The sequence below is a fragment of the Microbacterium sp. Au-Mic1 genome, from assembly GCF_021341785.1.
GTDB lineage: Bacteria > Actinomycetota > Actinomycetes > Actinomycetales > Microbacteriaceae > Microbacterium.
On record NZ_JAJTTF010000002.1, the window covers coordinates 57062 to 169221 of the forward strand.

A 112160-nucleotide genomic window follows, 5' to 3' on the forward strand; every position below is an offset into this window, starting at 1 on the left:
ACACGGCCATCGCCGTGACAACACCGGATGCGGAGTCGCCGCACGGACACGGGCGTCGATCCGCCCAGGCCCTCAGCGGGGTGCGCCGCCCTCCCCGGCAAGGCGGTACGCGGTCTCCGGCCGACCCGGTGCACCGTAGCGCGGGGCACGGACCGCGACGCGCTGCGCGACGAGATGCTCCAGGTAGCGCCGAGCCGTGACGCGGGAGACGCCGACGAGGGGCGCGGCCTCCCCGGCCGAGAGGTCGCCGTGCGCGCGCAGCACCGCGGTCACGGCCTGCAGCGTCTCCGCCGCGAGACCCTTCGGCAGTGCGATGCTGCCGGTCGCAGGACCTCCGATGAGGGCGTCGATCTCCTCCTGACTGGCGGCTCCGGCGAGACCGATCGCGTGCTCGTGTCGATCGCGGAACTGCTGCAGACGGTCGCGGAAGACCGCGAACGGGAACGGCTTGAGCAGGTACTGCGCCACACCGAGCGCCGACATCCGTCGCACGGCCTCGACATCGCGCACGCTGGTGACCGCGATCACCTCGATCGCGCTGCCTGCGCCGCGGATCCGGCGCAGCACATCGATCCCCGAGCCGTCGGGCATCGTGAGATCCAGCAGCACCAGATCGATCCGCTCCGCATCGGCGGACAGCGCGCTGAGCGCCGCACGCACGCCGGTGCACTCGCCGACGACCTCGAACCCGTCGAGCCGGGCGATGTAGGCCGCATGGAGCTCGAGCGTGAGCGGATCGTCGTCCACGAGCAGGACACCGATCATCCGATCCTCCCTTCGTGCGCGATGCCGGGCAGGGTCACCCGGAAGGCCGTCGGCTCCGCGGTGAGTTCGATGCTTCCGCCCGCCGCGATCACGATGTCCCGGACGAGCGCGAGCCCCACGCCGCGCCCCGAGCGATCGCTCGGCTTGGTCGAGAAGCCGTGCTCGAAGATCCGCTCCCGGAGATCGGCGGGGACGCCGGGACCGCCGTCCGAAACCGTGATCGCCACGGTGCCGCCGTCCGCCGCCGCGACGTCGACCCGCACCCAGCGCTCGGCGCCCGTCTCGGCCTGGGGCGCGGCGTCGAGCGCATTGTCGATGAGGTTGCCGACGACGGCGACGGCATCTACCGGGGTCAGATCCGCGCGGGGAGCGGCCGGATCCACGTGGACCTGCCATCGCACGCCGCGCTCCTTGGCCTGCGAGGCCTTTCCCAGCAGCAGCGCGCCGAGCGTCGGATCCCCGTCGCGCAGCGTCATCTGGTCGATCACGGACTGGCTCTGCAAGGACGATTCGGACAGCAGCGCGATCGCCTCGTCGCGGCGGTCGAGCTCGAGCAGCGACAGCGCCGTGTGCAGGCGGTTGCCGTGTTCGTGGGTCTGCGCGCGCAGCGCCTCGCCGAGCGTGCGCACCGACTCGTAGCCCGCCACCGCCTCTCGCACGTCGCGGGCCTCGAGGTCGCCGGTGATACGCCGCGTCGCGAGCCGCGCGAACACGGCGCCCAGCGCGCCGAGCGCCACGACCGCGAGGGTGAGGAGCAGGATCACCGGCAGTCGGCGCAGCAGAGCGCCGGCCAGCGACTCCACGGTCACCCCTGCCGACACCCAGCCGACGACCGCGCCTGCGGCGTCGTGGACCGGCACGATGGTGCGCACGGACGGCCCGAGGGTGCCCGTGTACTGCTCGGTGAGGGGGCGGCCGTCGCGGGGGATCGTGCCGAGGTAGTGCCCGCCGACCTGGGCGGGATCCGGGTGGGTGAGTCGCACGCCGTTCCCGTCCATGACCGTGATGAAGTCCAGCCCGGCGCCTGCGCGCACGGACTCGACGTAGTCGCGCAGATCCGCTTCCGCCGCCGGGCGATCCGTGGCGGTCACGGCGGTCTCGATCGCGGGGGCGGCGGAGAGCGCTCGGGCGATCGCCACCGTGACGTGCTCGGCCTCCTGGCGCGCCGACGTCTGCGCCTCCCAGGTGAGGAACGCCCCGATCGCGGCGCCGATCAGCAGCACGGATCCGATCAGCAGCGCGAACACGCGCGATGCCGCACTGCGCACGCCGCCGCGTCTTGTCGTCGCCATCGCCGATCCCGACCTCCTCAGCCAGTATGCGCGAGGTCGTGCGGCGAGCGGCGGGCTGCGCGGGGTTCGCGTCGGTTTCAATACGAACAGAACTCGCCGTGCTGCATCGCCGCTGCGCACGATGTTCGGCATGGCCCGCCCGCAGTGGCGCGGGCTTTCTGTTCACTCAGCGGAGGCGATGATGGCTCTCACCGAAGGTTTCAGACTCCCGCGGCACGACTGGCGCCGCGGCAAGAACTCCTGGGACAAGCACACCTGGCTCTATGTGTCCGTGCTCCTGGCGGTGGGACTCGGCATCGCGGTCGGACTCGTGTTCCCGCAGTTCGCCCAGGGCCTCGAACCCATCGGCAAGGGCTTCGTGAGCCTCATCAAGATGATGATCGCTCCGATCATCTTCTGCACGATCGTGATCGGGGTCGGTTCCATCGCCAAGGCGGCGACGGTCGGCAAGATCGGCGGACTCGCGCTGATCTACTTCATGGTCATGTCGACCTTCGCCCTCGCGATCGGCCTCATCGTGGGCAACATCATCCACCCGGGTGAGGGGCTGCACATGGCCGGTGCCACCTATGAGGCGGCGACCACCGAGGCGAAGACGACGCAGGACTTCATCCTCGGCATCATCCCTGCCACGTTCTTCGGCGCCTTCACCGGTGAGAGCGTGCTGCAGGTGCTCTTCATCGCACTCCTCGTGGGCTTCGCGCTGCAGGGCCTCGGGGATCGCGGCGCGCCCATCATGACCGCGATCAAGCATCTGCAGACGCTCGTGTTCCGCGTGCTCGGGATGATCCTGTGGCTCGCGCCGCTGGGCGCGTTCGGCGCGATCGCGGCGGTGGTCGGCAAGACCGGCGTCGCGGCGATCTGGAGCCTCGGGATCCTCCTCGGCGCGTTCTACCTCACCTGCATCGTGTTCATCGTCGTGGTGCTGGGCGGGATCCTGAAGCTCGTCGCCGGTGTGAACATCTTCCAGCTGATGAAGTACCTGGCGCGCGAGTACCTGCTGATCGTCGGCACGTCCTCGTCGGAGTCGGCGCTGCCGCGGCTGATCGCGAAGATGGAGCACCTCGGTGTGGCGAAGCCCGTCGTGGGCATCACGGTGCCGACCGGCTACTCGTTCAACCTCGACGGCACCGCGATCTACCTGACCATGGCGTCGCTGTTCATCGCGACCGGTCTGGGGCAGCCGATGTCGATCCCCGAGCAGATCGGGCTGCTCGTGTTCATGATCATCGCGAGCAAGGGAGCCGCGGGCGTCACCGGCGCCGGGCTCGCGACCCTGGCCGGCGGTCTGCAGGCCTACCGTCCGGACCTCGTCAACGGCGTCGGTGTGATCGTCGGAATCGACCGATTCATGTCGGAGGGGCGCGCCCTGACCAACTTCACCGGAAACGCGGTCGCCACCATCCTCATCGGGACCTGGACGAAGCAGATCGACGCGGAGCAGGTGCGTCAGGTGCTCTCCGGGGCGCGGCCGTTCGACGAGTCCTTGCTGGACGGCGTGGGGCACGACGCGCAGCCGGCCGCGCAGGACGGAGCCGCCGTCGAGCCGGTCAGCACCGAGACGCTCGGGCACGCCGCGATCGAGGAGATGGCGGCCAAGCAGCAGCGGGCGCAGGCGCGGGCGGAACGCGGCTGACCCGCATCGCGGGCCGGGCCGGGCCGCGGGTGACGATTCCCGCCCCGGCCCGGCGCTCGCTCGCGACGGAGAGCGGGTTCAATACCAGTTGTTGGCGACCTCGTGGGCCCAGGCGCCGCAGGGGGATCCGTAACGGTCCTGGATGTAGCTGAGGCCCCAGTCGATCTGGGTGTCGCCGTTCGTGCGCCAGTCCGGCCCCGCGGCCGCCATCTTGTCGGCCGGCAGCGCCTGGGGGATCCCGTAGGCGTCGCTGTCGGGGTTCAACGCGTCCGCGCGCCAGCTCGACTCCTGCATCCACAGTCGGTACAGGCACGGGAACTGGTCCTGGCCCCAGCCGTAGTTGCCGAGCTGACCGGCGGCGTATGCCTGGGCGCCGGCGGGATCGACGTTCACGCCGCCTCCGCCGACTCCGCCGAGGTCGCTGCCGCCTGAGCCGCCTCCGCCACCGGACCCACTCGAGGAGGAGGCTGCCGCGGCATCTGCGGCTTCGCGCTCCTGCTCGGCGACCTGCTGGCCGATCCGGTAGCGCCGCTCGACGTCGGCCGTGGTGTTCTTCAGCGTGGCCAGCTGCGCGTACAGCGTGGTGACGTGGCCCTGCAGGTCGGCGACTGCGGCGGCTTCGGCGTCCGCGGCGGCCTTCGCCTTCTGCGCCGCGTCCTCGGCGGCGGTCGCGAGTGCGTCCCTGGCCGCGCGGGCGGTCTGGGCCTGGTCCTCCAGTGACGTCGCGATGCTCTGCGCCTCGAGCGCGCGCTCGCCGAGCTTCGCCCAGGTGGAGTCGAGCTGCTGCAGCACACCCAGGCGCGTGAGCAGCTGGTCCGGGTTCGCAGACGTGAACAGTCGCGCGGTGAGGGGAGCCGCGGACTCGACGCGGGCGCGGCCGGCGACGACCGCACCGAGCTGCTCATGCGTCTGCTGCACGGCCTGCTCGGCGGCGGAGGCCTGCACGCCCAGCTCGTCCGCGCGCTGCTCGGCCGCGTGCGCATCGGTCCGGGCCGTGTCGGCGGCCTGGCCGGCCTTCATGGCGGCGGTCGACGCGTCCGCGGCCTTCTGCTGCGCCGTGGCGAGGGCGTCGTCGATACGCGTGATCTGATCCTGCGTGGCCTGCTCGTCGCCCTGCGCGTTCTGCACGTCCTGCCATGACGGATAGTCGTCCGCGTACGCCGGCGCGGCCACCGCGAGCGGCACCATCAGCAGCACGCCGGCCACGAGTGCCAGCACCGGGCGGGTCGTGCGGGCTCTGCGCACGGGGGCGGCAGAGGCGGAAGAAACGATCACCATTCGACGCTAACCCCGCTCGCTGTGGATTCCCAGCCCTTCCCGCGGATGCGCAGACGACGAAGGGCGCCGACGATCCTTCGTCGACGCCCTTCGCGGTGGATACGGGATCAGCCGCTCTTGCGGCGGAACTCGCGCCGGGTCTGCGCCCCGTGCGTGCCGTGCACGGCGGAGTCGCCGTTCAGGTGCGCCTCGCCCTGGTGCTGCTGGGCGTTCTTCTTCTCGAGCGCCTCCTTGAACTTGCGCTTCATGTCCGCGGCGGCGGTGTCGTCGGTACTCATGGGCGTCAGCCTAGCGCCGAGGGTGTCCCGGAGTCCTGGAAGAACGGAGCGGGACGGGCAGGGGGCGCGGCGGCGGACGCGGGGTGACCGATCGCGGTGCATCCGGTGAACACTGTGTGATGGCCGTCGTTCCGCGCCGTGCCGGGCCCTGCGGGGCGGGATCCTGATCACGTGAGAGCAGCGATCGTGACGGAATCCTTCCTCCCGCACATGAACGGCGTGACCGGGTCCGTTCTGCAGATCCTCCGCCACCTCGAGCGCCACGGGCACGAGGCCCGGGTCTACGCCCCCGCTGCGGAGGGCATGCCGCGCATGATCGGGCACGCCAGGATCGAGCCCATCCCATCCGTGGCGCTGCCGGGGTACCGCACGGTGCGCGTCGGCACCTCGAGCGCACATCGGCTGGCGGTCTCACTGGACCGGTTCGCGCCCGACGTGGTGCACCTCGCGTCGCCGTTCGCCCTGGGTTGGCGTGGTGCGCTCGCCGCCGAGCGGATCGGGGTGCCCGCGGTCGCCGCCTACCAGACGGATGTCGCCGCCTACGCGGCCCGCTACGGGGTCTCGCTCACGACGGCGCTCGCCGAGGCCCATATCGCGAGACTGCACCGGCGCGCCACCCTCACCCTCGCCCCCTCGTCCGAGTCGGAGGAGCAGCTCGCGCGGCTCGGGGTCGATCGGGTGCGTCGCTGGGGTCGAGGGGTGGACGCGGAACGGTTCCACCCGGAGCGGCGCGACGGCGCGTGGGCACACCGAGCAGGCGTCGACGCCGTGATCGGCTATGTGGGCAGGCTGGCGCCGGAGAAGCAGGTCGAGGACCTGCGGGTGCTCGCGGACCTGCCGGGAGTGCGGCTCGTGATCGTCGGAGACGGTCCCTCCCGCGCGCGGCTCGAGAGCCTGCTCCCGGACGCGGTGTTCCTGGGGCATCTCAGCGGTCCGGAGCTCGCTCAGACCATGGCATCGTTCGACGTCTTCGTGCACCCCGGCGAGAGTGAGACGTTCGGGCAGACCTTGCAGGAGGCGCATGCGAGCGGGATCCCGGTGGTCGCGACCGGCCGTGGCGGCCCGCTGGATCTGGTGCGCCAGGGCGTCGACGGGTGGCTGTACCGACCGGGCGATCTGCAGGATCTGCGCGATCGGGTGCGGGATCTCGCCGGAGACGTGCGCAAGCGACAGGCATTCGGCCGAGCCGGCCGGGACGCGGTGGAGAGCCGGAGCTGGAGCGCCGTGTGCGACCAGCTCCTCGACCACTTCGATGAGGCGCAGGACCTGCATCGCGCCGACGCCGGGTTGCGCGCCCCCCGGGCTGTGCGGCCGGAGCCCACGCCGGTGGGGGAGCGCAAGCGCTGGCGCCGCTATGTCGCGCTCGGCGACTCGCTCACAGAGGGGCTCTGCGACCCCGGTCCCGACGGCGCGTTGCGCGGCTGGGCGGACCGCCTCGCCCTGCTGCTGGCCGCCCGGGAGCCGTTGGACTACGCGAATCTCGCCATCCGCTCCAAGCGGGTCGAGGACGTGTGCGGATCGCAGCTGCACCGTGCCCTGCAGCTGCGCCCCGATCTCGTGTCGATCCTGGTCGGTGCGAACGACCTCGTGAAGCAGCGGGTCGCGATCCCCGTGCTCGCCGCGTGCCTGGAGGACACGGTGCGGCAGCTGCGCGAGAACGGCGCCGACGTGCTCCTGGTCACGGCGTTCCTGCCGGGCAACCCGGCGGCGCGCATCTACGCCCGCCGGTTCTCCGCCTGGGCCACCGCGCTCGCCGGCATCGCCCGTCGCCAGGGAGCGATCCTGCTCGACACGGACCTGCACCCCCAGCTCGCCGCGCGGCCGAACTGGGGAGAGGACCTGGTGCACCTCTCCAGTCGGGGGCACCGATTCCTGGCGTACCGTGCGGGCGTCGCGCTCGGCGTGGCGCTGGCCGACGAACTCGGCGCGCTCGACGAGGCGCTGCACGAGACCGAGCGCACGGGCGCCGGGGTCTGGTGGCGCCGGCACGCGCTGCCGTGGGTCTGGCGGCGTCTGCACGGGCGCGCCGCCGGCGACGGACGCAGCGCCAAGCATCACGACTACGTGCGACTCGGCCGTGAGCGCGGAGTGCGCGAGCCCAGCGAGGTGTGAACTCCTCCGGTCCCTGAGGCCGTCGAAGGGTCCGGATCCCGCCCCGCGCGGCCGCAGCGCCGCACGCTGATAGGATCGAACAGGATGCCTCTGTGCGCATCCGTCCATGCTCGCGCTCCACACGGGAGAGCGAGCCTAAACAAAGAAGGAGAGACCTCTTGGAAGGTCCTGAAATCACCGCTACTGAGGCCGTTCTCGACAACGGTCGCTTCGGCACCCGCACCGTCCGCTTCGAGACGGGCCGTCTCGCGCAGCAGGCGCAGGGCGCGGTCGCCGCCTACCTGGACGAGGAGACGATGCTCCTCTCCGCCACGAGCGCGGGCAAGTCCCCGCGTGAGGGCTTCGACTTCTTCCCGCTGACCGTCGACGTGGAGGAGCGCTCCTACGCCGCCGGCAAGATCCCCGGCTCGTTCTTCCGCCGTGAGGGCCGTCCCTCCACCGAGGCGATCCTCGTCTGCCGTCTGATCGACCGCCCGCTGCGTCCGTCGTTCGTCGACGGCCTGCGCAACGAGGTCCAGATCGTCATCACCGTGCTCTCGATCGCGCCGGGCGAGTACTACGACGCCCTCGCGATCAACGCGGCGTCCGCGTCGACCCAGATCTCGGGTCTGCCGTTCTCCGGCCCGGTCGCCGGTGTGCGCCTCGCGTTCATCCCCGGCCACGGCGAGCACGCCGACCAGTGGGTCGCGTTCCCCAACGCGGAGCAGGTCGAGCAGGCCGTCTTCGATCTCGTCGTCGCCGGTCGCGTCGTCACCAAGGGTGACGGCACCGAGGACGTCGCGATCATGATGGTCGAGGCCGAGGCCACCGAGGGCAGCTGGAACCTGATCAAGGCCGGCGCCACCAAGCCCAGCGAGGACATCGTCGCGCAGGGTCTGGAGGCCGCCAAGCCGTTCCTGAAGCAGCTCGTCGAGGCGCAGGCTCAGCTCGCCGCCACGGCGTCGAAGGAGCCGGGCGTGTACCCGGTCTTCCTGCCCTACAGCGAGGGCACGTACGACTTCGTGGCCGAGCGCGCCTACGCCGAGCTCGTCGACGTCTACCAGATCGCCGACAAGCAGGAGCGCCAGAACGCCGACGACGCGATCAAGGACCGCGTCAAGGCCGAGCTCGTCGCCGCCGTCGAGGCGGGCGAGCAGCCCGAGGTCGCGCTCAGCGAGTTCTCCGCCGCTTACAAGTCGGTCACGAAGAAGATCGTGCGCGGCCGGATCCTCACCGAGGGCGTCCGCATCGACGGTCGCGGTCTGGCGGACATCCGCCCGCTCGACGCCGAGGTGCAGGTCATCCCGCGCGTGCACGGCTCCGCGATCTTCCAGCGCGGCGAGACCCAGATCCTGGGCGTCACCACGCTGAACATGCTCAAGATGGAGCAGCAGATCGACTCGCTGTCCCCGACGACGAGCAAGCGCTACATGCACCACTACAACTTCCCGCCCTACTCGACCGGTGAGACCGGCCGCGTGGGTTCGCCGAAGCGTCGCGAGATCGGGCACGGCTTCCTCGCCGAGCGCGCGCTCGTGCCGGTGCTGCCGACCCGCGAGGAGTTCCCTTACGCGATCCGTCAGGTGTCCGAGGCGCTCAGCTCCAACGGATCCACCTCGATGGGCTCCGTCTGCGCCTCGACCCTGTCCCTGCTGAACGCGGGTGTGCCGCTGCGCGCACCGGTCGCCGGCATCGCGATGGGCCTCGTGTCCGACCAGGTCGACGGTGAGACCCGCTACGCGGCGCTCACCGACATCCTCGGCGCCGAGGACGCCCTCGGCGACATGGACTTCAAGGTCGCCGGCACGAGCGAGTTCGTCACCGCGATCCAGCTCGACACGAAGCTCGACGGCATTCCCTCCGAGGTGCTGGCCGGGGCCCTGACCCAGGCCAAGGAGGCGCGCCTCACGATCCTCAACGTGCTGAACGCCGCGATCGACAGCCCGGATGAGATGGCGCCGACTGCTCCGCGCGTCATCAGCGTGCAGATCCCGGTCGACAAGATCGGCGAGCTGATCGGCCCCAAGGGCAAGACGATCAACGCGATCCAGGACGAGACCGGTGCGCAGATCTCGATCGAGGAGGACGGCACCGTCTACATCGGCGCGACCGACGGCCCCTCGGCCGAGGCTGCCCGCGCACAGGTCAACGCCATCGCCAACCCCACCAACCCCGAGGTCGGCGAGCAGTTCCTGGGCACGGTCGTCAAGATCGCGACCTTCGGCGCGTTCGTCTCCCTGCTCCCGGGCAAGGACGGCCTGCTGCACGTCACCGAGGTGCGCAAGCTCGCCGGTGGCAAGCGCGTGGAGAACGTCGATGACGTGCTCTCCGTCGGCCAGAAGATCCTCGTGAAGATCACGAAGATCGACGACCGCGGCAAGCTGTCGCTCGAGCCCGTCATCGACGAGGCTCCGGCGGACGCTGCCGAGCCGGTCGCCGAGGTCGCCGAGGCCTGATCCTCCGCAGAACGGCCCGTTGTGTCCGCCGAAAGGGGGACACAACGGGCCTTTCGCTGTTTTCGTGATCGAACCGTTACGCATTGTTCGCCTCCTGGCCGTCTCAATGAACGGAAGCGTCCGAGGCCTCGCTTACTCTCGAAGGGAACGCACCGGGGGGTGCGTCTCAGAACGCAACGCAGCAGACACGGGGGTGATCGCATGCGTCTCTTCAGCGTCGGATCCGGAAACGGCTCCGCACTCGGCGGTGCCGCACCCGCGGTCACCAGCGCGCCCGCGGTGGTGACGCCGCACCCGTCGGCGCCGATCCCCGTGGTGGGACCCGGCATCGGGACCTGCCTGCGCGTTCCGCTCGCGGAGACCGGCATCCGCTCCTTCCCGCTCATCCTCGGCGGCGCCGAGTTCGGCTGGAACACCGACGCCGACACCGCGCTGCACATCCTCGACCGCTACGCCGAGTTCGGCGGCAACGCCGTGCACACGGCCGACAGCTTCGCCGCGGGGCGCAGCGAGCACATCATCGGCCGGTGGCTCGCCACGCGCGGCAACCGCGATGACATCGTGCTGAACGTGCGCGTCGGCGGTCACCCCGACAACCCGGGTATCGGTGCGGTGAACCTGGTCCGCGCCGCAGAGGCATCATTGACCCGCCTCGGCGTCGAGCGCATCGATGTGCTCTACCTCGACGGCACGGTCGATGACGGCAGTGCTCTCGAGGACACGCTGGCCACCGCGGAATGGCTCGTCGAGACCGGCAAGGTGCGGGCGCTCGGCGCCTTCGGCTTCACCGCGGAGCGTCTCGTCGAGGCGCGGATCCTGGCCTCGGCCGGCTATCCGCGCATCGAAGTGCTGGACGAGCCGTACAACCTGATGCGCCGCGCGGGCTTCGAGGGAGACCTTCGCCTCGTCGCCGCCGCACAGGGGCTGGCTGTCACCCCGTCGCACGCGCTCGAGCACGGGTTCCTGTCCGGCCGGCACCGCACCAAGCAGTCGCTGCAGGGGGTGCGCGGCATGCAGCTGCGCGGCAACATCAACCGCCGCGGCATCAAGGTGCTGCGCGCGCTGGACATCGCGGCCTCCGAGCTCCAGGTGCCCGTCGCCGCCGTTGCGATCGGCTGGCTGCTCGCGCAGCGCACGATCACGGCGCCGATCGTGAACGCGTTCGCCACCGAGCAGGTCGACGAGCTGATGCAGGGTGCGGGCGTCGCCCTCGGCCGTGCGCAGCTGGCCGAGCTGACCCGAGCCGCGAGCTGACCCGATCCGGTGGGTGGCCGTGTCCGATCTGTGACATAGGCTGGAAGCACCCCGGCCACGGAGCCGGAGACGAGGCGAGCGGGTTGTGACGCATTACATCTATCTGGTCCGGCACGGCGAGCATCAGGACGCCGAGCACGGCCTCGCCGACGGCCCCCTCTCGCCGCGCGGACGTCGTCAGGCAGAGCTCATCGCCGATCGCCTGTCCGGGCTCCCGCTCGACGCGATCTGGCACTCCCCGCTGCTGCGCGCGGCGGAGACGGCCCGCGCGATCTCGGAGCGGATCCCGTCAGTCGAGGCCGAACCGTCCGCGCTGCTGTTCGACTGCGTGCCGACGGGAATGACGGACGACACCCCTGCAGCGTTCGAGCCGTTCTTCGGATCCATCACCGACGCGGAGATCGAGGCGGGGCGGGCTCAGATGGGCGACGCCGTGAACGAGTTCCTGGTGCGCAAGCCCGGCGACGTCCACGAGGTGCTGATCACACACAACTTCGTGATCAGCTGGTTCGTGCGCGAGGTGCTGGAGGCGCCGGACTGGCGCTGGATGACGCTGAACCAGGCGAACTGCGGTCTCACCGTGATCTCGCAGAAGCAGGGCCGCCCGTGGAGCCTGCTCGCCCACAACGACCTGAGTCACCTGCCGATCGAGCTGCGCACCGGCCTGCCGGATCCACTCCTGGTCTGACGGCGCGTCTCGGGGAGCGTCGTCGCGCGACCTGCCTGGATGTGACGATCTGCACACCGTGTCACGTTCAGCACACGGGATCCCCGGATCCGTGTGCTGATCGTGACAACCTGTGCTGATCGTTGCAGTGCGAGTGCCCTGACCGGGGTGGGGGTCCTCAGCCGACTCGTTCCCAGTCCGCAATCGGGCCGGGCACCACGGTGAACAGCGGATGCGGATCCGGGAGCGGGGTCGTCCGCCAGCGGTCCCAGAGGTCCGGGCTGCGCACCTCCAGCTTGCGCAGCAGGTGCCCCCACTCGTACTGGAGTTGACCGCGGGCGACGGGGATCCGCTCGACCGGACCGGTTCGGAGGATCTTCTCCCGCGCGAACCGGTATCCGCGGGAATCGGCCTCGTCGACGACCGCGGACAGATAGTCGCCGATCGCGGCAAGCGGATCCCGTACGGCGCGGAAGCGCTGGAGCTGCGGATGGTGCGCGTAGCCGCGGCGCGTCGGATCCGCGATCACGGCCTGAGCGAGCAGCCCTTCGCGCCAGCACGCCGTCAGCGCCTGCCGGTCGTAGTAGCGCGGGTGAACCGACCACAATCTCATGCCTGCCGCAGCTCCTTGCGATACCACCGTGTCGCGTTCGGGTTGGCGTTGTAGCGGGGGATCTCGGCGAAGCCGCTGTTGCGATACAGGTGGCCTGCCGCCTCGAGCGTGTGGTGGGTGTCGAGGACGAGGGCGCCGGCGCCGAAACCGCGAGCACGGTGCTCCAGCTCATCCAGCAGCAGCCGGCCCCAGCCTCGGCCCCGGGTCTCCGCACGCAGGAACACGTGCTTGATCTCGAACACGTCGGTCTCGCCGCCGGGCATCGGGACACGGCGGATCCCGCCGCAGCCGGCGATCTCGCCCTCCTCCTCGAGAAGCAGGAAGACGCCGTCCGGGGCCTGGAACGCGGCCGCCGTGGGATACGTGGGGGAGTAGGAGCCACCGGGGAACTCCGCCGCACGGAGCGTGAAGTAGTCGACGAGCACCGCGTGGGCGTCGGCGTCCTCCGGGGAGGCGGTGCGGAACGTGGGCATGGTCCGACGGTAATCGATGCGGCCGGTCGGTGCCTCCGGACGCGTCGGCAACCCTGCGGAGCCCGCCGGGCCGAGGGCGTTGACCGGAGGCGCCCGCGTCTGGGCCGCTGAATAGACTGTGGACATGACGACGCGCGTGGCCCTGGTGGGCGCCTCCGGCAAGCTCGGCACCATCATCGGCGATGTGATCGCCCACCTCGATGGGTTCGAGATCGGCGCGGTGCTCGGGTCGAGGAGCACGATGGACGAGCTCGACGGCGCCGACCTCGTGGTCGACGCCACCACCCCGGCATCCAGCGTCGAGATCGTGCGCGCCGCGGCCGACCGCGGCATCAACCTCCTCGTCGCGACATCCGGGTGGTCCGCCGACCGCATCGCCCAGATCCGGCCGGCCATCGACGCTGCCGGGACCGGAGCGCTGTTCGTGCCCAATTTCTCGCTGGGATCCGTGCTGGGCACGGCCCTGGCCGCCCTCGCCGCTCCGTTCTTCGGATCCGTGGAGATCATCGAGGCGCATCAGCACACCAAGATCGACTCGCCCAGCGGCACGGCCGTGCGCACCGCAGAGCTCATCGCCGCCGCCCGGGCGGAGCGGGGTCCCGTCGACGCGCCGCACGTCGACCAGCGCGCCCGCGGCCAGCAGGTCGCCGGGGTCCCGGTGCACTCGCTGCGCCGTCCGGGCGTGATCGCGAAGCAGGAGGTCATCCTCTCCGGCCCGGGCGAGTCGCTGTCGATCGTGCACGACACCGTGCAGTCGGCGGCGGCGTACGCTCCGGGGATCCGTCTCGCGCTTCCCTACGCGAGAGATCTGCGCGGCGTGGTCGTGGGGCTGGAGAACGTCATCGATCTGGGGATCCGGCCGCGCGCATGACCGCGCGCATCGGCGTGCTCGGCCCGGTGCGGATCGCGGATCGCGACGCCGGAGGCACGCCCATGCGCGCGCTGCTGGCAGCGCTCGTCCTGGCGGGCAGCGGTACCACTCGATCCGTGCCCGCCCTGGCCGATGAGGTCTGGGGCGACGATCAGCCGCAGAACCCGAAGGCGGCCCTGCAGACGCTCGTCTCGCGGGCCAGGGCGCTGGCGGGATCCGACGCGATCACGAGCGCCCCGGGAGGCTACGCGCTCGGCACCGACGACACCGACCTGCACACCGCACGTCGTCTGCGTACCGAGGCGGAGATGCTGGACGACGGCGATCCCGACCGTATCCGTCTGCTGCGCGCGGCCATCGCCCTGTGGCGGGGCGAGCCCGGTGTGGACCTCGCGGGAGCTCCGATCGCCGAAGACCTCGCAGCGGAGGCGCAGGAACTGCACGCCGCGTTGCGAGGCTGTCTCGCCGCTGCGCTCGTCGCATCCGGGCAGACGGCGGAGGGCATCGGGATCCTCGAGGGGCTCGTGGCGTCGCACCCGCTCGACGAGCCCGCGCACGCGGCGCTGATGACCGCTCTCGCCGAGGCCGGCCGAGCTCCGGAGGCGCTCGGCGTCTTCGCACGACTGCGCACGGTGCTCGCCGACGCCCTGGGCAGCTCACCTGGTCCCGCCCTCGTGGAGCTGAACGCACAGCTGCTGCGGGGCCAGGACGAGGGGCCGCGAGTGCGGATCGGGGTGCAGGCTGCGCCGAACGAGCTCATCGGCCGTGACGAGGCGCTGACGGGAGCCCGCACGCTGTTGCGCACGGCGCGGCTGGTGACGATCATGGGCGCGGGCGGGCTGGGTAAGACCCGGCTCGCGCAGGCGCTGGCGGCGGAGTCCTCGGCTCCCGCGGTGGTCGTGGTCCCGCTCGCGGGCGTCCGCGCCGACGCGGGGGTGCCCCTGGCGATCGCCGCCGCCCTGGGGATCAGCGAGAACGTGCCCGGGGGCAGGCTCTCCGAACAGCGTCCGCGTCCCGACCTCGGCGCCCGAATCGTGGCGGTGCTCGGCGAGCGGGCGACGCTGCTGGTTCTGGACAACTGCGAGCAGGTGATCGACGGCGTCGCACGGTGGGCCGCGGATCTGCTGGCCGCGGTGCCGTCGCTGCGGATCCTCACCACGAGCCGTACGCCGCTCGCGATCGCCGCGGAGCGCGTGCTCGCGCTGGACCCGCTGGAGATCGAGGCGACGTACGAGGCTCCCGCCGTCCGCCTCTTCGTGGAACGCGCGCAGGTCGCGCGCCCGGGAGCGACGCTCGATCTCGAGGTCGTGGCGCGACTGTGCGGGCGCCTGGACGGGCTGCCGCTCGCGATCGAACTCGCAGCGGCGCGAGTGCGCACGATGACGCCGGAGCAGATCGAACGTCGGCTGGAGAACCGCTTCGCGCTGCTGACCACCGGCGACCGTGCGGCACCCGAGCGCCATCGCACGCTGGAGGCGGTGATCGAGTGGAGCTGGGACCTGCTGTCCCCGGATGCCCGGCAGGCGCTCGCGCTGTTGTCGGTGCTCCCGGGCGGGTTCTCGGCGGAGACCGCCGATGCCGTGCTGTCCGCCGCTTCGGACGACGTCCTGGAGGGGCTCGTCTCGCAGTCGCTGTTGAACGTCGTCGAGACCGGCGAGGGCACGGTGCGCTTCCGCATGCTGGAGACCGTGCGCGAGTTCGGGCACGACCGCCTGGCAGAGACCGGCGCGGAGGACGACGCGTGGGAGGCCGTGGTCGCCTGGGCGCTCGCTTTCGCCGCAGAGCACGGTGCCAGGGCCAGGGCGTTCCCATCGGGGTTGACCGCGCAGGCGCACCTCGCGATCACACGCGAGCACGACAACCTCGTGCACGTGCTGCGGCACCTGGTGGCCGCGCATCGCGGTGCCGACGCCGTGCGCCTTTTCACGGTCCTCGGGCAGTCCTGGTTCATCCGCGGATCCTTCACCGAGTTCATCGGCTACGCCGGACCGATGATCGAGATCGTGGATGCCCTGCCGGCCGGAGACATCGAGCCGGATCTGCAGGTCATGGCGGTCGTGATGGCCTCGCTCGGCTGCATGATCAGCGGGGATCCTCTCGCCGCGCGAGGGCTCGCCTTCGTCACCCGCGCCGTACGGGTCGCGGGTGACGCGCTGGCACCGTCGTGGCAGCTGCTGGCAGACGCGCTGCTCGCGGTGGGCCGGGGAGGGCCGATCGGGGCGGCGTCCGAGCTCGTGCACGGATCGGATCCTCGAGCGCTGCTGACGGCGGATGTGCTGCGCTCGCATCGCGCGGAGAACGACGGCGAGGCCGAGGTGGCGATGGAGGCCGCCCGCAGCGCCTGGCACCGGGCGCGCGATCTCGACGAGCGCTGGGCCGAAGGCATGGCCGCCGATCTCGCGGCACAGCTGGCCGCGCAGTCGGCGCGCCCCGCCGAGGCGATGACCTGGATCCAGCGAGCGACCGTCGTGTTCGAGGAGTTCGACGCGCAGGATCAGATGAACCACCAGGAATGGGTGCGCGGCGGTGCGCTGCTCTGCCTGGGCCGCGGCCGCGAGGCGCGGGCGCTGTTCACCCGGCTCATCGAGGAGGGCGGGCTCAGCCAGGACGGCGTGGAACTGGGATCGATCGGGCTCTACGGGCTCGCGGAGGCGGAGCTCCTGGACGGGAACCCGACGGAGGCGACCGAGGCGTTCGGCCGTGCGATGGGAGCATTCGCCGATCCCGTGCACCGCCGTTCACCCTGGTATCTGATGGCGCTGTCCGGATACGTCTCCGCGGCCGTACGCGAGCTCGACGTGCCGGAGTCGGAGCTCGCCGTGTGGGAGCGGCGCCTGCGCACCCGCACGATCGCCGCCTGCCGGCAGCGGCGTGAGGGCGTGGACCGGCCCGTGCTCGGCACGGCCCTGATCGGCTGGTCGGCCTGGGCTCTCCGGCGGCCCGAGCTGATCCCGCGCGGGACCGAGGCGATCGCGCTCGCCGAAGTGCTCGGCGGACGGCAGAACATGCCGAGCCTGAGCCTCGCGTCGCATTTCGCGGACGCGGAGCGGATCGTCGGATCCGAGGCCGTCGCGGCGGCGAGGACGGCCGCCGCTGCGCTGGATCCCGCTGAGCGCGTGGCTCGCGGCCTCGCCGTGCTGGGCTCGCGCTGAGCGCCCTCACCGCGCTGAGCGCCCTCACCGCGCCGGGCAGCGAGGCCCCGTCGAGCACGACGAAGGGCGCCCTCATGATGGAGGGCGCCCTTCGTCGTGGAACTCAGGCCTTCCGCATGTACGCCTTGACCGTGAGCGGGGCGAAGACGGCGACGATCACGGCCGCGCCGAGCAGCGACACCCAGGCATCGACTCCGAACGTGCCCGTGTTGGCCAGATCTCGCACGGCCGTCACCAGGTGCGAGACGGGGTTCACATTCACGAACCACTGCAGCCAGCCCGGCATCGTGTTCACCGGGACGAAGGCGTTCGAGAGGAACGTCAGCGGGAAGAGGATGATCATCGAGATCCCCTGCACGCTCGACGCGGTGCGGGCGATGACGCCGGCGAAGGCGAAGATCCAGCTGATCGCCCATGCGCAGACGATCACGAGCACGGCCGCGGCGACCACCGCGCCGATCCCGCCCGCCGGGCGGTAGCCCATGATGAAACCCATCACGAACGTGAGCGACGTCGCGATGCCGTAGCGGATCGTGTCGGCCAGCAGTGCTCCGGACAGCGGGGCGATGCGCGCGATGGGCAGGGAACGGAACCGATCGAACACGCCCTTGTCCATGTCCTCGCGCAGCTGCACGCCGGTCACGACCGAGGTCGTGATCACCGTCTGCACCAGGATGCCAGGGATGATCACAGGCAGGTAGTTCGTGACGTTGCCGGAGATCGCGCCGCCGAAGATGTAGGTGAACATCAGGGTGAACAGGATCGGCTGCACGGTCACGTCGAAGAGCTGCTCCGGCGTCCGACGGATCTTGATGAGGCCACGGGCCGCCATGGTGATGGTGTTGCGCAGACTCAGGGACAGGCTCGCACGCGGGCTCAGCCGACGTTGCGCAGCGGGGACGATGCGTCCCGCCGTGGGGGTGAGAGTGCTCATGCGCGGACCTCCTGGATCTGAGCGGTGGTGGATTCGTCGGCGGACTCCTCGTCCGCCGGATGCCCGGTGATCGTGAGGAAGACCTCGTCGAGCGTCGGCTTCTGCACACTCATCTCGGTGAGCCCGATCCCGGCCTCGCGGAACGTGATCAGCAGGTCGGCGATGCGATCCGGATCCGCCATCGGGGCGGTGATCCGGGAGGCCTCGGGGGAGAGCACGCCACGGACGCCGAGCGTCTGCTCGATCGCTCGGAGGGCGTCGGCGGTGTCGGCGGTGTCGCGGACGCGCAGGTGCAGCGAGGACGTGCCGACGGACGCCTTGAGGTCATCCGGGGTGCCCTCGGCGACGACCTTTCCGCGGTCGATCACCGCGATCCGATCGGCGAGCTGGTCGGCCTCATCGAGGTACTGGGTGGTGAGGAGCACCGTGGAACCGGTGTTCACGAGCTCGCGGATCGTGTCCCACATCTGCCCGCGGGTGCGGGGGTCGAGGCCCGTCGTGGGCTCGTCCAGGAAGATCAGCGGCGGCTGCGCGAGAAGGGAGGCGGCGAGGTCGAGGCGACGCCGCATTCCGCCGGAGAAGTTCTTCAGCGGGCGCTTCGCCGCCTCGGACAGGCCGAAGCGCTCCAACAGGTCTGCGGACTTGGCTCGTGCCTCAGCGCGGCTCAGACCCAGCAGCCGGGCGAAGATCATGAGGTTCTCGGTGGCGGACAGCGTCTCGTCGACCGAGGCGAACTGCCCGGTAACGCCGATGAGCTGTCGCACGATGTGCGGTTCGCGGACGACGTCGTGCCCGAACACGCGGCCGGTGCCGCCGTCCGGACGCAGCAGCGTCGCGAGCATGTTGATGGTCGTGGTCTTGCCGGCGCCGTTGGGGCCGAGGACGCCGTACACGGCGCCGGTGCGCACCTGCAGGTCGACGCCGTCGACCGCGCGGTTCGTTCCGAACACCTTCACGAGTCCGTCGGCCTCGAGGGCCCAGTCGGTGGTGGGATTCGTCATGCTCCGAGCATCCGCCGCCTCGCTTTCGCGGCACTGTCACGCCGCTGTCGTGCGCTTTCTCGCGCTGTCCGTCGCGCGCTCGGCTCGCGGCCGCGCCGGCCCGCGGCGCGGGACCGGAGCGACGTCGTGCCCGCGGACGCGGCGCCTCCGCCGATCTAGGATGGAGGGATGGGATCCCGGATCGGCGTCGTGGTCATGGCTGCGCTTCTCGTGCTGTACATCGCGCTCGTCGGCTGGCGCGCGGTGGTGCTGCTCGGGTCCGGGCAGGCGCTCGGGATCACCATGGGGGTCGCCCTGCTCGTCATGCCGCTGATCGGGGCCTGGGCGCTCGTACGCGAGCTGCAGTTCGGCCTCGCTGCCGACCGCCTGGGTCGCACGCTGAACGACGAGGGCGGGATGCCGGAGGCGCCGGAGCACCTGCGCTCGAACGGGCGGCTGCTGCCCGACGATGCCGCGCGGCTCGTGTCGGAGTACGGCTCCGCGGCCGCCGAGGAGCCGGGGGACTGGCGCGCACAGTACCGGCTGGGTGTGGTGCACGACGCGGCAGGGCACCGCAAGGACGCTCGTGCCGCGATCCGCGCCGCGATCCGCCTGGCCAAGTAGCCTTCCGCGCGCATCGCGCACGACAACGGCCGCATCCCCAGGGGGACGCGGCCGTTCCGATGAGGCGACGCGGGTCAGGCCAGGGTCGCCTCGAGCGTGATCTCGATGCCGGACAGTGCGGCGGACACCGGGCAGCCGACCTTGGCCTCCTGCGCGAGGCGCTGGAAGGTCTCCGCATCGAGGCCGGGCACGGAGGCGTTCACGTTGAGGTGGCTGCCGGTGATGCCGACGCCGGGCCTGAACGTCACCGACGCGGTGGTGTTCACACGCTCGGCGGGGGTGCCGTTGCCGGCGAGCGCGTGCGAGAGCGCCATGCTGAAGCACGAGGAGTGCGCCGCGGCGATGAGCTCCTCGGGCGTTGTGGTCGTGTCGGATCCCTCCGACCGCGCCTTCCAGTTCAGCGGGAACGTGCCCAGGTGCGAAGAGGAGAAGGAGACGGATCCCTCGCCTTCGATGAGACTTCCGGTCCAGGTGGCAGCGGCTTCGCTCGTGACGGACATGGGTCCTCCGATCGGGGTGGGTGAGGGTGCCAGCCTATCGATCGCCCCGGGCCGGATCCGCAGTTCTCAGGGAAGTCGCGGCGCCCGACCCAGGATTCCGGCGCGCTGCAGCAGCAGATAGAGCTGGCAGCCCAGGCACAATCCGAACGCGGCGTTGAGGAAGGCGGCGACGAACGCCATCGCCGTGGCGATCGGCAGCGCCCAGGGTACGCCGATCAGATGGAGCAGCAGGCCGATCACGACGACGAACAGACCGACACCCTGCGCGAACCGCGGCGGACGCGGATCCTCCAGCTCGCTCGGCGGGTCGAGGCGCGGACGCACGAGGGTGCGGAACAGCACGCCCCACGGCTGCGTGCGCGGGGAGAGCACGCCCCACAGGAACAGGGCGGCGATCACCAAGGTGAGCAGGAACGCGGGCTGGGTCGCGCGGTAGGCGAGCACGGATCCTGGCGTGAAGGTGCTCGCGAGCGGCTGATAGGCGAACCAGCCGAACTGAGCGGTCGCCGGCTGTGAAGCCTCGACCAGCCCCAGCACGGTGGCGATGAGCAGCAGCGCGGACGTGATCCACGCGGCGAAACGAGGACCGCGCGGGTCGATGCCGGCGGGAGCGGTCATGCGGTGGCCTCCTGGACGTGGTCGGCCCCGTCGAGGGCCGAGAGCACGGCGGCCCGGGTGGGCACGCCGGTGAAGCGGGAGCGGATCCGGCCGTCCGGACCGACGAGCAGAGTCGTCGGGGTCGACATCACCTTGTAACGTGCCGCGAGGTCGGCGCGCGAGGTGAGATCCACCTCGGCATGCACCACGCCCGCGCGTTCGGCGGCGACGGATCCGAGCATCCGTCGCACCTGCGGGCAGCGCGCGCAGAACTCGGTGCTGAACTGCACCAGCGTCGCCTGCGCCCCGAGGGGGTGCATCAGGTCGGCGGGATCCACGTGCCGATCGCCGTGCACGGTCACCGCGCGGCCGTCCCGCCGTCGCAGCAGCACGCCCGCGAGCAGCGTCGCCGCGAGCAGTGCGGCGACCACGACGAGCGCGATCGGCAGGGACATGGTCCGAGGCTACGTCCGCCGAACGGCGCACGGGCGGATATGACGGTTCGAGTCAGCGGGCTCCCGGCCTCCGAGCCGGCGGGCGGCCCGCAGGGCGGCGGGCGCCGGTACGCTGAAAGCCATGAGCGCCGCGATCCCCACGCCGTACGAAGACCTGCTCCGCGATGTGCTCGCGACCGGCACGCACAAGGACGATCGCACGGGCACGGGCACGACCAGCGTGTTCGGCCGGCAGATCCGCTTCGACCTGTCGCAGGGCTTCCCGCTCATCACGACCAAGCGCGTGCACTTCAAGTCGATCGCCTACGAGCTGCTGTGGTTCCTGCGCGGCGACTCGAACGTGCGCTGGCTGCAGGAGAACGGCGTCACCATCTGGGACGAGTGGGCGGACGCCGACGGCGATCTCGGCCCGGTCTACGGCGTGCAGTGGCGCTCCTGGCCCACGCCGGACGGGGGCCACATCGACCAGCTGCAGCAGGTGATCGATCAGATCCGGAATTCGCCGGACTCCCGCCGCATCATCGTGTCTGCGTGGAACCCGGCCGACATTCCGGACATGGCGCTCGCGCCCTGCCACGCGCTGTTCCAGTTCTACGTCGCGGACGGCAAGCTGTCCTGCCAGCTCTACCAGCGCAGCGCCGACCTGTTCCTCGGGGTGCCGTTCAACATCGCCTCGTATGCGCTGCTCACGCTCATGGTGGCGCAGCAGACCGGCCTCGAGCCGGGCGACTTCGTGTGGACCGGTGGTGACTGCCACATCTACGACAACCACGTCGCGCAGGTGCGGGAGCAGCTCACCCGCGAGCCGTACCCGTACCCCACCCTGCGGATCACGCGGAAGCCGGAGTCGATCTTCGACTACGAGTTCGACGACTTCGTGGTCGAGGACTATCAGCACCACCCGGCGATCCGGGCGGCGGTCGCGGTATGACCCGGATCGGACTGATCTGGGCCGAGGCGCAGGGCGGAGTGATCGGCGCGGGCGGAACGATGCCGTGGCACGTGCCGGAGGATCTCGCGCACTTCAAGGAGATCACCCTGGGCGCGCCCGTGGTGATGGGGCGGCGCACCTGGGAGTCGCTGCCCGAGCGGTTCCGCCCGCTGCCCGGCCGCGAGAACATCGTGATCACGCGACAAGCTGATTGGGCCGCCGACGGTGCGCGCAGAGCGGGGTCGATCGCCGATGCGCTCGCCGGGCTCGACGAGGCCTGGGTGATCGGGGGCGGGGAGATCTTCCGCGAGGTGATCGGCGAGGCCGACCGCCTGGAGGTGACCGAGCTCGACCTGGACGTGCCCGGAGACGCCTTCGGCCCTTCGCGCGACGGTTTCCGCGTGGTCTCCGAAGGCGAGTGGCAGACCAGCAGGACCGGGATCCGCTACCGCTTCCTCGGCTACCAGCGCTGACCACGACGCGCACTCGACGAGAGGATCCCCATGCCCACCGCTCTCATCACGGGTGCCAGCGCCGGAATCGGCGCGGAGTTCGCCCGCCAGCTCGCCGGCCGCGGTGCCGACCTGGTGCTGGTCGCCCGTTCGGAGGAGGCGCTGCAGGCGCTCGCCGCGGATCTCCGCTCGCGGCACGGCATCGCGGTCGAGGTGCTCGTCGCCGACCTCGCGGTGGACCAGGACGTGGACCGCGTCGCGCGACGGGTCGCCGATGCCGACCGCCCGATCGACATGCTCGTGAACAACGCCGGCTTCGGTCTTCCGCTCCATTTCGCGGACAACGACGTCGCGGATGAGGTGCGCCATCTGCGGGTGCTCGTCGAGGCGCCGATGCGGCTCATGCACGCCGCGCTCGGGTTGATGCGCGGTCGCGGGGGGCGGATCATCAACGTCGCCTCGTCGGCGGGCTTCATCTCCCGGTCGACCTACTCGGCCTGCAAGGCGTGGGTCATCGGATTCAGCCGCTGGGCGAACGACGAATACGCGAACGACGGGGTCACGGTCACCGCGCTCTGCCCGGGATTCGTGCACACCACCTTCCATGCTCGGATGGGGCTCGCCGCCGGTGAGGAGGGCGTGCCGTCTTTCATGTGGCTGGATGCGCCCTTCGTCGTGCGCCAGGGCCTTCGCGCCGCCGCCCGCGGCAGATCCGTGGTGATCCCGTCACTGCGCTACAAGGCGATGATCGCGGTTTCGCGGCTGGTTCCGCGCTCGCTCAGCACGCGCATCGCCCGTCGCGGCCGCATGTGAGCCTGCCCCGGCTCAGACGAACCGACCCAGCCGAATGCCGGCGTACGCCAGGGCGGCGACGGTCTCGCCGTCGGTGATCCGCCCGTCGGCGACCATCGTGAGCGCGTCGGCGAAGGGCACCCACGCGATCTCGTCGATGCCCTCCTCGGCCTGCGTGTGCGCGCTGTCGCCGGTCTGGCGCAGCCCGCGGGCGAGGAACACGTGCTCAGGAGCGACGGTCACGCCGTTGAGCGCGTTCATCGTGCCGATCGGCGTCCACTCGTCCGCCTCGAGCCCGGTCTCCTCACGCAGCTCGCGGCGTGCGGCGACCAGCGGATCCTCCCCGTCCGTGCCGCCGGCCGGCACCTCGACCGAACGCCCGGTGGTGTACCGGTCGATCGTGACCAGGCACACCCGATCCTGCTCATCGAGAGCCACGACGAACACCGCCGCGTTCTTCAGAGTGACCACGCCGTAGATCCCGTCACCGGCCGGGCCGGAGACCCGGTCCTCGCGCACCGAGATCCAGCGGTTGTCGTAGACGATGCGCGATTCCCGCGTCTGCCAGGCCATATGCGCGAGCCTAATCGCGGGTCCCCGTAGGCTCGAGGCCATGGGCTGGTTCGGTAAGAAGAAGGATCCGCTGGACGCGAATGAGATGCTCCGGCAGTACAACGCTCAGGAAGCCGCGCGTCTCGCCGCCGCGGGAATCGCGCCGAGCACGGGTATCACCTCGGCCGCGCAGCCGGTCGCGAGCGGTATCGGCGTCGCCGAGTTCGCCGTCGAGGACGTCTTCACGATCACCGGGCGCGGCCAGGTCGCCACGGGGAAGACCGCGACGGGCACGATGCGCGTCGGGGACCGGGTGGCGGTGCTCCGGGGCGCCACCGAGATCGGCGTCAGCACCGTCACGGGCATCGAGATGTTCCGCCGGAAGGCGACCGAGGCGCCGGCGGGCTCCATGGCAGGCCTGCTGCTCAAGCCCCGTGTCGATCTGGCCCGTGGCGACGTCATCAGGGTCACCGCGACCGCGTGAGCGTCGCGCGAACCATTACGCTGGACGCATGACGCATACGGGCAATCCCTTCGGACAGGTGCTCGTCGCCCTCATCACTCCGATGACGGCCGACGGCGAGGTCGACTGGCCCTCCGTCGAGAAGCACATGGATCGCGTCATCTCGGACGGCGCCGACGGCATCGTCGTCACCGGGACGACGGGGGAGACCTCGACGCTCACCGACGCCGAGAAGCTGCGCCTCGTCGAGGTCGGCAAGGACGTCGCCGCGGGGCGCGCCAAGATCATCACCGGCGGCGGATCCAACGAGACCGCGCACGCGATCGAGCTCTACAAGGCCAGCGAGAAGGCCGGCGCCGACGGCATCATGATCGTCACGCCGTACTACAACAAGCCCACCCAGGCCGGTATCCTCACGCATTTCCGCCTCGTCGCGGACGCCACCGACCTCCCGGTGATCCTCTACGACATCCCCGGTCGCACCGGTGTGCCGATCAAGTACGAGACGATCCTGCGCCTCGCCAAGCACCCCAACATCCTCGCCGTGAAGGATGCCAAGGGCGACTTCTCCGAGGTCAGCCGGGTGCTCAACCAGACCGACCTGATGTATTTCTCCGGCGACGACTCGAACGTGCTCCCGCACCTCTCGATCGGCGCCACCGGCCTCATCGGCGTCACTGCGAACATCACCTCGGCGCCGTATCGGGCGATCGTCGATGCGGTGAACCGGGGCGACCTCGCCGCGGCGACCGCCGAGCACCAGCGCCTGGAGCCGCTCGTCCGCGCCGCGATGACGCACGTGCCGGGCACCGTGTCCGCGAAGTACATCCTGCACGGCCTCGGCCGCATCACGAGCCCCCGCGTCCGCCTGCCCCTGGTGGGGCCGGAGGAGTGGGAGGCCGCCCTCATCGAGGACGAGCTCGCGCTCGTCAAGGACATCCCGGGTGCGGATTTCTCCGACTTCCGCCCCGATCGCAATGCCGCCGCCGGCGGCGCCCTCCCCAAGGTGCACGGCACGACCCGTTGAGGGCCTGACCGATGAGCATCGGACCGGAACGGGACGGATCAGCGCGAAAGGCGCGGACGGATCCCGCCCGGCCCGGCAGGGGAACCACGAACATCGGGCGCGCAGCGCGCCCCGCCTAGGAGGCACCACATGACCATTCCCCTCGCCGAGCCCGAAGCGCTCGCTCCCGGCACTCTTCGCGTCACGCCCTTGGGCGGACTCGGGGAGGTCGGCCGCAACATGACGGTCTTCGAATACGACGGCAAGCTGCTCGTCGTCGACTGCGGCGTGCTGTTCCCGGAAGAGCACCAGCCCGGCGTCGACCTGATCCTGCCCGACTTCGAGCCCATCAAGGACCGGCTCGACGACATCGTGGGCGTCGTGCTCACGCATGGCCATGAGGACCACATCGGCGCCGTCCCGTACCTGCTGCGACTCAAGGGCGACATCCCGCTGATCGGATCCGGACTGACCCTGGCGCTCGTCGAGGCCAAGCTCAAGGAGCACCGGATCAAGCCCTTCACGCTCACGGTGAAGGAGGGCCAGCGCGAGAAGGTCGGCCCGTTCGACCTCGAGTTCGTGGCCGTGAACCACTCGATCCCCGACGCGCTCGCCGTGGCGATCCGCACGCCCGCGGGCATGGTCCTCGCGACTGGCGACTTCAAGATGGACCAGCTGCCGCTGGACGGGCGCATCACCGATCTGCGCGCGTTCTCGCGCCTCGGCGAGGAGGGCGTGGACCTGTTCCTCGTCGACTCCACCAACGCCGACGTGCCCGGCTTCACGCCCACCGAGCGTTCGATCGGGCCGGTGCTCGACCAGGTCATCGGCAAGGCGCCGCGCCGCGTCATCGTCGCGAGCTTCTCCAGCCACGTGCACCGGGTTCAGCAGGTCATCGACGCTGCGCACGCGCATGGGCGCCGAGTGGCGTTCCTCGGACGTTCGATGGTGCGCAACATGACGATCGCGGAGCAGCTCGGCTACCTCAAGGTGCCGGACGGCGTGCTGATCGACTACAAGAAGGCGCGCGACCTCCCCGAGGACAAGATCGTTTACATGTCCACCGGATCCCAGGGGGAGCCGATGGCTGTGCTGAGCCGCATGGCGAACCTCGACCACGCTATCGAGCCCGGACCGGGCGACACCGTGATCCTGGCGTCGAGCCTCATCCCGGGCAACGAGAACGCCGTGTACCGCGTCATCGACGGGCTCACCAAGCTCGGCGCGAACGTCGTGCACAAGGCGAACGCCCGGGTGCACGTCTCGGGACACGCGGCGGCCGGCGAGCTGCTGTACTGCTACAACATCCTGAAGCCGAAGAACGTCCTCCCCGTCCACGGCGAGTACCGTCACCTGATGGCGAACGCGAAGCTCGCACAGGACACCGGGATCCCCGAGGAGCGCACGATCCTGGGCTCCAACGGCACCGTGATCGACCTGAAGGACGGCGTCGCCCGTGTGGCGGGACAGCTCGACATCGGATTCGTCTACGTCGACGGCTCGACGGTCGGCGAGATCACCGATGCGGACCTGAAGGACAGGCGCATCCTCGGCGAGGAGGGCTTCGTGTCCGTCATCGTCGTGGTCGACTCCACGACGGGGCGCATCATCTCGGGGCCGGAGATCCACGCCCGAGGCGTCGCGGAGGACGACTCCGTCTTCGACGACGTGGCGCCGAAGATCATCGCCGCTCTCAAGGAAGCCGCCGGCAACGGCGTGCGCGACAACCACGCGCTGTCGCAGATCGTGCGCCGCACGATCGGCCGCTGGGTGAACCAGAAGCTGCGCCGCCGCCCCATGATCGTGCCGCTCGTCATCGAGGCGTGATCTAGCATCGCCGACGGCCTCCAAGGCCCGCAATCCCGCGGAAAGCCGCGTCATTGCGGGCCTTTGTCGGCGTGCGGCCGTAGCGTGGACACATGCCCAGGAGTTCGAATGCGACCAAGAGCGCGGCCGAGAAGCCCTCGACGCGCAGTCGCTCCACGTCCGGGGCGAAGCCGCGCAGTTCCGCCAAGGCCGCGCCCGCCCCGAGGAAGTACGTCGACGAGCCCGACAAGCCGCCCGTGATGGTGCGCGCCTGGACCGGCCTCGCGCACGGCGTCGGCGGTCTCTTCCGCGCCTTCGGCCTGGAGACGCTGGAGAAGGACCAGCGCCGCGACGGCTTCCCGTTCCTGCTGGTGCTGCTCGCGGTGGCAGGCGCCGTGAACGAGTGGTTCTTCATCGGCAACACGGTCGCGTCGAACATCAGCGCCTACTCCGTGGGCGCCCTGATCGGCCGTGCCGCGTTCATCATGCCCGTGCTGCTGCTGCTCCTGGCCGGCTGGCTGTTCCGCCATCCGTCTTCCGTGCACGACAACGGGCGCATCGGGATCGGCTTCGGGCTGTTCGTGATCACCCTGGCGGGCTTCTGCCACGTCGCCGGCGGAATGCCGCAGCCGCGACAGGGCATGGTCGCGCTCAGCGCCGCGGGAGGTCTGTTCGGCTGGCTGCTGGGTCAGCCGCTCAGCTACCTGACCTCGATCCCCGCCTACATCGTGCTGTCGCTGCTGGCGGCGCTCAGCGTGCTGATCCTCACCAAGACGCCGCCGAACCGCATCGGGCAGCGACTGGGCGACCTGTATGCGTGGATGTTCGACGCCGAGCGCGCCCCGAAGAGCGCCGCCGTGGAGGAAGCAGCAGCCGTCGACGAGGCGGACAAGGTCGACGACCCGGACGTGCTGCCCTGGTGGCGGCGGAACAAGACCGGTCGCGAAGAGGATCCGGATGGCGGGCTCGGCTCGCAGGACCTCACCGAGCTGCTCACGGCGCAGGACGACACCCCCACCGTGGTGCAGGCGACCGCATACGACCAGGCCGTCATCAAGGACGAGGATCCGTACGACGCGGCCACCGAGGTCCTCACCGACGTGCGCGCCGTCGCCGACTCCCTGGCGGAGCAGCAGAGCACGGCGCTGCTCGACGACGGCGACACGGGCGAGCTCGAGCTGGCCGGATTCGACGGCTTCGGCACGGACGGCCCGGGCAAGGACGGACTGCAGGCGCCGGCGGCCCCCTACATCCTGCCGTCGCCGGGTGCGCTGAAGGCGGGCCCGCCTTCGGTCGCCCGCTCCGAGGCGAACGACCGCGTGGTCGAGCAGATCACGAACGTGCTCACGCAGTTCAACGTCGACGCGAAGGTGACCGGCTTCTCGCGGGGACCGACAGTGACCCAGTACGAGGTCGAGGTCGGTCACGGCGTCAAGGTCGAGAAGATCCTGCAGCTGAGCAACAACTTCGCGTATGCGGTCGCATCGAACGACGTGCGGATCCTCTCGCCGATCCCCGGCAAGAGCGCGATCGGCATCGAGATCCCGAACGCCGACCGCGAGACCGTGGCGCTCGGCGACGTGCTGCGCTCGGCCGCGGCGCAGAAGAGCACGCATCCGCTGACGATCGGCGTCGGCAAGGACGTCGGCGGCAACTTCGTCGTCGCCAACCTCGCGAAGATGCCTCACCTCCTGGTGGCCGGATCGACCGGATCCGGCAAGTCGAGCTTCGTGAACTCGATGATCACGAGCCTGCTCATGCGCGCCCGCCCCGCCGACGTGCGCATGGTGCTGATCGACCCCAAGCGCGTGGAACTCACCAGCTACGCCGGCGTCCCGCACCTGATCACGCCCATCATCACGAACCCCAAGAAGGCCGCAGAGGCACTGCAGTGGGTCGTGAAGGAGATGGACATGCGGTACGACGACCTCGCGTCGTTCGGCTTCCGCCACATCGACGACTTCAATCGCGCGGTGCGCGCCGGCGAGGTGGTCGTGCCCCCGGGCAGCGAGCGCGTGCTCAAGCCCTACCCCTACCTGCTCGTCGTGGTCGACGAGCTCGCGGACCTGATGATGGTCGCGCCGCGCGATGTGGAGGACTCGATCGTCCGCATCACGCAGCTCGCCCGCGCGAGCGGGATCCACCTGGTGCTCGCGACCCAGCGCCCGAGCGTCGACGTCGTCACCGGTCTCATCAAGGCCAACGTGCCGTCCCGCCTCGCGTTCGCCGTGACCAGCGTCACCGACAGCCGGGTGATCCTGGACAGCCCCGGCGCCGACAAGCTGATCGGACAGGGCGACGCGCTGTTCTCGCCGATGGGCTCCTCCAAGCCGTTCCGCCTGCAGGGCGCGTGGGTCGACGAGAGCGAGATCGACGCGGTCGTCAAGCACGTGACCGGACAGGCGCGCCCGGAGTACCGGCCCGACGTGGCCGAGGCCGTCGAGGGCAAGAAGAAGGAGGTCGACGAGGACATCGGCGACGACCTCGAGCTGCTCCTCGCCGCCGCTGAGCTCATCGTCTCCTCGCAGTTCGGCTCCACGTCGATGCTGCAGCGCAAGCTGCGGGTCGGCTTCGCCAAGGCGGGCCGGCTCATGGATCTGCTCGAGTCGCGCGAGATCGTCGGCCCGTCCGAGGGGTCCAAGGCGCGCGACGTCCTGGTCACTCCCGAGCAGCTGCCCGGGGTGCTGGCCAAGTTGCGCGGCGACGATGCGCCGTCCGCTCCTGCACCTCCTGCACCGGCGGCCGCCGCGCCGATGCCCGCAGCCGTGATGCCGCCGCGTCCTGCCGCCCCGATGCCTGCGCCGTCCTACGGCACCGACGACCGCTACGGTGAGGATCCGCTCGAGGCGCAGTACCGCGGGCTTCCCGAGGTCGAAGCGGAGCCCGACGAGGACGCCTGGGGCCTGACGGGGCGCGACTGATGTCGATTCCGCGCCAGCTGCCGAACGCGATCACGGTCGCCCGCATCCCGCTCGCCGTCGTCTTCTTCGTGCTCCTGCTGCTGGGAGGCACGGACGGAGCGGCGCAGCCCGCACTGAGGTGGGTCGCGGCGGGGCTGTTCATCCTGGCGATCTCGACCGACTGGGTGGACGGCTATCTGGCCCGCAAGTACGACCTGGTCAGCGACTTCGGCAAGCTCTGGGATCCGATCGCCGACAAGCTGCTCACCGGAGCGGGCTTCATCGGCCTCGCGATCCTCGGCGAGGTGTGGTGGTGGCTCGTGCTCGTCATCCTGGTGCGGGAGTGGGGCATCACCGTGCACCGCTTCATGATCGTCAAGGAGCACGTCGTCGCCGCTGCATGGATGGGCAAGATCAAGACGACGGTGCAGGCCGTCGCCCTGTCCTGGGCGCTGCTGCCGCTGCATGTCTGGATCGGAATGCCGGTGTGGTCGATCACGACCACCGTGCTGATGGTGATCGCCCTCATCCTGACGATCCTGAGCGGCATCGACTACGTCGTTGCGCAGGTGCGTGGATCCCGCGCAGACCGAGGTGCGACGTCCTGATGTCCGATGCCACGCATCGCGCCGCGGCTGCCGCCCTCGATGCGCTGCGGGAGCGCGGGATGACGCTGGCCGTCGCCGAATCGCTCACAGGCGGCGCGCTGTCGGCGGCACTCGTGGCGATCCCGGGGGCGTCGGACGTGCTCAACGGCGCGGTCGTCGCCTACGCGACTCCGATCAAGGCCTCCGTCCTGGGTGTCGACCCGGCGCTGCTCGCCGCGCACGGCCCCGTGGATCCGGAGGTCGCGCAGCAGATGGCGTCCGGTGTCCGCGCGGCGCTGGCCGTGGACGGGCGCGCGGCGGACGTCGGCGTCTCGACGACAGGCGTCGCGGGGCCCACTGCGCAGGGCGGTCAGAAGGTCGGCACGGTGCACATCGGAGTGAGCGTGGCGGATCGCACGACCGGGCACGCGTTCATGTTCGACGGGGACCGATCCGCCATCCGTGCGGCGACGGTCCAGGCGGCCCTCGGGGTGATCCTCGCGGCGGTCACCGGGAACGGGATCGATGCTGGCGAGCCGGCTCGGGACGACCGGGAATAGAGTGCTTCTCCACGAAGTTGAGTCGAGTGTGCTCACATTCAATGCACAGAACGAAACAGTAGTGTCGATCCCGACAGGTCGGGTTAGACTGACCATCCGATCCGGCGCTTGGGGCCGGGCGATGGGGGAGAGGAGGTCCCGATGATTCTCGTACGACAGGAGATCGGTGACGTGCTGCGGGACTTCCGTCTGCAGAAGGGCCGCACGCTCCGCCAGGTCGCAGGCAAGGCGTCCGTCGCGCTCGGGTATCTCAGTGAGGTCGAGCGCGGACAGAAGGAAGCCTCCAGCGAGATCCTCGCCTCCGTGGCCGAGGCGCTCGACGTGCCCATCTCCACCATCATGCGCGAGGTCGGCGATCGGATCGCCGAGCTCGAGGGGCTGCAGGTCATCCCGGATGTCGTTCCTGACGAACTGGTGGCGTCGGTCGAGTCCGAGCTGTCGCTGCGCTGACGGATGCGACGTAGCGAGTTCCTCCGAGCGGTCGATGCAGAGTTCGGATCACGCGGTGGCGCCCTCGTCGCGGATCTCGTACTGAGGGCCGTCGGCGGTCGCACGGCCGCGCAGGCCATGGAAGCGGGGGTGCCCCCGCGGGATGTTTGGCTGGCGCTGTGCGCGGAGCTGGACGTGCCCGAGTCGCGGCGGTACGGCGCGGGGCGTCTGGAGCCCCGGCGGCGCTGAGTCCGGTCCGGTCCGATCGTCCGGTGTTCGATCCGCTTCGTGATCTCATCGGCGTGTCGTCGAAGACATGTTCGAGATGCGCGTATCGTCCTGCACAGATGATCTCGTGAGCAGATTCTGAACCGTTCGCGGGGACTCCGACCGAATGTCGGTGGCTCCTCCTAGCGTGTTCGACATGACCACGAGGTCATACGCCTTGTCGGAGAGCTCGCCCCAGCCGGGGCGGCCGCGACAGCCTACAGGCGGCAGTTCACGACCACGAAGGAGCACGTCATGCCCTCTCCCGCAGACCGCGAGAAGTCCCTCGAGACCGCCCTCGCCCAGATCGACAAGCAGTTCGGAAAGGGCTCGGTCATGCGGCTGGGCAGTGATGAGCGCGCCCCTGTTGCGGTCATCCCCACCGGCTCCATCGCGCTCGACGTCGCGCTCGGCGTCGGCGGGCTGCCGCGTGGTCGCATCGTCGAGATCTACGGCCCGGAGTCCTCGGGTAAGACCACGCTGACTCTGCACGCGATCGCCAACGCCCAGCGCGCCGGCGGCATCGCCGCGTTCGTTGACGCGGAGCACGCCCTCGACCCCGAGTACGCCAAGAAGCTCGGCGTCGACATCGACGCGCTGCTGGTCTCCCAGCCGGACACCGGTGAGCAGGCGCTCGAGATCGCCGACATGCTGGTGCGCTCGGGCGCCATCGATCTCATCGTCATCGACTCCGTGGCCGCTCTGGTGCCGCGCGCGGAGATCGAGGGCGAGATGGGCGACTCGCACGTCGGCCTGCAGGCTCGACTGATGTCACAGGCACTGCGAAAGCTCACGGGTGGCCTGAACCAGACCAACACCACGATGATCTTCATCAACCAGCTGCGCGAGAAGATCGGCGTGTTCTTCGGTTCTCCGGAGACCACCGCGGGCGGCAAGGCGCTGAAGTTCTACGCGTCGGTCCGTCTCGACATCCGCCGCATCGAGACGCTGAAGGACGGCACGGAGGCGGTCGGAAACCGCACCAGGGTCAAGGTCGTGAAGAACAAGATGGCCCCGCCGTTCAAGCAGGCCGAGTTCGACATCCTCTACGGCGTCGGCATCTCCCGCGAGGGCAGCCTGATCGACTTCGGCGTCGACCACGGCATCGTGAAGAAGTCCGGTGCCTGGTACACCTATGACGGCGACCAGCTCGGCCAGGGCAAGGAGAACGCGCGCAACTTCCTGCTCAAGAACCCCGACATCGCCGAGACGATCGAGACGCAGATCAAGCAGAAGCTCGGCATCGGCGGTGCGGCGGCTCCCGCTGCGGGGGCGGCCGATGAGCTCGCCCAGCGGCGTCCGGCCTGACATGCGTCTCGACGACGCTCAGCGGCCGGAGTGAGACGTGAGTGACGAGAGGGGCGGGGCGGCGTCCGAGGAAGGCCGCCTCGCCCCGGTGATCCCGCTGTTCGGCGGCCGTGGTGCGACGGCCGGGCCCGAGGGGTCCGAGCGGTCGCGCCCCTCGGCCCCGGTGTCGGCCGCGCCGTCCACCGAGGCGGAGTGGCGGTCGACCTGGGCCGAGGAGTCCGCGGCCGAGCGTCGCGGTCCCAGCTCCCGGCATCCTGCCGCTGCCGCGCTGGCGCCGGAAGACACAGGGGTTTCCGATCGCACGGCATCCTCTCCTGGTCGGCGAGGGCTGCGGGCCATCGGCCGTCACGGGACCGGGGACGCCTCGACATCGGGCGATCCGCTCGCCGAGGCGAGCGAGCTGCTGGTGCGGAAGCTCCGCTCCAAGCAGCTCTCGAGCACGGAAGCACGCGACGTCCTGCGCGAGAACGGCGTTCCGGCTGACGAGCGCACGCTCCTCATCGAGCAGTTCGAGCAGCGCGGGTATCTCGACGACGCATCCCTTGCCGAGCTCCTCGTGACCGCGGGTTCCGAGCGCAAGGGTCAGGGACGTGTGGCGATAGCGCGCACGCTCAGTCAGCGCGGGATTCCGCGGGAGATCGCTGATGAGGCGCTGTCGGTTCTGGATGACGACGATGCCGAACGGGCACTCGACTACGTGCGGTCCAAGGTGGCGGGTCTGCGCCGCTACGACGAGGACACAGCGATCCGGCGCCTCGTCGGGCAGCTGTCCCGTCGCGGTTACGGCGGGAGTGTCGCGCTGACGGCGGCACGCACGGCCTGGCGCGAGACGCAGCGCGGTTCGGGCGTCGGGCGGGTGCGGTTCGAGGAGAGCTGACGCCGTCGGCCAGGCGCAGAGTCCGGAATACCCGCCGGAATCTCCGCGCCGGACGGCGGGGCCTTTTCCCGCCAGGCGAAAGTAGAATGGCAGGCACTATGACCATTCCCCTCTCAGAGCCCACGCTCATCGCGCCCTCCGCCGCGGCGCTCGATGAGGCCGGGCAGCGGCGCACGTACGAGGTGCGCACCTTCGGATGCCAGATGAACGTGCACGACTCCGAGCGTCTGTCGGGTTCGCTGGAGAGCGCCGGTTACGTCCGCGCCGCCGCGGACGACGAGGCCGACATCGTCATCATCAACACGTGCGCCGTGCGCGACAACGCCGCAGGAAAGCTGTACGGCACCCTCGGGCACCTGAAGAGCCGCAAGGACAAGCACGCCGGGATGCAGATCGCCGTCGGCGGCTGCCTGGCGCAGATGGACAAGCAGGCGGTGCTCGACAAGGCGCCCTGGGTCGATGTGGTCTTCGGCACCCACAACATGGGGTCGTTGCCCGGTCTGCTCGAGCGCGCACGCCACAACGGCGAGGCCGAGCTCGAGATCCTCGAGGCACTCGAGGTCTTCCCGTCCACGCTGCCGACGCGTCGGGATTCGGCCCACAGCGGCTGGGTCTCGATCTCGGTGGGCTGCAACAACACCTGCACCTTCTGCATCGTGCCCAGCCTGCGCGGTAAGGAGAAGGACCGCCGGCCCGGCGACATCCTCAACGAGATCCGCCTCCTCGTCGAAGACGGGGCGATCGAAGTGACCCTGCTCGGTCAGAACGTGAACTCCTACGGCGTCGAGTTCGGTGACCGCGAGGCGTTCGGCAAACTGCTGCGCGCGGCGGGCGAGATCGAGGGGCTCGAGCGGATCCGCTTCACGAGCCCGCACCCTGCAGCGTTCACCGACGACGTGATCGACGCGATGGCGGAGACACCGAGCGTCATGCCGCAGCTGCACATGCCACTGCAGTCCGGCAGCGACCGGATCCTGCGCGCGATGCGCCGCTCGTACCGCAGCGAGAAGTTCCTCGGCATCCTCGACCGGGTGCGCGCGAAGATCCCGAACGCGGCCATCTCCACCGACATCATCGTCGGCTTCCCCGGCGAGACCGAGGAGGACTTCGAGGACACGATGCGCGTCGTGGAGCAGGCACGCTTCGCGAGTGCGTTCACCTTCCAGTACTCGATCCGCGAGGGCACCCCCGCCGCGACCATGGCAGACCAGGTACCCAAGGAGATCGTTCAGGCGCGGTACGAGCGCCTCATCGCGCTGCAGGAGCGCATCTCGCTGGAGGAGAACCAGAAGCAGCTCGGCCGTGAGGTCGAGGTCGTGGTCTCCGTCGGCGAGGGCAAGAAGGACGCGGAGACGCACCGGCTCACCGGGCGCGCGCAGGACAACCGGCTGGTGCACTTCGAGCTGCCGGAGGGCTCGGACCGGCCGCGCCCCGGCGACGTGGTGTCCGTCACCATCACGCACGCGGCGCCCTTCCACCTGCTCGCGGATGCACCTGACGGCGCGCCGCTGCGGATCCGGCGCACCCGCGGCGGTGACGCCTGGGACCGCGCGCAGTCCGAATCGTGCGCGGTGCCGGCCGTTCCCGCAGCCGCCGGGGCGCCTCGAGCGGTGTCGTTGGGACTGCCGACGCTCCGCGCCGGAGTGTGAGCACACCGGGAGCCGGGTCGGTCCCTGAGCCTGGCCCGCGCGCCTCAGAGGCTCCGGGCAGCGCGAAGCGCCGGCCGGAGGGAGGCGCGGGGCGCCAAGGACCCGCCGGCACCGCCCCGCGTCTGTGGGCGATCGTGGGTGCGACCGGCACAGGCAAGAGCGACCTGTCGCTCGACCTCGCGCAGGCGCTGGCGTCGCGCGGGCGTCGCGCGGAGGTCGTCAACGCGGATGCGATGCAGCTCTATCGCGGCATGGACATCGGCACCGCCAAACTCCCCGCCGCAGAGCGGCGGGGGATTCCGCATCGCCTCTTCGACGTGCTCGACGTCACTGAGGACGCGGCGGTGGCCTGGTACCAGCCGCACGCGCGCGCCGCGATCGAGCAGATCCATGCCGGCGGTGCGGATGCGATCCTCGTGGGCGGATCCGGACTCTACGTCTCCAGCGTGCTGTACGACTTCCGCTTCCCACCGCGGGATGACGCGCTGCGCGCGCGACTCGAGGCGGAGTTGGATCAGGACGGCCCCGGGCCTCTGCTCGCACGCCTGCAGCAGCAGGATCCGGCGACCGCCGCACGGATCGATCCGAAGAACGGCCGCCGCATCGTGCGGGCGCTCGAGGTGCTCGCGCAGGGGGAGCGGACTCATGGCGCCGCGCTGCCCGAGCAGCCGGTGCTGTGGCACCCGCGCACACGCGTGCTGGCGCTGGGCGCCGAGCGCGCTGCGCTGGTCGAGCGCCTCGACCGGCGCGTGGAGCGCATGTGGGAGCAGGGCATGCTGGCCGAGGTCAAGCGTCTGCGGGAGGCCGGACTCGAGCAAGGCGTCACGGCGCGCCGAGCGATCGGCTACGCACAGGCGCTGTCCCAGCTGACCGGCGCGCTGACGCAGGAGGAGGCGATCGCCGAGACGCAGGCCCTCACCCGCCGATACGCACGACGCCAGGTCTCGTGGTTCCGCCGCTACGCCGAGGCGGAATGGCTCGACGCGCTCGCGCCGATCGATCTGGAGAACATCCTGGAGGAACGCGCATGACCACCGGATTCACGATCAGGGCCTTCGACCGGGATGACACCGATGCCGTCGTCGCCCTCTGGGAGGATGCGGGACTGACCCGCCCGTGGAACGACCCGCGCGCCGACATCGAGCGCAAGCTCGAGGTGCAGCCCGAGCTGTTCCTCGTCGCCGAGGAGCGCACGCAGGAGCGGACGGGTGGGGGCCACGCGGCACGGATCGTCGGATCCGTGATGGCAGGTTACGACGGCCACCGCGGCTGGCTGTACTACCTCGCCAGCGCCTCGGATCGACGGGGTGACGGCATCGGCCGCGCGCTCGTCCTGGAGGCCGAGCGGCTCCTGCTCGCGATGGGCTGCCCCAAGGTGCAGCTGATGGTGCGGGTCGGGAACGAACAGGTGCTCGGCTTCTACGACGCACTCGGCTATGAGCGTTTCGAAGTCGGCAACACCGGCAAGCGCCTCATCCACGACGTCTGATCGGCCCGAGAGCCCCGGGTCTGAGCGCCCGCCGGACCGCCTGCCCGACGGTGTCACACCGGCAGCAGACCCCGCCGGGACGCTGCGGCGACCGCACGCCCGCGGGTCGGCTCGCCGAGCTTGCGGAGCACTGCGGCGATGTGATGCTCGACCGTGCGCCGGGACAGGATCAACCGCTCGGCGATCTCCGGGGTCGACAGACCCTCGCCGAGCAGGCCGAGCACCTCGAGCTCCCGTGCCGTGAGCTGGGCGGGGTTGCCGCGGGCCTGCGCACGGGGTCGGCGCGGCAGTGCGAGCCCGCGGTCGTGCCGGGTGCGCAGAATCGCCTCGATCGCCGCTGCCGCGCCGAGCCCGTCGAGCGTGCGCACGGCCTGGTCGACGACGGCGATATCGGGATCGAGCATCGCCGCGTAGGCGGCCCACACCGGGCAGCCGCGCTCGGTCCACGCTCTCACCGCACGGGTATCGCCGGTCAGCATGAGTGCGAACGGCTCCGCCACCCGATCCGCGGCGAAGGGCGCCCCGCCGAGCATCCGCCACCATGCGAGTTCTCCGGTGGCCCATTCCTCGTCATGCGCGAGGGCGAGCTCCCACGTCGATGCCGTCAGCGCATCGATGGCCCCGGCATCACCGGTGAGCCAGGCGTGCTCGGCGGCGGCGCACACCGCGGGGGCGAGGCGCTGCAGCTCGCCCGCCTCCGCCGCCAGGCGCTGGGCGAGCGCCAGCCTCGGCGTCGCGTCGGCGCCGCGTCGGGCCAGCACACGGGCGGCGGCCCCTGCGGCGGGCATGAGGGAGACGGGGGCCGTGCCGGCGTGGTCCAGCAGCGAGTCGGCGGCGGCCAGCGCCTCGTCGAAGCGGCCCTCATCGGCCAGTGCGAGGCTGAGGCACGCCGTCATGTAGCAGGCCCAGGAGTCGAGGTCGCGGTCCTCGCAGAACGCGATCCCCGCGCCCAGAGCCGCATGAGCATCGGCGAAGCGCTTCTGCAGCACCGCCGACGAGCCGAGGTTCGTGTACGCCCGCGCCACGTGCTCGGGAAGATCGGCGGCTCGCGCGATGTCGAGGCTGTGGGCCAGATCCCGCTGCCCCTGCTCCACATGGCCGGACTGGAGTTCCGCCGTTCCGAGATTGTTGAGCGCGTGGCTCTCGATGTCCTGGCTGCCCAGGGTGCGGGCGAGTCGGAGCGCCTTGCGCCCCCAGAACTCGACCTCTTCGGCCTCCTCGGCGAGCATCCGCAGCTGTGCGTAGTTGCTGTACGCCCAGGCGAGTTCCACCCCCGGTGGCAGCTGCTCCAGGGTCGTGACGGCGCGCAGACCGTACCGTTGCGCATCCTTCCCGTGCCCGGAGAACCAGGAGAGCCGCGAGAGCCACCGCTCGTCGTCACCGAGACGACGCGTGTCTCCCACCAGCTCGTGCAGCTCGAGCGCCTGCTGCCGCGCGGTGAGCGCCTCCGGCAGCTGGTCGGTCAGGTAGCACTCGTAGGACAGTGCGACGAACAGCGCTGCCCGCTCGGCGGCGCTGCTGCTGTGCCGCACGGCGAGGCGGTAGTGCTCCGCCGCCTCCCGGTGGGCGCTGCCGTGCGCGGCCCTCTCCGCGGCGGCGACCGCGTGCGCCATCGCGGCCGTTTCGTCGCCGCAGCCCACGGCGTGATGCGCGAGAGTGCGATGGTCCTCCGGGGTCCGTTCGGCGAGGGCGCGCAGCGCACGTCCGTGCAACTGCCGACGGCGCACGGCTGAGAGGCTCTGTTCGACGGCCTCTCGTGCGAGTTCATGACGGAACCCCAGGGAGCCGTCGATCTCGATCAGCACGCCCGCGTCCGCGCATTCGTCGACGGCGTCCAGCGCCTGCGCGGCGATGCGCGCGAGCAGGTCGGCATCGGCGCCTGCACCCAGGATCGCCGCGGCCGCCACCACGTCCTGGGCGGCGGGAGTCAGCCGGGCGACGCGGGCGAGGATCGCGTCGCTCACCGTGGCGGGCAGCGCCACACCGCCGATCGCGAGGCTCTCCGTGACGAAGAAGGCGTTCCCTCCGGTGCGCAGATGGAGCGCCGTCGGGTCCACGGCGTCGCCCGAGTCCGCGACGAGTCGCGCAACCCCGTCGACCGTCAGCGGCGGCACGAGCAGCCGGCGCACCTCCGTCGCCGTGGCGAGATCGCCGAGCAGCGAGGTGAGCGGATGGCGGGCAGTGACCTCATCATGCCGATAGGTCACGACCAGGAGCACGGGGGCCGTCTCGATGCGCCGCGCGAGATAGCGGAGCGCGTCCAGGGTCGCCTCATCGGCCCAGTGCAGGTCCTCGAGCACCAGCAGCACGGGAGCGGCGGCGATCAGATCCCGGAGTTCGCGGAACAACCGGATCCGATCCCCGCCGGCGGCGACGGAAGGCCCGATCTCGGGTATCGCATCCTGGAACGCGCCGAGCGCTCCCGGCGTCGTGATGTTGTCAGCGCCGCCGATCCGCACGCCGCAGCGCGGGCGTGCGATCCGTGCGAGTGCGCGCACCAGAGCCGTCTTGCCGACTCCGGCCTCGCCGCCCAGGAAGACGACATGACCGGATCCCGCGAGCGCGTCGTCGAGATCGGTGACGAGCTCGGCCAGGAGGGCATCCCGTTCGACGAGCACGTCTCCATTCAACCGCTCAGACACCCTCGCTGACGAGATGGATCTCGTCGGCGACGAGACCGTGCGCCTCGCGGTGCACCGTGTTCGCGGCCTCCGCATCGGGGGCGTCGACCAGGCAGAAGATCTTGCCCGCGGACTCGTCGACCCAGTACCGGAGGTAGTGCACGCCGTGCTGATCCTGCGTGGCCAGATCCGCGGCGTGCGCTGCAGCGACGTCGGCCATCGCCACGGGCCCGTCGAGCGTATGGACATCCATGTAGAGCGCCATGAGCGTTTCCTTTCGTGAGGGCGCGGAGGTGTTCCGCTCTTCGATTCCACCGCGCGAGGACGCATCCCGGATCGGGGAACTCACCCATCTTCCGGAGGGACTCACGCGGGATTCTGCTCAGAGCGGATCCGGTCGCATCCGCGGAAGCGGCGTGCCTAGCATGGCGCCATGACCGCCACCTCTGACACCGCCCGTACCGATCCCACGTCCGCGCACGAGCCTCGCAAGAGCCAGGGCGGCGAGCCCGAGCGACTCTGGCGGAGCGTCGTGGGAGAGCTGCTGCGCGATGCCCGCAGGGACCGTGGCGAGACACTCGTCGAGACCGCCCAGCGTGCGGGCGTCTCGCCGCAGTACCTGTCGGAGATGGAGCGGGGGCGCAAGGAGGCGTCGAGTGAGATGCTCGCCGCGGTGTCCGGGGCTCTCGATCTCACTCTGCTCGATCTCACCCTGGGCGTCGCCGAACGGATCACGATGGGCTCGGCGGCGCCGGTCCGGCAGCCCGCGCAGCCCGTGCGCGCCGCCTACGCGCTGGCCGCCTGAGCGGGTCCCGCCGCAGTGGAGGGCACGCTCGGAGGAGCCTGCGTCACGACCTGATCCACGAGTCCGTACGCGCGCGCGGCGTCCGCCGTGAGCACGAGGTCGCGATCCGTGTCGGTGCGCAGCCGCTCGGCGCTCTGCCCCGAGTGCGCGACGAGGATCTGCTCCAGGCTGTCGCGCACGCGCACGACCTCGTCGGCCTGCAGGATCAGATCCGGGATCGTGCCGCGGCCCTGCGCCGCGGGCTGATGCAGGATCACCCGTGCGTGCGGGAGTGCGGCGCGCTTGCCGGCGGCGCCCGCCGCCAGAAGCACGGCGCCGACCGACACGGCCTGGCCGATGCAGAACGTCGCCACGTCCGAGCGGATGAAGCGCATGGTGTCGTAGACCGCGAGCATGGCGCTGGGATCCCCGCCCTCGCAGTTGATGTAGAGCTGGATGTCCCGGTCGCTGCCCGTGGCGTCGAGGTGCAGCAGCTGCGCCACGAGGACGTTGGCGACGTCGGCGTCCAGCGGCGTCCCGAGGTAGATCACCCGCTCGGCGAGCAGATGCGAATAGACGTCCAGCACGCGATCGCCGCGGGGCGAGGTCGCGATGACGTTGGGGACGAGGAATGAGGCCATGGTCAGGCTCCTTCTGCGGTCAGGCCGATGCTCCGGCGGGTGGGACGAGGCAGGACCGCGGCGAAGTCCGCGGTGATCTCGTCGATGAATCCGTAGGCGAGGGCCTCCTCGGCGCTGTACCAGCGGTCGTGCAGCGAGTCCTCGAAGACGCGGTCGATGCTCTGCCCGGTGTCCTCGGCGATGAGCCCCAGCACGGTGTCCCGTGTGTGCCGCAGATCTGCGGCCTGCAGTGCGACGTCGACGGCGGTGCCGCCGATGCCCGCGGATCCCTGATGCAGCAGGATCCGGCTGTGCGGCAATGCCCGGCGCTTGCCCTTCGTCCCGGCCGAGAGCAGGAACTGGCCGGCGCTGCAGGCGAGCCCGAAGGCGATCGTGGACACGTCGCACGGCACCGTGCGCATGAGGTCGCGGATCGCGAGCATGGCGGGAACGGATCCGCCGGGGGAGTGGATCCAGAGGGTGATGTCGGCCTCCGGATCCTCAGCGGCGAGGGCGAGCAGCTGGGTCATGAGCAGCACGCCGTTGTCGTCGTCGAGCGCACCGTCGAGCACGAGCACCCGGCGCGCGAACAGCATCCGCCGCGTGTCGGCGTCGAAGAGGTTGCGGGGCATGTCATCGGTCATGACCTCAGCCTGCGTCCGGCGGCGGCGGCCGCGCCATCGGATCTGCCGGGGGCGGATCCGCTCCTGGCAGAGCGGCGCCGGACGACGGCACGGCGGGGTGGTCCACGCAGCAGGCGCCGAAGCGCCGCCCCTAGAATCGAGGCATGGTCGCATTCACCAAGGGGCATGGCACGGGCAACGACTTCGTCATCATCGCCGACCCCGACGGTGCCCTCGACGTCGGCGCCGACCAGGTCGCCGCCCTTTGCGACCGTCATTTCGGCATCGGCGCGGACGGCCTGCTGCGGGTGGTGCGCTCCGCGGCCCTTCCCGAGGGGACGGCCGCGCTCGCCGAGGATCCGGCCGCCGAATGGTTCATGGACTACCGCAACGCCGACGGGTCCGTCGCCGAGATGTGCGGCAACGGGGTCAGGGTGTTCGCGCACTACCTGCTGCGCACCGGGCTCGCCGAGCTCGACGAGGGCGGATCGCTCGCGATCGGCACGCGCGCCGGGGTACGGGAGGTCACACGCAGCGCCGAGGGCTACCGCGTCGACATCGGCGGCTGGCGACTCTCCGGCGACGACCCGCTCGCCCGCGCGACGGGTCTGAGCGTTCCCCGCCCGGGGCTCGGCATCGACGTCGGCAACCCGCATGTGGTGGTCGCGATCGCGTCCGACGCCGAGCTGGACGGACTCGAGCTCACGCACGGTCCAGAACTCGCGCCGATGCCCGAGCACGGCGCGAACGTCGAGTTCGTCGTGCCGGCGGAACCGCTCGTGCAGGACGGCGTCGGCCGGGTGCGCATGCGCGTGTTCGAGCGCGGCGTGGGGGAGACCCTCAGCTGCGGCACCGGCGTGGTGGCCACGGCTCTCGCCGTGCGGCACTGGGCCGGCGCGGGCGCTCCCGACGAGTGGCTCGTGGAGGTCCCGGGCGGAACACTCCGAGTGACCATGGAGCCCGGAGCTGGCGGCGAGCACGCGTTCCTCTCGGGACCGGCCCAGCTCGCCTTCTCCGGCGAGATCGAGCTCGCCTGAGACCGACCGTCCTGACACGGCTCGGACCAGGCCGACCGCGCACCGGCGGCGAGGCCGTGGTCGGCTGCGGCGTTACGGCAGCGCGATCGCGTCGGTGCGGGGCGTGCCGTGCCGACGGACCTTCAGCACGCGGAACCCGCGGCCCGTGGTCGCACGGTAGACGCTGTAGCCGTCGTCGAACGTGGTCGCGAGCCAACGCTGCAGGGAGTCGGCTCCGAGATTGCGGCTCACCACGAACCATCCGTCCGCACGTTCGTCCAGCCGCGGGATCCACCGCTCGAGCAGATCGTGCAACTCGCTCTTGCCGACGCGGATGGGCGGGTTGGATCGAATCGAGCGGAAGCTCACGTCATCGGGAACATCGTCGGGGGTGACGGCGTTGACGTTTTCGAGACCGAGTTCCGCGGCGTTGCGGCGGACGAGATCCAGTGCCCGCTCGTTCACATCCACCGCCCACACGGTCGCGTGCGGTGCGGCGAGGGCGAGCGACAGCGAGATCGGACCCCAGCCGCACCCGAGATCGAGCAGATGCCCGCCGGGAGGCGGAGGCGGGGTGTTCGCGAGGAGCACGGAGGTTCCGACATCCACGTGATCGGGGCTGAAGACTCCGGCCGCGGTGGTGAGTTCGATCTCTCGGCCCGCGAGGGTCACCCTGATCCTGCGGAGGTTCTCGGGGCTGGCGGGGGCCGCAGTGAAGTAGTGGTCCGAGCCCATGGAGCGAGCGTAGCGGACACTCACAGCTAAAGTTAAGGCGCCCGACCGAATCGGCGGGCACGAGAAAGGTGCGGATGACGCAGTCCACGACACATGACGAGCACGGCGACGCGGTCGAGCGCGTCCTGGCAGCGGCCGAGCGACGGGCGGAATCGCACGTCTTCGGATCCGCCCAGGCGCTGCAGGACACCGCCACCGCGGGCTACACCTCCACCGACGGCGACCAGTGGGAGGTGGAGGATCGGCACGCGCTGCGGCGCGTGGCAGGCCTGAGCACCGAGCTCGAGGACGTCACCGAGGTCGAGTACCGCCAGCTCCGTCTGGAGAACGTGGTGCTGGTCGGCGTGTACCCCCAGGGGGCGCAGGAGGATGCCGAGAACTCGCTGCGCGAACTCGCCGCGCTCGCGGAGACGGCGGGCGCGGTGGTGCTGGACGGCCTGCTGCAGCGTCGCCCGCACCCTGATCCCGCCACCTACCTGGGGCGCGGCAAGGCCCAGGAGCTCAAGGACATCGTGGCCGCGGTCGGTGCGGACACGGTGATCGCCGACACGGAGCTCGCGTCATCCCAGCGTCGCGCACTGGAGGACGTCGTCAAGGTGAAGGTGATCGATCGCACCACGGTGATCCTCGACATCTTCAGCCAGCACGCCAAGAGTCGCGAGGGCCGCGCTCAGGTCGAACTCGCGCAGCTCGAGTACCTGTTGCCTCGTCTGCGCGGCTGGGGCGAGTCGATGAGCCGTCAGGCCGGTGGCCAGGTCGGCGCCGGCGGTGCGGGCATGGGCTCGCGCGGCCCCGGTGAGACGAAGATCGAGCTCGATCGTCGCCGCATCCGCACCCGCATGGCCATGCTGCGCAAGCAGATCCGCGACTTCAAGCCCGCGCGCGAGGCCAAGCGCGCCGAGCGCAAGCGTCACACGATCCCGTCCGTCGCGATCGCCGGATACACGAACGCCGGCAAGTCGAGTCTCCTCAACGCGCTCACCAGCGCGGGCGTGCTCGTGGAGAACGCGCTGTTCGCCACCCTGGACGCCACCGTGCGCCGGTCGGAGACGACGGACGGGCGCGTCTACACGCTCACCGACACCGTCGGCTTCGTGCGCAACCTGCCGCATCAGCTCGTGGAGGCGTTCCGCTCGACGCTCGAGGAAGTGGCCGATGCGGACGTCATCGTGCACGTCGTCGACGGATCCCACCCGGACCCGGCAGGGCAGATCAAGACCGTGCGCGATGTGATGGGCGATGTGGGCGCACGCAGCATCCCCGAGATCATCGTGTTCAACAAGGCGGATCTGCTGGCCGACGACGAGCGGATGGTGCTGCGCGGGCTCGTGCCAGGCGCGCACTTCGTGTCGTCCCGCAGCGGCGAGGGCATCGCCGAACTGCGGGCCGCGATCGACGAGGTGCTGCCGAAGCCGGCCGTGGAGATCCACGCCGTCGTGCCGTACGACCGCGGCGACCTCGTCGCGGCCGTGCACGAGAGCGGGCTGCTGATCGACGTCGCGCACGAGGAGGCGGGCACCCGCATCCATGCGCACGTGAACGAGAGGCTTGCGGCGGAGCTCGCGCCGTTCGCGGTCTGAACGCGGCGGCAGCGACCGCCCCGGCGCTCGCGGTCCCGCCGTCGGAGGGCGGCGGCAGGCGCGGATCTCTGCCAACATATCGGTATGAGACGTACCGTCGCGTTCGCCGCCGCCGCTCTGACAGCGCTCACCGCCCTCGCCTTCGGCGTGCCCGCCTCCGCCGCGACCGGCACGCCCTGGGCTGACTGGGGTGACATGCAGGGGTCCAGCGGCGCGTACTCGGGGCATGTGCAGATCGCCTCGCCGCAGCTGCAGGCCGACTACACCAGCGATTCGCGCGGCGGATCCGTCGGCGTGATCTCCGGTGCCAGCGTCTGGCTGGCCGCGTCGACCGACGTCGGGGCGAAGTACGGCAGCAGTCGCGACCAGCAGTACCTGAACCTGCGCCCGCGCGCCGACAACGCCACGTCTCCCTCCGAGACCACCTACACATTCACTCGACCGACGCCGACCGTCAACTGGACGTTCGTGCTGGGCGACATCGACGCCGACAAGGTGCGGATCACGGCTCTCGGTCCTGACGGGCAGACGCTCACCGCCGCACAGCTCGGTTTCCGCGGCGGGTTCAACTACTGCGCCCCCGGCCTCGCCGGCAAGCCGTCCTGCACGGGCGATGCCGCGGACGTGCCGAGCTGGGACCCCGCCACGACGACGCTCACCGGCAACCCGACCGCCACGGACACGAGCGGGGCGTCCGCCTGGTTCGAACCGAACGCGCCGATCGCCTCCCTGACGTTCGCGTTCACCCGCCGCGCCGGGTTCCCGGTCTACCAGACGTGGTTCGCGGCCATCACGCGCACGATCTCGGGCACCGTGACAGACACGAGCGCCGGTGGCCCCTCGGACGGCACCGTCGTGCGACTGATCGGATCCGACGGGTCCGTCCTGGGTGAGGCCACGACCTCGACCGATGGCACCTATTCGTTCCCCGATGTGCTGGCCACCGACGGCTATCGCGTGCAGATCACGCCGCCGACGGGCAAGATCTCCGACGACCCCTCCCGTACGGTCGATGTCTCGAACGCTGACGGGACGGCCGACTTCTCGGTGCGTGACATCGTTCCGGTTCCGGTGTCGGGAACCGCGCGCGACCAGCACGGCAATCCGGTCGCCGGTGCGACGGTGACGCTCGACGGCGGACGCACGGTCGTCACAGCCACCGACGGCACCTATCTGCTCGACGACGTCCCCGTGGGGATCCACGCGGTCACCATCACCGCACCCGACGGCTATTCGGTGATCTCCTCGCCGAGCCCGTTCACCGTGCCGGGTAACGACGAGACGCCGATCACCGGGAAGGACTTCGTCCTGCAGGAGCTGCCGACGCTGTCGGGCACCGTGACCGCAGCAGGTCACGGAGTCGGCGGAGTGGTCGTCACGGCGGACGGTCCGGGCGGCACGGTGCAGACCGTGACCGCCGCCGACGGCACCTACTCCTTCCCACGGCTTCCCTCCGGCGACTACACGGTCGCCGTTCAGGCGCCCCAGGGCTATGCCGTCTCCGGCGCCGCGTCCCGCGCAGAGACGGTCGCGGCGCTGGACGTCACCGACGTCGACTTCGCACTCGCCCGTCTCGGATCCGTCGCGGGTGCGGTCACCGCGCAGGACGGCGGTGCGATCGCGAACGCCACGGTCACGGTGACCGGACCCGACGGTGCCGTCACGGTCACGACGGATGGCGATGGCGGTTACGCCCTCGGCGACCTTCCGCCGGGGGACTACACGATCGCGGTCACCGTGCCCGACGGATACACCGGCGCCACGCCGGTCAGCCGCTCCGTCACGCTCACGGATGCCGGGGAGCTCATCGAGGGCCAGGACTTCGTCCTGACGCCGGTGGCGGTCACACCGACCCCCACGCCGTCCCCGAGCATCACGCCGACGCCCGCGCCGACGACGATCCCGGGCGGCACAGGGGCGGGGGCGCTGCCGGCGACCGGAGCGGATCCGTTCCCCGCGCTCGGCGCGGCGCTCGTGCTGCTGCTGGCCGGGGCGATCACCGTGATCGTCGCACGTCACAGGCGGGCCTGAGTCCGAGACCGACCGCGAGGTGCGGTTCGTCGCCGCCTAGGCTGCGACGAACCGCGCCTCGACGGTCGCGGAGACGGTGAGGTCGTCGCCCTGCAGCTCGAGCCCGGCGCCCGAGGGGGGAGCGGCGAACGCGCGCATCGCCTTCGGGGCCATGTCCGCCGCGTCGCGGTCGGTGATGAGACCGGCATCTGCGATCTCGATCGGCTCGACCTTCGTCAGCCCCAGCGCGGTCGCATAGGCGCCGGCTCGTGCGACCGCTGTCCGTACGGCCTCGGCGGCGACCTCCTGCTCGACGCGCGCCCGTGTCTCCGGTGTGAGGATCCATGTGGTGCCCGCCACGGAGACGCCCTCCCACGCGGACAGGTCGGCCACCCATGCGGAGAGCTCTGCGAAGTCGGTGAAGGTCGCGGCGAAGTCGACCGAGGCGTGGTGGACCAGGGCGAGCCGGGTTCCGTCGTTGTTCCAGGGCCGTTCCGACCGTACGGCGAGCCGACGGCTCGACCATTCCTCCACGGCACCGGATCCCTCGCGCGCGACGATGCTGGTGCGAACAGGATCGGCGAGCGCCAGAGTGCGGGCGACGACCGCCTCCCGGTCAGGGCCGTCCAGTGCGACGGACAAGGTGACGATGGCGCGTTCGGGTGCGATCCGCACCTCGTGCTCGCCCCGGACGGTGATGACGACCTCGCTCATGCCGTGACTCTACGGCACGGTCCGATCCGGACTGCGGGATCGGCCCGCGAAGTCGCACCGTGCGTGCCGGCCGGCAAGGGCGGCTGCTCTTCACGGGGCCGAGGGTCGCGCGTAGAATTCGGCCACCGCGGCGCAGTTCCGCGCCTCGGCGAAGGTGAACTGCGTGAAGGAGGACCATCAGATGAAACGACTGGCGATCGCTTGTGCGATCGCGCTGGGGCTCGTTGCAGCGGGATCCAGCGCGGCATACGCAGGCGAGACCAACGGGAACGGAGATCCGACATCCGGACCGTCCCACGCCTCGTCCGAATGCGCCTATTCAGGGCTCGACAGGATGGACTCGGTGGAGAACAACCCTCCGGGGTTCGATGACGACGCGATCGCGATGAGGGGCAATCAGAGCCCCGGCGGCGTCGACCGATATCACGGCGTGCAGTCCTACGGGTCGTTCGTGAAGGCCGGCCTCAAGGAGTTCGTGCCGTCACCGGGGGTGGCGTGCAACGGAAGCGGCAAGTGATCAGGCGACGTTGCGGTCGCTGATCGGCAAGGATGCCCCGGTGGAGACGCCGGGGCATCGTCTTCGTCGGCGCGGAATGGCGCGGCGTCCGGATCCGTTGTAGTCTGTGATGCTCGGGTGCTGCGGTGCCCGATGGTAATTCCACAGTGCGACAGCGGCTCCTTCGCAAGAAGGACCACGGGGCTGATCGGTTTCGACAGCGCCTGTGAATCCACGAGAAGCGGGCCGAGGATGCAGGGTTATCTCGTGAACGCTCCCTGCAAAACAATAAGTGCCAATGCAAAGCGCACTGACTTCGCCCTCGCTGCGTAAGCGAGCCCGATAGTCCGTCAGGCCGTATGTGATTCCGATACGGATCCTGACGTCATCTAGGAATCTTGCTGTGCGATGGCGTCTGGACGTCGCACGGGACTCTTCCCAGGCTGGGCTTGTCGACTTAGGTGTCTGTGACAAAGGTCGGAGCCGAGCAGAACGTCTGCACAGACTGCGCCCGGAGAAGGCGTGGAGACTCAGCGTTGGACGGGGGTTCGATTCCCCCCAGCTCCACCACGAGCTCCGCTCGTCTGAACCAAGTCGCTGTCGCTGGAGGAAGCCCCTGGGACCCGTGTCTTCGATACGGATCCCAGGGGCTTCTTTGTGCGTGCGCTCAGATCCGGCGCAGTCGCGCCACCACGAAGCGACCGCGCAGCGTGCAGGCCGTGCCGGGCTCGAGCAGGGCGGCGTCGAGGCGTGCCAGCGGTCGGTCATCGAGCGTGCCGAGGTCGTCAAGCGCGATCAGCACCGTCGGACCTCGGGGCTCGGCGCTCACCGTCGGCGCGTCGATGACCTGGACCGTCGAGTCCCAGGTGTCCCGCAGTGTCATGACGTTCAGGTCGAGGAACCCGGCCTCGCGCGGTGTCGCCGCGACCTCGTCCTCGCCGTCGAACGCGATGACGTCGTCGACCGCGAGCGTCACGGCCCGGCCGTTGATCACGAGGTCGACCGAACCAGGGCCGAGCGCGACCTGCCCGCGATGCACGCCCGGGTAGGCACTGTACGGCTGCGTGCCGGTGATCTCCGCGATGCTGATCCGCCAGGTCCATGCGTCCGCGGCGTCGGCGTCATCGAACAGGATCCGGGTGACCCCGCGACCGTTCTTCCACGCTCGCGGGACGAGGGCGGCGTACTCGAGGATCGGAAGCGTCATGATGCCGATCGTAGAGTGCGCCGCCGTGCTCTCTGCTCAGCCGCCCGTCACGGGCTGGGTCTCGTAGACGTCGATCGTGCCGCCCATGGCGGTGTGCGGGTGGCCCTCGAGGAGCTCGGCGATCTCGTCGTAGGAGCCGGCCTGCAGCAGGGAGTAGCCGCCCACGGTGGGGTCGGCGCCGGGCGAGACGGGCGCCGTCGGGTCGCCGAAGTTGACGATCGCGTCACCGGCTCGTGCGGCCCAGCCGTTCCAGGCGTCCATCATCTGCGCGGCCTGTTCGGGCGTCGGCTCCGGCATCGCCGCCATTGCGGCCGGATCCGCGCGGTAGATCAGCAGGTAGTTGGTCATGGGTGCTCCTCGTGCTCGGGTCGTGCGTTCGGATCGCCGTCGACGATGACGGCACATGCTGAGGATCCCGCAGCCCGACGTCCGGCGGAAGAGCCGGATGCGCTTTCATAGATTTCTGCGAGGAAGTCGGCGCCTCAGCTCATCCGCGACACGATGACGTAGACGAGGATGGCGGCGACGATCACTCCGCCGATGATCGTCGAACGGGTCTTCGACGCCTGCTGGGCGGACGCCTTCTGCTTGCCGCGGGCGCGGCGCACCGCCGCGGAGTCGGCACCCAGCACGCGTTCCATGGCCGGGATGTTGGTGCGGTAGATCTTCAGCGCCTCGCGATGCCGACCGAGCGAGATCAGCGTCTCGGCGCGGTCGTCGGCGGCGTCGAGCGTGATCGCGTGCTCCGCGCCGATCGTGCGTGCGCCGGTCTCGGCGGCGTCATCGTAGGCGGCGAGCGCCTCCGGGAAGCGCTTGGCCTCGGCCAGGCGCCGGCCGAGCCAGATGCGCAGCTGGACGGCCCGCCCGGGGTCGGACCCGGCGCCGTCCGCGACCCGGATCGCCCGCTGCTGCACGGCCGCCATCTCGTCGACACGTCCCAGATGCGAGAGGGCGAGACTGTGGTCGTTCAGCGCGTCCGCCAGCGCCCAGTGGTCGTCGGGCAGCAGCCGCTCGAGCTGCGGCACGATCCGCGCGTAGGCGTCGGCGGCTTCGCGATACGCGCCGAGCCGCTTCGAGCATTCGGCGGCGCCGCGCTCGGCCCGCAGCCAGTCGATGCCGGCGGTCGCGCTCAGGGCCTCACGGGCGCGGCTGTACTCGACGAGGGCATCGCCGTGGCGATTCTGCCGGGCGAGATGGTCGGCGTAGCGCAGCGCCGCGAGCCCGGGTGACGCGCCGTCATCGTCCGAGGCGCCACCTGTGGAGGCGAACCCGGCCCTGACCCGAGCGGCGAGGGCGTCCCTGTCCTCCTGCGCATCGCCGAGACGGGCGAGGATCCCGTCCAGGTCGCGGATCCGGCGCAGCGTCTGCGGATCCGTATCGCCGAGGACCTCTCGAGTCTCGCCGACCACGCGTTCGGTCAGCTCCCTGGCGCGGGGCAGATCTCCGGTATCGGCGACGGTGCCGGCGAGCGCGGACAGCGTGCTGAGAGTGTGCGGATCACGGGCGCCGAGAGACGCTGTGCGCCGTGCGAGGACCGCTTCGAAGCGACGGACCGCCTCGGCGAAGCGACCGAGGTGCCGTTCCTCCTGGGCGCGGTTGTGCAGCGTGATCAGCGTGTCCCTGTGCTCCGTGCCGAGGATGCGCGACTGCAGCTCGTACAGCCGGTCATAGGTCGCGGCGGCTTCGGCGTCCCGGTCGAGCTGACACGCAGCCAGAGCGAGATTGCCGATGACGCGGGATGCCTGGGCGGTGTCGGCGGACCCTTCCGCCTCCAACCGGGCCAGCACGGGTCGCAGCAGCGCCTCGGCCTCGGCGGCCCGGTCGCTGCGCAGATACACCGCGGCGAGGTCGATCGCGTGGCCGACGTCTCCCGAGGCATCGTAGAGGGCGCGCATCTCGGCGGCGGCCTCGTCGCTGCGCCCCAGATCCTGCAGTGCGAGCGCGCGGGTGTCGCGGAGCTCGGAGATGATCCGCGGGGAGGCGCCGTCGTGCTGCGCGATCTCGATGGCATCCGCGAGCAGCGCCTCGCCCTCGGCATTGCGCCCGATGCCGCGGAGTGTGGCGCCGAGTGCGTACCGGGACTGGGCGAGCCGGGTCGCGGCGGTGCGGAGATCCTCCGCCGTCGACGCTTCCGTCGCGATGCTCAGCTCCAGTTCCAGCGACCGCTCGAAGGCGGCGAGAGCATCGGCTCCCCGGCCGGCATCGCGCAAGGCCGAGCCGAGGTGATCCCGCACGTCGATCTCGCTCCGGCGACCGGCGGGGCCGAGCCCGCGCAGGCGCTCGGCGCCTGCCTGCAGCGCATCCAGGGCCTCGGGGGAATGCGGCTCGTGCCAGTGGGACAGATCGGTCCAGGCGTGCGCGAGCTCGTTCGCGAGCTGCTGCGGCGTCGCCGAGGACGAGTCAGGATCCGGGTCGGATCGCGGAACCGGCCCCGTCGTGAGGTCGGCGGAGCGCAGCTCGTCCGCGACCCGATCGAGATGCGCGCACCGGTCGGCGGCGGTGGCGAGCGCGGTCTCCATCGGCACCGACGAGGGCTCGCTCTCGTGCGCCGCGCGCAGCACGCGGGACAGGAGGTCGCGGGAGCGCAGCGCGAGCGTGGCGCGGGGCGGTCGGTCCGCCGTGTCGTCGACGATCTCGCGGGCCTCGGCGATGATCCTCGGCCACGCTGCGGAACCGTCCGCGTGGTCGAGCTGCACCTCGACCGCCATCATCCGGGAGGTGAGCACCTCGTCGGCGCCAGGGCCGAAACGCGCAGTCTCCAGCACGGCGATCCGGCGTACGAGCGGCAGCGGGTCCTCCACGGGCGCACCGTCCCGGGTGAGCACTCGCAGCGCGGTGATGCGGAACTTCATGGCGTCCAGCGTGAGCGCGTCGTCCTCGCCGCGCTGCCGCTGCAGCGCCGGGATCAGCAGGGCGAGGTCGGCATCGGCTCCCGCGGCGTCGCCCGACCAGTAGCGGGTCCTCGCGCGCCACCACCAGGCGTCCAGCGTGGCGGGAGCGTCCATCCCGAGCAGCGCGCGGCGCCCGTCCAGCACCTGTCCCCAGAGCAGGGCGGACTGTTCGTCCTCGTCCAGTCGGGACAGTTCGGCGGCCTTCGCGGCGAGCGCCGTCAGATGGTTCTCGCCGCGCTCGTCCGCCGCTGCAGCACGGGCGATGAGCAGGTCGTAGGCGTGCAGCCCCTCTGCCGCGTTCATCCGGGACAGCAGCTGTGCGCGTCGGTCCAGGAGCCAGAGCACGCGGCCGTGCGCACCGCCGAGTTCCTTCTCGCCCTCGGCGATCAGGGCGTCCAACGCTGCCACGACGACGGCCGAGGCCGGAGCATCGCCGACCAGCTGCTCCGCGGCGCGGGCGTAGAGCCGGTCGTCGAGGAGCTGCTGACGGCGCTCGTCCAGATGCCCGTGATCCGTGAGCGCGCTCTCGCAGACCTCCGCGAGCGTGCGGTACAGCTCCCTCGCCTCGTCCTCGCGGCCGAGCTCATCCAGTCCGTGCGCGAGGCCGCGCAGCGCGCTGCGATGAGCGTCACCGCCTTCCCCCTCGGTCATCAGCGCCTGCGGCAGCAATCCGCGGAAGGCGTCGAGGGCCCGCGCGATGCGCACCGGATCCTGGCTCGAGACGTCGGACCACGCGGATCGGAGCGCATCTGCCATCACGCTCTCGACAGTAGAAGGCTGCGGGGCGGCGGGCAACTCGCCGACGGCGCGGGGCGGAGCTGCATGTCAGACGAAGGCCCCGACGACGATCGTGAGGTCGTCATGGATCTTGCCGTCGAAGTCGGTGCGCACGCTCAGCCGCTGCTCTCCGGCGCGGATCTCGGCGGCCAGGGCCTCCAGTTCGCCGGATCCGGCCCGGTGAGCGAAAGCCGACAGCCCGTGCGCGTCCACGAGCTGGAACCCGCGGGTGCCGCCGTCGGAGGCTGCGATGACCGCCGCGGTGCCGTCGATCGGCCGGCGTCCGACGAGCGCCTGCGCGGCGACTCCCGGGTCCGCCTGCGCGCACCAGAACCCGTCCGGGGCGTTGCGGCACTCCTCGAGCGCCTGCCATCGCAGCGAGGCCAGCTCCTGGCGGGTCGGATCTGCGGAGCTCTCGCGCGTCGACAGCAGCTCCCGCACACGACGCGCCACGGTGTGCTCGATGCGGTCGTCGGTGACCTCGAGCGCGCGCCCCGACGCCTCGAGCACGACGATCGAGGCGTCGCACAGTACGAGATGCTCGACGTCCGCGCCGTCGACGCGCCATGCCGCGACCGTGGCGCTCGGCGAACCACCCTCGAATGTGCACGTGTGGGCGTGCCGCGCGGTGACGTCGGCGATGGCCCCGGCCAGTGCGTCACGCATCGGGGTCGCGCGATCCGTGAGCCGGTCGCAGAACGCGTCGGCGAGCCGGCGCGAGTACCAGGCGACGGTGTGCGAGCACCCGCGACGCAGCTCGGCCGGGATTCCGGCGCCGTCGACGACCACGCCGATCCCGTCGGCCACGGCCATCGCGTCCTCGTTCTCGCGGTCCGGGGCTGCCCGGAGGGTGAGAGAGATCGTTCGCACCGGCACCGGGGTCATCCTCGCGGTTCGATCAGGATCAGGCCCTGCTTGGTGTCCGAGACGGTCACCCAGCCCGAGCCGAAGAGGTACGTCATGCCGTAGCCGTCTTCATCCTTGCTGAGCGACGCACGCGGGTCCGCGGTGATGTAGACGCCCCGGTCGCTGTCCTCGCGGATCCAGCCCGACGCCACGAGCTGCTCCTGGCGGGCCTTCGCCTCCTCGCCGGAGATCGGCGCCCAGCCGTAGAGCAGACCGTGGTCGGAGGCGGTGGCCGGATCCGACCACAGGCACTCGATACCGCCGGGCAGCGCGTCCGGCCCGAAGGCGAAGTCGCGCTTCATCGCGGCCCACCCCTGTTTGTGCAGCGCGGCGACCGTGTCGGACGGGATCAGGGTCTCGCAGCTCAGCGCGGCGGGGGCGGTCGCCGGGGTGTCCGTCGCGGGCGGCGTCGCCGTCCCGGGGGAGGTGCTCGCCGTGTCCGGCGTGGCCTTCGCGGTGACGCCGGGGGAGGCGCCGTCGCTGCACGCCGTGGCTGCCGTGAGCACGCCGATGGCGAGTCCCACCGGCAGGATCACGCGCGCGAGGAGGCGCATCAGGAAGCGGCCGGGCTCTGCTGTCCCGCCGTGCCGGGCTGCGTGCCGGATGTGCGCAGCTGCTCCAGGAACGCCGGGTGCAGCACGCCGTTCGTGGCGAGGGCCGAGCGCCCCGAGAGCGTGCGGGCGCCGTCGAACGCCGTCGCGGTGCCACCCGCCTCCGTCACGATCGCGAACGCCGCCGCGATGTCGTACTCCTTGACGTCGAACTCGGCGACCATGTCGATGCGCCCTTCGGCGAGCAACATGTAGGAGAACACGTCGCCGTAGGCGCGGTCGCGCCACACGCGCCGGCTCAGCGCGATGAGCGTGTCGAGATGTCCGGCCTCGTCCCATTGCGCGATGCTCTGGAAGCTCACACTCGCGTCGTCCAGATCCGAGACCTCCGACACGCGGATCGCGCGCGGCTCGGCGTCGGTCGAGGCCCAGGCCCCGAGACCGGGAGCGGCCCACCAGCGTCGTCCGAGGGCGGGCATGCTGACGACGCCGACCCTCGCGGCACCGTCCACCGCGAGGCTGATCATCGTTCCCCACAGGGGCACGCCGCGCAGGAAGTTCGCGGTGCCGTCGATCGGGTCGATGATCCACTGTCGGTGCGTGTCGCCCGACGTGCCGTACTCCTCGCCGAGGATCCCGTCCTCCGGACGCTCGGCCTGCAGGATCTCGCGGATCGCGCGCTCGGTCGCCAGGTCGGCATCCGTGACGTGGGAGCGATCGGCCTTGAGCGACACGTTCAGGTCGGCGGCGTCGAAGCGCGGCAGAGACTGCGCGTCGGCGGCATCGGCAAGGCGGAGAGCGAGGTCGAGGTCGCTCTGGAAATCGGCTTCGGCGCGGGTCTCAGACACGCCTCCAGGATACGGGCGGCGAGCGGCGGAACCCTGGGCGGACGCGGCCCAGTGCGCACTCCGGGCGGACGACACGCCAGGGATGCACGCGGGGCCTGCGCGGATTTCGCTTCCGTCGGATCCGCTGGTAATGTGATTCCTCGGCCGGGGAACCGGCCCGCCGAGCACCTCTAGCTCAATCGGCAGAGCAACTGACTCTTAATCAGTGGGTTCTGGGTTCGAGTCCCAGGGGGTGCACGGATAGGCCCCGTTAGATCTCGCCATCTACCGGGGCCTTTCTGCGTTCGGGCCTCGCCGCCGTGATCTGGCAGTTTCAGGCATCCTCGCCTGCGGCGTGGTGGGTCTTTCGTCAGAGAGCGCCCGGCCCGACCGAGGTCGCGCGGGTGCGGTACTCGGCGGGGGATCTTCCGTAGCGGCGCCGGAAGGCGCGTGTCAGCGAGGTGCGGTCCGAATATCCGCAGTCGCGTGCGAGTTCGTCCAGGGAGGCGAGCGGGGCGCGGGAGGCGAGGCGTTGCGCTGCTGCGGTGAGCCGGGCGTTGCGGAGAGCAGCCATCGGTGTGGTGCCGATCGCCTGGAACTCGCGATGGAGGGTGCGGGAGCTCGTTCCGAGCGCGCACGCCATCGCCGCGAGGTCCACGGTGATGTCGCTCACGTGACCGTTGATGTAGAGGAACGCTGCGGAGAGGATCGACGATCTCCGGCCGGCGCTGACCTGCTCGCGGATGGCCACGGCTGCGACCTGCGTGATGGCAGCGGCCGCGGCGCTCTCGGCCGCGGAGGCGACCACCTCGTCCGATGGGTCGTCGTCGGGATCATCCAGCAGCGCGATGAGCAGCGCCCATGTCGCGCGACTGACGGCATCCGGCTGCAGAGGCAGATCGATCGCGTCCAGGACGTCGGCGATTTCCAGAGGGTCGAACGCCTGCAGCGGTACCAGCGCCTGCAGGTACTCCCCGTCCTCGATGTGGTACTGGTAACCCCCGGTGCTCAACATCAGCACCGACTCGCCGGGCGCGACCGTGAAGCTGCGACCGTCTCTGGACACCGTGAACCGTCCCGCGACGACGTGGTAATACGCGATGAGGACAGCGTCCCGGCGGATCGTCGGCGTGGACGCGAGACGCACCTGCGTGATGGCGAACCGCTCGATGCGGAGACCGCCGTACCGGCGCTCGCGACTCCGGGCGTGGAAGGCGTCCCAGTCGGGTGCGGAGGCGCGCTGCCGGCCGATGATCTGGCGCAGCTCGGGTGCGCGGATGGGGATGCTCTCCAGGGGCCCTCCTTCGATCGCAGTCGGCTCGCGCCTCATTCTGCCCGGAGGTGGAGCGGATCGTCACCGTGTGCGGCGAAAGAACGACGGTGACGACCCGCGGCCTGGTCACACGGAGGACGGCTCGATGTAGAACTGGTCCGTGACCCCGGGCAGAGGCGTGTTCGACCATGTACCGCTGAAGTCCGCCGGCGCCGAGGCCTTCCCCGGCGGGATCGTGGACAGGTCGGCGTTGATGAACGGCTTCGAGTAGAGGATCTGGCCGGGGATCAGCACCGTGCCGTTGACGATGATGCGGTCGGCGATCGCGCCCGTCGGGTTCGCGGTGAAGAACACGGTCGGAGCGGTCTGTCCGGTCGCGAGTGCGCCCATGTAGCGGAACCACACGGGGTACGCGGCGTCGACGGTCGGGCCGGCGTGCTGCGGTGTGCCGATGCCGGCCAGGACCCAGCCGTTGTTCGCGGACGCGGAGAGAGCGAACAGGTCGTTGCCTGCGGCGTTCTTGGCTGCCGAGGTGAGGAGGCCCTGGATGTAGACCTCGCCCGCGGCCAGCGGGTCACCCAGGTTGGTGAACGACAGGCCCAGGGTGACGGGGGAGTAGGGGATCAGCTTCTTGCCGACGCCGTACTGCGTGGTGTTCCAGGTCGGATCGCCGGCGGGTGGCACGGAGACCCGGCTGGACGCGCTCAGATTGCGCACGGGCTGTGGGCTGGCGGCTGCGCCGGGCAGGGCTGCCGCAGCTGCGATCACCGGAATACTCCAGGCGGCGCCCTTGACCAGCGTGCGTCGCTGGAGGTAGCGGGAAGTGTGCTCCGGCGGGTCGGTCGGGTCGGTCAACATCGTCTCCATCTGTCAATACGGCTTCACACGCTAAGAGGCGAGGGAGCAGGCCCCCGCCTTCCGGTGGAGGATCGGACGATGGATCGCCAGACGTGGCTGCGCGCGCCACACGATCGGGCGTCGCTCCGGTGCGTACCCTCCTCGGTCGCGGGTCAGTAGAATCGCGCCATGACTGATGGGGATGGGACGGCGCAGAGCCCGTGGCGGCTGCGCACCGCGCCGGGTTCGAGCGAGTACACGATGTATCGCGACGGGGATGAACTCGTGTGTCAGGTGGGCTCGACGACGCTGCGCTACCAGGCCAGGGCGATCGAGGATCTGCATGCATGGCTGGTGTCCCAGGGCGACTGGGTCGCGTTGGGGGCGGCGGACGAGCAGAAGCCGGCGGCGGACGGAACCGTCGAGGCGTTCGGACGCGCAGAGGACAATCCCGTCGGTGGCTGGTACGGGCTGCGCAAGGGGTATCGCGGGCGCTTCGGCATGTATCTGCCGCCGCTGCTCGAGCAGCTCGGGCTCGTGGAACTCGAGCACAACGCGCGGAACAACCGCGTGCGCGCCCTCTGAGACCTGCAGGCGCTCGCATCTTGACGCGCTCCACGACGGTGTCGTCGTGGAGCGCGGTTGCCGTGCGCGACGTCCGGGGTCAGGTCTCTGCGTTCAGCGCATCGAGGGCTCGCTGCGCGGCCTCGACGGCCTTCCCGGTCGCCATCGCACGGTCGGCTGCCTTCGTCCGGCGGTCCTCGGCGGCGGCGGTCTCCGCGCGTGCCGCTCCGGCGGCGGTGTGCGCGCGGGCGAGTTCGGCCTCGAGGTCGGCGATCCGCGTGTCGAGCTGAGCCGCGCGCGCCGACGCGTCCCGCACCTCGCGGTCGGCCGCTCCGAGGTCCCGCGTGGCGCGCGCGTGCGTCTGCTCGGCGTCGTGCAGCGCGCCTTGCGCCTTCCGCCGTTCCCTCTGGGCCTTGACTTCGTCCACGGGCCGGGCCTGTGGAGCGGAACTCCGCGACGGTGCACCGCCGCCGAGGATCGCTTCGAGGTCGAGGGGGAGACCGGCCGACGGTTCGAGTTCGTGCACGAGTCGGCCGGATGCCACGGCCGCCGCAGCGAGGGGATCGAAGAAGGCGGCCGTGATCGTCTGCCGGACGGCTTCGCGCGTCGCGGGGGTGACGCGTTCGCCACGGGCTGTCGCCAGGGCGGCGGCATCGGCCGCGAGCTGGTCGGTGAGAGCGCGGCGCTGGCGGGTGAGCCGGGCGAGCGTCACCGCGTCGATGTCGGCCTGCGCCTCCCGCAGTTCGTCGGCCAGCTGGAGGGCACGGCCGAGCTGCTCCGCTCGTTCGCGGGCGAAGACGTTCACGACCCACGCGGCCACGCTCGGCTTGCGCAGAGCCCTGATGCTCTCGGCGACGTCCCCGTTCTCCGCCTCCTTCGCGCGTGCGTTCCTGGACGAGACGAAATCGCCGAGCGGGACCGTGTACAGGCCTGCTGCGATCGTCTCGAGGTCGGCCACGATGCCTCGACGCTCAGACGACCCGCACCGACAGCAGCTGATACCCCTCGGGGACCTTGGCTTCGAGTGCCGTCATGTCGTCCGCCTCGATCTCCTGCATGCCGTCACGGCGCACGATCGTGCCCTCGGCGGTCAGCACGGTGTCCTTCTTCGCCATCGCGACCGGGGCGGACGCCAGCTGCCATCCCTTCGGGGTCTCGGCGGCGAGCAGATCCTGGATCTCGTCCAGCTCCTCGGCCTGCACGGTGTGGGTCTTGGACTCGACAGGGCGGATGACACCGATCAGCATGGTTCCAGCGTAGGGCCCGGCGCCGACGACGAAGCCCGCCCCGCGCATCATCGTGCGGGACGGGCCGTTCGCGGCACCCGTTCGGGTCGGGTGCGGACCCTCAGGCGGCGTCGCCGATGAGGATCGCCTCCGCATCCTCCGCGGCGTCGTGCGAGCCGCGGTCGATGTGCGCGAGCGCACGACGGCCGAAGAGCACCACGAGCGCGGCGATGAGCACCGAGACCCCGGCGAACAGGTAGGGCACGGTGTCTCCCCAGAGGTGCGACAGGAGCGCCGCCAGGGGAGGGGCCACGGCGCCGCCGATGAAGCGCACCGCGGAGTAGGCCGAGGACGCGACCGAGCGCGGCAGATCGGTCGCCTCCATGACGGCCTCGGTGAGCACGGTGTTCATGATGCCGAGCAGCAGACCGCCGACGATGATGCAGATCACGAGGGCCATCGGGATCGCCACGAGGATTCCGGCCACGATCAGATCGATCGCCAGCAGCGGGAGCACGAACAGGATGATCCGCGTGATCGGCATCCGGCGCAGCAGGATGGGCGCCACCCAGACGCTCGTGACCGCCAGGGCGATGCCCCAGCCGAAGAACGTCAGGCCGATCCCGATCGCGCTGAAGCCGAGCGGGAAAGGCGAGAAGGCGAGCAGGACGAAGAACCCGATGTTGTAGAACAGCGCGGCCACCGCCAGCACGCCCAGCGCGGGCCGACCGAGCGCCTTGAACGGCGCGGAGAACGGCACCGGCTCGCGCTTCTCGAACGGCCCGCGCAGCAGGGTGAGCACGGCGATGAAGCCGATGGCCATCAGCGCCACGACACCGAAGAAGGGTCCCTGCCAGGCGACCTCGCCGAGGAGTCCGCCGAGCAGCGGTCCGATCGCGATGCCGAGGCCCAGGGCGGCCTCGTAGAGGATGATCGCGGCGCTGGAGCCGCCACTGGCCGCACCGACGATCGTCGCGAGTGCCGTGGAGATGAACAGCGCGTTGCCGAGGCCCCAGCCGGCGCGGAAGCCGATGATCGCGTCGACGCTGCCGCTCAACGCGCAGAAGAGCGCGAAGACGACGATGAGTGCGAGGCCGATCAACAGGGTGGCCTTGGCTCCGATGCGGCTGGAGATCCAGCTCGTGAAGAGCATCGCGACACCGGTGACGAGCAGATAGCTGGTGAACAGCAGCTCGGTCTGCACCGGGGTCGCCTTCAGCGATGCGGCGATCGCGGGGAGGATCGGGTCGACCAATCCGATGCCCATGAACGCCACGACGCAGGCGAAGGCGACCGCCCACACCTGTGCGGGCTGTCTCCAGATCGATACCGAGGAGCCGGTGGTACTCAACGTGCTGTCCCTTCCAGAAGTGAATGCGTGTGCAGGATCTCGGCGGCGCGGGAGAGATGCTCCCAGTCGGAGTCGTCGAGGTCGCTGAATCGCGGAGCGAGGATGCGCTGGATCTCGTCGCGCCAGGCGTGCAGGGCGGTGCGCCCCTCCGCCGTGATCGTCACGACGGTGGCCCGGGAGTCCTCGGGATCGGCGGAGCGCAGGACGAGGCCCTCGTGCTCGAGTTGCCCGAGCATCCGGGTCATGCCGGGCTGCGTGGTGCGGCTCGCCTTCGCGAGCTCTCCCACACGCTGCCCGTTCTGCCCGTCGAGCAGACTCAGTGCCCGCCACTGCGCCGCAGGAGCGTCGTTTCCGGCCTCCTGTGCGGCGATGCGGGTGAGCGCGTGCGTCGAGAACACGATCGACTGCAGGATCTCGCCGTGATTCATAACTGAAGTATATAACTGATGGTATGTAAATGGCAAGGAGTGCGACGCCCGGGCGCTCAGCGTGCGGCGCGGCCGGCGATCCGGGCGGAGAGCTGATGCGCATGCGCGAGCAGCGTGCGCCCGAGCATCGGCAGGCGGTCCGGGCCGAAGCGGAACTCGACCCCGGTCAGGCTCAAGGCCCATTCCGGGCGCCCGTCGCGATCGAACACGGCGGCCCCCATGCCCCAGCTGCCCTCGACGATGAGGCCGGGATTGACCGCGTACCCCCGGGCCTTGGTCTCGGCCAGGCGGCGGCGCAGCGGTGCGGGGGCGTGCGTGCGACCCCAGCGCTCGCCGAGCTCGGGATGTCGTCCCAGGTACGCATCCACATCGTGGTCAGGAAGGAAGGACAGGATCGCGAGTCCGGCACTGGCGACGCCGAGCGGGAATCGCACGCCCTCGCTGAGGACGAAGGAGCGGATGGGGAACGCTCCTTCCTCGCGCAGCAGGCAGACGGTCTCGTCCGCCCTGCGCACCGAGAGGAACGCGCTCTCCTCGGTCTTCACGGCCAGCGACCGCACGATGTCGCGGGCGAGCTCGGTGATGTCGTAGCGCGCAGCGGCCACTGTTCCCATGAGGTAGAGCTCGGGACCGGGCATCCAGCGCGCGGTCTGCGGATCCTGGTCGACGAGCCCCTCCGCGCGCAGGGCGGAGAGCAGCCGGTGCACGGTCGAGCGGCTGAGACCCGAGGTCTCCGCGAGGCGCTGCAGTGCGGCGCCGTCCGGCGACGCGGTGACCAGGCGGAGCAGTTCCGCGGCGCGCGCGATCGCCTGCGCTCCGGGGACTGTTCGTCTTGCCGAGGTCACCTGTTCCATGATGTGGACGCTACCGACGGCCGCGCCCACATCGCAAGCACGGGCTTGAACCGCTTCCCGCTCCGGCGCAGAGTGGGAGTCGTATCCCACACGAAGGAGTGGCGAGTGATCGACAAGCAATGGGCTTCCGCGGCGGACGCGGTGGCCGACATCCCGGACGGCGCTTCGCTCGCCGTCGGCGGGTTCGGGCTCTCCGGCAATCCCAGCGCCCTCATCCAGGCACTGCTGGAGCAGGGCACCTCGGGGCTCAGCGTGGTGAGCAACAACTGCGGCGTCGACGACTGGGGGCTGGGACTGCTGCTGGGTGCGCAGCGGATCCGCAAGATGACCTCGTCGTACGTGGGGGAGAACAAGGAGTTCGAGCGTCAGTTCCTCTCCGGCGAGCTGGAACTCGAACTGACGCCGCAGGGCACGCTCGCCGAGAAGCTGCGCGCCGGCGGATCCGGGATCGCCGCCTTCTACACCCAGACCGGCGTCGGCACCCAGGTCGCCGAGGGCGGCCTGCCGCGGCGCTACGCCGCCGACGGGGCGATCGCGATCGCGTCGCCGGCCAAGGACGTGCGCACGTTCGAGATGCACGGGCAGCGCCGTGAGTTCGTGCTCGAAGAGGCGATCACCACCGATTTCGCCCTCGTGCACGCGGCGCTCGGCGACCGGCACGGGAACCTGATCTTCAACAAGGCCGCGCGCAACTTCAACCCGCTCGCCGCGATGGCCGGCCGTATCTGCATCGCGCAGGTCGAGCGGCTCGTCGAGCCGGGGGAGCTGGACCCGGACCAGGTGCACCTGCCCGGCGTGTTCGTGCACCGTGTGGTCGAGGTCGGATCCGACATCGAGAAGCGCATCGAGCGGCGCACGGTGCGCCCTTCGACCGGTTCCGGGAACGGGGAGGCCTGACATGGCGCTCACACGCGACGAGATGGCGGCGCGCGCCGCTCGCGAGCTGTCCGACGGCTCCTACGTGAACCTCGGCATCGGGTTGCCCACACTCGTGCCCAACTACGTGCCCGAGGGCGTGACCCTCGTGCTGCAGTCCGAGAACGGCATCCTCGGCGTCGGGCCCTACCCCGCGGAGGATGCGGTCGACCCCGACCTCATCAACGCCGGCAAGGAGACCGTCACCACGCTGCCCGGTGCGGCGTTCTTCGACTCCGGTCTCAGCTTCGGCATGATCCGCGGCGGCAAGATCGACGCCGCGATCCTCGGAGCGATGCAGGTGAGCGCGACCGGCGATCTCGCGAACTGGATGATCCCCGGGAAGATGGTCAAGGGTCCGGGCGGCGCGATGGATCTCGTGCACGGGGCGGGACGCGTGATCGTGCTCATGGAGCACGTCGCCCGCGACGGCACCGCGAAGATCGTGGACGAGTGCTCCCTGCCGCTCACGGGTCGCGCGGTGGTGCACAGGATCATCACGGATCTGGCCGTGATCGACGTCACGCCCGAGGGCCTGCGGCTCGTCGAGCTCGCCCCCGGGGTGAGCGTGCAGGATGTGAAGGATGCGACCCAGCCGACGCTGCTGATCGCGGAAGGACTGGAGTGATCATGAGTGCAGACGACATCGTCATCATCGCGGCGGCGCGCACCCCGCAGGGGCGTCTCAAGGGTCAGCTGGCCTCCTTCACCGCGCCGCAGCTGGGATCGTTCGCGATCCGTGGCGCGCTCGAGCAGGGCGGCGTCGACCCGGCCGAGATCGACGCCGTCATCGTCGGACAGGTGCTCGCAGCGGGGTCGGGGCAGAACGCCGCGCGGCAGGCAGCGATCGGGGCGGGCATCGGGTGGGATGTGCCCTCGCACTCCGTCAACAAGGTGTGCCTGTCGGGCCTCACCGCGATCATCGATGCCGCACGGATGATCCGCACCGGAGACGCCCGCACCGTGGTCGCGGCCGGCATGGAATCGATGACGCGGGCTCCTCACCTGATGATGGGCTCCCGCGACGGCTGGACCTACGGATCCGTCGAGGTGCTCGACCACATGGCGTACGACGGTCTCACGGACGCCTACGACAAGGAGAGCATGGGGGCATCGACCGAACGGCACAACCCGCGGTTCGGCCTCACCCGCGAGGCGCAGGACGAGGTCGCGGCGCGGTCGCACCAGCGCGCGGCCGCGGCCAGGGACGGGGGAGTGTTCGACGCGGAGATCGTGCCGGTCAGCGTGCCGCAGCGCCGCGGTGAGCCGGTGATCCTGACAGCGGACGAGGGCATCCGTCCGGAGACGACGGTCGAGACGCTCGCCGGCCTCCGCCCGGCGTTCGCCGAGGGCGGCTCCATCACGGCGGGCAACTCCTCGCAGATCTCGGACGGCGCCTCGGCGGTCATCGTCACCACGCGCGGCAACGCCGAGGCCAAGGGCTGGCCCGTGCTCGTCGCGGTCGGCGCGAGCGGACAGACCGCCGGGCCCGACAACTCCCTGCAGGAGCAGCCTGCGAACGCGATCCAGCGGGCCCTGGACAAGCAGGGCCTCACGGCGGCGGATCTGGATCTGGTCGAGATCAACGAGGCCTTCGGCGCCGTGGTGGCGCGCTCCGAGGCCGCGCTCGGACTGGATCCGGAGATCGTCAACGTGCACGGCGGCGGCATCGCGATCGGGCACCCGATCGGGGCGAGCGGAAACCGACTGGCCGTGCACATGGCGCACGAGCTGGTGCGCCGCGGATCCGGAACGGCGGTGGTCGCGCTGTGCGGCGGTGGCGGTCAGGGCGAGGCGCTCATCCTCACACGCTGACAGGAACCCTTTCGGGGTCGTTGAGCGAGGACGCGCTTGCGCGACCGAGACGAGACGCAGGGGCACACGCCACAGCCCGCGTTTCGTCTCGCTCGGCCTTCGGTCGTGCTCGCCCGACGGCCACAAACGCCTAGGATCGGCGCATGACGACGATCCAGGCTCTGACGGCGGCGGACCGCGACGACTGGCTGCCGCTCTGGCAGGCGTACCTGACGTTCTACGAGTCCGCGCTCGCCGACGACATCACGGCATCGACGTTCGCGAGGATCGTCGATCCTGCGGGCGCCATCCACGGCGCGATCGCCCGCGACGACGACGGCCGCGCGGTCGGGATCGTGCACTGGTTCGCGCACCCGGCGACGTGGTCGAAGACCGGATACACGTACCTCGAGGACCTCTTCGTGGATCCCTCCGTGCGCGGAAGCGGTGTCGGGCGCGCCCTCATCGCGCACGTGACCGACGCGGCGCGCGCCGCCGGCAGCGACAAGCTCTACTGGCTGACCGCGGAGAGCAACGCCACAGCGCGAGGTCTGTATGACCGTGTCGCCGAGCGCAGCGGCTTCATCCACTACCAGATCGATCTGGTCTGACGCACCGTCCGACCCGAGCCGACCCCTCCCGGCGCGCTTTCGTCCCGGCGCCGTGGTCGTTGCGCCGGAGTGGTCAGGCCTTGCCCGCCTTGCGCTGCGCCTTGAGCTCGGCCTTCAGCTCCTTCTTCGCGCGCTTGTACTGCACCGGAGCGACGGGGGAGTCGTACGAGACGTCCTCGCCGCGCTCGTCGCGACGGAAGTCGACGATCGCCCCGACGGCCAGGGCGATGGTGATGCCCCAGCTCAGCCACGCCAGCACGGCGCGCCACGTGATCGGTGCGTCGCGGGTGCCGCGCAGCAGCGTGATCCCGCTCGTGATCGCGCTGAACAGGCCGCTCGCGAAGAGGTAGTTGCGCATGCGACCGAGTCTAACCAGCGTCGATCGGGACCCGCGGGATCCGCCGCCCCGAAGGTCGTCCGGCTCGGTACACTGGGCCGATCACCGTAGTGCATTACCGGCCGCCGGCTCTTCCGGCGGAAAGCGGCGGCACCTGACTGCGTCCCCCTCGTGCGGCGACGCCAGAGACCTGTTCCGCAATGACCTCTTCGCACACCTCGTCCGTCCCCGCCGCTCCGAGCCTGCTCCGCCGGGTGGGGCTGTCCTACTTCGTCATCGCCTTCATCGCCCGTCTTCCGTTCGCGATGATGGTCGTCGGCGTGCTGACCGTCGTCGTCGCCGCACGCGAGTCGGTGGCACTCGGCGGGCTCACGTCCGCTGCCGTCGGCATCGGCACCGCCTGCTTCGGTCCGCTCCTGGGCGCCGCCGCCGACCGCCGCGGGCAGCGGATCGTGCTCGCCGTCGTCGCCGTCGCCAACGCGGTGGCCCTCGTGGGCTTCACCCTCGTCGTGTACTCCTCGGCCGCCGAGCCGTTCGTGCTGCTGAGCGCTTTCGCGATCGGCGCCACCGCTCCGCAGGTCTCCCCGATGTCGCGGTCGCGCCTGGTCACGATCATCGCCGAGCGCGTGCCGGCCGAGCGCCGAGCGCGCACCACCTCGTCGACGATGTCGTACGAATCCGCGGCCGATGAGACCGTGTTCGTGTTCGGCCCGTTCCTGGTCGGCGTGCTGGCCACCGCGATCGCGCCGTGGATGCCGCTCGTGATCGCGGCCGCGCTCATCCTCGTCTTCGTGGGCGCGTTCGCCCTGCACCCGACCGGTGCGCACGTGTCGGCGCAGCGCGGCGCCGACGGCCGCGCCAGCTCGAAGGTCTCGGAGCTGTTCCGGCCCCGACTGCTCATCGTCGTGGCGGGCATGCTCGGCGTCGGCGTGTTCTTCGGCGCGATGCTCACCTCGCTCACGGCGTTCATGACCGAGCACGGACGGCCGGAGGAAGCGGGCCTGCTGTACGGGGCGCTCGGGGTGGGATCCGCGATCCTGGCGCTCAGCGTCGCGTTCCTGCCGGCGCGGTTCAGCCTGCCGGCCCGCTGGCTGCTGTTCGCGGGGATCCTGTTCGGGGGCAGCCTGATCCTGCTCGGGGTGAGGGACCCGATGGGCATGCTCGTCGCCCTCGCCGTGATGGGGTGCGGCATCGGCCCGACCCTGGTCACCCAGTTCAGCCTCGGCGCGGCGTTCGGGCCTGCGGACCGATCGGCCACGGTCATGACGATGCTCGGATCCGCGATGGTCGTCGGGCAGGCCATCGGCGCAGTGGCGACCGGGCAGGTCGCCGACGCCTCCGGGGCCCAGGCGTCGCTGCTGCTGCCGGTGTTCGCGGCGGGCCTGGTGCTGCTCGCCGGTGTCGTGAACGCCGTGCTGGCACGGGGCGGACGCACGGCGTCCTGACCTGAACGACGTCGGGCCACGCCGGTGACTAGCCTGGAGGAGGCATCCCCGCTGCCGTGAGGAGCGTTCCCATGACTTCGTCCACCCCCACCGCCTCGTTCGTGATCGTCGCGAATCGGCTGCCGGTCGACCGCGTGCAAGGACCTGACGGCGCCGAGGTCTGGCGACGCTCTCCGGGTGGTCTCGTCGCCGCGCTCGAACCCGTCATGCAGGCGGTGGACGGCGCCTGGGTCGGCTGGGCGGGTCAGTCCGATCTCGAGCTCAAGCCGTTCGTCGAGGACGGCATCCTGCTGCTGCCGGTGACGTTGTCCGCGCAGGAGGTCGAGGAGTACTACGAGGGCTTCGCGAACGACACGATCTGGCCGCTCTATCACGATGTGATCGCGCCACCGCAGTTCCATCGCGAGTGGTGGGACGCCTACGTGCGGGTGAACCGCCGATTCGCCGAGCGGGCGGCGCGCGCCGTGTCGCAGGGCGGCACGGTCTGGGTGCACGACTACCAGCTGCAGCTCGTGCCGGCCTTCCTGCGTGAACTGCGACCCGACCTCACGATCGGCTACTTCCATCACATCCCGTTCCCGGCGCACGGGCTGTATGCGCAGCTGCCCTGGCGGGATCAGGTGCTGCAGGGCCTGCTCGGGGCCGATGTCGTCGGCTTCCAGCGTGCACAGGACGCGACCAACTTCCTCGCCGCCGTGCGCCGCAGGCTGCGTCTCGAGGTGAAGGGATCCACGGTCTCCGTCCCGTGGGGCGGCCCGCGAACGACTGTCGCGCGCGCGTTCCCGATCTCGATCGACACCACGCCGTACACCGAGCTCGCGGCCCGCCCCGACGTCCGTGCCCGTGCGGCCGAGATCCGCGAGGGGCTCGGCAATCCGCGCAAGATCCTGCTCGGTGTCGACCGGCTCGACTACACCAAGGGGATCCGGCACCGCATCAAGGCCTTCGGGGAGCTGCTGGATCAGGCCCGGCTCTCGGTCGAAGACGTCACGCTGGTGCAGGTCGCGAGCCCCAGTCGGGAGCGGGTGGACGCCTACGTGCAGCTGCGCGACGAGATAGAGCTCGCCGTCGCGCGGATCAACGGCGATCGCGACACCATGGAGCACACCGCGATCCGCTACCTGCACCAGGGCTTCCCACGTGAGGAGATGGTCGCCCTCTACCTCGCCGCCGATGTGATGCTCGTCACCGCCCTTCGCGACGGCATGAACCTCGTCGCCAAGGAGTACGTCGCCGCCCGCGGAGATCACCGCGGCGTGCTCGTGCTGAGCGAGTTCACCGGGGCCGCCGACGAACTGCGCCAGGCGATCCTGGTCAACCCGCACGACATCGACGGGCTCAAGGACGCGATCATGCAGGCCGTCGAGATGCCGCCGCGAGAGCAGGCGCGCCGGATGAGGGCGCTGCGCAAGCGGGTGCTGGAGAACGATGTGAACGCCTGGTCGCGGGACTTCCTCGCGGCCCTCGAGAACGTACGGAGCGCACGATGACCCGCGACTGGACCGCCGCCGAGACCGATCCCGCTCTCGCCGAGATCGCACGCACCCCGCGCCTGCTGGTCGCGCTCGACTTCGACGGCACGGTCTCGCCGCACGTGGTCGACCCGATGGCCGCGAGAGCGCTGCCTGCGGCCGTGACCGCGGTGAACCGTCTCGTCGCGCTGCCGGAGACGTTCGTGGCGTACGCGTCCGGTCGGAGCCTGCACGACCTGCGCGAGATCACGGAGCACCAGGACGGATCCCGGATTCTGCTCGCCGGATCCCACGGGGCGCAGTTCTGGTTCCCTGACACCGGGGAGGAGACCGACCTCTCCACCGAGCCTGCCGACCGTGCCGAGATCATCGACGAGATGCGTGCGCTGATCGGGGATCTGGACGGCGTCGTGCACGAGCCGAAGACGTTCGGCTTCGGCGTGCACACCCGCACCGCGACCCCCGGACAGGAGGAGCTGGCCTTCGTGCGCGTCGAGAAGTGGGCCGCCGACCGGATCCCCTCCTGGCGGCGGCGCACGGGGCACCACCTGCGCGAGTACTCCTGGAGGGCCGAGGGCAAGGACGCGGCGCTGGACCGGCTGCGCGAGCACGTCGGCGCGACCGCGGTGCTGTTCGCCGGCGACGACGTGACGGACGAGGACGGCATGCGCACCCTCGGCGGTGCCGACCTGGGTGTTCGGATCGGGGCGGGCGAGACGGCGGCGGCGCTGCGGGTCGCGGATCCGGCGGCGTTCGCCGTGCTGCTCGACGCCCTGGCCGACGCCAGAGCGACCGCGCAATAGACTGCTTCCATGCGCGCGCAGCACGGATCCGATCGTCCGTCGGTCGCGCGCCCCGGCGGCGGGAGCATCGTCGATCATGCGTTAGGCTTGATGCACGTTCGATGCGTGATCGGCACAACCGGATCCCGGATCGGACGCAGAGCTCCGGCGGTCTCGCAGACCGCCGGGCGCGATGGTGATCTGAATCGGGTCGATATCGCGGCTCGTGCTCTCGACGCACTCGTCGAGACGCCTGAGCCGGGCTCACACCACGACGGCCTGCGTCGTGGATCAGAGCCGACTTCTCCGCGCTGCACCCGAGGCGTTCCAGCCCAATCTCTCCGACCCCTGCGCTCCGCCTCTCGCGGACCGGGTCGGAATGTCGTCCGCGACGGGGCATCGTCCCGCCGCTTCCGCCGATCGTTCACCACCGCAAGGAACCTTCATGACCGCTGATACCGCTCCAGCCGTCCCGCGTCCGCCCGCCCGTCCGGCGGCGGCGCCCGTTCTCACCGGCGCTCAGGCCGTCGTCCGCTCTCTCGAGCTGCTCGGCGTCACCGACGTGTTCGGCATTCCCGGCGGCGCGATCATGGAGGTCTACGACCCGCTGATGAGCTCCACCGAGCTTCGGCACATCCTGGTGCGTCACGAGCAGGGCGGCGGGCACGCCGCGGAGGGCTACGCCACCGCTTCCGGGAAGGTCGGCGTGACCATCGCGACGTCGGGCCCCGGAGCCACCAACCTCGTGACCGCGATCGCCGACGCCTACATGGACTCGATCCCGATCGTCGCGATCACGGGTCAGGTGTTCTCCACGCTGATGGGCACGGACGCGTTCCAGGAGGCCGACATCGTCGGCATCACCATGCCGGTGACCAAGCACTCCATCCTTGTGAAGAAGCCCGAGGACATCCCGGGCGCGATCGCCGCGGCGTTCGAGATCGCCAGCACCGGCCGTCCCGGCCCGGTGCTCGTGGACATCACGAAGGACGCGCAGAAGGCCTCTGCCCCGTTCGTGTGGCCGCCGAAGTACGACCTGCCCGGCTACCGTCCGGTCACGAAGGCGCACGGCAAGCAGATCCAGGCCGCGGCGACCCTGCTCGCCGAGGCCAAGAAGCCCGTGCTGTACGTGGGCGGCGGCATCGTGCGCGGCAACGCATCCGAGGAGCTGCTGGCGCTGGCGGAGCTGACCGGCGTTCCCGTGGTCACCACGCTCATGGCGCGCGGCGCCTTCCCCGACTCGCACCCGCAGCACGTCGGAATGCCCGGCATGCACGGCACCGTCCCGGCGGTGCTGGCGCTGCAGGAGGCCGACCTGCTCGTGGCGCTCGGCACCCGGTTCGACGACCGCGTGACCGGCAAGGCGGAGCTGTTCGCGCCGGACGCCAAGGTCGTCCACGTCGACATCGACCCTGCGGAGATCTCCAAGATCCGCACCGCCGACGTGCCGATCGTGGGCGGCGTCAAAGAGGTCATCACCGACCTCGAAGCGGCTTTCCGCGGCCTCACCGGCGGTGCCAAGGGCGACATCGAGGAGTGGTGGGCCTACCTCGACGGCCTGCGCGCGGAGTTCCCCCTCGGCTACACCCAGCCCGAGGACGGCCTGATGTCCCCGCAGTACGTGATCCAGCGGATCGGCGAGCTCACCGGGCCCGAGGCGGTCTACGCCGCCGGCGTCGGTCAGCACCAGATGTGGGCCGCGCAGTTCATCAAGTACGAGCGCCCGAAGTCCTGGCTGAACTCCGGCGGCGCCGGCACCATGGGCTATGCGGTTCCCGCGGCCATGGGTGCGAAGGTCGCCGAGCCCGAGCGCGTGGTGTGGGCGATCGACGGCGACGGCTGCTTCCAGATGACCAACCAGGAGCTCGCGACCTGCGTCATCAACGAGATCCCGATCAAGGTCGCGATCATCAACAACTCCTCGCTCGGGATGGTCCGCCAGTGGCAGACACTGTTCTACGAGGGCCGCCACTCGAACACCGACCTGAACACCGGGCACGGCACGGTGCGGATCCCCGACTTCGTCAAGCTCGCCGAGGCTTACGGATGTCTCGGAATCAGGGTGGAGAAGGAGGAGGACATCGACGCCGCCATCACGCTCGCCCTCGAGACGAACGACCGTCCCGTCGTGATCGACTTCGTCGTCAGTGCGGACGCCATGGTCTGGCCGATGGTGCCGCAGGGCGTCAGCAACAGCTACATCCAGTACGCGCGCGACCACGCGCCCGCCTTCGATGAGGAGGACTGATCATGTCCACGCATGTGCTGAGCCTCCTGGTGGAGGACACCCCCGGGCTCCTGACCCGCGTCGCCGGACTGTTCGCGCGCCGGGGCTTCAACATCGAGTCCCTCGCCGTGGGCGTGACCGAGGTTCCCGGGGTCTCCCGGATCACGGTCGTCGTCGACGTCGAGGAGTTCCCGCTCGAGCAGGTGACCAAGCAGCTGAACAAGCTGATCAACGTCATCAAGATCGTCGAGCTGGAGCAGAACGCGTCGGTGCAGCGCGAGCACATGCTCATCAAGGTGCGCACCGACAACAACACCCGCTCGAACGTGCTGGAGGTCGTGAACCTCTTCCGCGCGTCCGTCGTGGACTACGCCCCCGAAGCGCTGGTGGTCGAGGTCACCGGCGACAAGGGCAAGGTCGACGCCCTGCTGCGGGCGCTCGAGCCGTTCGGCATCAAGGAGCTCGCCCAGTCGGGCCTGCTCGCGATCGGCCGCGGCGGCAAGAGCATCACCGAGCGCGTGCTGCGCGGCTGACACAGAACCACTGCCGGGCCCCCGACGCTCTCGACGGGCCCGGCATCCAGAACCCCAACAAGGAGAAAACAACAGTGAGCACCGAGATCTTCTACGACGCAGACGCTGACCTGTCGATCATCCAGAACAAGAAGGTCGCGATCGTCGGCTACGGCTCGCAGGGCCACGCGCACGCGATGAACCTGCGCGACAGCGGCGTCGAGGTCGCGATCGCCCTCAAGGAGGGCTCCACCTCGATCGCCAAGGCGACCGAGGCCGGCTTCGCCGTCAAGACCGTTGCGGAGGCCACCCAGTGGGCCGACCTCATCATGATCCTCGCGCCGGATCAGCACCAGCGCGGCATCTACAGCGAGTCGATCGCCCCGAACCTGGCCGCGGGCAAGACCCTCGCGTTCGCGCACGGCTTCAATATCCGCTTCGGCTACATCGATGCCCCCGAGGGCGTCGATGTGATCCTCATCGCCCCGAAGGCCCCGGGTCACACGGTGCGCCGCGAGTTCGTGGCCGGCCGTGGCATCCCGGACATCATCGCGGTCGAGCGCGACGCCTCGGGCACCGCCTGGGCGACCGCGCTGTCGTACGCGAAGGCGATCGGCGGCACCCGCGCCGGCGTCATCAAGACCACCTTCACAGAGGAGACCGAGACCGACCTCTTCGGCGAGCAGGCCGTGCTCTGCGGTGGCATGAGCCACCTGGTGCAGGCCGGCTTCGAGACCCTCACCGAGGCGGGCTACCAGCCGCAGATCGCCTACTTCGAGGTGCTGCACGAGCTCAAGCTCATCGTCGACCTGATGTGGGAGGGCGGCATCGCCAAGCAGCGCTGGTCCATCTCGGACACCGCCGAGTTCGGCGACTACGTCTCGGGCCCGCGCATCATCGACGCCGGTGTGAAGCAGCGCATGAAGGATGTCCTCGCGGACATCCAGTCCGGCGCCTTCGCGACCCGGTTCATCGAGGACCAGGACAACGGCGCGGCCGAGTTCCTCGCCCTTCGCGAGAAGGAGCAGGGACACCCGATCGAGGCCACCGGCAAGGAGCTGCGTGCGCTCTTCGCCTGGAAGTCGCAGGACGAGGACTACGTCGAGGGATCCGCTGCGCGCTGATCCCGACGTAGTCCGCGAGGACTGTGCTGGTCTGGTCGCAGGGTGGCCGCCGGCCCTTCGGGCCTGGGTCGAGGGCAGCGCTGCGCGCTGATCCACGGCTGACCAAGAACGGGCGTCCCTTCGGGGGCGCCCGTTCTTCGTTCCGCCCGCCCCCGGATGTATCAGGGGCTCGCCCGGCTGCTCTTCTCCTGCGTCAGTGCGGCGATCGCGACCGACCGGAGGACATGAGATGAACACCGAACCATGGGGCACGCTGCAGGAGCCGTCGTCGGACTCGCGCGTCACCCCGCTGCAGTATCTGCTCAGCGCGCAGGGACACGCGGTGCCGATCACGGGGAGCTTCGACGGTGCGACCACCGCCGCGGTCAAGGCCGTGCAGGCCGCCGCCGGCCTCGTCCAGGACGGCGTCGTCGGAATACGCACCTGGCGCCACCTCGTCGTGCCGCTCCAGGCCGGTTCCACGGGCGATGCGGTGCGCGCGCTGCAGTCCTTCGGGCTGCGCGAAGGACCCGGATCCGCACCGCTCGTCGTCGATGGCGGTTTCGGCCCGATCACCGATGCGCGCGTGCGCTCGTTCCAGGCCAGCTGGGGTCTCGCGATCGACGGGATCGTCGGCGGGCAGACCTGGTCGTTTCTCATGGCGGATCACTTCCCGTCGCCGTGGGCGCTCGTGATCGAGGGCGCGGTGCAGGCGGTCAACAGCCATGTGCTCGCCGCGCAGCATCTGCTGCGTGCTCACGGCGCCACCATCGCGGCGGACGGCGCGTTCTTCGCGCTGAGCGGGGCGGCGCTGGAGGACTTCCAGCGGACGATCCGCTCGACCGAGATCGGCACGACGGTCGGGCAGCTCGACTGGCCCCACCTGATCATGACGGTCCAGCTCGGCAGCACGGGGGAGGCCGTCATGGCCCTGCAGAGTCAGCTCCCTGGGCTCACGGTCGACGGCGTCTTCGGGCCGGTGACGGACGCAGCGGTCCGCGACTTCCAGGCGAAGTTCGCACCTCCCGCGGACGGCATCGCGGGTCCCGACACCTGGCACAGCCTGTTCGTGCCGCTCTTCGACTGAGAACGCTTCTCGCGGCGGCGCTCAGACCGGGAAGGCGACGCCTTCGCCGACCACGCGCAGAGCGATGCGCTGGCCGGGACGGGTGAGTGCCGCGTTCCAGTGCCTGATGGTGATCGTGGGCGGCTCCGCAGACAGTCGGGGATCCGCGTCGGGACGCGGTTCCAGGTGGATCCGCACCGAGGACTCCGCGCCGAAGTACACGCCCTTCTCCACGGTCGCGCGGATGGGCGAGTCGGCGACGAGCTGCACCTGCTCGGGGCGCAGCATGAGCTGCACGTGCCCTCGTGCCGGAGGATTCCGCACCGGCACGTAACCGAGGGCGCAGGACGCGAGGGATCCGTCCAGCCAGGCGTCCAGGACGATCGCGTCGCCGAGGAACTCCGCGACGCCGCGGTCGACGGGGCGCGTGTACACGACGAACGGGTGCCCGGTCTGCACCAGACGCCCGTCGCGCATGACGGCCACCTGGTCGGCGAAGCTCAGCGCCTCGGACTGGTCGTGCGTGACGAGGATGGTCGTCGTTCCGGCATCGGTCAGAATCCGCGCCACCGCCTCGCGGGTGGCGGCGCGCAGGCCGGTGTCGAGCGCCGAGAACGGCTCGTCCAGCAGCATCAGCTCGGGCTCGCGAGCGAGCGCCCTGGCGATCGCGACGCGCTGCTGCTGCCCGCCGGAGAGCTGGTCCGGGCGGCGCTCAGCCACGTCGTGCGGCAGCGAGACGAGGTCCAGCAGCTCGGCCACGCGCCGGTTCCGGTCCGCGCGACTGAGATCGTCCAGTCCGAAGGAGATGTTGCGCGCGACCGTCAGATGGGGGAAGAGCCCGCCGTCCTGCGTGACGTAGCCGATGTCGCGGCGGTGCACGGGCACCCAGGTCCCGGGTCCGACGACCGTGGCGGAGCCGAGCACGACCTCGCCCTCGTCGGGGCGTTCGAAACCGGCGATGATCCGCAGCAGGGTGGTCTTGCCCGATCCCGACGCGCCGACGATCGCCGTGATACCGCCGGTCTGCACGGCGAGATCGACGCCGTGCAGCACACGGTGCCCGCCGTACGAGGCGGTGATCCCGCCGACCTGCAGGTGCGCCGTGGGCAGCGGGCCCGTGCCGGGGGAGGGCACGGCGCCGAGGGATCCGAGGTTGTGTGCGGTCATGCGGTCTCCGCGGTCGTGGGGGCGGATGTCATGGTGGCGCTGCCGGCAGACACGTCCGCGGTGGAGAGCGCCGTGGACTGCCGGAACAGCAGGTAGGTCATGGGTGCGGACAGCAGGATCAGCAGCGTCGCGTAGGGCGCCGCGCCCGCGAAGTCGATCTCGCTCGACAGGCTCCAGAACCGTGTGGCCAGGGTCTGCACGCCGATCGGCGAGAGCAGCAGCGTCGCGGTCAGCTCTCCGGCCACGGCGAGGAACACCATCGCCAGCGCAGCGGCCGTGGCCGGTGCCACCAGGCGAAGGGTGACGCCGCAGAAAGCCCGCAGCGGGCGGCGCCCTAGGGCCTGGGCGGCTTCCTCCAGGCTCTGCGGCGCCTGGGCGATGCCGGCCTGCAGCGGCACCAGCGCGCGGGGCAGGAACAGCAGCGCGTACGCGAGGAGCAGCAGCGCGGTGGTCTGGTACAGGGCCGGCACGAAGAAGAGCGAGACGGTGACCAGCGCGAGCGCGAGCACGATGCCCGGCATGGAGCTCGTGACGTAGTTCGTGCGCTCCAGCAGCCGGCTGAACACGCCGGGGCGGCGCACCGCCAGCCAGGACAACGGGAACGCGGCGATGACCGTGACCACGCCGCCACCCAGCGCGAGCCCCAGGGTCTGCAGCAGCGTCGGCACGAGATCGGGCGCCGTCCAGACCGCCGCGCCGCCATAGGCCAGCCATCCGCCGATCACGACGGCGGGCACGCCGAGCGCGGCGATCCCGAGCGCGAGCAGGGCGACCTGCGCCGGTACCTGCCATCCGCGCAGCCGGATCCGACGGGGTGGGGCGGCAGTGCCGGATCCGATCCGCGCGTAACGTGCACGGCCGCGCGCCCGGCTCTCCAGCAGGAGCAGCGCGAAGCACAGCAGCATCAGCACGCCGGAGAGCATGCTCCCCGCGGAGCCGTTGAACGTGGATCGATACTGGTCCATGATCGCCGTCGTGAAGGTGTCGAACCGGATCAGGGCGAACGCGCCGTACTCGCTGAGCAGGTGGAGTCCTACGAGCAGCGCACCGCCGAGCAGCGCGAGCCGCAGCTGCGGCAGCACCGTGCCGAAGAACACGCGTACCGGGCCGCGGCCGAGACTCGCGGCGGCCTGCTCCAGAGCGGGATCCAGCCGAGCCAGCGCAGCGCGCACCGGGAGGTACACGAGGGGGAAGTACGACAGCGTCGCCAGCAGCACACCTGATGCGAGACCGGCGAGCGAGGGGATCGCCGAGACCCACGCGTAGGAGTTCACGAAGGCGGGGATCGCCAGAGGCATCGCGAGAACGGCCCCCCATGCGCCGGCGCCGGCGAGCGAGGTGCGCTCCACGAGCCAGGCGCCGCCGACCCCGATCACGGCGCACAGCGGCACGGTGATCGCGACGAGCAAAACGGTGTTCGTGAGCAGCTCGCCGACGCGCGGCCGGAAGATCAGCGCCGCCGATTCGGCCCAGCCGATCTGTGCCGCCGTGGTGACCACGAACAGAAGCGGCAGCAGCGAGAGCGCTGCGACCACGACGCCGGCCGTGATGACGACCCACGACCCCGCCCCGCGGGAGACGCCGCGGGGCGGCCGGAGCTGTCGCGCTCCGGCCGCCCGTCGGGAGGTGGTCGTCGAGGTGGTGATGTCTGCGCCTTAGAGCAGGCCCGCCTGGGTCATCAGATCGGTGACCTGCTTGGAGTTCAGCGTAGCCGGGTCGATGGTCGGCGCCTGCAGATCCTTGAGCGGCACGAGCTTCGGGTTGGCGGCGACGCCGGATCCGACCGGGTACTCGAACGAGGTGCCGGTCTGCAGGATCTTCTGGCCCTCCGCACCGGTGACGAACGCCAGGAACTTCTGCGCCGCGGCCTGGTGCTTGCTCGACTTCAGCACGCCGCCCCCGGACACGGACACGAACGCGCCTGGATCCTGGTTCTTGAAGTAGTGCAGCTGCACGTTCTTCGAGTTCTCACCGGTCTGCGCCTGGTCGCCGAACCAGTAGTAGTGGTAGATGACGGCGCCGTCGATCTCGCCGGCGTTCACGGCCTTCATCGCGGTGGAGTTGCCCTTGTAGGCGACGGAGTTCGTCTTCATGGCCTTCAGCCACGTCTCGGCGGCGTCGGCTCCCTTGAGCTGCACGAGGGCGGAGACGATGGCCTGGAAGTCGGCGCCGGACGGGGAAGCGGCCCAGCGGCCCTTCCAGGACGGGTCGGCGAGATCCATGAGCGAGGTCGGCAGCTGCGCCTCGGTGAGCTTCGACGTGTTGTACGCGAACACGGTCGAGCGGGCGGCGATGCCCACCCACTTGCCCGAGGACGGGCGGTACTCCGTCGGGACGTTCTTCAGAGCCTCATCGCCTGGCGAGGCGAACAGGCCGGCCTTCTCGACCGCCGACATCGACGGCGAGTTCTCGGTGAGGAACACGTCGGCGGGGGAGCGATCGCCCTCCTGGATGAGCTGCTGCGACATCTCGGTGTCGTCGCCGTTGCGCACCTGGACCTTGATACCGGTCGCCTTCGTGAACGCGTCGGTCCACGACTTCGTGAGCTCCTCGTGCTGCGCGTTGTAGATCGTGATGGTCTGGCCGGCGAGGTCGTCGCCGCCGGCCGAGCTCGAGGTCGGCGTCGGGGAGCCGCTGCAGGCGGTGAGCGCGAGGGCGACGGCGGAGGCCGCCGCGGCGGCGGAGAGCAGCCGGAGGGAACGGTTCACGGAGAATCCTTCGAGGAGGGAGAGGCGCGGAGGTCGCGAATCACATAATAGGTAAGGCAAGCCTCACTCAACAACCTGATGACCTTCCTGTGAAAGGGGCCCGACTCGCCCCGAAAGGCGGGTCGGCCGCGGATCACTCGACGCCGTAGAACCGTGCGGCGTTGTCCCAGAAGATCGCGTCGGCATCGAGTCCGCGCGCGCCGGCCCAGTCTGCCACCGTCCGAGCCCAGAGGTCGCGGCTCTCGGTGCGATACTCCGGCGGGGCGCCCGTGAGGGCGGAGACGGGCCAGTCGCCGCCCCACAGCAGGCGATCGGCTCCGAACGCCTCGGCAGCCGCGTCGAGGAACGGGGTCACCTGCTGCGGGCTCCAGGATCCGCCGGCCTCGGCCGGCAGCCCCGACAGCTTGACGGACACCTGCGGGTGTGCCGCCAGGTCTCTCAGGTCGCCCAGCCAGGCCACGGCAGGGGGGAGTGGATCCGCTGCCGTCCCGATCGCGGGCTTTCCGAGATGGTCGAGCGCGATCGGCAGAGCGGGCACCCAGGCCGCGAGGTCGGCGACGTCGGAGAGCTGATGGGCGCGCACGCACGCGTCGAAGCGGTATCCGTGCGCGGCCAGTGCGGCGGCGCCCGCACGGAACGCGTCGCTGCGTGCGGTGCCGTCGGGCTCGTCCTGGAGGTTGTGCCGCACCCCGACCACCGCGTCGATCCCCGTGAGGGCCGTGAGGTGCGCGGTCGTCTGCGCGCCGCGATCGAGTCGCGCGCCCGCCACGATGCCGATGACGCCTGTGCGTGCCGCGTTGTCCGCGACCCAGCGGGCCTCGTCGATGAACTGCGCCTCGACGCACTCCGCTTGCACGAAGATCGCCGCCGCGCGCTCGGCGCCGTCGACGCTCGCGCGTGCGAGTTCCTCGGCCGCGTAGCGCTGAGCCAGCGGCCCGTCGAGCCACTCGTAGTCGAGGCGGGACGGATCCCACAGGTGCAGGTGGGAATCGAGTACGCGCATGGGCACATCCTTCCGCAGATCGGCGCTCGTGTGGCGCAGACATCCGATGTTCGTGAAAACCCCTAGGATGACGCCATGGCAGTCACCGACGAGGCGATCGAGAAGATCAAGGCGATGATCGTGTCGGGCGAGCTCGGCCCCGGCGATCGCCTGCCGCCGGAGAAGGAGCTCGCCGAGCGGCTCGGCCTGAGCCGCAACTCGATGCGGGAGGCCGTCAAGGCGCTCGAGGTGATCCGCGTCCTCGACGTGCGTCGCGGTGACGGTACCTACGTGACGAGCCTCGAACCGCACCTGCTGCTCGAGGCGATCAGCTTCGTCATCGACATGCACGATGACGACTCGCTGCTCGAGTTGTTCGCCGTGCGTCGCATGCTCGAATCCCAGGCCACCGGCCTCGCCGCCACGCACGGCGACAGCGAGGCGATCGCCGCCCTGCAGGCCGAGGTCGCCGGCATCGACGCGGGCGTCTCGATCGACGATCTCGTCGCGCACGACATCCGCTTCCACCAGGACATCGTGCGGATGACCGGCAACGGCTACCTGGCGAGCCTCATCGACAGCCTGTCGAGTCAGACCATCCGCGCCCGGGTGTGGCGCGGCCTCACCGAGCAGGGCGCCGTCGAGCGCACTCTCTCGGAGCACCGGGCCATCGCCGACGCGATCGCGCAGCACGACCCCTCGCTCGCCACCTCGCTCGCCACCGCACACATCGCGGGTGTGGAGCGCTGGCTGCGCCAGGCCGCCCAGGCCTGAGCCGGGCGGCCCGGCGCGGTGTCGGCTACTCCGCCCGGAGGCGCAGCTGGGCCATGCCGCCGTCGACCTCGATGAAGGTGCCGGTGGTGGATCCGGACGCAGGGCTGACGAGGTACAGCACGGCGCCCGCGACCTCGTCCGGCGAGACCAGACGACCGTGCGGCTGACGGGCGTTGAGGGCGGCGCGCTCCGCGACGGGGTCGGCGGCGGAGTCGAGCAGACGCCCGACCCACGGGGTGTCGGCCGTACCGGGGTTGACGGCGTTCACCCGGATGCCTTCTCGGAGGTGATCGGCTGCCATCGCCCTGGTGAGCGCCGAGACGGCGCCCTTCGACGCGGAGTAGAGCGCGCGCTGCGGCAGCCCGGTGGTCGAGGCGATCGAGGCGGTGTTGCAGATCGCCGCGGCGGGGGAGTTCCGCAGCCACGGCAGCGCTGCGGCCGAGACGCGGGCGATGCCCGTCACGTTGATCGAGAGCACGCGGGCCCACTCGTCGTCGCCGTTCGCCGTGATGTCGCCCTGAGCGCCGATCCCGGCGTTGTTCACGACGATGTCGATGCGGCCGAACCGCTCGCCGATCGCGGCGACGGCCGTGTCCACGCTCGCGCGGTCCGACACGTCGGCCGTGAAGGCGGCGAAGCGCGGATCCGCGCCGGCCACGTCGCGGTCGAGCACGGCGACCTGCGCGCCCTGATCGTGCAGCTGCGCGGCGATCGCCGCGCCGATCCCGGATGCGCCGCCCGTGACGATCGCGACGAGTCCTTCGACCTGACCGGTCATGCCTGTGCCTCCCATGCGATGAACTCCTGACGCTGGCCGCCCAGCCCCTCGATGTCGATCTCGACGACGTCCCCGGCGCGCAGGTACGGGAACTTCCCGCCGAACGCGACGCCCTGCGGTGTGCCGGTGAGGATGAGGTCTCCCGGCTCGAGCGTCATGTACTGCGAGATGTGGTGCACGATCTCCGCGACGGAGAAGATCATGTCGTTCGTGTTCGAGTCCTGGCGCGGCTCGCCGTTCACGAAGCTGCGCAGCCGCAGGTTCTGCACGTCGACCTCGTCAGGCGTGACGAGCCACGGGCCGGTCGGGTTGAACCCGAACGCGGCCTTGCCCTTCGACCACTGCCCGCCGGAGACCTCCATCTGGAAAGCCCGTTCGGAGACGTCGTTGCAGACGACGTAGCCGGCGATGTGCGCGGCGGAGTCGGCGGGGGAGTCGAGGTAGGCGGCGCGGGATCCGATCACGATGCCGAGCTCCACCTCCCAGTCGGTCTTCTCGCTGCCCCGCGGGATGGTCACGGCGTCGTCGGGGCCGACGACCGTGTTCGGGGTCTTCAGGAACAGGATCGGGACCGTGGGTGGTTCGGCGCCCGACTCGCGGGCGTGCGCGGCGTAGTTCTGTCCCACGCAGATGACGGCACCGGGACGCGCGATCGGCGCTCCGGTGCGGAACGCGTCCGCGTCGCTCAGTTCGGGGAGGGTGCCTGCGTCGAGGGCGGCACGCGTGCGGCCCACGGGGTCGGCGGCGAGGAAATCGCCGTTCACATCGGAGGTCACGGGCCGAAGATCGTACGTACGGTCTTCGGCGATGACGACCGGGATCTCGGATCCGGGGTCGCCCAGACGCGCGAACTTCATGATTCTCCTGCCTTCTCACGGGGATGGGCGGATCCGCCGTCGGAACGACGCGAGCGGATGCATCCCGCGTTGACAGTATAGACATCCGATGTTTACACTCCAACTGTCGAGGAACGATCCGGCCGTCTGCGCCGCTGCCCCGACTTCAGGCCCAGAACAGGAGAACCGTGAGCCGCATCGTCGCGCTGGAGACCAGCGACATTCGATTCCCCACCTCGCTCAGCCTCGACGGCTCCGACGCGATGAACCCCGACCCCGACTACTCCGCGGCGTACGTGATCGTGCGCACCGACGCGGCGGACGGCATCGAAGGACACGCGTTCGTGTTCACGATCGGCCGTGGCAACGACGTGCAGGTCGCGGGCATTGACGCGCTCTCCGGGCACCTCGTCGGCCGTGAGTTGGAGCCGCTGCTCGACGACATGGGGGGCACGTTCCGGGAGATCATCGGCGATTCGCAGCTGCGCTGGCTCGGTCCGGAGAAGGGCGTCATGCAGATGGCGATCGGCGCCGTGATCAATGCCCTGTGGGACATCAAGGCCAAGCGCGCCGGGCTTCCGCTGTGGCTGCTCCTCGCCCGGATGACGCCAGAGGAGATCGTCGACCTCGTCGACTTCCGCTACCTCACCAACGCCCTCACCCGTGAGGATGCGCTGGCGATCCTGCGCGACGCCGAGGCGGGCCGGGCCGAACGCGAGCAGCAGCTGCTCGCGACCGGCTACCCGGGCTACACCACGAGCCCCGGGTGGCTGGGCTACTCGGACGAGAAGCTCGAGCGCCTCACCCGAGAGGCGATGGCCGACGGCTTCACGCAGATCAAGCTCAAGGTCGGTGCCGATCTCGATGACGACATCCGCCGGTTCCGCAAGGCCCGCGAGGTCTGCGGTCCCGACTTCCCCATCGCGATCGACGCGAACCAGCGCTGGGAGGTGTCCGAGGCGATCGCCTGGGTGAACGCGCTCGCCGAGTTCCACCCCGCCTGGATCGAGGAGCCGACCAGCCCCGACGACGTGCTCGGGCATGCCGAGATCGCCCGGGGCGTCGCGCCGATCCGGGTCGCGACCGGCGAGCATGCGCAGAACCGGATGATCTTCAAGCAGCTGCTGCAGGCCGAGGCGATCCAGGTCATGCAGATCGACGCGGTGCGCGTGGCGGGCGTGAACGAGAACATCGCGAACCTGCTTCTCGCTGCGAAGTTCGGCGTGCCGGTGTGCCCGCACGCCGGCGGCGTGGGGCTGTGCGAGGCCGTGCAGCACCTGTCCATGTTCGACTTCGTCGCGGTCTCGGGCACCCGCGAAGGGCGCATGATCGAGTACGTGGATCACCTGCACGAGCACTTCGTGGTGCCGACCGACATCCGGGGCGGCTCCTACTCCGCGCCGACGGCACCCGGCAACGGCATGGAGATGAAGGCTGCCAGCCGCGCCGAGTTCACCTGGACCGGCGAGCGCCGCGAGGCGGGCGCGCATGTCTGAGCCCGTCGGAGCCGTTGCTCTGTCCGCGATCCCGGCCCTCGGCTACGGTGCGGCGAACGTCGGAAACCTGTTCCGCGCGCTCACCGACGACGAGGCCTGGGCCGTGCTGGACGCCGCGTGGGAGAGCGGGATCCGCCTGTACGACACCGCGCCGCACTACGGGCTGGGGCTCTCGGAGCGCCGGCTGGGCGCGTTCCTGCAGACCAAGCCGCGAGACGAGTACGTGCTCTCGACCAAGGCGGGGCGCCTGCTGCGCCCGAACCCCGAACACGTCGCGGGCGGACTCGACACGGCGAACGACTTCCACGTCCCGGATGAGCTGCAGCGGGTCTGGGACTTCTCGGAGGCGGGGATCCGCGCCAGCCTCGACGAGTCACGCGAGCGCCTGGGCATCGAGCGGATCGACATCCTCTACCTGCACGACCCGGAGCGCCATGATCTCGACCTGGCGCTCGCCGAGGCGTTCCCCGCGCTCGAGGAGCTGCGCGCAGAGGGGCAGGTGGGCCGGATCGGCATCGGATCCATGACCGCCGACGCGCTCACCGCCGCGGTGCGCTCGGCCGACCTCGACACGATCATGGTCGCCGGACGGTACACCCTGCTCGAGCAACCGGCGGCCGTCGACGTGATCCCGGCGTGCGTCGAGCGCGGCACCGACATCGTCGCCGCCTCGGTGTTCAACTCCGGACTGCTCGCGCAGAGCGAGCCGCGCCGTGACGGCCGCTACGAGTACGGGGCGCTGCCGGACGATCTCTGGCAGCGGCTCACCCGGATCGCCGAGATCTGCCGCGCGCACGATGTGCCGCTGCCCGCCGCCGCGATACAGTTCCCGCTGCAGTCCCCGGCCGTGGCCTCGGTCGTGGTCGGCGGAAGCCGGCCCGAGCAGCTCCGCCAGAACGCCCAGCTCGCCGCGCTCGACATTCCGGCGGATCTCTGGCGCGAACTCGCGACCGAGACGCTCATCCCGGCGTGAATGCCGCCCGGACCGACAGCCACGGACGAAGGGAGCGACATGCTCGAAGGAATCAACCCTCTGCTCACCGGTGAGCTGCTGCTGCACCTCGATCGGATGGGGCACTCGGATGCGGTCGTCGTGGCCGATGCGCACTTCCCGGCGTGGGCGCTCGGCGAGCGCGTCGTGGACCTGCCCGGCACGACGACGCCGGCCGTGGTCGCCGCGATCCGTTCGGTGCTGCCTCTCGACGACGCCCCGGGCATCGACCTCATGGAGTCGGCCGACGCGACCGTGCTCGACGTGCAGCGTGAGCTCATGGCGGCCGCCGGCACCGATCAGCACAGCACGCGCTTCGTGGAGCGCTTCGCGTACTACGAGGTCGCGAAGGGCGCCTACCTCATGGTGCGAACGGGGGAGACCCGCAAATACGGCAATGCGCTGCTGCGCAAGGGCGTCGTCGGGCACCCTTCCGCCTGAGCCCACCCACCGAGATCAGGAGAAGAGGCAGAGATGCGACAGCAGTGGTTCGACGAGGCCCGGTTCGGGATGTTCGTGCACTTCGGCCTGTACAGCGGCGCCGCCCGGCACGAGTGGGTGCAGAACTACGAGCGCCTGACGGCCGAGGAGTACCGCGCCTACTTCGACCACTTCGACCCCGACCTCTTCGACGCGGCCGCGCTCGCGCGCCGTGCGAAGGCCACGGGGATAGGCTACGTGGTGCTCACCACGAAGCACCACGACGGGTTCTGCCTGTGGGATTCGGCGCTCACCGACTACACCTCGGTCACCGCCTGCGGGCGCGACCTCGTGCGCGAGTACGTCGACGCCCTGCGGGCGGAGGGACTGCGCGTGGGCCTCTACCACTCGCTCATCGACTGGCATCATCCGGACTTCACGGTGGACGCCAACCACCCTCGTCGCGACGACGCGATCGAGCACGAGCGCAACGGCGAGCGGGACATGGACCGCTACCGCACGTATCTGCACGGCCAGGTGCGTGAACTGCTCACGCAGTACGGCGACATCGACTACCTGTTCTTCGACTTCACCTATCCCGAGGCCCAGGGCGGCTGGGCGGGCAAGGGGCCGGACGACTGGGATGCGGAGACGCTCCTCGCGCTCTGCCGCGAACTCCAGCCGCAGATGCTCGTGAACGACCGTCTCGGGATCCCTGCGGACTTCGTCACCCCGGAGCAGTACCAGCCGACCGCGCCGATCCTCGTGGACGGCGTCCCGCAGGTGTGGGAGGCCTGCCAGACGATCAACGGATCCTGGGGATATCACCGCGACAACCACGACCAGAAATCGGCCGTGCTGCTCGCGCAGATGCTCGCCGACTCGGTGTCGATGGACGGCAACATGCTGCTCAACATCGGTCCGGACGGCCGCGGGAGCATCGCCCCGCGCGACGAGGCCGTGCTCGCGGCGCTCGGCGAGTGGATGCGGCTGCACCGCGACGCGATCGTGGGCGCCGGTCATGCCCCCTTCGCCGCACCCCGCGAGGGCGTCTACACCCGCCGCGGAGACCGCCTCTACCTGCACCTGTTCTCCTGGCCGCTCGGCTATGTGCACCTCGACGGGCTCGCCGACCGGGTGACCTACGCGCGTCTGCTGAACGACGGATCCTGGCTGAAGACCTCGGTGACGGATCCGGAGCAGGAGGCGACGCTGATGACGCCGGCTGGGGAGCAGGAGGGCACGCTCACGGTGCACCTGCCGGTGCGGCGCCCGGACGTGCTGATCCCGGTCATCGAACTGACCCTCGCGCCCGGAGCCTGAGCCGCCGCGCCCGGCGCCGTCCGAGGCGGGCGCGGCATCGGGTCTCAGGCGACGGGGTCGACCAGCTCCATCGCGAGGCGTGCGGCGCCGTACAGCGCCGCATCCGGGCCGGTCTGCGCGGACTCGATCCGCAGCGTCTGCGTGGCCAGCGGATGGCAGGCCTCGTACACACGGCTGCGGACCGCGGCGAGGAAGGGCTCGCTCGCGCTCATGCTTCCCGTGAGGAACACGGCGTGCGGATTGAAGAAGTTGACGACGCCGGACAGCACCTGACCGAGGTGCGTGCCGGCCGTGCGCACCAGCGTGGTCGCGATCGGATCGCCGTTGCGGGCGAGCTCCAGCACGTCCGCGGCGCCGGTGACGGCGACGCCGCGCTCCCGCATCTGGCGGACGAGTCCCGCGCCGCTCGCGATCGTCTCGAGGCAGCCGTGGTTGCCGCAGGAGCACGGGATGTCCGCGGCTTCCGCGACCCGCGTGTGCGTGATGTCTCCGGCCGCAGCGGTGGCTCCGCGATGCACGGCGCCCGCCACGACGATGCCGCTGCCGATCGCCGTTCCCGCCTTGACCGTGATGCTGTGCTGGTCGCGCGTGAGACTGCGGTGGTGCTCACCCAGCGCCATGAGGTTCGCGTCGTTGTCAACCACGGCCGGGACGCCGAAGCGCTCTGTCAGCGCCTCGCCGACTCGGAATCCGGGCCAGCCGGGCATGCGGGAGGGCTGATCCACGCTTCCGGTCTCGAAGTTGACGGGTCCCGGGAGTGCGATGCCCACAGCTCGGATGTCTGCGCCCGCGGCGAGCTCGCGCAGGCCGGCCTCGACGAGTGTGAGCGTCGCCTCGGGGCCGTCCGCGATCGTGATCGGGATCGTCGCCGTCCGCTCGAGGTGACCGCCGAGATCGAGCAACCCGAGTCGGGCATGCTCGCCACCGAGTTCCGCAGCCAGCACGCGGTGCGGCGTGCCGCCGAGGGACAGCCTCCGAGCGCGCCTCCCGCCAGAGGACTGCGCCTGGCCGTTCTCCCGCAGGATTCCGGCGTCGACGAGCTCCTGCACCCGCAGGGAGACGGTGGAGGGCGCGATGCCCAGCAGGCGGGCGAGATCCGAGCGGGACAGTGCCTCTCCGCGCGTCACCAGCTCGACGATCTGCCGGGCGTGGTCACCGGATGCCGGGGGTTCGCGGCGGTCGGGGGACCGGTCTGCCGAACGTGCCATGACACTTCCTTCGAGGTCGAATGAAGATCACTCTAGTGGCGATGTCGCCGTGGATCCGGATTCATCACGGAATTCTCACGATCCCAGCCAGACATCCGATGTTCGGCTGGCAATTCGCGCGGGCCTCTGACAAGATGAGGGCATAACCCCGAATTACTTCGTTCGATCTCAAACGAAGCATGGATCTGTTCGTGCCTGAGGAGGCATTTCAATGAAGAAGACTCACCTCGTCCCCGTGGCGGCGTTCACGGTGGGCGCCGCGCTCGTGCTGACCGGCTGCGGCGGCTCGAGCAGCAGCGCCGGCGCCGACGACAAGACCGTCGTGGTGGACATGTGGGCGGGATCCGCCGACGACACCAAGGCCCTCCAGGCCCAGATCGACGTCGCCAAGAAGCAGAACCCCGACCTGAAGATCGAGCTGCGCACCGCGCCGTGGAACGACTTCTTCACCAAGCTGACCACGAACATGGCTTCGGGCAACATGGCGTGCGTCACCGGCATGAACAGCGGCATGCTGTCCGGATACACCTCCGGCTTCCAGAAGCTCACCGCGGACGATCTGAAGACCGCGGGCCTCAAGGAGGGTGACTTCGCCTCGGGCACCACCGAGATCCTGAAGAACAAGGGCGACCTGTACGGCCTGCCCTTCGACACCGCCACGATGCTCGTCTACTACAACGCCGACCAGCTCAAGGCCGCCGGCGCCGCAGACCCGAAGCCGGGCTGGACCTTCGACGACTTCGAGAAGACCGCCAAGGCGGCGACCCGGGACGGCAAGCAGGGCTTCGCCGTCGGCATGGGCGACTTCCAGTGGCAGGCGCTGCCCATCGCGAAGGCGGGCGTGCAGCCGGCCTCGCAGGACGGCAAGCTGCAGCTCACGGACAAGAAGTTCTCGGACGCCGCGACCTGGTACGCCGGTCTCGTCACCGACCAGAAGGTCGCTCTGCCCGTCGCCAGCGCCTCCGACGGCGGCTGGGGCGAGGACCAGTACTCGAACGGCAACGCCGCGATGGCCGTCGACGGAACCTGGAACGCCGTCAGCTACCTGAAGAACGAGGCCGGCTTCACTGCCGGCATGGCACCGCTGCCGGGTGAGGGCAAGGACTCGCTGAGCCTCATCCTCGGCTCCGGCTACGGCATCTCCAAGACCTGCAAGAACAAGGACGCCGCGCTGAAGGTGCTCGGATCCCTGCTCAGCAAGGACTCGCAGGACTACATCGCCTCCTCCGGCCGCAGCTACCCGGCACGCACGGAGAGCCAGCCGCTGTACTTCGACTCGATCGACGCCAAGTACCGCGCCCAGGTCGAGGAGGTCTTCAAGGCCGCTTTCGCGAACGTGCAGGGTCAGTACGTCACCGACAACTGGTCGAAGGTCGGCACCTTCATCCAGCCGCAGCTGGTGAGCGTCTACAACGGCCAGACCCCCATGGCCGACGTGCTCAAGAGCGCTCAGCAGCAGTTCGGCAAGTGATCCTCTCCCGGTCCGGCGGATCCGTCCGCCGGACCGGGACACCATCCTGGAAGAAGGAGGAACGGTGACCATCGCCGCATCCCGCCGCCGCGCATCGCAGAGCCGACGCGGTGCTCCGCCCCGTCGCGGATCCCTCATGCGCGCGGAAGGTCGTCAGGCGCTCGGCTTCGCGAGCCCCGCCCTGATCGGCCTCGCCGTGTTCACCGTCGTGCCGGTCGTGCTCTCCATCGTGATGAGCTTCTACAACTGGCCCACGTTCGGCGACAAGACCTTCAACGGCGTCGACAACTACATCAAGCTCTTCACGTCGAGCCCGGACTTCTGGCCCGCGATGCGCAACACCGCCGTCTTCACGATCGTCTACGTGCCGCTCAGCATCGTGTGCTCGCTGATCCTGGCGATGTCCCTCGGGCCGCGGATCCGCGGTCGCGGCGCACTGCGCGTGCTGTTCTTCATCCCGGTCGTGACGCCCATGGTCGCGAGCGTCCTGGTGTGGAAGATGATGCTGCAGCCCCAGGGCCTCTTCAACGGGATCGCTCAGGGCTGGTTCGGCATCAAGCTGCCCAACTTCCTCGCCGACCCGTTCTGGGCCATGGCCATGGTCATCATCATGAGCGTCTGGCAGGGCCTCGGCTACAACATGCTCATCTTCTCCGCCGCCCTCGAGCAGCTGCCGGAATCGGTCATCGAGGCCGCGCGCATCGATGGAGCCTCCGGCTTCCGCATGCAGTGGAGCGTCGTCGTCCCGATGATCTCGCCGTCGATCTTCTTCGCGACGATCATGACCATGATCACGTCGTTGCAGGTGTTCGCGCAGCCGCAGCTGCTCACCGGAGGCGGCCCGGGCAATGCGACGCAGCCCCTGGTGCAGTTCATCTACAACCAGGGCTTCAAGTTCCAGGACCTCGGCATCGCCGCCGCCGGCGCGTGGATCCTGTTCGCGCTCATCATCATCATCACCGCGCTGCAGTTCGGGGCGCAGAAGAAGTGGGTGCACTATGAGCACTGATCTGCAGGAGGCCGCCATCGCCGAGTCGGCCGAGGTCGCCGCCGAGGACCGCACCACGCGCCCGAAGGCGCCGCTGTCCGGTGCAGAGCGGACGCGCCTCATCATCGCGCACGTCTTCGTCTACCTCGCGGCGCTCGTGTTCGTCTCGCCGCTGGTCTACTCGTTCTTCTCGGCTCTCAAGCCGAACAACGAGATGTTCTCCATGCCGCCGAAGCTCGTCGGCTCCGAGGTGCGCTGGTCGAACTTCGCCGACGTGTTCGCGTACGGCCCGTTCCTCACCTACATCGGCAACTCGTTCTTCGTGGCGATCGCCGGAACCCTCGTCGTGCTGATCGTGTCGACGACCGCGGGGTACGCCTTCGGCCGTCTGCGCTGGCGTGGCAGGGACGCCGTGTTCGTGCTGTTCCTCGCGACCCTGATGGTGCCCGCCGAGGTGCTGGTCATCCCGATGTTCCAGGTCATGCAGTGGCTGAACTGGGTGGACACCTACCAGGCGCTGATCTTCCCGTTCGCCTTCACCGCGTTCGGCACCTTCCTCATGCGCCAGTTCTTCCGTGGGATCCCCTACGAGCTCGAAGAGGCCGCGCGCGTCGACGGCGCAGGCCCGCTGCGCTCGTTCCTGCAGATCATCCTGCCGCTCGCGAAGTCCGCGGTGGCGGTGCTCTCCGTCTTCACCTTCCTCTCCTTCTGGAACAGCTACCTGTGGCCGCTGATCGTGACCGTCGACTACAACGCGCACGGCACGCTCCCGGTGGGTCTCGCGACCTTCTCCGGTCTCACCGGTACGCGCTGGGATCTGCAGATGGCGGCGGCGATCATCTCGATGGTGCCGACCACGGTCCTCGTGATCGTGCTGCAGAAGCACCTGGTCAAGGGCATCGCGATGGCGGGGCTCGGCGGACGATGACGCAGGACGAAGGATCCGGTGCCGCGCCGCACCGGGAGACGAACGCGCCCGTGATCGCGGGCATCGACATCGGCGGGACGAAGATCTCCGCCGTGCTGACCGATGAGACCGGCACCGTCCTGGCGAAGGGCGTCGTCCCCGCCCCGGCCGCGGAGGGCGGCTCCGCGATGGCGGACGCCGCCGCGGATCTCGTCCTCCGGCTCCGCGGCGCGCTCGACGCGTCGCTCGCCGGCGCGGGCGTCGGCGCCGCCGGGGTGATCGACCAGGAGCGCGGCGTCGTCGTCGCCGCCTCCGCCACGTTCACGGACTGGAGCGGGTTCCCACTCGCGGACGAGCTCGAGGGCCGCCTCGGCGCACCCGTGTGGGTCGAGAACGACGTGAACGCCTTCCTGATCGGCGAGCTGCGCTGGGGCGCCGCCCGCGGGGAGAGCGACGTGCTCGGCATCATGCTCGGCACCGGCGTCGGCGGCGCGATCGCCCTCGACGGCGCGGTGCACCACGGCGCGCACGGCGCGGCGGGGGAGATCGGGCACACCCCGGGCTTCAGCGACCTGGTGTGCACGTGCGGGCAGACCGGGCATCTGGAGACGCTCGCCTCCGGCACCTCGATCGCCCGCCGCTACCGCGCGGCGACCGGATCCGATGCCACAGCCCCGGAGATCGCGGATCGGGCGAGGGCCGGGGAGACCGCGGCGCTCGACGTCTTCACGGACGCGGCCCGTGCGACGGCTCTCGCCGCCTCCGTCGCGTCCTCGCTGATCGATCTCGGCATGGTCGTGATCGGCGGAGGGGTTCGCGAAGCCTGGGATCTGCTCGAACCGGGCATCCTGGAGACGCTGCGCACCGACGCCCCGGTCTCCGGGTTCCCGTTGCGCATCGTGCCCGCGGAGATCTCGGCCGACGCCGTCGCTCGAGGAGCCGCGGCGCTCGCCTCCGCGCGACTCGCCGATTCCGTCCCCGCCCCCGTCTGAACCACCCGCACCGCCTGAGAAGGAACGAACGTCGTCATGACCGCGCCCACCCCGCACATCCGCCCCGAGGCCGACACGGTCTGGATGGAGCCGCTCCCGGCCGTCGAGGACGGCGGGCTCGTCCGTCCCCGCATCGGCATCGCCGGGATCTCGATCGAGTCCAGCACCTTCTCGCCGCACATCTCCGGCGACGAGGCCTTCACGATCCGCGAGGGCGTCGACCTCGTCGGCTACTACCCGTTCCTCGACGAGGGCCGTGAGCTGCGCGAGGCGGCGGAGTGGATCCCGATCCACCACGGCCGCTCGCTGCCGGGCGGAGCCGTCGCGCCGGCGACCTATCTGCGGATGAAGGAGGCGATCGTGCACGGCATCCGCGCCGAGATCGCCGCCGGCGGCCCGTTCGACGGATTCTTCTTCGACATCCACGGCGCCATGAGCGTCGTCGGGATGCAGGATGCGGAGGGCGACCTCGCCGCGGCCGTGCGCGCCGCACTCGGTGACGACGTGCTCGTGTCGACCTCGATGGACCTGCACGGCAACGTGTCGGAGGTGCTGCGCGACGCGTTGGATCTGCTCACCTGCTACCGGATGGCGCCGCACGAGGACTGGATGAACACCAAGGAGCGCGCGGTGTGGAACCTGCTCGCGCGCCTGCGTGGTCGGCACGGATCCGACGTGCTGCGTCGCCGCCCCTACAAGGCGTGGGTGCCCGTGCCCGTGCTGCTGCCGGGGGAGAAGACGAGCACCCGGCTGGAGCCGGCGCGCGGCATCTACGCCCAGGTGCCGGAGGTCGCGGAGCTCGACGGTGTCGTGGACGCCGCGATCTGGGTCGGATACGCCTGGGCCGACGAGCCGCGCAACATGGCGATCGTGATGGTGACCGGCGACGACCGGGACGTGATCGCGCGGGAGGCCGAGCGCCTCGCCCGGCACTACTGGGATGCGCGCGCCGACTTCGTGTTCGTGGGGCCGGCCGCCACCCTCGGCGACGCGCTCGACCTCGCGCTCGCTCCGGAGGCGTCGCGCCCCTACGTGATCTCCGACTCCGGCGACAACCCCACCGCGGGCGGCGCGGGCGACGTCTCCTGGACGCTCGGCGAACTGCTCGCGCGTCCCGAGCTGGCCGAGCCCGGACGCGTCGTCGTGCACGCCTCCGTGTTCGACGCCGCGGCGGTGGCCGAGGCCGTGGAGGCCGGCGTCGGCGCGACCGTCACCCTCGAGGTCGGCGGGCGAGTGGATCCCGGCCCGCGCGGGCCGGTGCCGCTCACCGGGGAGGTCTTCTCGATCACCGAGGGCGACCCCGAGGCGGGCATGCAGGTCGTGATCCGCTCCGGCAGCGTGCACGCGATCATCACCGAGCGCCGCAAGCCCTTCCACCACCTCGATGACTTCCGCATGCTGGGACTGGATCCCGAGAGCGCGGACATCGTGATCGTCAAGATCGGCTACCTCGAGCCCGAGCTGTACGACCTCGCCGCCGACTGGACCCTCGCGCTCACCCCGGGCGGCGTGGATCAGGACCTCCTGCGCCTGGGGCACCACCGGCTGGCACCCGGCGTCTTCCCGTTCGACACCGCCGGCGTCCCCGCGCTCACCGCGCACGTGAGCCGCCGCGGAGAGGAGCTGCCCGCATGATGAACTTCGAGAAGCGCACCGGACCCGATTTCGGATCCGCCGCCCCCGCGTACCCCGCCGCCGGCGTGCCGGACTGGTACCGCGACGCCAAGCTCGGCTTCTTCGTGCACTGGGGCCTGTACTCGGTGCCCGCCTGGGCAGTGCAGCACGGCGAGGGCGTGAACATCCCCACCGAGGACGCCTACGCCTGGCACCAGTACGCCGAGTGGTACGGCAACACCGTGCGGATCGCGGGCAGCCCGACCTGGCAGCGGCACCAGGAGCTCTACGGACCCGGCACCTCGTACGAGGACCTCGCCGACCTCTGGGACGCGTCGTCCTTCGATGCCGACGCCTTCGTCGGCGAGCTCGTGGACGCCGGTGCACGCTACGTCATCCCGACGACCAAGCACCACGAGGGCTTCTGCCTGTGGGGCACGGACACGACCGGCTTCAATGCGGTGGCGCGCGGACCGCGGCGGGACCTCGTGGCCGAGCTCCACGACGCGACTCGGCGTGCCGGCGCCCGGTTCGGCGTGTACTTCTCCGGAGCGCTGGACTGGCACGCGAGCGACTTCCCGGCGATCGAGTCGGACACCGACCTGTTCCGCTACCGCCGCAACGACGAGCCCTTCTCACGCTACGCCGCCGCACAGCTCGACGAGCTCGTCGAGCGCTTCTCGCCCGACGTGCTCTGGAACGACATCGAGTGGCCCGACGGCGGCAAGGGCGACGAGGAGTTCGCGGTCGCCGCGCTCCTGCGCCGCTACTTCGAGCGGGTGCCGAACGGCGTCGTGAACGACCGCTGGGGAGTGCCGTACCACGGCTTCCTGACGCGCGAGTACACGCACATCCCGGGGATCCTCGACGCTCCGTGGGAGTCCACGCGCGGCCTCGGCTACTCGTTCGGCTACAACCAGGCGGAGGACGAGCGTCAGACCCTGTCCGGGCCGGATCTGATCCGGATGCTGGTGGACGTGGTCTCCAAGAACGGGAACCTGCTCATCAACGTCGGCCCCGATGCCGCCGGGCGGATCCCGGAGCTGCAGCGCCGGACGATGCGCGACCTCGGCGCCTGGATGCGGCTGAACGGCGACGCGATCCACGGAACGCGGCCCTGGGTGCGCTTCGGCGAGGAGATCGGCGAGCCGCGCCGCTATACGCGGTCGGCCGCCGGCGTGCACGTGCACGCACTCGACCCGAGCACCGGGGAGGTCCGCCTTCCGGCGGAGCTCGCCGACGGTGCCGCACGCTGGACGGACGGCTCCGCCGTGGAATCGGAGACCGCGCCCGACGGCACACGGACTGCGCACATCCCTGCGGGGCTGCGCAGCGAGCCGGTCGCCACCCTCACGGTGGCGCCGTGACGCGCATCGTGCTCGAGATCGCCGTCGACGGCCCGGCCGGCGCGCGGAGCGCGTTCGAGGGAGGCGCCGATCGCGTCGAGCTGTGCCAGGCGCTGGCGGCGACCGGGGGCCTCACGCCCTCCGGCGCGACGGTCGACGCCGTCCGCGCCGTGGCCGGCGCCTCGGAGCGCGTCGCGGTGCTCGTGCGGCCGCGCGTCGGCGGGTTCGTCTACACCGCGGAAGAGGTCGAGCTCGTGGCGGCCGATGTCGCCGATGTCGTGCAACGCGGCGCCGGGGCGGTGGTGGTCGGCGCGCTGACCAGGGACGGCGCCGTGGATCGCCGGGCTCTCGAACGCTGGCGGAACGCCGCACGCGGCGCAGAACTCGTGTTCCACCGGGCGATCGACACCGTTCCCGAGCCCGCGGCCCTCGTCGACGATCTCGTGGGCAGCGGGGTGAGCCGCGTGCTGACGAGCGGCGGCGCCGCGCGCAGCATCGACGGCGTGGAGACGCTGCGTGCCCTCACCGAGACCGCGGCGGGACGCCTGCAGATCATGGCGGGCGGCGGCGTCCGCGTCGAGGACATCCCCGCGCTCGTGGCCTGCGGAGTCGACGCGATCCACCTCTCGGCGCGTACGCCCTCCGGCGACACCGCACCGAGCGGCCCCGGCGGCGGCGATCCCGGCTTCGACGTGACCGACGGCGCCATCGTGCGTCGGGCGGCCTCCGCGCTGCCCGTGCGTCTCTGACCCGAGCCTGACCCTGCCGCGCCCCTGACGCGGAAGAGCGCGACGCCCTCTCGGGGCGTCGCGCTCTTCGCGGTGATGGCGTCGGGACCGGCGGATCAGGGCGTGCTGGTCGGAGCGGGCTCGGAGCCCGACGACGTCGCGTCCGGCACCGACAGGGGCGCCTCGACGCCCGCACCCCACACCGGCTTGGGGAGGCTGACCGTCTGACCGCCCTGGATCTGGCGCAGCGCGTCGGCGATCGCGGTGGCGTTCTCCGGCACCGGCAGGCCGCACTTCTCCAGCTCCGAGGCGAACTTCAGCGTCAGGCGCTCCTTGCCCGCCGCCACGGCCTCGGCGGTGGTCCCGGTCTGGATCGCGCTGCCGGTCTGGATGTCCGAGACCTTGTCGCAGACGTGGTACACGGCACCACCGGAGACCCAGGTCACCTGGTCCTTGCCGAGCAGCTGGATCACGGTGGACTGATCAGCGGTGTACTGCTCGACGGAGGCCGGCTTGAAGTCGATGCCCAGCACCACCGCGAGCGCGGCCAGGGCGATGCCGACGATGCCCGCGATCGTCTTCTGGCCCTTGTCCATGTCCTTGTTCAGGAACACCATGATGATGAGCGGCACGAACGCGATGATCGCGATGATCGCGCCGAGCTGGTTCTGCACGAAGAACCGCACGGTGTCGGAGCGGCGGGCCGGATCCAGGTGGTTCGCCTTCTTCCAGAGGAAGGATCCGGTGATCGACAGCGCGGCGATCACGACGAACAGCGCGATGAGCGTGATGAACGCCCACTGCGGGAACGTCGCCGTCGCCCCCTGCTGCTCGAGGAGCCCCGTGTCGGGGTTGCGGACGAGCTGGCCGTCGCCGCCGGTGACCTGGCGCTGCCGCAGCAGCCAGAAGATGCCGACGGCCTCTGCGGCGATCGCGACCGCCCAGAGCACGACCGCGATCCAGCGGAAGCGGGTGGCCTTGGCTTTGGCCTCGGGCGTGGGCGTCCATCCGGCGGGAGGATCTGCCGACGCGTCGGTGGAGGCCGCGGCGGTCGCCGCGGCGGGTGCGGGCCTGCTCGCCGCGGTGCGGGCGGGCTTCTTGCTGCTGTTCTCAGGCACGGTGGTCCTTTCCCTTCCCCTGGTGCTGGACCTGAGCCTAGCGGCGGGGGCCCGCGGATCCGGGGATATCGGTCGCTACGCTGGACGCATGACCACCGATCCGGACGACGCGCTGCGCTGGGAGGGCGACGAGCCCGATGCGCCGGACGCTGCCGCGAAGAACGCGCCCCCCGCCGCGCCGCAGGCGCAGACCTCCGCGGGCGCCGCTCCCGAGCCGGCGCACGCCGTGGAGAACACGGCAGGAGCGCCGGTCGCACGAGCCGAGACGACATCCGCCGACGACGCCGAGGACGCCGACGACGAGCCGGCGGCGATCGGCAACGTCGCCCTGGTCTTCTACGGGATCATCGGCGGCGTGTACCTGCTGTTCGCCGTCGGCTGGATCGTGGGCGGCTTCCGCCTGCGTCCGCGGGCGTCCCTGCTTCTCGTCGACTGGATGTACTTCCCCTGGATGTGGCTCGCGACCCTCGCCCCGGTGCTGTGGTTCGCGACGGCCTGGGTGCTGACTCGCGGTCGCGCGACCTGGATCAGGGTCGTCGCGCTGATCGCCGGCGCCGCACTGCTGGTGCCCTGGCCCTTCGTGATGTTCGGGACGGTGGGAGCATGAGCGCCGAGTCGATGACCACCGCACCGCCGGCGGATCCGCATCGTCCCCGATGGATCTTCTACACGCTGCTGGGCGTGTTCGGCCTGCTCTACGCGTACGCGATCTGGAACGCGATCGCGTACATGATCCCGCTCGTGGGGCTCGCCGTCGGGGCGACGACCTGGGTGGCGCTGATCCTGGCGATCATCCTGCCGGCCGTCATCTACGTCGTGTCGATCGCACTGACCCGGCGGCGCCGGCTCGGCACGGTGGCACTCGTGCTCCTCGCGGGGCTGGGCCTGGTCGCCGTGTTCTGGCTCGACGTGGTCGGCTACACGCTCTCCGGCACGCACTGAGCCGTCGCACGCCCGCGCCGCGCCGCCCGATCGGGCCGCGCGGTCTCGCGTCGTCTCGCGCCGTCACACGGTCCGGAGCGCGGGGCGCGCTCCGGTAGAGTGTTCGCACTATCGCGCCCCGACGGTGCGGCGCATCCGGATCCCCCTTCCCAGCCCCGAAGGATCTCTCTGTGCCCGAGAATGCCGTGAACACGTCCGCCCGCAAGCCCATCGTCCTGCTCGCGGAGACGCTGTCTCCCGCCACGGTGGATGCGCTCGGCCCCGACTTCGACATCCGGTCGGTGGATGGCACCGACCGCGAGGCGCTGTTCGCCGCCCTTGCCGACGCCGACGCCGTGCTCATCCGCTCGGCCACGAGGATCGACGCGGAGGCGCTCTCGCACGCTCCCGTGCTGAAGGTCGTCGCCCGTGCCGGCGTGGGCCTCGACAACGTCGACATCAAGGCGGCGACCGCCGCCGGTGTCATGGTCGTGAACGCGCCCACGTCGAACATCGTGTCGGCCGCCGAGCTGACGGTCGGTCACATCCTCAGCCTCGCCCGCCGCATCCCGGCCGCTCACGCCTCGCTGTCGGCGGGGGAGTGGAAGCGCAGCTCCTACACCGGCGCCGAGCTCTTCGAGAAGACCGTCGGCATCGTCGGCCTCGGCCGGATCGGCGCGCTCGTCGCCGCGCGTCTGGCGGCGTTCGACATGCGCGTCGTCGCATACGACCCCTACGTCACCAGCGCCCGCGCGCAGCAGCTCGGCGTGCAGCTGCTCAGTCTCGAGGACCTCGTCGCCGAGAGCGACTTCCTCACGATCCACATGCCGAAGACGCCGGAGACCACGGGCATGATCGGCGCCGAGCAGTTCCGCGCGATGAAGAAGACCGCGTACGTCGTCAACGTCGCCCGCGGCGGCCTCATCGACGAGGAGGCTCTGCTGGTCGCCCTGCAGAACGGCGAGATCGCCGGTGCGGGTCTCGACGTCTTCACGTCCGAGCCGCCGGTCGAGGGCAGCGCGGCGCGCGCGCTCACCGCGCAGCCGAACGTCGTGGTCACCCCGCACCTGGGCGCCTCGACCGACGAGGCGCAGGAGAAGGCCGGCGTCTCGGTCGCGCGCTCGGTGCGCCTCGCGCTCGGCGGCGACCTGGTTCCCGACGCCGTCAACGTCGCCGGCGGCGTCATCGACCCGTACGTGCGCCCCGGCATCCCGCTCACCGAGAAGCTCGGCCAGATCCTCTCCGGTCTCGCGCAGTCGCCGCTCACGAGCCTCGACGTCGAGGTGCACGGCGAGCTCAACGGCTACGAGGTCAGCGTGCTGCGCCTCGCCGCGCTCAAGGGCGTGTTCACGCCGATCGTGAGCGAGACGGTGTCGTACGTGAACGCGCCGCTGCTCGCTGAGCAGCGCGGCGTCGCCGTGCGCCTCGTGCAGGATGACGTCAGCGAGGAGTACCGCAACGTCATCACGCTGCGCGGTGCGCTCGCCGACGGCAGCCAGGTCTCCGTTTCCGGCACCCTGACCGGCCCGAAGCAGATCGAGAAGCTCGTCGCGATCAACGGCCACGCGGTCGAGCTGCCGATCGAGAAGCACCACGTGGTGATGCTCTACACCGACCGCCCCGGCATCGTCGCGGTCTACGGCCAGCGCTTCGGCGACGCGGGCATCAACATCGCCGGCATGCAGATCGCGCGCGAGACGGCCGGCGGCCAGGCCCTGTCGGTGCTCACGCTCGACTCGCCGATCCCGGAGACGCTCCTCGACGAGGTGCGCGAGGCGATCGACGCCGACCTGTTCCGTCAGATCGAGCTCGTCGAGGCCTGATTGGCCGGCTCGAGACTCCCTCGGGGTCGTTGAGCGACACTTCGACTCGCTGCGCTCGCTCAGCGTAGGTCTCCGCGAGACGAAACGCGGTGCCCTTGCGAGGGTGCCGCGTTTCGTCTCGGTCGCCTGCGGCGTTCTCGCTCAACGACCCTTGGGCGAGGTCGCCTGCGGCGTCCTCTTTCGACGACCCCTGGGGAGGAGCGGTCAGCTCGTGACGGAGCGGAGCACCAGGGCGACCAGTGCGTCGAAGTCGGCGCCGGCGGGGACGACGCCGTCGGCATCCTCCGCGGGACCGTGCGAGTCCAGCGCGTTGTTGAAGAACAGCCCGTCGCTCAGCAGCATCACGAGGTCGAGCGCCGCCTGGTCCCGCACGTGCGGGCGGATCGCGTCGGCCGACTCCTCGCGCATGCGGTGCAGAGCCTCGGTGGCCGCGGTGCTGCCGCTCTGGGCCAGGCATGATGCGGCGACGATCGCCCGGTCGAGGGCGTCGTCCATCATGACCGAAGTGCGCAGGTAGTACTCGACGGGCCCTTCGGGCGCGGAGCGGATCCGATCGATGTCCTCGGTCGCGAGAACATCGAGCCGCGCGATCATCGCCGCCGCGAGTTCGTCCTTCGAGGCGAAGTGATAGAGCAGTCCGCCCTTGGAGACGCCGGCGGCCCGTGCGACGGCGTCGAGGGTCGCGGCGCGCTCGCCGTCGGAGATGAGCAGCGCCTCGTAGGCGTCGAGAACGCGCTCCCGGGCGTGCGGAGGTCTGGCCATGTCTGTTACTATACCATCCGGACGGTTTAGTAATTCGTCCGCCCACGATGGATCCGAGAGGTGCAACATGTCCGCAACAGCGTCGATCTCCCTGCCGGGGACCGAAGACGGCCCCCGCGTCGGTGCGCGCGGCTGGGCGGCGCTGGTCGTGCTCATGCTGCCGGTGCTGCTGGTCTCCGTCGACAACACCGTGCTGTCCTTCGCGCTGCCGGAGATCTCCACCGCACTGAGCCCCAGCGGTGTCGAGCAGCTGTGGATCATCGACGTCTACCCGCTCGTCCTCGCCGGCCTGCTGGTGACGATGGGCACGCTCGGCGACCGCTTCGGGCGGCGCAAGATGCTGCTCATCGGTGCGACCGGGTTCGCGCTCGTCTCCGCGCTCGCGGCGTTCGCGCCGACCGCGGGGCTGCTGATCGCGGCCCGCGCTCTGCTCGGGTTCTTCGGCGCCATGCTGATGCCGTCGACGCTCTCGCTGCTGCGCTCGGTGTTCCAGAACCGCGAGCAGCGGCGCCTCGCGATCGCGGTGTGGGCCGCCGCGTTCTCCGCCGGGTCCGCGCTCGGCCCGATCGTCGGCGGCGTGCTGCTCGAGCACTTCGCGTGGGGATCCGTGTTCCTCGTCGCCGTGCCGGTGCTCATCCCGCTGCTGATCCTCGCGCCGATCCTGGTGCCGGAGAGCCGGGACCCGAACCCGGGGCGGATCGACCCGCTCAGCATCCTGATGTCGATGGCCACGATGGTGCCCGTCGTCTACGCGATCAAGGAGTTCGCGGTCGACGGCGTCACGCCCCTCGTCGTGATCCTGATCGTCCTCGGCGTGGGCATGGGCGTGCTGTTCGTGCGCCGTCAGCTGCGCGCCGAGATCCCGATGCTCGACATGGCCCTCTTCCGCCGCGGGATGTTCAGCGGCGCGATCCTGGTGAACCTGCTCAGTGTCGTGGCGCTCGTCGGGTTCCTCTACTACGTGTCGCAGCACCTTCAGCTCGTGCTCGGGCTGAAGCCGGTCGACGCCGGTCTGGCGCTCATCCCGGGTATGGCCATGATGATCGTCTCCGGTCTCGTCGTCGTGCCGATCGCTCGTCGGGTGCGTCCCGAGATCCTCGTGCCCGCCGCTCTGGTGTTCTCGCTGGCCGGCTACCTCGTCGTGGCGTTCACCACGCACGCGCACGGCGTCGCCCCGCTGATCGTCGCGTTCGTGCTGCTCGGCATCGGCATCGGCGCCGCGGAGACGGTCTCGAACGAGCTCATCCTCGCTGCGGCTCCGCCGGAGAAGGCCGGCGCGGCCAGCGCCGTGTCCGAGACCGCGTACGAGCTGGGCGCGGTGCTCGGCACCACCATCCTCGGCGGCATCATCACGGCGTTCTACCGCACCTCGCTGGTCGTGCCGGCGGGCGTGCCGGAGGCGCTGGCCGATCGAGCGAGGGAGACCCTCGCCGGAGCGTTCTCGGCGGCCGAGAAGCTGCCGGAGGCTCTCGGCACCGCGCTGCAGCAGGCTGCGGCCGACGCGTTCGGCACCGGTGTCATGGTGACCTCGCTCATCGGAGGCTTCCTGGTGGTCTGCGCAGCCACGATCGCCGCGCTCACCCTGGGCCGCCGTCTCGGCCGCTGACCCGGATCCGAGTCGTCCCCCTCAGTCGCACCCTGGGGTGCCGCTCAGGGGGACGACTCTGTCGTGACATGCGCGCGGAGAGGGGTGCCGGCGCCCGATAGCCTGGGATCCTCCACCCGTAACGAATCGCAAGGAGCGCCCGTGTCGGAATCGTCGTCCCGTGTCGTGAAGCTGGCTGTCATCCCGGGTGACGGCATCGGTCCCGAGGTCGTCGCAGAGGCGGAGAAGGTGCTCGACGCCGTCACCGCCGGAAGCCCCGTGACGTTCGAGAAGACCCGGTTCTCGCTCGGTGCCGCACGATTCCTCGAGACGGGCGACACGCTGACCGACGAGGATCTGGACGCGATCCGCGCGCACGATGCGATCCTGCTCGGCGCGGTCGGCGGGCAGCCGGGGGATCCTCGCCTGAAGGACGCCAACATCGAGCGCGGCCTGCTGCTGAAGCTCCGCTTCGAGCTCGATCACTACGTGAACCTGCGCCCCTCGCGGCTCTACCCGGGGGCACCCGGTCCGCTGGCAGACCCGGGTGAGATCGACTTCGTCGTGGTCCGAGAGGGCACCGAGGGCCCGTACGTCGGAAACGGCGGCGCGATCCGCAAGGGCACTGCGCACGAGGTCGCGAACGAGACCAGCGTCAACACGGCGTTCGGCGTGGAGCGCGTGGTGCGCTACGCGTTCGCGCTCGCGGAGAGGCGCCGCAAGAGGCTCACGCTCGTGCACAAGACCAACGTGCTCGTGCATGCCGGGGCGATCTGGAAGCGCGTCGTCGACGAGGTGGCGCAGGAGCACCCGGACGTGGCCGTAGACTACCTGCACGTCGACGCGGCCACGATCTTCCTGGTCACCCACCCTTCGCGCTTCGACGTGATCGTCACCGACAACCTCTTCGGGGACATCCTCACGGATCTGGCCGGCGCCGTCACCGGTGGCATCGGCCTCGCCGCTTCGGGCAACATCAACCCCGACGGCGCGTTCCCGTCGATGTTCGAGCCGGTGCACGGCTCGGCACCCGACATCGCGGGTCAGCAGAAGGCCGACCCCACCGCCGCGATCCTCTCGGTCGCCCTGCTCCTGGACCATCTGGGGCTGAGCGAGGAGGCCGCACGCGTGCAGCGTGCGGTCGAGGAGGACATCGCTGCGCGGGACGGCGCCCGCACCACCGAACAGACCGGCGCGGCGATCATCGCCCGACTCCAGGCGTAACCTGAAGTCAGCGCACGACGCCGCACCCTTCGACCTGTCAGGACGCACTCATGACCATCGAACTCCCCCTTCAGGCCCCGTCTCCCGCCGGACTCATCTGGCGCGTCACCCGCAACGAGGAGCCGCGCTCGGACGCCGAGCGTGAGGCGATCCTCGCCGCCCCCGGCTTCGGGCAGTACTTCACCGACCACATGGTCGATCTGTGCTGGTCGGACAAGGGCGGCTGGCACCGTCCGCGCGTCTCGCCGTACGGGCCCATCGAGCTCGACCCGGCGGCCTCCGTGCTGCACTATTCGCAGGAGATCTTCGAGGGGCTCAAGGCCTACCGGCACGCGGACGGATCCGTCTGGACGTTCCGCCCCGACCGCAACGCGGCCCGTCTGCAGCGTTCTGCGCGGCGCCTTGCCCTTCCCGAGCTGCCGACCGAGCTTTTCATCGAGTCGCTCAAGCAGCTCGTGGCGGTCGACTCCTCCTGGGTGCCCAGTAACCCCGAGGAGAGCCTCTACTTCCGGCCGTTCATGTTCGCCAAGGAGGCGTTCCTCGGTGTGCGCGCGGCGAAGAAGGTCGCGTACTACCTCATCGCGAGCCCGGCCGGGGCGTACTTCCCCGGCGGCGTGCAGCCGGTGAACATCTGGCTGTCCCGCGACTACGCGCGTGCCGGCCATGGCGGGACGGGCGCGGCGAAGACCGGCGGCAACTACGCCTCGAGCCTGCTCCCGCAGGAGGAGGCGTACAAGAAGGGCTGCCAGCAGGTCCTGTTCCTCGACGGCGAGTACATCGAGGAGCTCGGCGGCATGAACCTCGTGCTCGTCACCCGCGACAACAAGCTGATCACCCCGGCCAGCGACTCCATCCTCGAGGGCATCACGCTCGCCTCGATCCTGCAGCTCGCGAAGGACCGCGGGCTCGAGGTCGAGCAGCGCAAGCTGTCCATCCAGGAGTGGCGCGACGGCGCCGCCTCGGGCGAGATCGTGGGCGCGTTTGCGTGCGGCACCGCCGCGGTCGTGGTGCCGATCGGATCCCTCATGGCCGACGACTTCGAGATCGTGCACACAGGTCCCGCCTCGACCGAGCTGGCGATGTCGCTGCGCGAGGAGCTCACCGACATCCAGTACGGCCGTCGTGAGGACACGCGCGGCTGGCTCGTCCGCCTGGACGGCTGACCCGCCGTACGACGCACGTCGCCTCTGACGCGGAGGCGGCGCACGAACCGCGATCCCTGACAGGAGAGGACCCTGCTATGAAGCTGGCCATGGTCGGACTCGGACGGATGGGGGCGAACATCGTGCGCCGCCTCATGCGCGGCGGGCACGAGTGCGTCGTCTACGACGTCAACAAGGACGCCGTCGACGCGCTCGTGGCGGAGGGGGCGATCGGTGCGACCGACTACGCCGACCTCGCGGCGAAGCTCGACGGTCCGCGCGTGGTGTGGCTGATGATCCCGGCCGGTCTCACAGGGCGCGTCGTCGACGAGCTCAGCGAGGTGCTGCAGCCCGGCGACATCATCATCGACGGCGGCAACTCGAACTACCGCGACGACGTGCGCCGTGCCAAGGCGCTGCGCGAGAAGGGCCTGAACTACGTCGACGTGGGCACGAGCGGAGGCGTCTTCGGGCTGGAGCGCGGATACTGCCTCATGGTCGGCGGCCCCGACGAGGCGTTCGCGACGATCACGCCGATCCTGAAGACCATCGCCCCGGGCGTCGGTGACATCGAGCGCACGCCGGGACGGACCGGGGAGCTCGCCGATGAGGAGCTCGGCTTCCTGCACTGCGGCCCGTCCGGCGCCGGGCATTTCGTGAAGATGGTGCACAACGGCATCGAGTACGGCGTCATGGCGGCCCTCGCCGAGGGGCTGAACCTGCTCGAGAACGCCGATGCGGGGATCCGCGAGGCGGAGCACTCCGCCGAGGTCGCCCCGCTCGAGGAGCCCGAGTACTACCAGTTCGACATCGACACTCCGAAGGTCGCCGAACTGTGGCGTCGCGGATCCGTCATCTCGTCCTGGCTGCTCGACCTCACCGCGGCGGCGCTGCAGGGCAACCCCACGCTGGAGGGATTGGCCGGGCGCGTGTCCGACTCGGGTGAGGGGCGCTGGACGGTCAAGGCCGCGGTCGACGTGGGCGTGCCGGTGCCGGTGCTCGCCGCCTCCCTGTTCGAGCGCTTCGCGTCTCGCGACGAGGACCTGTACGCGAACAAGGTGCTCTCGGCGATGCGCCTGCAGTTCGGCGGGCACAAGGAGCTTCCCGCGGGCGACGTGCTCGAGGCCGGCGGCAACAAGTCCGATCACGCCTGAACGCCGGATCCGCAGGTCGTCCCTGAGGGCGAGCGCGCCGACGTATGCTGTCGCCATGACAGCGGACGCCACGGACGCGATGACCGACGAGGCCGTGCGATTGACCATCTACCGGCAACTCGCCGCGACTGGACGTCATGAGTCCCCGGCCGAGCTCGCAGCGCGCCTCGGGAGCGACGAGCAGAGCGTTCGCGTTGCGATCCGGCGACTCGGCGAGGCTCGGCACTTCGGGCTGCGGGATGGCGAGATCGTGCTCGCGCACCCGTTCGCGACAGAGAGCTTCGGGTACAGCGTGATGGGAGCGCGCACCCTCTGGTGGGGAGGGTGCGCCTGGGATTCGTTCGCGATCCCGCATCTCGTCGCCGAAGAACCCGAGGTGCTGGTGGCGACCGCCTGCCCCCACGACGCGGTGCCGCTGGCCTGGACGATCCGCCGCGATGGTCCGCCCGAGGGGACCGAGGTGGTGCACTTCCAGACTCCCATGCACGAGGTGTGGGACGACGTGCTGCGCACCTGCCACCACCAGCAGATCTTCTGCTCAGCGGAATGCGTGCGGGCCTGGGCGGCGCGCGAAGAGGAGCGGATCGGCGAGATCTTCCCCATCCAGCAGCTGTGGCGTCTCGCCTCGGAGTGGTACGCGGGGCGTCTCGACGAAGGCTATCGACGCCGGGACCCGCAGTCCGCCGTCGCGTACTTCGCCGGCGTCGGGCTGACCGGGCCGTTCTGGGGATCCTGACCGCGGACGGGGCTGGCTAGGCTGGCCTCGTGAAGATCGCTCGGTTCAGCCACAACGACGGCATCAAGTACGGGATCCTCGACGAGGGCGAGCTGGTCGTCCTGGCAGGTGATCCGATGTTCGCGGGCTACGAGACGACGGGGGAGCGCGTGCCGCTCGCCGACGCCGCGCTGCTCGCCCCGGTCATCCCGCGATCGAAGGTGGTCTGCGTCGGCAAGAACTACCACGACCACGCCGCCGAGATGGGCGGCGAGGCGCCGGCGGAGCCGCTGCTGTTCCTCAAGCCGAACACGTCGGTGATCGGCCCCGGCGACACCATCGTCCGTCCGACGGCGCTCTCGGAGCGCACCGAGCATGAGGGCGAGCTCGTGGTCGTGATCGGGCGCATCGCCAAGAACGTCGCTGCGGCGAATGCGCACCAGTACGTCTTCGGGTACACGGTGGGCAACGATGTGACGGCTCGCGATCTGCAGCGCAAGGACGGGCAGTGGGCGCGCGCGAAGGGCTTCGACACGTTCTGCCCGCTCGGGCCGTGGATCGAGACCGAGTTCGACCTCGATGCCGCCGAGCTCACCACCCGCGTGAACGGCGAGGTGCGCCAGCACGCCCCGCTCACCGACATGATCCATTCGGTCGCCGACATCATCGCGTACGCCTCGGCGGTCTTCACGCTGCTGCCCGGTGATGTGATCATGACCGGCACCCCGGCCGGCGTCGGGGCCTTCGAGGCCGGGGACACGGTCGAGGTGGAGATCTCCGGCATCGGGACGCTGCGCAACGCCGTGCGCGACGCCCTGCCCGCCTCGTGACCGCGGCGACCCTGACCGAGCCGGATCGCGCCAGGATCCAGCGTCGCACGGTCGGAATCCTCTCGCTCGGCCAGGTGCTCGGCGGGATCGCCTTCGGCGCCACGGTGTCGCTGGGTGCGCTGCTCGCGGCGGACATCTCGGGCAGCGACGCGCTCTCGGGTCTCGCCACTGCCTCGGTGACGCTCGGCGCCGCTCTCGCCGCGATCCCGCTGGCTCGGCTCGCCGGGCTCCGCGGCCGTCGGTTCGCGCTCACGGCCGGCAACCTGTTCGCCCTCGTCGGGATCATGGTGGTGATCGCGGCGGCCGCAGTCCGCGTGTTCCCGCTGCTGCTGGTCGGCATCATCATGATCGGCATGGGCAACGCCGGCAACCTGCAGTCCCGGTTCGCCGCGACGGATCTGGCCCCGCCGCAGCATCGTGGACGGGACCTGTCCATCGTCGTGTGGGCGACCACGATCGGCGGCGTCGCAGGGCCGCTCCTGCTCGGACCGGGCGAGCAGCTCGGTCGTGCGATCGGCATGCCGGTGCACACCGGTTCGTACCTGTTCTCGCTGGTGGCGCAGGTGGCGGCGTTCGCGCTGTATCTGATCGCGCTCCGACCGGATCCGCTCCTCACCTCGCGTACGCTGCCCGAGACCGGATCCGTGGCCGCGGGTGTCGAGCGCGTCGACCGCCCGGTCGCCGCCCGTTACGCGATCTTCGCGATCGCCGGCTCGCACGTGACGATGGCGTCGGTCATGGCGATGACTCCGGTGCACCTGTCGCACATGGCGATGGCCGGCGGGTCGATGGGCGGGATGCACGAGGGCATGTCGATGGAGCTCGACGTCACGGTGCTCGTCGGCGTGACGATCGCGATGCACGTGGCCGGCATGTACGGGCTGTCGCCGGTGTTCGGCATCCTCGCCGACCGCTGGGGTCGGCTGCGCACGGTGCTGCTCGGCCAGGCCCTCCTCGTCGCGTCGCTGTGCTTCGCGATGTTCACGGGGGAGACTCCGTGGGGTGTGATGGTCGCTCTCATCCTGCTGGGGCTGGGCTGGAGCGCCGCGACCGTCGCCGGTGCGGCTCTGCTCACCGAGGCGTCGGCCCCCGCGCTGCGCACGCGCCGTCAGGGCCGCAGCGACTCGATCATGAGCCTGAGCGCGGCCGCCGGCGCGGTGCTGGCCGGGGTGATCCTGCAGTCGTTCTCCTACGCGGGCCTCGCCATCGCGGCCCTCATCGTGGTCGCCGCGATCGTCGTGCTTTCGCCCTTCGGGAAGCGATGAGGGGTCGTCCGAGCTCCTGGAGCGGAGTCGGCGAGGCCTACGCGGCGTCCTACGCAGAGCTCTGCACGGGAACCGGCCCGTCCCTCCGTGCGCTCCTGGGACCCGGCGCCGGGCGCAGTCTGCTCGACGTCGGCGCAGGTACCGGCGACCTGGCTGCCGCGTTCGCGACGGACGGCTGGATCGTGGATGCGCGGGAGCCGGAAGAGAGCATGAGGGCGGTGGCCGGGCGGCGTCATCCGGAGATTCGGATCCGCGGAGGTGCTCTGCCCGCGCTGCCGGATGGGGATCGGGCCTTCGATGCCGTCGTGGCGAACTTCGTCCTGAATCATGTGCCGGACCCGCGAGCCGCGGTGGCCGAACTGCGGCGGGTCACGAGGGGTGTGGCCGCGGCGACGATCTGGATAAAGTCGCCGTCGTGGCTCTGGGCGGAGGTGTGCGAGCGCGCCGGACTGTCGGCGGCGACGGGTGGACGGCTGCCCGCGGACAAGGACTTCGAGCGCACGGCGGATGGCTTCGCGCGGATGCTGCAGGACGGAGGCTGGCCTGCGCCCCACGTGATCGAGAAGCCGTGGGTCTGGAACGCGCCCGCCGCCGCTCTTTGGGCTTCGGTCGAAGGCGGTGTGGCCGGCGCTGGTGCCTACTATCTCGGGCTCGATGCAGGCGATCGAGGCCGCTTCCAGCGCGCCTTCGACAGCTTGATCGCCGAACGCGCGCCGCATGGCGTGCTGGCGCTCGAGCACGTCGCCGCGATCGCGGTGATGCGCCGGGATCCGACCTTATGAGACCGCTGAACATCCGGTATCGGGGCGCTGACCCGGGTGTAGCGTCATGGGCGGTCCCGCGCCGCTGACCCGGCGGCCCGGGTGATCCGTCAACAAGGAGGTTGGCATGTCACGTACCAGGACCCTCTTCGCCGCACTCGGCGTCACGGCGCTGGCGGGAGCGACCGCGCTCGCGCTCTCGCCGGTCTCATCCCCACCTCCGGCCGCGGCGACAGTCACGCCGTACGCGGCTCAGGCCCCTGACAGCGCGTTCACCTCGCAGGCCGATGCCGGCGGTGCGGCGATCGCCTGTCAGCGCCCTGCGCCGGACAACCGCGTGTCGACGACGATCCACTGCTACACGCCGGATCAGCTGCGTGCGCACTACGGCCTGGGTCCGCTCGCCTCCAGCAACGACGGCGCCGGACAGACGATCGTGCTGGTGGACGCCTACGGCAGCCCGACCGCCGCCGACGACCTGAACTTCTTCGCGCAGACCTTCGGGGGGCCCGCGCCCGACTTCGAGGCGGTCTCCCCGCTCGGGACTCCCGACTACAAGAACCCGACAGGCAAGGGTGTCGGCCAATCCGGACCGAATGCCGCCGCCGGCTGGGCCGGTGAGGCTAACCTCGATGTGCAGTGGGCGTACGCGATGGCACCGAAGGCGCACATCGTGCTGCTGTCCACCCCGCCGGCCGAGACGCAGGGCGTCCAGGGGGTTCCCAATCTGATGAAGGCGATCGACTGGGCGATCCAGAAGTACCCGTCGGGGACGGTGTTCTCGATGTCCTTCGGCACCGACGAGCAGACGTTCGGATCCGCCAATGCCGCGAAGTCGCAGTTCACGAAGTTCGACCAGACCTTCCAGCGCGGCCTCGCCAAGGGAGACACGTTCTTCGCTTCGTCCGGCGACAACGGATCCACCGGGTTCACGAACGTGAAGCGTTCCACCACCGTGGGCACCACGCCCGAAGTCAGCTACCCGAACGTCTCGCCGTACGTGACCTCGGTCGGCGGCACCCAGGTGCAAGACGGCTGGACGTGGAACCCGACGCAGGACGTGCCGTATCTCGCGAGCGGCGCACGCAACCCGGCGTACTGGGCATGGAACTCGGGCGGCAACACCGAGCCCGTGTGGAACGAGGGCGGACTGCAGATCGGCACGGGCGGGGGCCTGTCCACGATCTATCCGCGTCCGGCGTTCCAGGACGGCGTCTCCGGCGTCGTCGGCGGGGCGCGCGGCGTGCCGGACATCGCATGGAACGCGGCGGTGAACGGCGGCGTGCTGGTCTACCACACGTACTTCCCGAGCACGGAGGGGCCCGCGGCCTGGGGTGTGTACGGCGGCACATCGGCGGCCTCGCCGCAGGCGGCCGCGGCGACCGCGATCGCGAACCAGGCCAGGGCGGCCGCGGGCAAGGGCCCGATCGGCGACCTGAACAAGGCGCTGTACAGCGCATCGTTCGACCACTCCGCGGCGTTCAACGACGTCGTGCCGCGCACCTACGGCACGACGCCGAGTGGAGTGCTCGACAGCAACCGGATGTGGGCACTCGCCGCCGACGGCTCGCTCACGCCGAACGCGGTGCCGGGCTACGCCACGACCGACGGCTACGACCTGACCACCGGATGGGGCGCCCCCATGGTCCCCGGGTACGTCGCACAGCTCGTCGCGCAGTAATTCCAGGATCCGGGGCCGGGCGGGGAACCTCCGTGCGGCCCCGGACTCTGCTCGGGCCCTTGCTCGGGCGTCGTGGTGCGCGGAACTAGAATCGAAGGGTTATGGCTACTCCCGATCCCCGCACCACGACCGCGTCCGGTGCTGACGTCCGCGTCCGTTTCTGCCCTTCGCCGACGGGTCTGCCGCATGTCGGCATGGTCCGCACCGCGCTGTACAACTGGGCGTACGCCCGGCACACCGGCGGCAAGATGGTGTTCCGCATCGAGGACACCGACGCCGCGCGCGACAGCGAGGAGAGCTTCCGCCAGCTCGTCGACGCGCTGACCTGGCTCGAGATCGACTGGGACGAGGGCGTCGAGGTCGGCGGCCCGCACGAGCCCTACCGTCAGTCGCAGCGCGGTGAGATCTACCAGGGCGTGATCGAGAAGCTCAAGGCATCCGGTGCGGTGTACGAGAGCTACTCGACGGCGGAGGAGATCGACGCCCGCAACGAGGCGAACGGCCGCGCGAAGCAGCTCGGTTACGACAACTTCGACCGCGACCTCACCGAGGAGCAGCGCGCCGCGTTCCGCGCCGAGGGCCGTCAGCCCGCGCTCCGCCTGCGCGTGCCCGACGAGGACGTGACCTACGTCGACCTCATCCGCGGCGAGGTGACCTTCCCGGCCGGATCCTTCCCGGACTTCGTGGTCGTGCGCCCGAACGGCGCACCGCTCTACACGCTCGTGAACCCGGTCGACGACGCGCTCATGGGCATCACGCACGTGCTGCGCGGCGAGGACCTCATGCCCTCGACCGCGCGTCAGCTCGCCCTCTACGGCGCCCTCATCGACGCCGGCGTCACCACGTTCGTGCCGCGCTTCGCGCACATGCCGCTCGTGCTGGGGGAGACCGGCAACAAGAAGCTGAGCAAGCGCGACCCGCAGGCCGATCTGTTCCTGCACCGCGAGCGCGGCTTCATCCACGAGGGCCTGCTGAACTACCTGGCTCTGCTGGGCTGGTCGATCGGCCCCGACCGCGATGTCTTCTCGCTCGAGGAGTTCACCGCCGCCTTCGACATCGTGAACGTGAACCCGAACCCGGCCCGCTTCGACCAGAAGAAGGCCGAGTCGATCAACGGCGACCACATCCGCCAGCTCGAGCCGAAGGACTTCGCCGAGCGGATCCTGCCGTACCTGGCCGCCGCCGACGTGTTCGACGGGGAGCCGACGCACGAGCAGCTCGTGCTGGCCTTCCGCGCCGCCCCGCTCGTGCAGGAGCGCGTGCAGCTGCTCGGCGAGGTGCCCGGCCTGCTCGGCTTCCTTTTCTCCGACCGGGTCTCGTACGACGAGGACGCGCTCAAGGGGCTGCCCGCGAACGCCGCCGAGGTGCTGCTGGCATCCGCCGCGGCGCTGGAGCCGCTCGACGCGTTCACGCCCGAGGCGATCCAGGAGGCGCTGTCGGCGGCGCTGGTCGACGACCTGGGCCTCAAGCCTCGCGTCGCCTACGGTCCGCCGCGCGTCGCCCTGAGCGGACGCCGGGTGTCGCCGCCGCTGTTCGAGTCGATGGAGCTGCTCGGCAAGGACGAGACCCTGCGCCGGCTCCGCGCACTGGCCGAGTTCCTGGGCTGATCGGATTCCCGACCGGGGCGGGGGAGCGCGACGCGCGCGGGATCCCGCCCCGGTTTGGATCCCGGGATGAGCTCGGGTAAGCTTGACTCTCGGTGCGAGGCTCCGGTTTCGCCCTTGGGGTATGGTGTAATTGGCAACACGGCTGATTCTGGTTCAGTTGTTCTTGGTTCGAGTCCAGGTACCCCAGCAAGACGAAGACCCCCGGTAAATCGGGGGTTTTGTCGTTTGCGTGAGCGCGCCGCGCGGAGGCGATCCCCGTCTGATCCCCGGGTGCGTCGCGCCCGCTCGCGCCGCGTCTCCTCTGCCACGATCTGGCCATGGGGAAACAATTTGATGACGACCTGTCCGTGCTACAGGGCTTGCAGTTCATTCAGGAGTCCGATTCAGCGAAGCATCTGCTGGCGTATGGCATCCGAGCGCTGAGGACGGCGGTGTTCATTGAGACGACGCGGGACCCGATCATGACGATGCTCTCGATCGGCGTTGAGAAGATGCTGAAGCTCGGCCTGGGATTGAACCATCTGGCGGCTACTCGCGGATGGCTCCCGCTGGCGGTGCTCAGGAACGATTACCGACACAACCTCATCAAGATGGAAGGACTCTTGCGCGAAGCAATCCAACTGAACGTCGGTCGAGCGATGCATCCGCACTACGTGAACGAAGCGCTTTCTGCTGTAGACAACGATCCTGTCTGGCTCTCACTT

General features: G+C 70.4%; 108 protein-coding genes, 2 tRNA genes and 1 other RNA gene (1 of these 111 cut by a window edge). 70 read left to right on the forward strand and 41 right to left on the reverse strand.

All coding sequences use genetic code 11. The annotated features are described in order from the left end of the window. Positions 1 to 72 precede the first annotated feature (72 nt). Positions 73 to 765, reverse strand: coding sequence for a response regulator (locus LXM50_RS02810; RefSeq protein ID WP_233309633.1), 693 nt, complete (start codon positions 763 to 765; stop codon positions 73 to 75). Continuing rightward, complete coding sequence (locus LXM50_RS02815; protein ID WP_233309635.1) at positions 762 to 2057, reverse strand: ATP-binding protein; 1296 nt, start codon at positions 2055 to 2057, stop codon at positions 762 to 764. Before LXM50_RS02815 ends, LXM50_RS02810 begins: the two co-directional genes overlap by 4 nt. A 181-nt stretch (positions 2058 to 2238) precedes the next feature. On the opposite strand from LXM50_RS02815, the gene LXM50_RS02820 reads away from it, so the two are divergent. Further along, the gene (locus tag LXM50_RS02820; RefSeq protein ID WP_233309637.1) at positions 2239 to 3693 is read left to right on the forward strand and encodes a cation:dicarboxylate symporter family transporter; all 1455 of its coding nucleotides are present in this window, start codon (positions 2239 to 2241) and stop codon (positions 3691 to 3693) included. 78 nt (positions 3694 to 3771) lie between these two features. Here LXM50_RS02820 and LXM50_RS02825 read toward each other — a convergent pair whose 3' ends face one another. Together LXM50_RS02825 and LXM50_RS02830 are read right to left on the reverse strand one after the other, a co-directional pair. After that, a complete protein-coding gene (locus tag LXM50_RS02825; RefSeq protein WP_233309638.1) occupies positions 3772 to 4968 on the reverse strand; it encodes a hypothetical protein in 1197 nt (398 codons plus the stop codon). Between the two features lie 110 nt (positions 4969 to 5078). Further along, positions 5079 to 5249 (reverse strand): DUF5302 domain-containing protein, encoded by a 171-nt coding sequence (locus LXM50_RS02830; protein ID WP_160299713.1) that lies wholly within the window; start codon positions 5247 to 5249, stop codon positions 5079 to 5081. A 171-nt stretch (positions 5250 to 5420) separates the two neighbouring features. Here LXM50_RS02830 and LXM50_RS02835 point away from each other — a divergent pair, with 171 nt between their 5' ends. From LXM50_RS02835 to LXM50_RS02850, 4 genes are all read left to right on the forward strand, one after another. Then, complete coding sequence (locus LXM50_RS02835) at positions 5421 to 7361, forward strand: GDSL-type esterase/lipase family protein (protein WP_233309640.1); 1941 nt, start codon at positions 5421 to 5423, stop codon at positions 7359 to 7361. Between the two features lie 158 nt (positions 7362 to 7519). Then, positions 7520 to 9796 (forward strand): polyribonucleotide nucleotidyltransferase, encoded by a 2277-nt coding sequence (locus LXM50_RS02840; RefSeq protein WP_233309642.1) that lies wholly within the window; start codon positions 7520 to 7522, stop codon positions 9794 to 9796. A gap of 201 nt (positions 9797 to 9997) precedes the next feature. Beyond that, the gene (locus LXM50_RS02845) at positions 9998 to 11050 is read left to right on the forward strand and encodes an aldo/keto reductase (RefSeq protein WP_233309645.1); all 1053 of its coding nucleotides are present in this window, start codon (positions 9998 to 10000) and stop codon (positions 11048 to 11050) included. Positions 11051 to 11135: 85 nt separating this feature from the next. Continuing rightward, on the forward strand, positions 11136 to 11738 hold the full coding sequence (locus LXM50_RS02850) for a histidine phosphatase family protein (RefSeq protein ID WP_233309647.1): 603 nt from the start codon (positions 11136 to 11138) through the stop codon (positions 11736 to 11738). 157 nt (positions 11739 to 11895) lie between these two features. On the opposite strand, the gene LXM50_RS02855 is transcribed toward LXM50_RS02850, so the two are convergent. Both LXM50_RS02855 and LXM50_RS02860 read right to left on the reverse strand, forming a co-directional pair. Beyond that, entirely contained in the window at positions 11896 to 12330 is a 435-nt protein-coding gene (locus LXM50_RS02855) for a pyrimidine dimer DNA glycosylase/endonuclease V (protein WP_233309648.1), read from the reverse strand. After that, positions 12327 to 12803, reverse strand: a complete 477-nt coding sequence (locus LXM50_RS02860; protein ID WP_233309650.1) for a GNAT family N-acetyltransferase — start codon at positions 12801 to 12803, stop codon at positions 12327 to 12329. The genes LXM50_RS02855 and LXM50_RS02860 overlap by 4 nt, the downstream gene beginning before the upstream one ends. Before the next feature lie 124 nt (positions 12804 to 12927). Here LXM50_RS02860 and dapB point away from each other — a divergent pair, with 124 nt between their 5' ends. Then, positions 12928 to 13674: a 4-hydroxy-tetrahydrodipicolinate reductase gene (gene dapB, locus LXM50_RS02865; RefSeq protein WP_233309652.1), complete on the forward strand. Its 747-nt coding sequence runs from the start codon at positions 12928 to 12930 to the stop codon at positions 13672 to 13674. After that, complete coding sequence (locus LXM50_RS02870) at positions 13671 to 16826, forward strand: BTAD domain-containing putative transcriptional regulator (RefSeq protein ID WP_233309654.1); 3156 nt, start codon at positions 13671 to 13673, stop codon at positions 16824 to 16826. The genes dapB and LXM50_RS02870 overlap by 4 nt, the downstream gene beginning before the upstream one ends. 103 nt (positions 16827 to 16929) lie before the next feature. Here the strand turns inward: LXM50_RS02870 and LXM50_RS02875 are convergent, their stop codons facing one another. Continuing rightward, a complete protein-coding gene (locus tag LXM50_RS02875) occupies positions 16930 to 17760 on the reverse strand; it encodes an ABC transporter permease (RefSeq protein WP_233309656.1) in 831 nt (276 codons plus the stop codon). Then, positions 17757 to 18761 (reverse strand): ATP-binding cassette domain-containing protein, encoded by a 1005-nt coding sequence (locus LXM50_RS02880; protein ID WP_233309657.1) that lies wholly within the window; start codon positions 18759 to 18761, stop codon positions 17757 to 17759. The genes LXM50_RS02875 and LXM50_RS02880 overlap by 4 nt, the downstream gene beginning before the upstream one ends. 168 nt (positions 18762 to 18929) lie before the next feature. On the opposite strand from LXM50_RS02880, the gene LXM50_RS02885 reads away from it, so the two are divergent. After that, entirely contained in the window at positions 18930 to 19364 is a 435-nt protein-coding gene (locus LXM50_RS02885) for a hypothetical protein (protein ID WP_233309659.1), read from the forward strand. A 74-nt stretch (positions 19365 to 19438) separates the two neighbouring features. Here the strand turns inward: LXM50_RS02885 and LXM50_RS02890 are convergent, their stop codons facing one another. From LXM50_RS02890 to LXM50_RS02900, 3 genes are all read right to left on the reverse strand, one after another. After that, positions 19439 to 19864, reverse strand: coding sequence for an OsmC family peroxiredoxin (locus LXM50_RS02890; protein WP_233309660.1), 426 nt, complete (start codon positions 19862 to 19864; stop codon positions 19439 to 19441). 66 nt (positions 19865 to 19930) lie between these two features. Continuing rightward, positions 19931 to 20482 carry a DUF4395 domain-containing protein gene (locus LXM50_RS02895; RefSeq protein WP_233309663.1) on the reverse strand — a complete coding sequence of 184 codons (552 nt, stop codon included), beginning with the start codon at positions 20480 to 20482 and terminating at the stop codon, positions 19931 to 19933. After that, positions 20479 to 20916, reverse strand: a complete 438-nt coding sequence (locus LXM50_RS02900; RefSeq protein WP_233309665.1) for a co-chaperone YbbN — start codon at positions 20914 to 20916, stop codon at positions 20479 to 20481. The genes LXM50_RS02895 and LXM50_RS02900 overlap by 4 nt, the downstream gene beginning before the upstream one ends. Positions 20917 to 21037: 121 nt before the next feature. Here LXM50_RS02900 and LXM50_RS02905 point away from each other — a divergent pair, with 121 nt between their 5' ends. Genes LXM50_RS02905 through LXM50_RS02915 form a run of 3 tightly spaced genes read left to right on the forward strand, consistent with a single transcriptional unit; the run spans position 21038 to position 23112 of the window. After that, a complete protein-coding gene (locus tag LXM50_RS02905) occupies positions 21038 to 21847 on the forward strand; it encodes a thymidylate synthase (protein ID WP_233309667.1) in 810 nt (269 codons plus the stop codon). Further along, entirely contained in the window at positions 21844 to 22320 is a 477-nt protein-coding gene (locus LXM50_RS02910) for a dihydrofolate reductase (protein ID WP_233309668.1), read from the forward strand. The genes LXM50_RS02905 and LXM50_RS02910 overlap by 4 nt, the downstream gene beginning before the upstream one ends. Before the next feature lie 30 nt (positions 22321 to 22350). Then, the gene (locus LXM50_RS02915; protein ID WP_233309669.1) at positions 22351 to 23112 is read left to right on the forward strand and encodes an SDR family oxidoreductase; all 762 of its coding nucleotides are present in this window, start codon (positions 22351 to 22353) and stop codon (positions 23110 to 23112) included. Positions 23113 to 23124: 12 nt separating this feature from the next. On the opposite strand, the gene LXM50_RS02920 is transcribed toward LXM50_RS02915, so the two are convergent. After that, entirely contained in the window at positions 23125 to 23664 is a 540-nt protein-coding gene (locus LXM50_RS02920; protein WP_233309672.1) for an NUDIX hydrolase, read from the reverse strand. Positions 23665 to 23704: 40 nt separating this feature from the next. Between LXM50_RS02920 and LXM50_RS02925 the strand changes: the two genes are divergently transcribed. From LXM50_RS02925 to LXM50_RS02985, 13 genes are all read left to right on the forward strand, one after another. Further along, positions 23705 to 24127 carry an EF-Tu/IF-2/RF-3 family GTPase gene (locus LXM50_RS02925; RefSeq protein ID WP_233309674.1) on the forward strand — a complete coding sequence of 141 codons (423 nt, stop codon included), beginning with the start codon at positions 23705 to 23707 and terminating at the stop codon, positions 24125 to 24127. Positions 24128 to 24155: 28 nt separating this feature from the next. Continuing rightward, positions 24156 to 25133 carry a 4-hydroxy-tetrahydrodipicolinate synthase gene (gene dapA, locus LXM50_RS02930; RefSeq protein WP_233309675.1) on the forward strand — a complete coding sequence of 326 codons (978 nt, stop codon included), beginning with the start codon at positions 24156 to 24158 and terminating at the stop codon, positions 25131 to 25133. Between the two features lie 129 nt (positions 25134 to 25262). Then, positions 25263 to 26939, forward strand: coding sequence for a ribonuclease J (locus tag LXM50_RS02935; RefSeq protein ID WP_233309676.1), 1677 nt, complete (start codon positions 25263 to 25265; stop codon positions 26937 to 26939). A 92-nt stretch (positions 26940 to 27031) separates the two neighbouring features. Next, positions 27032 to 29839: a DNA translocase FtsK gene (locus tag LXM50_RS02940; RefSeq protein ID WP_233309678.1), complete on the forward strand. Its 2808-nt coding sequence runs from the start codon at positions 27032 to 27034 to the stop codon at positions 29837 to 29839. Then, complete coding sequence (pgsA, locus tag LXM50_RS02945; protein ID WP_233309679.1) at positions 29839 to 30426, forward strand: CDP-diacylglycerol--glycerol-3-phosphate 3-phosphatidyltransferase; 588 nt, start codon at positions 29839 to 29841, stop codon at positions 30424 to 30426. The genes LXM50_RS02940 and pgsA overlap by 1 nt, the downstream gene beginning before the upstream one ends. Continuing rightward, a complete protein-coding gene (locus tag LXM50_RS02950; protein ID WP_233309680.1) occupies positions 30426 to 30965 on the forward strand; it encodes a CinA family protein in 540 nt (179 codons plus the stop codon). Before pgsA ends, LXM50_RS02950 begins: the two co-directional genes overlap by 1 nt. A gap of 141 nt (positions 30966 to 31106) precedes the next feature. After that, positions 31107 to 31415 carry a helix-turn-helix domain-containing protein gene (locus tag LXM50_RS02955; RefSeq protein ID WP_233309681.1) on the forward strand — a complete coding sequence of 103 codons (309 nt, stop codon included), beginning with the start codon at positions 31107 to 31109 and terminating at the stop codon, positions 31413 to 31415. Between the two features lie 3 nt (positions 31416 to 31418). Next, the gene (locus LXM50_RS02960) at positions 31419 to 31643 is read left to right on the forward strand and encodes a DUF3046 domain-containing protein (RefSeq protein WP_233309683.1); all 225 of its coding nucleotides are present in this window, start codon (positions 31419 to 31421) and stop codon (positions 31641 to 31643) included. Positions 31644 to 31916: 273 nt separating this feature from the next. Continuing rightward, positions 31917 to 32969: a recombinase RecA gene (recA, locus tag LXM50_RS02965; protein WP_233309684.1), complete on the forward strand. Its 1053-nt coding sequence runs from the start codon at positions 31917 to 31919 to the stop codon at positions 32967 to 32969. A 37-nt stretch (positions 32970 to 33006) separates the two neighbouring features. Further along, the gene (locus LXM50_RS18665) at positions 33007 to 33846 is read left to right on the forward strand and encodes a regulatory protein RecX (RefSeq protein WP_233309686.1); all 840 of its coding nucleotides are present in this window, start codon (positions 33007 to 33009) and stop codon (positions 33844 to 33846) included. A gap of 98 nt (positions 33847 to 33944) precedes the next feature. Further along, positions 33945 to 35495 carry a tRNA (N6-isopentenyl adenosine(37)-C2)-methylthiotransferase MiaB gene (gene miaB / locus LXM50_RS02975; protein WP_233309687.1) on the forward strand — a complete coding sequence of 517 codons (1551 nt, stop codon included), beginning with the start codon at positions 33945 to 33947 and terminating at the stop codon, positions 35493 to 35495. A 134-nt stretch (positions 35496 to 35629) separates the two neighbouring features. Next, a complete protein-coding gene (miaA, locus tag LXM50_RS02980) occupies positions 35630 to 36526 on the forward strand; it encodes a tRNA (adenosine(37)-N6)-dimethylallyltransferase MiaA (RefSeq protein ID WP_233309689.1) in 897 nt (298 codons plus the stop codon). Further along, the gene (locus LXM50_RS02985) at positions 36523 to 36984 is read left to right on the forward strand and encodes a GNAT family acetyltransferase (protein WP_233309690.1); all 462 of its coding nucleotides are present in this window, start codon (positions 36523 to 36525) and stop codon (positions 36982 to 36984) included. The genes miaA and LXM50_RS02985 overlap by 4 nt, the downstream gene beginning before the upstream one ends. Positions 36985 to 37037: 53 nt before the next feature. Here LXM50_RS02985 and LXM50_RS02990 read toward each other — a convergent pair whose 3' ends face one another. Next, entirely contained in the window at positions 37038 to 39602 is a 2565-nt protein-coding gene (locus tag LXM50_RS02990; protein WP_233309692.1) for an AAA family ATPase, read from the reverse strand. Between the two features lie 16 nt (positions 39603 to 39618). Continuing rightward, positions 39619 to 39870 carry a DUF4242 domain-containing protein gene (locus tag LXM50_RS02995; protein WP_233309694.1) on the reverse strand — a complete coding sequence of 84 codons (252 nt, stop codon included), beginning with the start codon at positions 39868 to 39870 and terminating at the stop codon, positions 39619 to 39621. 168 nt (positions 39871 to 40038) lie between these two features. Here LXM50_RS02995 and LXM50_RS03000 point away from each other — a divergent pair, with 168 nt between their 5' ends. Then, complete coding sequence (locus tag LXM50_RS03000; RefSeq protein WP_233309696.1) at positions 40039 to 40410, forward strand: helix-turn-helix domain-containing protein; 372 nt, start codon at positions 40039 to 40041, stop codon at positions 40408 to 40410. On the opposite strand, the gene LXM50_RS03005 is transcribed toward LXM50_RS03000, so the two are convergent. Both LXM50_RS03005 and LXM50_RS03010 read right to left on the reverse strand, forming a co-directional pair. Then, entirely contained in the window at positions 40392 to 41030 is a 639-nt protein-coding gene (locus LXM50_RS03005) for a ClpP family protease (protein WP_233309698.1), read from the reverse strand. The two genes, LXM50_RS03000 and LXM50_RS03005, sit on opposite strands and share 19 nt — an antisense overlap. Before the next feature lie 2 nt (positions 41031 to 41032). Then, positions 41033 to 41653, reverse strand: a complete 621-nt coding sequence (locus LXM50_RS03010) for a ClpP family protease (protein ID WP_233309699.1) — start codon at positions 41651 to 41653, stop codon at positions 41033 to 41035. Positions 41654 to 41796: 143 nt separating this feature from the next. Here LXM50_RS03010 and dapF point away from each other — a divergent pair, with 143 nt between their 5' ends. Beyond that, a complete protein-coding gene (gene dapF / locus LXM50_RS03015) occupies positions 41797 to 42669 on the forward strand; it encodes a diaminopimelate epimerase (protein WP_233309701.1) in 873 nt (290 codons plus the stop codon). 72 nt (positions 42670 to 42741) lie between these two features. Here dapF and LXM50_RS03020 read toward each other — a convergent pair whose 3' ends face one another. Further along, positions 42742 to 43383: a class I SAM-dependent methyltransferase gene (locus LXM50_RS03020; RefSeq protein ID WP_233309702.1), complete on the reverse strand. Its 642-nt coding sequence runs from the start codon at positions 43381 to 43383 to the stop codon at positions 42742 to 42744. 74 nt (positions 43384 to 43457) lie between these two features. Here LXM50_RS03020 and hflX point away from each other — a divergent pair, with 74 nt between their 5' ends. Next, on the forward strand, positions 43458 to 44963 hold the full coding sequence (gene hflX / locus LXM50_RS03025) for a GTPase HflX (RefSeq protein ID WP_233309704.1): 1506 nt from the start codon (positions 43458 to 43460) through the stop codon (positions 44961 to 44963). Between the two features lie 84 nt (positions 44964 to 45047). After that, positions 45048 to 46994, forward strand: coding sequence for a collagen binding domain-containing protein (locus LXM50_RS03030; RefSeq protein WP_233309706.1), 1947 nt, complete (start codon positions 45048 to 45050; stop codon positions 46992 to 46994). Positions 46995 to 47030: 36 nt separating this feature from the next. On the opposite strand, the gene LXM50_RS03035 is transcribed toward LXM50_RS03030, so the two are convergent. Then, entirely contained in the window at positions 47031 to 47687 is a 657-nt protein-coding gene (locus LXM50_RS03035; protein ID WP_233309708.1) for an SIMPL domain-containing protein, read from the reverse strand. A gap of 343 nt (positions 47688 to 48030) precedes the next feature. Between LXM50_RS03035 and LXM50_RS03040 the strand changes: the two genes are divergently transcribed. After that, positions 48031 to 48204, forward strand: coding sequence for a hypothetical protein (locus LXM50_RS03040; protein WP_233309710.1), 174 nt, complete (start codon positions 48031 to 48033; stop codon positions 48202 to 48204). A 179-nt stretch (positions 48205 to 48383) separates the two neighbouring features. Next, positions 48384 to 48753: a transfer-messenger RNA gene (gene ssrA, locus LXM50_RS03045) on the forward strand. A gap of 97 nt (positions 48754 to 48850) precedes the next feature. Here ssrA and LXM50_RS03050 read toward each other — a convergent pair. The 6 genes from LXM50_RS03050 to LXM50_RS03075 form a co-directional block, all read right to left on the reverse strand. Next, positions 48851 to 49390 carry a HutD family protein gene (locus tag LXM50_RS03050; RefSeq protein WP_233309712.1) on the reverse strand — a complete coding sequence of 180 codons (540 nt, stop codon included), beginning with the start codon at positions 49388 to 49390 and terminating at the stop codon, positions 48851 to 48853. A gap of 36 nt (positions 49391 to 49426) precedes the next feature. Continuing rightward, complete coding sequence (locus LXM50_RS03055; RefSeq protein WP_233309714.1) at positions 49427 to 49738, reverse strand: hypothetical protein; 312 nt, start codon at positions 49736 to 49738, stop codon at positions 49427 to 49429. Positions 49739 to 49872: 134 nt separating this feature from the next. Next, positions 49873 to 53037 (reverse strand): tetratricopeptide repeat protein, encoded by a 3165-nt coding sequence (locus tag LXM50_RS03060; RefSeq protein WP_233309725.1) that lies wholly within the window; start codon positions 53035 to 53037, stop codon positions 49873 to 49875. A gap of 69 nt (positions 53038 to 53106) precedes the next feature. Continuing rightward, a complete protein-coding gene (locus LXM50_RS03065) occupies positions 53107 to 53928 on the reverse strand; it encodes a hypothetical protein (protein ID WP_233309727.1) in 822 nt (273 codons plus the stop codon). An 11-nt stretch (positions 53929 to 53939) separates the two neighbouring features. Beyond that, complete coding sequence (locus LXM50_RS03070; protein ID WP_233309728.1) at positions 53940 to 54518, reverse strand: hypothetical protein; 579 nt, start codon at positions 54516 to 54518, stop codon at positions 53940 to 53942. After that, the gene (locus tag LXM50_RS03075) at positions 54518 to 55363 is read right to left on the reverse strand and encodes an inositol monophosphatase family protein (RefSeq protein ID WP_233309730.1); all 846 of its coding nucleotides are present in this window, start codon (positions 55361 to 55363) and stop codon (positions 54518 to 54520) included. Before LXM50_RS03075 ends, LXM50_RS03070 begins: the two co-directional genes overlap by 1 nt. 164 nt (positions 55364 to 55527) lie before the next feature. Here LXM50_RS03075 and LXM50_RS03080 point away from each other — a divergent pair. Beyond that, positions 55528 to 55600 (forward strand) — tRNA-Lys (locus tag LXM50_RS03080). 112 nt (positions 55601 to 55712) lie between these two features. Here the strand turns inward: LXM50_RS03080 and LXM50_RS03085 are convergent. Continuing rightward, positions 55713 to 56672, reverse strand: a complete 960-nt coding sequence (locus LXM50_RS03085) for an AraC family transcriptional regulator (RefSeq protein ID WP_233309732.1) — start codon at positions 56670 to 56672, stop codon at positions 55713 to 55715. A gap of 69 nt (positions 56673 to 56741) precedes the next feature. Then, the gene (locus LXM50_RS03090) at positions 56742 to 57470 is read right to left on the reverse strand and encodes a hypothetical protein (RefSeq protein ID WP_233309733.1); all 729 of its coding nucleotides are present in this window, start codon (positions 57468 to 57470) and stop codon (positions 56742 to 56744) included. Between the two features lie 171 nt (positions 57471 to 57641). Here LXM50_RS03090 and LXM50_RS03095 point away from each other — a divergent pair, with 171 nt between their 5' ends. Further along, a complete protein-coding gene (locus LXM50_RS03095; protein ID WP_233309734.1) occupies positions 57642 to 58037 on the forward strand; it encodes a DUF6855 family protein in 396 nt (131 codons plus the stop codon). A 79-nt stretch (positions 58038 to 58116) separates the two neighbouring features. Here LXM50_RS03095 and LXM50_RS03100 read toward each other — a convergent pair whose 3' ends face one another. The 5 genes from LXM50_RS03100 to LXM50_RS03120 all read right to left on the reverse strand — a co-directional run bounded on the left by LXM50_RS03100 (position 58117) and on the right by LXM50_RS03120 (position 61875). Continuing rightward, the gene (locus LXM50_RS03100) at positions 58117 to 58974 is read right to left on the reverse strand and encodes a transposase (RefSeq protein ID WP_233309736.1); all 858 of its coding nucleotides are present in this window, start codon (positions 58972 to 58974) and stop codon (positions 58117 to 58119) included. A 13-nt stretch (positions 58975 to 58987) separates the two neighbouring features. Beyond that, a complete protein-coding gene (locus tag LXM50_RS03105) occupies positions 58988 to 59263 on the reverse strand; it encodes a hypothetical protein (protein ID WP_233309737.1) in 276 nt (91 codons plus the stop codon). A gap of 100 nt (positions 59264 to 59363) precedes the next feature. After that, positions 59364 to 60593 carry an MFS transporter gene (locus tag LXM50_RS03110; RefSeq protein ID WP_233309739.1) on the reverse strand — a complete coding sequence of 410 codons (1230 nt, stop codon included), beginning with the start codon at positions 60591 to 60593 and terminating at the stop codon, positions 59364 to 59366. Next, positions 60590 to 61021: a MarR family winged helix-turn-helix transcriptional regulator gene (locus LXM50_RS03115; protein WP_233309741.1), complete on the reverse strand. Its 432-nt coding sequence runs from the start codon at positions 61019 to 61021 to the stop codon at positions 60590 to 60592. The genes LXM50_RS03110 and LXM50_RS03115 overlap by 4 nt, the downstream gene beginning before the upstream one ends. A 56-nt stretch (positions 61022 to 61077) precedes the next feature. After that, on the reverse strand, positions 61078 to 61875 hold the full coding sequence (locus LXM50_RS03120; protein WP_233309743.1) for an IclR family transcriptional regulator: 798 nt from the start codon (positions 61873 to 61875) through the stop codon (positions 61078 to 61080). A gap of 105 nt (positions 61876 to 61980) precedes the next feature. On the opposite strand from LXM50_RS03120, the gene LXM50_RS03125 reads away from it, so the two are divergent. The 4 genes from LXM50_RS03125 (at position 61981) to LXM50_RS03140 (ending at position 65195) form a co-directional block, all read left to right on the forward strand. After that, complete coding sequence (locus tag LXM50_RS03125) at positions 61981 to 62772, forward strand: CoA transferase subunit A (RefSeq protein ID WP_233309745.1); 792 nt, start codon at positions 61981 to 61983, stop codon at positions 62770 to 62772. 1 nt (position 62773) lies between these two features. Then, positions 62774 to 63418, forward strand: a complete 645-nt coding sequence (locus LXM50_RS03130; protein WP_233309746.1) for a 3-oxoacid CoA-transferase subunit B — start codon at positions 62774 to 62776, stop codon at positions 63416 to 63418. Between the two features lie 2 nt (positions 63419 to 63420). Next, positions 63421 to 64605 (forward strand): acetyl-CoA C-acetyltransferase, encoded by a 1185-nt coding sequence (locus LXM50_RS03135; RefSeq protein ID WP_233309747.1) that lies wholly within the window; start codon positions 63421 to 63423, stop codon positions 64603 to 64605. Positions 64606 to 64748: 143 nt separating this feature from the next. Next, positions 64749 to 65195, forward strand: coding sequence for a GNAT family N-acetyltransferase (locus LXM50_RS03140; RefSeq protein ID WP_233309749.1), 447 nt, complete (start codon positions 64749 to 64751; stop codon positions 65193 to 65195). A 73-nt stretch (positions 65196 to 65268) separates the two neighbouring features. Here the strand turns inward: LXM50_RS03140 and LXM50_RS03145 are convergent, their stop codons facing one another. Continuing rightward, positions 65269 to 65553, reverse strand: coding sequence for a hypothetical protein (locus tag LXM50_RS03145; RefSeq protein ID WP_233309751.1), 285 nt, complete (start codon positions 65551 to 65553; stop codon positions 65269 to 65271). A 179-nt stretch (positions 65554 to 65732) separates the two neighbouring features. On the opposite strand from LXM50_RS03145, the gene LXM50_RS03150 reads away from it, so the two are divergent. The 7 genes from LXM50_RS03150 (at position 65733) to LXM50_RS03180 (ending at position 74160) form a co-directional block, all read left to right on the forward strand. Beyond that, positions 65733 to 66977, forward strand: a complete 1245-nt coding sequence (locus LXM50_RS03150; protein ID WP_233309752.1) for an MFS transporter — start codon at positions 65733 to 65735, stop codon at positions 66975 to 66977. A gap of 71 nt (positions 66978 to 67048) precedes the next feature. Then, positions 67049 to 68467: a trehalose-6-phosphate synthase gene (locus LXM50_RS03155; RefSeq protein WP_233309755.1), complete on the forward strand. Its 1419-nt coding sequence runs from the start codon at positions 67049 to 67051 to the stop codon at positions 68465 to 68467. Then, positions 68464 to 69252: a trehalose-phosphatase gene (gene otsB, locus LXM50_RS03160; protein WP_233309757.1), complete on the forward strand. Its 789-nt coding sequence runs from the start codon at positions 68464 to 68466 to the stop codon at positions 69250 to 69252. The genes LXM50_RS03155 and otsB overlap by 4 nt, the downstream gene beginning before the upstream one ends. 424 nt (positions 69253 to 69676) lie before the next feature. Then, the gene (locus tag LXM50_RS03165) at positions 69677 to 71479 is read left to right on the forward strand and encodes an acetolactate synthase large subunit (RefSeq protein ID WP_233309759.1); all 1803 of its coding nucleotides are present in this window, start codon (positions 69677 to 69679) and stop codon (positions 71477 to 71479) included. A 2-nt stretch (positions 71480 to 71481) separates the two neighbouring features. Continuing rightward, a complete protein-coding gene (gene ilvN, locus LXM50_RS03170) occupies positions 71482 to 71991 on the forward strand; it encodes an acetolactate synthase small subunit (protein ID WP_233309760.1) in 510 nt (169 codons plus the stop codon). Positions 71992 to 72065: 74 nt separating this feature from the next. Further along, complete coding sequence (gene ilvC / locus LXM50_RS03175; RefSeq protein WP_233309762.1) at positions 72066 to 73094, forward strand: ketol-acid reductoisomerase; 1029 nt, start codon at positions 72066 to 72068, stop codon at positions 73092 to 73094. A 229-nt stretch (positions 73095 to 73323) separates the two neighbouring features. Next, entirely contained in the window at positions 73324 to 74160 is an 837-nt protein-coding gene (locus LXM50_RS03180; RefSeq protein WP_233309764.1) for a peptidoglycan-binding protein, read from the forward strand. A 21-nt stretch (positions 74161 to 74181) separates the two neighbouring features. Here the strand turns inward: LXM50_RS03180 and LXM50_RS03185 are convergent, their stop codons facing one another. The 4 genes from LXM50_RS03185 to LXM50_RS03200 form a co-directional block, all read right to left on the reverse strand. Continuing rightward, positions 74182 to 75306, reverse strand: coding sequence for an ABC transporter ATP-binding protein (locus tag LXM50_RS03185; RefSeq protein ID WP_233309766.1), 1125 nt, complete (start codon positions 75304 to 75306; stop codon positions 74182 to 74184). Beyond that, positions 75303 to 76952, reverse strand: coding sequence for an ABC transporter permease (locus LXM50_RS03190; RefSeq protein WP_374107800.1), 1650 nt, complete (start codon positions 76950 to 76952; stop codon positions 75303 to 75305). Before LXM50_RS03190 ends, LXM50_RS03185 begins: the two co-directional genes overlap by 4 nt. 9 nt (positions 76953 to 76961) lie before the next feature. Beyond that, entirely contained in the window at positions 76962 to 78014 is a 1053-nt protein-coding gene (locus LXM50_RS03195; protein ID WP_233309769.1) for an iron ABC transporter substrate-binding protein, read from the reverse strand. Between the two features lie 133 nt (positions 78015 to 78147). Further along, complete coding sequence (locus LXM50_RS03200; RefSeq protein WP_233309771.1) at positions 78148 to 79017, reverse strand: amidohydrolase; 870 nt, start codon at positions 79015 to 79017, stop codon at positions 78148 to 78150. Between the two features lie 75 nt (positions 79018 to 79092). Here LXM50_RS03200 and LXM50_RS03205 point away from each other — a divergent pair, with 75 nt between their 5' ends. Next, on the forward strand, positions 79093 to 79770 hold the full coding sequence (locus tag LXM50_RS03205; RefSeq protein ID WP_233309774.1) for a FadR/GntR family transcriptional regulator: 678 nt from the start codon (positions 79093 to 79095) through the stop codon (positions 79768 to 79770). Between the two features lie 25 nt (positions 79771 to 79795). Here the strand turns inward: LXM50_RS03205 and LXM50_RS03210 are convergent, their stop codons facing one another. Together LXM50_RS03210 and LXM50_RS03215 are read right to left on the reverse strand one after the other, a co-directional pair. Further along, the gene (locus LXM50_RS03210; protein WP_233309775.1) at positions 79796 to 80548 is read right to left on the reverse strand and encodes an SDR family NAD(P)-dependent oxidoreductase; all 753 of its coding nucleotides are present in this window, start codon (positions 80546 to 80548) and stop codon (positions 79796 to 79798) included. Further along, a complete protein-coding gene (locus LXM50_RS03215) occupies positions 80545 to 81405 on the reverse strand; it encodes a fumarylacetoacetate hydrolase family protein (protein WP_233309777.1) in 861 nt (286 codons plus the stop codon). Before LXM50_RS03215 ends, LXM50_RS03210 begins: the two co-directional genes overlap by 4 nt. A gap of 167 nt (positions 81406 to 81572) precedes the next feature. Here LXM50_RS03215 and LXM50_RS03220 point away from each other — a divergent pair, with 167 nt between their 5' ends. From LXM50_RS03220 to LXM50_RS03235, 4 genes are read left to right on the forward strand one after another with little or no spacing between them, the layout of a single operon-like run. Next, positions 81573 to 82880, forward strand: coding sequence for an L-fuconate dehydratase (locus LXM50_RS03220; RefSeq protein ID WP_233309779.1), 1308 nt, complete (start codon positions 81573 to 81575; stop codon positions 82878 to 82880). Beyond that, entirely contained in the window at positions 82873 to 83853 is a 981-nt protein-coding gene (locus LXM50_RS03225) for an aldo/keto reductase (RefSeq protein WP_233309780.1), read from the forward strand. The genes LXM50_RS03220 and LXM50_RS03225 overlap by 8 nt, the downstream gene beginning before the upstream one ends. A gap of 39 nt (positions 83854 to 83892) precedes the next feature. Continuing rightward, positions 83893 to 84312: an RbsD/FucU family protein gene (locus LXM50_RS03230; protein ID WP_233309782.1), complete on the forward strand. Its 420-nt coding sequence runs from the start codon at positions 83893 to 83895 to the stop codon at positions 84310 to 84312. Positions 84313 to 84345: 33 nt separating this feature from the next. Further along, positions 84346 to 85614, forward strand: a complete 1269-nt coding sequence (locus tag LXM50_RS03235) for an alpha-L-fucosidase (protein WP_233309783.1) — start codon at positions 84346 to 84348, stop codon at positions 85612 to 85614. Between the two features lie 44 nt (positions 85615 to 85658). On the opposite strand, the gene LXM50_RS03240 is transcribed toward LXM50_RS03235, so the two are convergent. Next, a complete protein-coding gene (locus LXM50_RS03240; RefSeq protein ID WP_233309784.1) occupies positions 85659 to 86822 on the reverse strand; it encodes an ROK family transcriptional regulator in 1164 nt (387 codons plus the stop codon). 211 nt (positions 86823 to 87033) lie between these two features. On the opposite strand from LXM50_RS03240, the gene LXM50_RS03245 reads away from it, so the two are divergent. The 7 genes from LXM50_RS03245 (at position 87034) to LXM50_RS03275 (ending at position 94889) form a co-directional block, all read left to right on the forward strand. Further along, positions 87034 to 88293: an ABC transporter substrate-binding protein gene (locus tag LXM50_RS03245; protein WP_233309786.1), complete on the forward strand. Its 1260-nt coding sequence runs from the start codon at positions 87034 to 87036 to the stop codon at positions 88291 to 88293. A gap of 64 nt (positions 88294 to 88357) precedes the next feature. After that, positions 88358 to 89302 carry a carbohydrate ABC transporter permease gene (locus tag LXM50_RS03250; RefSeq protein ID WP_233309787.1) on the forward strand — a complete coding sequence of 315 codons (945 nt, stop codon included), beginning with the start codon at positions 88358 to 88360 and terminating at the stop codon, positions 89300 to 89302. Next, entirely contained in the window at positions 89292 to 90209 is a 918-nt protein-coding gene (locus LXM50_RS03255; RefSeq protein WP_233309789.1) for a carbohydrate ABC transporter permease, read from the forward strand. The genes LXM50_RS03250 and LXM50_RS03255 overlap by 11 nt, the downstream gene beginning before the upstream one ends. Beyond that, a complete protein-coding gene (locus LXM50_RS03260; protein ID WP_233309790.1) occupies positions 90206 to 91180 on the forward strand; it encodes an ROK family protein in 975 nt (324 codons plus the stop codon). Before LXM50_RS03255 ends, LXM50_RS03260 begins: the two co-directional genes overlap by 4 nt. Before the next feature lie 84 nt (positions 91181 to 91264). Next, a complete protein-coding gene (locus LXM50_RS03265) occupies positions 91265 to 92815 on the forward strand; it encodes a M81 family metallopeptidase (protein WP_308192506.1) in 1551 nt (516 codons plus the stop codon). Continuing rightward, positions 92812 to 94161 (forward strand): alpha-L-fucosidase, encoded by a 1350-nt coding sequence (locus LXM50_RS03270; protein WP_233309794.1) that lies wholly within the window; start codon positions 92812 to 92814, stop codon positions 94159 to 94161. Before LXM50_RS03265 ends, LXM50_RS03270 begins: the two co-directional genes overlap by 4 nt. Then, the gene (locus LXM50_RS03275; protein ID WP_233309796.1) at positions 94158 to 94889 is read left to right on the forward strand and encodes a copper homeostasis protein CutC; all 732 of its coding nucleotides are present in this window, start codon (positions 94158 to 94160) and stop codon (positions 94887 to 94889) included. Before LXM50_RS03270 ends, LXM50_RS03275 begins: the two co-directional genes overlap by 4 nt. 95 nt (positions 94890 to 94984) lie before the next feature. Here LXM50_RS03275 and LXM50_RS03280 read toward each other — a convergent pair whose 3' ends face one another. Beyond that, the gene (locus tag LXM50_RS03280; RefSeq protein ID WP_233309798.1) at positions 94985 to 95986 is read right to left on the reverse strand and encodes a hypothetical protein; all 1002 of its coding nucleotides are present in this window, start codon (positions 95984 to 95986) and stop codon (positions 94985 to 94987) included. A gap of 88 nt (positions 95987 to 96074) precedes the next feature. On the opposite strand from LXM50_RS03280, the gene LXM50_RS03285 reads away from it, so the two are divergent. The 3 genes from LXM50_RS03285 to serA all read left to right on the forward strand — a co-directional run bounded on the left by LXM50_RS03285 (position 96075) and on the right by serA (position 98730). After that, complete coding sequence (locus LXM50_RS03285; protein WP_233309800.1) at positions 96075 to 96593, forward strand: hypothetical protein; 519 nt, start codon at positions 96075 to 96077, stop codon at positions 96591 to 96593. Continuing rightward, entirely contained in the window at positions 96590 to 96928 is a 339-nt protein-coding gene (locus LXM50_RS03290) for a hypothetical protein (protein ID WP_233309802.1), read from the forward strand. Before LXM50_RS03285 ends, LXM50_RS03290 begins: the two co-directional genes overlap by 4 nt. 170 nt (positions 96929 to 97098) lie before the next feature. Then, complete coding sequence (gene serA / locus LXM50_RS03295; RefSeq protein WP_233309804.1) at positions 97099 to 98730, forward strand: phosphoglycerate dehydrogenase; 1632 nt, start codon at positions 97099 to 97101, stop codon at positions 98728 to 98730. A 204-nt stretch (positions 98731 to 98934) separates the two neighbouring features. Here serA and LXM50_RS03300 read toward each other — a convergent pair whose 3' ends face one another. Next, positions 98935 to 99492 (reverse strand): TetR/AcrR family transcriptional regulator, encoded by a 558-nt coding sequence (locus LXM50_RS03300; RefSeq protein WP_233309806.1) that lies wholly within the window; start codon positions 99490 to 99492, stop codon positions 98935 to 98937. 67 nt (positions 99493 to 99559) lie between these two features. Between LXM50_RS03300 and LXM50_RS03305 the strand changes: the two genes are divergently transcribed. The 12 genes from LXM50_RS03305 to LXM50_RS03360 all read left to right on the forward strand — a co-directional run. Further along, positions 99560 to 101098, forward strand: coding sequence for an MFS transporter (locus LXM50_RS03305; protein WP_233309808.1), 1539 nt, complete (start codon positions 99560 to 99562; stop codon positions 101096 to 101098). 141 nt (positions 101099 to 101239) lie between these two features. Beyond that, on the forward strand, positions 101240 to 102301 hold the full coding sequence (locus LXM50_RS03310; RefSeq protein ID WP_233309811.1) for a 3-isopropylmalate dehydrogenase: 1062 nt from the start codon (positions 101240 to 101242) through the stop codon (positions 102299 to 102301). A gap of 50 nt (positions 102302 to 102351) precedes the next feature. Beyond that, a complete protein-coding gene (locus LXM50_RS03315) occupies positions 102352 to 103464 on the forward strand; it encodes a branched-chain amino acid aminotransferase (RefSeq protein WP_233309812.1) in 1113 nt (370 codons plus the stop codon). Between the two features lie 77 nt (positions 103465 to 103541). After that, complete coding sequence (gnd, locus tag LXM50_RS03320; RefSeq protein WP_233309813.1) at positions 103542 to 104597, forward strand: phosphogluconate dehydrogenase (NAD(+)-dependent, decarboxylating); 1056 nt, start codon at positions 103542 to 103544, stop codon at positions 104595 to 104597. 55 nt (positions 104598 to 104652) lie between these two features. Beyond that, entirely contained in the window at positions 104653 to 105333 is a 681-nt protein-coding gene (merB, locus tag LXM50_RS03325) for an organomercurial lyase (RefSeq protein WP_233309814.1), read from the forward strand. Positions 105334 to 105362: 29 nt separating this feature from the next. Next, positions 105363 to 106142 carry a fumarylacetoacetate hydrolase family protein gene (locus tag LXM50_RS03330; RefSeq protein WP_233309815.1) on the forward strand — a complete coding sequence of 260 codons (780 nt, stop codon included), beginning with the start codon at positions 105363 to 105365 and terminating at the stop codon, positions 106140 to 106142. Beyond that, a complete protein-coding gene (locus tag LXM50_RS03335; protein ID WP_233309816.1) occupies positions 106139 to 107407 on the forward strand; it encodes an MFS transporter in 1269 nt (422 codons plus the stop codon). The genes LXM50_RS03330 and LXM50_RS03335 overlap by 4 nt, the downstream gene beginning before the upstream one ends. Beyond that, the gene (locus LXM50_RS03340; protein ID WP_233309817.1) at positions 107404 to 108189 is read left to right on the forward strand and encodes a class I SAM-dependent methyltransferase; all 786 of its coding nucleotides are present in this window, start codon (positions 107404 to 107406) and stop codon (positions 108187 to 108189) included. The genes LXM50_RS03335 and LXM50_RS03340 overlap by 4 nt, the downstream gene beginning before the upstream one ends. A 106-nt stretch (positions 108190 to 108295) precedes the next feature. Continuing rightward, positions 108296 to 109849: a S8 family serine peptidase gene (locus LXM50_RS03345; protein ID WP_233309818.1), complete on the forward strand. Its 1554-nt coding sequence runs from the start codon at positions 108296 to 108298 to the stop codon at positions 109847 to 109849. Between the two features lie 101 nt (positions 109850 to 109950). Beyond that, positions 109951 to 111456 (forward strand): glutamate--tRNA ligase, encoded by a 1506-nt coding sequence (gene gltX, locus LXM50_RS03350; RefSeq protein ID WP_233309819.1) that lies wholly within the window; start codon positions 109951 to 109953, stop codon positions 111454 to 111456. A 115-nt stretch (positions 111457 to 111571) separates the two neighbouring features. After that, positions 111572 to 111643: transfer RNA gene (locus LXM50_RS03355), tRNA-Gln, on the forward strand. Positions 111644 to 111773: 130 nt separating this feature from the next. Next, a protein-coding gene (locus tag LXM50_RS03360; protein ID WP_233309821.1) for a hypothetical protein crosses the window boundary here: on the forward strand, positions 111774 to 112160 show its 5' portion. The gene runs 342 nt beyond the window's last position; 387 of the gene's 729 nt are visible here — the first part of the coding sequence; the start codon lies at positions 111774 to 111776; its stop codon lies beyond the right edge, outside the window.

Bases quoted from the DNA above. Each gene is read 5' to 3' on its own strand.
- LXM50_RS02810 (WP_233309633.1), bottom strand. From the start codon at position 765: ATGATCGGTGTCCTGCTCGTGGACGACGATCCGCTCACGCTCGAGCTC.
- LXM50_RS02815 (WP_233309635.1), bottom strand. From the start codon at position 2,057: ATGGCGACGACAAGACGCGGCGGCGTGCGCAGTGCGGCATCGCGCGTG.
- LXM50_RS02820 (WP_233309637.1), top strand. From the start codon at position 2,239: ATGGCTCTCACCGAAGGTTTCAGACTCCCGCGGCACGACTGGCGCCGC.
- LXM50_RS02830 (WP_160299713.1), bottom strand. From the start codon at position 5,249: ATGAGTACCGACGACACCGCCGCCGCGGACATGAAGCGCAAGTTCAAG.
- LXM50_RS02845 (WP_233309645.1), top strand. From the start codon at position 9,998: ATGCGTCTCTTCAGCGTCGGATCCGGAAACGGCTCCGCACTCGGCGGT.
- LXM50_RS02855 (WP_233309648.1), bottom strand. From the start codon at position 12,330: ATGAGATTGTGGTCGGTTCACCCGCGCTACTACGACCGGCAGGCGCTG.
- LXM50_RS02860 (WP_233309650.1), bottom strand. From the start codon at position 12,803: ATGCCCACGTTCCGCACCGCCTCCCCGGAGGACGCCGACGCCCACGCG.
- dapB (WP_233309652.1), top strand. From the start codon at position 12,928: ATGACGACGCGCGTGGCCCTGGTGGGCGCCTCCGGCAAGCTCGGCACC.
- LXM50_RS02870 (WP_233309654.1), top strand. From the start codon at position 13,671: ATGACCGCGCGCATCGGCGTGCTCGGCCCGGTGCGGATCGCGGATCGC.
- LXM50_RS02875 (WP_233309656.1), bottom strand. From the start codon at position 17,760: ATGAGCACTCTCACCCCCACGGCGGGACGCATCGTCCCCGCTGCGCAA.
- LXM50_RS02880 (WP_233309657.1), bottom strand. From the start codon at position 18,761: ATGACGAATCCCACCACCGACTGGGCCCTCGAGGCCGACGGACTCGTG.
- LXM50_RS02885 (WP_233309659.1), top strand. From the start codon at position 18,930: ATGGGATCCCGGATCGGCGTCGTGGTCATGGCTGCGCTTCTCGTGCTG.
- LXM50_RS02890 (WP_233309660.1), bottom strand. From the start codon at position 19,864: ATGTCCGTCACGAGCGAAGCCGCTGCCACCTGGACCGGAAGTCTCATC.
- LXM50_RS02895 (WP_233309663.1), bottom strand. From the start codon at position 20,482: ATGACCGCTCCCGCCGGCATCGACCCGCGCGGTCCTCGTTTCGCCGCG.
- LXM50_RS02900 (WP_233309665.1), bottom strand. From the start codon at position 20,916: ATGTCCCTGCCGATCGCGCTCGTCGTGGTCGCCGCACTGCTCGCGGCG.
- LXM50_RS02905 (WP_233309667.1), top strand. From the start codon at position 21,038: ATGAGCGCCGCGATCCCCACGCCGTACGAAGACCTGCTCCGCGATGTG.
- LXM50_RS02910 (WP_233309668.1), top strand. From the start codon at position 21,844: ATGACCCGGATCGGACTGATCTGGGCCGAGGCGCAGGGCGGAGTGATC.
- LXM50_RS02915 (WP_233309669.1), top strand. From the start codon at position 22,351: ATGCCCACCGCTCTCATCACGGGTGCCAGCGCCGGAATCGGCGCGGAG.
- LXM50_RS02920 (WP_233309672.1), bottom strand. From the start codon at position 23,664: ATGGCCTGGCAGACGCGGGAATCGCGCATCGTCTACGACAACCGCTGG.
- LXM50_RS02925 (WP_233309674.1), top strand. From the start codon at position 23,705: ATGGGCTGGTTCGGTAAGAAGAAGGATCCGCTGGACGCGAATGAGATG.
- dapA (WP_233309675.1), top strand. From the start codon at position 24,156: ATGACGCATACGGGCAATCCCTTCGGACAGGTGCTCGTCGCCCTCATC.
- LXM50_RS02935 (WP_233309676.1), top strand. From the start codon at position 25,263: ATGACCATTCCCCTCGCCGAGCCCGAAGCGCTCGCTCCCGGCACTCTT.
- LXM50_RS02940 (WP_233309678.1), top strand. From the start codon at position 27,032: ATGCCCAGGAGTTCGAATGCGACCAAGAGCGCGGCCGAGAAGCCCTCG.
- pgsA (WP_233309679.1), top strand. From the start codon at position 29,839: ATGTCGATTCCGCGCCAGCTGCCGAACGCGATCACGGTCGCCCGCATC.
- LXM50_RS02950 (WP_233309680.1), top strand. From the start codon at position 30,426: ATGTCCGATGCCACGCATCGCGCCGCGGCTGCCGCCCTCGATGCGCTG.
- LXM50_RS02955 (WP_233309681.1), top strand. From the start codon at position 31,107: ATGATTCTCGTACGACAGGAGATCGGTGACGTGCTGCGGGACTTCCGT.
- LXM50_RS02960 (WP_233309683.1), top strand. From the start codon at position 31,419: ATGCGACGTAGCGAGTTCCTCCGAGCGGTCGATGCAGAGTTCGGATCA.
- recA (WP_233309684.1), top strand. From the start codon at position 31,917: ATGCCCTCTCCCGCAGACCGCGAGAAGTCCCTCGAGACCGCCCTCGCC.
- miaB (WP_233309687.1), top strand. From the start codon at position 33,945: ATGACCATTCCCCTCTCAGAGCCCACGCTCATCGCGCCCTCCGCCGCG.
- LXM50_RS02985 (WP_233309690.1), top strand. From the start codon at position 36,523: ATGACCACCGGATTCACGATCAGGGCCTTCGACCGGGATGACACCGAT.
- LXM50_RS02995 (WP_233309694.1), bottom strand. From the start codon at position 39,870: ATGGCGCTCTACATGGATGTCCATACGCTCGACGGGCCCGTGGCGATG.
- LXM50_RS03000 (WP_233309696.1), top strand. From the start codon at position 40,039: ATGACCGCCACCTCTGACACCGCCCGTACCGATCCCACGTCCGCGCAC.
- LXM50_RS03005 (WP_233309698.1), bottom strand. From the start codon at position 41,030: ATGGCCTCATTCCTCGTCCCCAACGTCATCGCGACCTCGCCCCGCGGC.
- LXM50_RS03010 (WP_233309699.1), bottom strand. From the start codon at position 41,653: ATGACCGATGACATGCCCCGCAACCTCTTCGACGCCGACACGCGGCGG.
- dapF (WP_233309701.1), top strand. From the start codon at position 41,797: ATGGTCGCATTCACCAAGGGGCATGGCACGGGCAACGACTTCGTCATC.
- LXM50_RS03020 (WP_233309702.1), bottom strand. From the start codon at position 43,383: ATGGGCTCGGACCACTACTTCACTGCGGCCCCCGCCAGCCCCGAGAAC.
- hflX (WP_233309704.1), top strand. From the start codon at position 43,458: ATGACGCAGTCCACGACACATGACGAGCACGGCGACGCGGTCGAGCGC.
- LXM50_RS03030 (WP_233309706.1), top strand. From the start codon at position 45,048: ATGAGACGTACCGTCGCGTTCGCCGCCGCCGCTCTGACAGCGCTCACC.
- LXM50_RS03035 (WP_233309708.1), bottom strand. From the start codon at position 47,687: ATGAGCGAGGTCGTCATCACCGTCCGGGGCGAGCACGAGGTGCGGATC.
- LXM50_RS03050 (WP_233309712.1), bottom strand. From the start codon at position 49,390: ATGACGCTTCCGATCCTCGAGTACGCCGCCCTCGTCCCGCGAGCGTGG.
- LXM50_RS03055 (WP_233309714.1), bottom strand. From the start codon at position 49,738: ATGACCAACTACCTGCTGATCTACCGCGCGGATCCGGCCGCAATGGCG.
- LXM50_RS03060 (WP_233309725.1), bottom strand. From the start codon at position 53,037: ATGGCAGATGCGCTCCGATCCGCGTGGTCCGACGTCTCGAGCCAGGAT.
- LXM50_RS03070 (WP_233309728.1), bottom strand. From the start codon at position 54,518: ATGCGCCTCCTCGCGCGCGTGATCCTGCCGGTGGGACTCGCCATCGGC.
- LXM50_RS03085 (WP_233309732.1), bottom strand. From the start codon at position 56,672: ATGAGGCGCGAGCCGACTGCGATCGAAGGAGGGCCCCTGGAGAGCATC.
- LXM50_RS03095 (WP_233309734.1), top strand. From the start codon at position 57,642: ATGACTGATGGGGATGGGACGGCGCAGAGCCCGTGGCGGCTGCGCACC.
- LXM50_RS03105 (WP_233309737.1), bottom strand. From the start codon at position 59,263: ATGCTGATCGGTGTCATCCGCCCTGTCGAGTCCAAGACCCACACCGTG.
- LXM50_RS03115 (WP_233309741.1), bottom strand. From the start codon at position 61,021: ATGAATCACGGCGAGATCCTGCAGTCGATCGTGTTCTCGACGCACGCG.
- LXM50_RS03120 (WP_233309743.1), bottom strand. From the start codon at position 61,875: ATGGAACAGGTGACCTCGGCAAGACGAACAGTCCCCGGAGCGCAGGCG.
- LXM50_RS03130 (WP_233309746.1), top strand. From the start codon at position 62,774: ATGGCGCTCACACGCGACGAGATGGCGGCGCGCGCCGCTCGCGAGCTG.
- LXM50_RS03135 (WP_233309747.1), top strand. From the start codon at position 63,421: ATGAGTGCAGACGACATCGTCATCATCGCGGCGGCGCGCACCCCGCAG.
- LXM50_RS03140 (WP_233309749.1), top strand. From the start codon at position 64,749: ATGACGACGATCCAGGCTCTGACGGCGGCGGACCGCGACGACTGGCTG.
- LXM50_RS03145 (WP_233309751.1), bottom strand. From the start codon at position 65,553: ATGCGCAACTACCTCTTCGCGAGCGGCCTGTTCAGCGCGATCACGAGC.
- LXM50_RS03150 (WP_233309752.1), top strand. From the start codon at position 65,733: ATGACCTCTTCGCACACCTCGTCCGTCCCCGCCGCTCCGAGCCTGCTC.
- LXM50_RS03155 (WP_233309755.1), top strand. From the start codon at position 67,049: ATGACTTCGTCCACCCCCACCGCCTCGTTCGTGATCGTCGCGAATCGG.
- otsB (WP_233309757.1), top strand. From the start codon at position 68,464: ATGACCCGCGACTGGACCGCCGCCGAGACCGATCCCGCTCTCGCCGAG.
- LXM50_RS03165 (WP_233309759.1), top strand. From the start codon at position 69,677: ATGACCGCTGATACCGCTCCAGCCGTCCCGCGTCCGCCCGCCCGTCCG.
- ilvN (WP_233309760.1), top strand. From the start codon at position 71,482: ATGTCCACGCATGTGCTGAGCCTCCTGGTGGAGGACACCCCCGGGCTC.
- LXM50_RS03180 (WP_233309764.1), top strand. From the start codon at position 73,324: ATGAACACCGAACCATGGGGCACGCTGCAGGAGCCGTCGTCGGACTCG.
- LXM50_RS03185 (WP_233309766.1), bottom strand. From the start codon at position 75,306: ATGACCGCACACAACCTCGGATCCCTCGGCGCCGTGCCCTCCCCCGGC.
- LXM50_RS03200 (WP_233309771.1), bottom strand. From the start codon at position 79,017: ATGCGCGTACTCGATTCCCACCTGCACCTGTGGGATCCGTCCCGCCTC.
- LXM50_RS03205 (WP_233309774.1), top strand. From the start codon at position 79,093: ATGGCAGTCACCGACGAGGCGATCGAGAAGATCAAGGCGATGATCGTG.
- LXM50_RS03210 (WP_233309775.1), bottom strand. From the start codon at position 80,548: ATGACCGGTCAGGTCGAAGGACTCGTCGCGATCGTCACGGGCGGCGCA.
- LXM50_RS03215 (WP_233309777.1), bottom strand. From the start codon at position 81,405: ATGAAGTTCGCGCGTCTGGGCGACCCCGGATCCGAGATCCCGGTCGTC.
- LXM50_RS03225 (WP_233309780.1), top strand. From the start codon at position 82,873: ATGTCTGAGCCCGTCGGAGCCGTTGCTCTGTCCGCGATCCCGGCCCTC.
- LXM50_RS03230 (WP_233309782.1), top strand. From the start codon at position 83,893: ATGCTCGAAGGAATCAACCCTCTGCTCACCGGTGAGCTGCTGCTGCAC.
- LXM50_RS03235 (WP_233309783.1), top strand. From the start codon at position 84,346: ATGCGACAGCAGTGGTTCGACGAGGCCCGGTTCGGGATGTTCGTGCAC.
- LXM50_RS03240 (WP_233309784.1), bottom strand. From the start codon at position 86,822: ATGGCACGTTCGGCAGACCGGTCCCCCGACCGCCGCGAACCCCCGGCA.
- LXM50_RS03245 (WP_233309786.1), top strand. From the start codon at position 87,034: ATGAAGAAGACTCACCTCGTCCCCGTGGCGGCGTTCACGGTGGGCGCC.
- LXM50_RS03255 (WP_233309789.1), top strand. From the start codon at position 89,292: ATGAGCACTGATCTGCAGGAGGCCGCCATCGCCGAGTCGGCCGAGGTC.
- LXM50_RS03260 (WP_233309790.1), top strand. From the start codon at position 90,206: ATGACGCAGGACGAAGGATCCGGTGCCGCGCCGCACCGGGAGACGAAC.
- LXM50_RS03265 (WP_308192506.1), top strand. From the start codon at position 91,265: ATGGAGCCGCTCCCGGCCGTCGAGGACGGCGGGCTCGTCCGTCCCCGC.
- LXM50_RS03270 (WP_233309794.1), top strand. From the start codon at position 92,812: ATGATGAACTTCGAGAAGCGCACCGGACCCGATTTCGGATCCGCCGCC.
- LXM50_RS03285 (WP_233309800.1), top strand. From the start codon at position 96,075: ATGACCACCGATCCGGACGACGCGCTGCGCTGGGAGGGCGACGAGCCC.
- LXM50_RS03290 (WP_233309802.1), top strand. From the start codon at position 96,590: ATGAGCGCCGAGTCGATGACCACCGCACCGCCGGCGGATCCGCATCGT.
- LXM50_RS03300 (WP_233309806.1), bottom strand. From the start codon at position 99,492: ATGGCCAGACCTCCGCACGCCCGGGAGCGCGTTCTCGACGCCTACGAG.
- LXM50_RS03305 (WP_233309808.1), top strand. From the start codon at position 99,560: ATGTCCGCAACAGCGTCGATCTCCCTGCCGGGGACCGAAGACGGCCCC.
- LXM50_RS03315 (WP_233309812.1), top strand. From the start codon at position 102,352: ATGACCATCGAACTCCCCCTTCAGGCCCCGTCTCCCGCCGGACTCATC.
- gnd (WP_233309813.1), top strand. From the start codon at position 103,542: ATGAAGCTGGCCATGGTCGGACTCGGACGGATGGGGGCGAACATCGTG.
- merB (WP_233309814.1), top strand. From the start codon at position 104,653: ATGACAGCGGACGCCACGGACGCGATGACCGACGAGGCCGTGCGATTG.
- LXM50_RS03340 (WP_233309817.1), top strand. From the start codon at position 107,404: ATGAGGGGTCGTCCGAGCTCCTGGAGCGGAGTCGGCGAGGCCTACGCG.
- LXM50_RS03345 (WP_233309818.1), top strand. From the start codon at position 108,296: ATGTCACGTACCAGGACCCTCTTCGCCGCACTCGGCGTCACGGCGCTG.
- gltX (WP_233309819.1), top strand. From the start codon at position 109,951: ATGGCTACTCCCGATCCCCGCACCACGACCGCGTCCGGTGCTGACGTC.